Source organism: Streptococcus sp. 27098_8_99 (assembly GCF_041431935.1).
In the GTDB taxonomy this organism is placed as follows: domain Bacteria; phylum Bacillota; class Bacilli; order Lactobacillales; family Streptococcaceae; genus Streptococcus; species Streptococcus parasanguinis_D.
On the sequence record NZ_JAPVYQ010000009.1, the window covers coordinates 1 to 89,368 of the forward strand.

General features: G+C 41.1%; 84 protein-coding genes, 1 tRNA gene, 1 rRNA gene, 1 other RNA gene and 2 pseudogenes. 73 read left to right on the forward strand and 16 right to left on the reverse strand.

The features are described from left to right. Window positions 1–55 precede the first annotated feature (55 nt). Together rrf and O3605_RS06325 are read left to right on the forward strand one after the other, a co-directional pair. A 5S ribosomal RNA gene (gene rrf / locus O3605_RS06320) occupies window positions 56–171 on the forward strand. A 5-nt stretch (window positions 172–176) separates the two neighbouring features. Continuing rightward, window positions 177–250: transfer RNA gene (locus tag O3605_RS06325), tRNA-Asn, on the forward strand. A gap of 247 nt (window positions 251–497) precedes the next feature. Here O3605_RS06325 and O3605_RS06330 read toward each other — a convergent pair. After that, window positions 498–1,853 carry an aspartate kinase gene (locus O3605_RS06330; RefSeq protein ID WP_371585601.1) on the reverse strand — a complete coding sequence of 452 codons (1,356 nt, stop codon included), beginning with the start codon at window positions 1,851–1,853 and terminating at the stop codon, window positions 498–500. A gap of 240 nt (window positions 1,854–2,093) precedes the next feature. On the opposite strand from O3605_RS06330, the gene fabM reads away from it, so the two are divergent. From fabM to O3605_RS06395, 13 genes are all read left to right on the forward strand, one after another. Beyond that, window positions 2,094–2,885 carry a trans-2-decenoyl-ACP isomerase gene (fabM, locus tag O3605_RS06335; protein ID WP_037608326.1) on the forward strand — a complete coding sequence of 264 codons (792 nt, stop codon included), beginning with the start codon at window positions 2,094–2,096 and terminating at the stop codon, window positions 2,883–2,885. Between the two features lie 96 nt (window positions 2,886–2,981). Then, window positions 2,982–3,416: a fatty acid biosynthesis transcriptional regulator FabT gene (gene fabT, locus O3605_RS06340; protein WP_003003993.1), complete on the forward strand. Its 435-nt coding sequence runs from the start codon at window positions 2,982–2,984 to the stop codon at window positions 3,414–3,416. Continuing rightward, a complete protein-coding gene (locus O3605_RS06345) occupies window positions 3,416–4,390 on the forward strand; it encodes a beta-ketoacyl-ACP synthase III (RefSeq protein ID WP_129824742.1) in 975 nt (324 codons plus the stop codon). Before fabT ends, O3605_RS06345 begins: the two co-directional genes overlap by 1 nt. A gap of 58 nt (window positions 4,391–4,448) precedes the next feature. Then, complete coding sequence (locus O3605_RS06350; protein WP_003003892.1) at window positions 4,449–4,673, forward strand: acyl carrier protein; 225 nt, start codon at window positions 4,449–4,451, stop codon at window positions 4,671–4,673. A 114-nt stretch (window positions 4,674–4,787) separates the two neighbouring features. Next, window positions 4,788–5,753 carry an enoyl-[acyl-carrier-protein] reductase FabK gene (fabK, locus tag O3605_RS06355; protein ID WP_049498146.1) on the forward strand — a complete coding sequence of 322 codons (966 nt, stop codon included), beginning with the start codon at window positions 4,788–4,790 and terminating at the stop codon, window positions 5,751–5,753. A gap of 22 nt (window positions 5,754–5,775) precedes the next feature. Beyond that, a complete protein-coding gene (gene fabD / locus O3605_RS06360; RefSeq protein WP_049498147.1) occupies window positions 5,776–6,696 on the forward strand; it encodes an ACP S-malonyltransferase in 921 nt (306 codons plus the stop codon). A gap of 12 nt (window positions 6,697–6,708) precedes the next feature. Then, window positions 6,709–7,443: a 3-oxoacyl-[acyl-carrier-protein] reductase gene (gene fabG / locus O3605_RS06365; protein ID WP_003010456.1), complete on the forward strand. Its 735-nt coding sequence runs from the start codon at window positions 6,709–6,711 to the stop codon at window positions 7,441–7,443. 61 nt (window positions 7,444–7,504) lie between these two features. Continuing rightward, window positions 7,505–8,737: a beta-ketoacyl-ACP synthase II gene (fabF, locus tag O3605_RS06370; protein ID WP_003010454.1), complete on the forward strand. Its 1,233-nt coding sequence runs from the start codon at window positions 7,505–7,507 to the stop codon at window positions 8,735–8,737. A gap of 3 nt (window positions 8,738–8,740) precedes the next feature. Then, window positions 8,741–9,229, forward strand: a complete 489-nt coding sequence (accB, locus tag O3605_RS06375; RefSeq protein WP_049498148.1) for an acetyl-CoA carboxylase biotin carboxyl carrier protein — start codon at window positions 8,741–8,743, stop codon at window positions 9,227–9,229. Next, entirely contained in the window at window positions 9,226–9,651 is a 426-nt protein-coding gene (fabZ, locus tag O3605_RS06380; RefSeq protein ID WP_003004019.1) for a 3-hydroxyacyl-ACP dehydratase FabZ, read from the forward strand. The genes accB and fabZ overlap by 4 nt, the downstream gene beginning before the upstream one ends. Before the next feature lie 13 nt (window positions 9,652–9,664). Then, on the forward strand, window positions 9,665–11,029 hold the full coding sequence (locus O3605_RS06385; RefSeq protein ID WP_045760281.1) for an acetyl-CoA carboxylase biotin carboxylase subunit: 1,365 nt from the start codon (window positions 9,665–9,667) through the stop codon (window positions 11,027–11,029). Between the two features lie 103 nt (window positions 11,030–11,132). Further along, the gene (gene accD / locus O3605_RS06390) at window positions 11,133–11,999 is read left to right on the forward strand and encodes an acetyl-CoA carboxylase, carboxyltransferase subunit beta (protein ID WP_371585607.1); all 867 of its coding nucleotides are present in this window, start codon (window positions 11,133–11,135) and stop codon (window positions 11,997–11,999) included. Then, on the forward strand, window positions 11,992–12,762 hold the full coding sequence (locus tag O3605_RS06395) for an acetyl-CoA carboxylase carboxyl transferase subunit alpha (protein ID WP_371585608.1): 771 nt from the start codon (window positions 11,992–11,994) through the stop codon (window positions 12,760–12,762). Before accD ends, O3605_RS06395 begins: the two co-directional genes overlap by 8 nt. Before the next feature lie 42 nt (window positions 12,763–12,804). Here the strand turns inward: O3605_RS06395 and serS are convergent, their stop codons facing one another. The 7 genes from serS to O3605_RS06430 form a co-directional block, all read right to left on the reverse strand. Continuing rightward, window positions 12,805–14,082 (reverse strand): serine--tRNA ligase, encoded by a 1,278-nt coding sequence (gene serS, locus O3605_RS06400; RefSeq protein WP_371585610.1) that lies wholly within the window; start codon window positions 14,080–14,082, stop codon window positions 12,805–12,807. Window positions 14,083–14,299: 217 nt separating this feature from the next. Continuing rightward, entirely contained in the window at window positions 14,300–14,668 is a 369-nt protein-coding gene (locus O3605_RS06405; RefSeq protein ID WP_201037390.1) for a DUF956 family protein, read from the reverse strand. Window positions 14,669–14,748: 80 nt separating this feature from the next. Then, complete coding sequence (locus O3605_RS06410; RefSeq protein ID WP_031575187.1) at window positions 14,749–15,660, reverse strand: PTS system mannose/fructose/sorbose family transporter subunit IID; 912 nt, start codon at window positions 15,658–15,660, stop codon at window positions 14,749–14,751. 18 nt (window positions 15,661–15,678) lie between these two features. Next, complete coding sequence (locus O3605_RS06415; RefSeq protein WP_048789380.1) at window positions 15,679–16,482, reverse strand: PTS mannose/fructose/sorbose transporter subunit IIC; 804 nt, start codon at window positions 16,480–16,482, stop codon at window positions 15,679–15,681. A 27-nt stretch (window positions 16,483–16,509) separates the two neighbouring features. After that, entirely contained in the window at window positions 16,510–17,499 is a 990-nt protein-coding gene (locus O3605_RS06420) for a PTS sugar transporter subunit IIB (protein ID WP_003010431.1), read from the reverse strand. A gap of 374 nt (window positions 17,500–17,873) precedes the next feature. Beyond that, window positions 17,874–18,896 (reverse strand): alcohol dehydrogenase AdhP, encoded by a 1,023-nt coding sequence (gene adhP / locus O3605_RS06425; RefSeq protein WP_003003874.1) that lies wholly within the window; start codon window positions 18,894–18,896, stop codon window positions 17,874–17,876. A gap of 190 nt (window positions 18,897–19,086) precedes the next feature. Then, window positions 19,087–19,899 (reverse strand): Cof-type HAD-IIB family hydrolase, encoded by an 813-nt coding sequence (locus O3605_RS06430; RefSeq protein ID WP_371585613.1) that lies wholly within the window; start codon window positions 19,897–19,899, stop codon window positions 19,087–19,089. Window positions 19,900–20,074: 175 nt separating this feature from the next. Here O3605_RS06430 and O3605_RS06435 point away from each other — a divergent pair, with 175 nt between their 5' ends. From O3605_RS06435 to lytR, 4 genes are all read left to right on the forward strand, one after another. Beyond that, window positions 20,075–21,496 (forward strand): NCS2 family permease, encoded by a 1,422-nt coding sequence (locus tag O3605_RS06435; RefSeq protein ID WP_003003910.1) that lies wholly within the window; start codon window positions 20,075–20,077, stop codon window positions 21,494–21,496. Window positions 21,497–21,876: 380 nt separating this feature from the next. Then, entirely contained in the window at window positions 21,877–22,332 is a 456-nt protein-coding gene (gene tsaE / locus O3605_RS06440; protein ID WP_371585614.1) for a tRNA (adenosine(37)-N6)-threonylcarbamoyltransferase complex ATPase subunit type 1 TsaE, read from the forward strand. After that, on the forward strand, window positions 22,325–22,855 hold the full coding sequence (locus tag O3605_RS06445) for a GNAT family N-acetyltransferase (protein ID WP_371585616.1): 531 nt from the start codon (window positions 22,325–22,327) through the stop codon (window positions 22,853–22,855). The genes tsaE and O3605_RS06445 overlap by 8 nt, the downstream gene beginning before the upstream one ends. A 13-nt stretch (window positions 22,856–22,868) precedes the next feature. After that, window positions 22,869–24,062, forward strand: a complete 1,194-nt coding sequence (lytR, locus tag O3605_RS06450; protein WP_371585618.1) for a glycopolymer--peptidoglycan transferase LytR — start codon at window positions 22,869–22,871, stop codon at window positions 24,060–24,062. Window positions 24,063–24,083: 21 nt separating this feature from the next. Here the strand turns inward: lytR and O3605_RS06455 are convergent, their stop codons facing one another. Continuing rightward, window positions 24,084–24,374: a hypothetical protein gene (locus O3605_RS06455; protein WP_371585620.1), complete on the reverse strand. Its 291-nt coding sequence runs from the start codon at window positions 24,372–24,374 to the stop codon at window positions 24,084–24,086. 12 nt (window positions 24,375–24,386) lie between these two features. Next, window positions 24,387–24,800: an HIT family protein gene (locus tag O3605_RS06460; protein ID WP_371585621.1), complete on the reverse strand. Its 414-nt coding sequence runs from the start codon at window positions 24,798–24,800 to the stop codon at window positions 24,387–24,389. Between the two features lie 67 nt (window positions 24,801–24,867). Between O3605_RS06460 and O3605_RS06465 the strand changes: the two genes are divergently transcribed. The 20 genes and pseudogenes from O3605_RS06465 to O3605_RS06560 all read left to right on the forward strand — a co-directional run bounded on the left by O3605_RS06465 (window position 24,868) and on the right by O3605_RS06560 (window position 48,224). Beyond that, window positions 24,868–25,599 (forward strand): ABC transporter ATP-binding protein, encoded by a 732-nt coding sequence (locus tag O3605_RS06465; protein ID WP_021154515.1) that lies wholly within the window; start codon window positions 24,868–24,870, stop codon window positions 25,597–25,599. After that, entirely contained in the window at window positions 25,596–26,651 is a 1,056-nt protein-coding gene (locus tag O3605_RS06470) for an ABC transporter permease (protein WP_371585623.1), read from the forward strand. Before O3605_RS06465 ends, O3605_RS06470 begins: the two co-directional genes overlap by 4 nt. Before the next feature lie 40 nt (window positions 26,652–26,691). Beyond that, entirely contained in the window at window positions 26,692–27,486 is a 795-nt protein-coding gene (gene ccrZ / locus O3605_RS06475; protein WP_003003852.1) for a cell cycle regulator CcrZ, read from the forward strand. Then, on the forward strand, window positions 27,483–28,118 hold the full coding sequence (gene trmB / locus O3605_RS06480; protein ID WP_024056398.1) for a tRNA (guanosine(46)-N7)-methyltransferase TrmB: 636 nt from the start codon (window positions 27,483–27,485) through the stop codon (window positions 28,116–28,118). Before ccrZ ends, trmB begins: the two co-directional genes overlap by 4 nt. A 97-nt stretch (window positions 28,119–28,215) precedes the next feature. Beyond that, window positions 28,216–28,695, forward strand: a complete 480-nt coding sequence (rimP, locus tag O3605_RS06485; RefSeq protein WP_021154518.1) for a ribosome maturation factor RimP — start codon at window positions 28,216–28,218, stop codon at window positions 28,693–28,695. 44 nt (window positions 28,696–28,739) lie between these two features. Continuing rightward, on the forward strand, window positions 28,740–29,882 hold the full coding sequence (gene nusA, locus O3605_RS06490; RefSeq protein WP_031575236.1) for a transcription termination factor NusA: 1,143 nt from the start codon (window positions 28,740–28,742) through the stop codon (window positions 29,880–29,882). A gap of 14 nt (window positions 29,883–29,896) precedes the next feature. Then, the gene (rnpM, locus tag O3605_RS06495; protein ID WP_003010401.1) at window positions 29,897–30,193 is read left to right on the forward strand and encodes an RNase P modulator RnpM; all 297 of its coding nucleotides are present in this window, start codon (window positions 29,897–29,899) and stop codon (window positions 30,191–30,193) included. Next, on the forward strand, window positions 30,186–30,485 hold the full coding sequence (locus O3605_RS06500; protein ID WP_023920256.1) for a YlxQ-related RNA-binding protein: 300 nt from the start codon (window positions 30,186–30,188) through the stop codon (window positions 30,483–30,485). The genes rnpM and O3605_RS06500 overlap by 8 nt, the downstream gene beginning before the upstream one ends. A 16-nt stretch (window positions 30,486–30,501) precedes the next feature. Beyond that, a pseudogene (locus tag O3605_RS06505) lies at window positions 30,502–30,625 on the forward strand (translation initiation factor IF-2 N-terminal domain-containing protein); the annotation flags it as partial. A gap of 95 nt (window positions 30,626–30,720) precedes the next feature. Beyond that, window positions 30,721–33,216 (forward strand): annotated as a pseudogene (gene infB / locus O3605_RS06510) (translation initiation factor IF-2); the annotation flags it as partial. A gap of 73 nt (window positions 33,217–33,289) precedes the next feature. Next, window positions 33,290–33,640 (forward strand): 30S ribosome-binding factor RbfA, encoded by a 351-nt coding sequence (rbfA, locus tag O3605_RS06515; protein ID WP_003003976.1) that lies wholly within the window; start codon window positions 33,290–33,292, stop codon window positions 33,638–33,640. 184 nt (window positions 33,641–33,824) lie between these two features. After that, on the forward strand, window positions 33,825–35,456 hold the full coding sequence (locus tag O3605_RS06520) for a Na/Pi cotransporter family protein (protein ID WP_371585626.1): 1,632 nt from the start codon (window positions 33,825–33,827) through the stop codon (window positions 35,454–35,456). Between the two features lie 154 nt (window positions 35,457–35,610). After that, window positions 35,611–36,768 carry an N-acetylglucosamine-6-phosphate deacetylase gene (gene nagA / locus O3605_RS06525; RefSeq protein WP_371585627.1) on the forward strand — a complete coding sequence of 386 codons (1,158 nt, stop codon included), beginning with the start codon at window positions 35,611–35,613 and terminating at the stop codon, window positions 36,766–36,768. 131 nt (window positions 36,769–36,899) lie between these two features. Then, window positions 36,900–37,118 carry a hypothetical protein gene (locus tag O3605_RS06530; protein ID WP_003018530.1) on the forward strand — a complete coding sequence of 73 codons (219 nt, stop codon included), beginning with the start codon at window positions 36,900–36,902 and terminating at the stop codon, window positions 37,116–37,118. Beyond that, the gene (locus tag O3605_RS06535) at window positions 37,115–37,957 is read left to right on the forward strand and encodes an aldo/keto reductase (protein WP_371585628.1); all 843 of its coding nucleotides are present in this window, start codon (window positions 37,115–37,117) and stop codon (window positions 37,955–37,957) included. The genes O3605_RS06530 and O3605_RS06535 overlap by 4 nt, the downstream gene beginning before the upstream one ends. A 269-nt stretch (window positions 37,958–38,226) precedes the next feature. After that, window positions 38,227–42,642: a S8 family serine peptidase gene (locus O3605_RS06540; protein WP_371585630.1), complete on the forward strand. Its 4,416-nt coding sequence runs from the start codon at window positions 38,227–38,229 to the stop codon at window positions 42,640–42,642. A 508-nt stretch (window positions 42,643–43,150) separates the two neighbouring features. Next, a complete protein-coding gene (gene glyQ / locus O3605_RS06545; RefSeq protein WP_002886077.1) occupies window positions 43,151–44,068 on the forward strand; it encodes a glycine--tRNA ligase subunit alpha in 918 nt (305 codons plus the stop codon). Between the two features lie 282 nt (window positions 44,069–44,350). Next, window positions 44,351–46,387: a glycine--tRNA ligase subunit beta gene (gene glyS, locus O3605_RS06550; RefSeq protein WP_371585631.1), complete on the forward strand. Its 2,037-nt coding sequence runs from the start codon at window positions 44,351–44,353 to the stop codon at window positions 46,385–46,387. Between the two features lie 33 nt (window positions 46,388–46,420). Further along, window positions 46,421–46,678, forward strand: coding sequence for a DUF896 family protein (locus O3605_RS06555; protein ID WP_003012632.1), 258 nt, complete (start codon window positions 46,421–46,423; stop codon window positions 46,676–46,678). Between the two features lie 163 nt (window positions 46,679–46,841). Beyond that, window positions 46,842–48,224, forward strand: a complete 1,383-nt coding sequence (locus tag O3605_RS06560; RefSeq protein WP_371585633.1) for an amino acid permease — start codon at window positions 46,842–46,844, stop codon at window positions 48,222–48,224. Window positions 48,225–48,325: 101 nt separating this feature from the next. On the opposite strand, the gene O3605_RS06565 is transcribed toward O3605_RS06560, so the two are convergent. Further along, window positions 48,326–48,505, reverse strand: coding sequence for a hypothetical protein (locus O3605_RS06565; protein ID WP_070659659.1), 180 nt, complete (start codon window positions 48,503–48,505; stop codon window positions 48,326–48,328). Window positions 48,506–48,655: 150 nt separating this feature from the next. Here O3605_RS06565 and rsmH point away from each other — a divergent pair, with 150 nt between their 5' ends. From rsmH to pepC, 13 genes are all read left to right on the forward strand, one after another. After that, window positions 48,656–49,606, forward strand: coding sequence for a 16S rRNA (cytosine(1402)-N(4))-methyltransferase RsmH (gene rsmH / locus O3605_RS06570; RefSeq protein ID WP_371585634.1), 951 nt, complete (start codon window positions 48,656–48,658; stop codon window positions 49,604–49,606). 11 nt (window positions 49,607–49,617) lie between these two features. Continuing rightward, entirely contained in the window at window positions 49,618–49,953 is a 336-nt protein-coding gene (gene ftsL, locus O3605_RS06575) for a cell division protein FtsL (RefSeq protein WP_021154536.1), read from the forward strand. Further along, the gene (gene pbp2x, locus O3605_RS06580) at window positions 49,946–52,228 is read left to right on the forward strand and encodes a penicillin-binding protein PBP2X (RefSeq protein ID WP_371585636.1); all 2,283 of its coding nucleotides are present in this window, start codon (window positions 49,946–49,948) and stop codon (window positions 52,226–52,228) included. Before ftsL ends, pbp2x begins: the two co-directional genes overlap by 8 nt. Before the next feature lies 1 nt (window position 52,229). Then, on the forward strand, window positions 52,230–53,222 hold the full coding sequence (gene mraY / locus O3605_RS06585) for a phospho-N-acetylmuramoyl-pentapeptide-transferase (RefSeq protein WP_156671983.1): 993 nt from the start codon (window positions 52,230–52,232) through the stop codon (window positions 53,220–53,222). 134 nt (window positions 53,223–53,356) lie between these two features. Beyond that, window positions 53,357–54,700 carry a DEAD/DEAH box helicase gene (locus tag O3605_RS06590; protein WP_371585639.1) on the forward strand — a complete coding sequence of 448 codons (1,344 nt, stop codon included), beginning with the start codon at window positions 53,357–53,359 and terminating at the stop codon, window positions 54,698–54,700. A gap of 196 nt (window positions 54,701–54,896) precedes the next feature. Next, window positions 54,897–55,697 carry an amino acid ABC transporter permease gene (locus tag O3605_RS06595; protein WP_371585640.1) on the forward strand — a complete coding sequence of 267 codons (801 nt, stop codon included), beginning with the start codon at window positions 54,897–54,899 and terminating at the stop codon, window positions 55,695–55,697. After that, the gene (locus tag O3605_RS06600; RefSeq protein WP_371585641.1) at window positions 55,697–56,440 is read left to right on the forward strand and encodes an amino acid ABC transporter ATP-binding protein; all 744 of its coding nucleotides are present in this window, start codon (window positions 55,697–55,699) and stop codon (window positions 56,438–56,440) included. The genes O3605_RS06595 and O3605_RS06600 overlap by 1 nt, the downstream gene beginning before the upstream one ends. A gap of 81 nt (window positions 56,441–56,521) precedes the next feature. Continuing rightward, complete coding sequence (locus O3605_RS06605) at window positions 56,522–56,749, forward strand: DUF4059 family protein (protein ID WP_003003995.1); 228 nt, start codon at window positions 56,522–56,524, stop codon at window positions 56,747–56,749. A 59-nt stretch (window positions 56,750–56,808) separates the two neighbouring features. Next, entirely contained in the window at window positions 56,809–57,720 is a 912-nt protein-coding gene (trxB, locus tag O3605_RS06610) for a thioredoxin-disulfide reductase (RefSeq protein WP_371585642.1), read from the forward strand. A 139-nt stretch (window positions 57,721–57,859) separates the two neighbouring features. Next, window positions 57,860–59,320, forward strand: a complete 1,461-nt coding sequence (locus tag O3605_RS06615) for a nicotinate phosphoribosyltransferase (RefSeq protein WP_371585643.1) — start codon at window positions 57,860–57,862, stop codon at window positions 59,318–59,320. Beyond that, the gene (gene nadE, locus O3605_RS06620) at window positions 59,317–60,141 is read left to right on the forward strand and encodes an NAD(+) synthase (RefSeq protein WP_302692593.1); all 825 of its coding nucleotides are present in this window, start codon (window positions 59,317–59,319) and stop codon (window positions 60,139–60,141) included. Before O3605_RS06615 ends, nadE begins: the two co-directional genes overlap by 4 nt. A 382-nt stretch (window positions 60,142–60,523) precedes the next feature. Further along, window positions 60,524–61,075: a GNAT family N-acetyltransferase gene (locus tag O3605_RS06625; protein WP_371475943.1), complete on the forward strand. Its 552-nt coding sequence runs from the start codon at window positions 60,524–60,526 to the stop codon at window positions 61,073–61,075. A 67-nt stretch (window positions 61,076–61,142) separates the two neighbouring features. Continuing rightward, window positions 61,143–62,477 carry an aminopeptidase C gene (pepC, locus tag O3605_RS06630; RefSeq protein WP_009732326.1) on the forward strand — a complete coding sequence of 445 codons (1,335 nt, stop codon included), beginning with the start codon at window positions 61,143–61,145 and terminating at the stop codon, window positions 62,475–62,477. A 433-nt stretch (window positions 62,478–62,910) separates the two neighbouring features. Here the strand turns inward: pepC and pbp1a are convergent, their stop codons facing one another. Both pbp1a and recU read right to left on the reverse strand, forming a co-directional pair. Further along, the gene (gene pbp1a, locus O3605_RS06635) at window positions 62,911–65,025 is read right to left on the reverse strand and encodes a penicillin-binding protein PBP1A (RefSeq protein ID WP_024054910.1); all 2,115 of its coding nucleotides are present in this window, start codon (window positions 65,023–65,025) and stop codon (window positions 62,911–62,913) included. Then, the gene (gene recU / locus O3605_RS06640; protein WP_003010355.1) at window positions 65,026–65,619 is read right to left on the reverse strand and encodes a Holliday junction resolvase RecU; all 594 of its coding nucleotides are present in this window, start codon (window positions 65,617–65,619) and stop codon (window positions 65,026–65,028) included. It abuts the gene before it with no gap. Window positions 65,620–65,683: 64 nt separating this feature from the next. On the opposite strand from recU, the gene O3605_RS06645 reads away from it, so the two are divergent. The 5 genes from O3605_RS06645 (at window position 65,684) to O3605_RS06665 (ending at window position 69,664) form a co-directional block, all read left to right on the forward strand. Then, window positions 65,684–66,211, forward strand: coding sequence for an SLOG family protein (locus O3605_RS06645; protein ID WP_023920293.1), 528 nt, complete (start codon window positions 65,684–65,686; stop codon window positions 66,209–66,211). 69 nt (window positions 66,212–66,280) lie between these two features. Beyond that, window positions 66,281–66,622, forward strand: coding sequence for a cell division regulator GpsB (gene gpsB, locus O3605_RS06650; RefSeq protein ID WP_049496141.1), 342 nt, complete (start codon window positions 66,281–66,283; stop codon window positions 66,620–66,622). 16 nt (window positions 66,623–66,638) lie between these two features. Beyond that, window positions 66,639–67,004, forward strand: an RNA gene (gene rnpB / locus O3605_RS06655) — RNase P RNA component class B. Between the two features lie 66 nt (window positions 67,005–67,070). Next, on the forward strand, window positions 67,071–68,228 hold the full coding sequence (locus O3605_RS06660; protein ID WP_031575297.1) for a THUMP domain-containing class I SAM-dependent RNA methyltransferase: 1,158 nt from the start codon (window positions 67,071–67,073) through the stop codon (window positions 68,226–68,228). An 11-nt stretch (window positions 68,229–68,239) separates the two neighbouring features. After that, window positions 68,240–69,664, forward strand: a complete 1,425-nt coding sequence (locus O3605_RS06665) for a cell division site-positioning protein MapZ family protein (protein ID WP_371585646.1) — start codon at window positions 68,240–68,242, stop codon at window positions 69,662–69,664. A 77-nt stretch (window positions 69,665–69,741) separates the two neighbouring features. Here O3605_RS06665 and O3605_RS06670 read toward each other — a convergent pair whose 3' ends face one another. Then, the gene (locus O3605_RS06670; protein ID WP_021154551.1) at window positions 69,742–70,224 is read right to left on the reverse strand and encodes an S-ribosylhomocysteine lyase; all 483 of its coding nucleotides are present in this window, start codon (window positions 70,222–70,224) and stop codon (window positions 69,742–69,744) included. Between the two features lie 233 nt (window positions 70,225–70,457). On the opposite strand from O3605_RS06670, the gene O3605_RS06675 reads away from it, so the two are divergent. The 13 genes from O3605_RS06675 (at window position 70,458) to O3605_RS06735 (ending at window position 84,763) form a co-directional block, all read left to right on the forward strand. After that, on the forward strand, window positions 70,458–72,065 hold the full coding sequence (locus O3605_RS06675) for a ribonuclease Y (protein WP_049473355.1): 1,608 nt from the start codon (window positions 70,458–70,460) through the stop codon (window positions 72,063–72,065). A gap of 107 nt (window positions 72,066–72,172) precedes the next feature. Continuing rightward, window positions 72,173–72,805 carry a guanylate kinase gene (gene gmk, locus O3605_RS06680; protein WP_003003905.1) on the forward strand — a complete coding sequence of 211 codons (633 nt, stop codon included), beginning with the start codon at window positions 72,173–72,175 and terminating at the stop codon, window positions 72,803–72,805. A gap of 25 nt (window positions 72,806–72,830) precedes the next feature. Further along, on the forward strand, window positions 72,831–73,145 hold the full coding sequence (rpoZ, locus tag O3605_RS06685; RefSeq protein WP_003010339.1) for a DNA-directed RNA polymerase subunit omega: 315 nt from the start codon (window positions 72,831–72,833) through the stop codon (window positions 73,143–73,145). A 63-nt stretch (window positions 73,146–73,208) separates the two neighbouring features. Next, window positions 73,209–75,617 carry a primosomal protein N' gene (locus O3605_RS06690; RefSeq protein WP_049522937.1) on the forward strand — a complete coding sequence of 803 codons (2,409 nt, stop codon included), beginning with the start codon at window positions 73,209–73,211 and terminating at the stop codon, window positions 75,615–75,617. A gap of 11 nt (window positions 75,618–75,628) precedes the next feature. Then, window positions 75,629–76,564, forward strand: a complete 936-nt coding sequence (gene fmt / locus O3605_RS06695) for a methionyl-tRNA formyltransferase (protein WP_371585649.1) — start codon at window positions 75,629–75,631, stop codon at window positions 76,562–76,564. Continuing rightward, window positions 76,554–77,867: a 16S rRNA (cytosine(967)-C(5))-methyltransferase RsmB gene (gene rsmB, locus O3605_RS06700; protein WP_371585651.1), complete on the forward strand. Its 1,314-nt coding sequence runs from the start codon at window positions 76,554–76,556 to the stop codon at window positions 77,865–77,867. Before fmt ends, rsmB begins: the two co-directional genes overlap by 11 nt. Window positions 77,868–77,888: 21 nt before the next feature. Further along, on the forward strand, window positions 77,889–78,629 hold the full coding sequence (locus tag O3605_RS06705; RefSeq protein WP_049496164.1) for a Stp1/IreP family PP2C-type Ser/Thr phosphatase: 741 nt from the start codon (window positions 77,889–77,891) through the stop codon (window positions 78,627–78,629). Then, window positions 78,626–80,494 carry a Stk1 family PASTA domain-containing Ser/Thr kinase gene (pknB, locus tag O3605_RS06710; protein ID WP_049496166.1) on the forward strand — a complete coding sequence of 623 codons (1,869 nt, stop codon included), beginning with the start codon at window positions 78,626–78,628 and terminating at the stop codon, window positions 80,492–80,494. Before O3605_RS06705 ends, pknB begins: the two co-directional genes overlap by 4 nt. Before the next feature lie 119 nt (window positions 80,495–80,613). Further along, a complete protein-coding gene (gene liaF / locus O3605_RS06715; protein ID WP_070506187.1) occupies window positions 80,614–81,309 on the forward strand; it encodes a cell wall-active antibiotics response protein LiaF in 696 nt (231 codons plus the stop codon). After that, the gene (locus O3605_RS06720; protein ID WP_049496171.1) at window positions 81,306–82,322 is read left to right on the forward strand and encodes an envelope stress sensor histidine kinase LiaS; all 1,017 of its coding nucleotides are present in this window, start codon (window positions 81,306–81,308) and stop codon (window positions 82,320–82,322) included. Before liaF ends, O3605_RS06720 begins: the two co-directional genes overlap by 4 nt. Beyond that, complete coding sequence (locus O3605_RS06725) at window positions 82,319–82,951, forward strand: response regulator transcription factor (RefSeq protein WP_049496174.1); 633 nt, start codon at window positions 82,319–82,321, stop codon at window positions 82,949–82,951. The genes O3605_RS06720 and O3605_RS06725 overlap by 4 nt, the downstream gene beginning before the upstream one ends. Before the next feature lie 44 nt (window positions 82,952–82,995). Further along, window positions 82,996–84,396: a bifunctional Cof-type HAD-IIB family hydrolase/peptidylprolyl isomerase gene (locus O3605_RS06730; protein ID WP_049496177.1), complete on the forward strand. Its 1,401-nt coding sequence runs from the start codon at window positions 82,996–82,998 to the stop codon at window positions 84,394–84,396. A gap of 1 nt (window position 84,397) precedes the next feature. Continuing rightward, window positions 84,398–84,763, forward strand: a complete 366-nt coding sequence (locus tag O3605_RS06735) for a S1 RNA-binding domain-containing protein (protein ID WP_049496180.1) — start codon at window positions 84,398–84,400, stop codon at window positions 84,761–84,763. 49 nt (window positions 84,764–84,812) lie between these two features. On the opposite strand, the gene cysK is transcribed toward O3605_RS06735, so the two are convergent. After that, window positions 84,813–85,736 (reverse strand): cysteine synthase A, encoded by a 924-nt coding sequence (gene cysK / locus O3605_RS06740; protein WP_049496183.1) that lies wholly within the window; start codon window positions 85,734–85,736, stop codon window positions 84,813–84,815. A 123-nt stretch (window positions 85,737–85,859) separates the two neighbouring features. Continuing rightward, window positions 85,860–86,501 carry a YigZ family protein gene (locus O3605_RS06745; RefSeq protein ID WP_049496186.1) on the reverse strand — a complete coding sequence of 214 codons (642 nt, stop codon included), beginning with the start codon at window positions 86,499–86,501 and terminating at the stop codon, window positions 85,860–85,862. A gap of 55 nt (window positions 86,502–86,556) precedes the next feature. Here O3605_RS06745 and O3605_RS06750 point away from each other — a divergent pair, with 55 nt between their 5' ends. The 3 genes from O3605_RS06750 to hpf all read left to right on the forward strand — a co-directional run bounded on the left by O3605_RS06750 (window position 86,557) and on the right by hpf (window position 89,141). Next, window positions 86,557–87,855, forward strand: coding sequence for an ATP-dependent helicase ComFA (locus O3605_RS06750; RefSeq protein ID WP_049496189.1), 1,299 nt, complete (start codon window positions 86,557–86,559; stop codon window positions 87,853–87,855). Beyond that, the gene (locus O3605_RS06755) at window positions 87,852–88,517 is read left to right on the forward strand and encodes a ComF family protein (protein ID WP_049496191.1); all 666 of its coding nucleotides are present in this window, start codon (window positions 87,852–87,854) and stop codon (window positions 88,515–88,517) included. The genes O3605_RS06750 and O3605_RS06755 overlap by 4 nt, the downstream gene beginning before the upstream one ends. 81 nt (window positions 88,518–88,598) lie before the next feature. After that, complete coding sequence (gene hpf, locus O3605_RS06760; protein ID WP_049496195.1) at window positions 88,599–89,141, forward strand: ribosome hibernation-promoting factor, HPF/YfiA family; 543 nt, start codon at window positions 88,599–88,601, stop codon at window positions 89,139–89,141. Window positions 89,142–89,368: the final 227 nt, after the last annotated feature.

An 89,368-nucleotide genomic window follows, 5' to 3' on the forward strand; every position in this document is an offset into this window, starting at 1 on the left:
GAGTTTAGCTTGTTAGAATATAGATATTCAATTTTGAATGTTTAAGCATTCAGAGTTAAGTGACGATAGCCTAGGAGATACACCTGTACCCATGCCGAACACAGCAGTTAAGCCCTAGAACGCCGGAAGTAGTTGGGGGTTGCCCCCTGTGAGATAAGGTAGTCGCTTAGCTTTTTTCCGCCATAGCTCAGTTGGTAGTAGCGCATGACTGTTAATCATGATGTCGTAGGTTCGAGTCCTACTGGCGGAGTATAGGAATTAGACCAGTGACCTGGTCTTTTTTATTTTTATTTTTTTCAAAACCTAGTCTGAAACTTTTAAGTTTTCTTGATAGCAAGCTCGTTTGTGGTAAGATGAGTATGGGTCATTTATGTAAGTTACTTTCAGACAAATGTTGTGTTTATCTGTTCCTAATATCAATGGCTTTTTCTGTCTAGCTTAATTTTACAAATTGGGAAGTATAAAAGCTCCGTTATAAGAACGGAGCTTTTATACTTTTAGTTATTTGGGAAAAATGCATTATATAGGGCTTTAATGGCTTTTTCTTCTTGATCTTTATTAACAACAAACATAATAGAAACCTCACTAGAACCTTGCGAGATCATTTGAATATTAATTTCATTTTCTGATAGTGCCTTAGCTGCAGTTGCAGTAACCCCTACTTGGCTCTTCATTTTTTCACCAACAATCATAATGATTGAAAGATCATGTTCAATTTCGGCTGTGTCAACTTCGAGCTTTTGTGTTAATTGTTTCAGAATTTCTTGTTCTTTGATCGGAGTCAGTTCACGTGAACGCAAAATGATAGACAAGTCATCGATTCCAGTTGGCATATGTTCCCAACTAATATTGAGATCTTCTAAAATTTGAAGGACTTTTCGACCAAAACCGACTTCACGGTTCATAAGGTATTTTGTAGTGTTAATACTAACGAATCCTGAATCACCTGCAATTCCTACAACAGTCACATGATCATTTGAATGTTCCAAAACAATGCGGGTTCCAGGGTGGTCTGGATTATTTGTATTTTTAATAACTAATGGAATTTTACCTCTGTATGCTGGAACGAGTGCTTCATCATGCAAGACTGAAAAACCAGCATAGGCTAATTCACGCATTTCTTTGTAGGTTAATTCGGGAATAGAATGTGGGTGTTTAATAATACCTGGATGTGCTGCAAAGATACCATTTACGTCTGTAAAGTTTTCGTATAAGTCTGCTTTTACACCCGCTGCAATGATCGATCCTGTAATGTCAGATCCACCACGAGAAAATGTACAAATGTCGCCATCTTGAGTAACACCAAAGAAACCTGGAATGACAATCACTTCACTTGAATCTTTTAGTTCTTCAATTTTATCGTAACTAGATGGTAAAATACGAGCGTTGGAAGGTTCTGCAGTGACCGTAATTCCTGCTTCTTTTGGATGGATATATCTTGCTTCTAATCCATTTTGATTGAAATAGGCAGCAATGAGTTTAGCATTGTTATTTTCACCAGCTGCTAGGAATGCATCGTATGTAAATGGATTCCCTTTTTTAGGTAAATTTGTTAAATCATAGATATCTTCAGCAATTTCCTGAATAATAGAATCTTTGAGACCCAATTCCTCTGTAATGGCACGATAACGTTCAATAATCCACTGTTGTGTTTGTGTGACATCCTTATCTGAAGTAAATTCTTTATAATACCGGATCAGAGCGTCTGTTACTTTTGTATCTTCAGCGTTGCGTTTGCCTGGAGCTGATACAACTACAAATCTTCTTTCTGGATCATCTTTAATGATATCAAGTACTTTTTTTAATTGAGAAGCTGATGCTAGAGAACTTCCACCGAATTTAGTTACTTTCATATTTTCTCCTTAATAGTTTCATTAATACATTATACCAAAGTTCAGTTATTGATACAATGTATTTACAGATAGGGCATAAAATAATTGATTCTGTAGAGGAGAGAAATTGTAATTATTCAAATTTTACAATTTTGTTACATCTTATAGATATATTTTGCTATTTTACTTTTTTGTGGTATGATATGTTATAATTCAAAAGTTTTAATATCAAAATATTTTATATTTAAACAAAAGGAGTCTGTGATGTTTGAAACAATTTTGTATTCTGTCGAAAACGACCTCGCGACAATCTCTTTAAATCGTCCTGAAGTATCCAATGGTTTTAACATTCCAATGTGTCAGGAAATTTTAGCTGCCCTGGAAGATGCAGAAAAAAATGAGGAAGTAAAATTCATTATTCTATCAGCAGAAGGGAAAATCTTTTCAGTTGGTGGAGATTTGAGCGAAATGAAACGCGCAGTCGATGCGGATGACATCGAGTCTCTTGTTTTAATTGCCGAATTAGTTAATACGATTTCAAAGAAAATCAAGCAATTGCCAAAACCGGTTATTATGGTGGCAGATGGAGCGGTTGCTGGAGCAGCTGCTAACATTGCAGTAGCTGTTGATTTTTGTATTATTAGTGATCGTACTAAATTTATCCAAGCCTTTGTTGGGGTTGGTTTAGCACCGGATGCGGGTGGGTTATTCTTGTTAGGAAAAGCCATTGGCATGTCTCGGGCTACTCATTTAGTAATGACGGGTGAAGCCTTGACTGCTGAAAAGGCATTTGATTATGGCCTAGCTTATCGTGTTTGTGAATCTGAAAGACTCGATAAAACAGTTGAGCAATTGCTTAAAAAATTAAGAAGAGGATCTTCAAATTCTTATGCTGCCATGAAAGAAATGGTTTGGGAAGCATTCTTGAAAGAATGGGACCAATATGCGGGTCTTGAATTGGATTTGCAAAAGAAACTAGCATTTACAGAAGATTTCAAGGAAGGGGTTATTGCCTACTCTGAGAAACGTCGGCCACAATTTAAAGGAAAATAAATTTGTAATTTTTCTATGTTTTGTGAAAAAATGCTTGCAAATTATTTTCATTTTTGATAAAATTTGACTATCAAAGTAAAATTAGGAGGTGGAGTTTTGAATTACCAATTAGTTAACGACTATTTAACATCCATCTTTAATAATGTTTTGGTTATTGAGGAGTCGAGTCTAAGAGCAAGTCGATTCAAAGATGTTTCTATTAAAGAAATGCATACGATCGATGTGATTGGTTCGACACCGAATGCAACCCCGAGTGATATTTCACGGGAGTTGATGGTGACTTTGGGGACTGTCACGACAAGTTTGAATAATCTTGAGCGCAAAGGGTATATCGAAAGAAGAAGATCGGAAGTTGATCGCCGGGTTGTACACTTGAGTTTAACGAAGAACGGTCGTCTACTTTATCGTCTTCATCAGCAATTCCATAAACGGATGGTCAACCAGATTATTGGAGATATGAGTCCCGAAGAGAAGAAAGTGATGCAAAAAGGATTGCAAAATCTGTATCGTTTCTTGGAGGAAATTAAATAATGGTCTTTGCTAAAATTAGTCAAGTTGCTCATTATGCACCTGACCAAGTCGTATCAAATGATGATTTGGCTGAGATCATGGATACAAGTGATGAATGGATCAGTAGTCGGACAGGTATCCTTCGGCGTCACATTTCAAAAGATGAGACGACAAGTGATCTAGCAACAATTGTTGCACAAAGATTATTAGCAAAAGCAAACTTAGATGCTGAGGAAATTGATTTCATCGTTGTTGCTACGATTACTCCAGACAGCTTAATGCCATCAACTGCAGCCCGGGTACAAGCTAATATTGGAGCTTCTCGAGCTTTTGCCTTTGATCTGACTGCAGCATGTAGCGGATTTGTATTTGCATTAGCCACTGCTGAAAAATACATTTCTTCAGGTATGTACCGGCGAGGAATTGTGATCGGTAGTGAGACGCTTTCAAAAGTATTAGACTGGTCAGACCGTTCCACTTCAGTCCTTTTTGGAGATGGAGCTGGTGGTGTCTTGCTTGAAGCAAGCGATCAAAAATCGTTTTTGGCTGAGAATCTTTTTACAGATGGTAGCCGAGGTGCTAGTCTTGAGTCTTGCTATTTGGGGCTGTCTTCCCCTTATTCAGATGAAGTTTCCGATCGAAGATATCTGACAATGGATGGACGGGCAGTTTTTGATTTTGCCATTCGTGATGTCACGAAAAGTATTCAAAAAATGATAGCAGACGCCTCTATGGAAGCAGAAGAGATTGACTATTTTCTGTTACACCAGGCGAATGACCGAATGTTAGATAAGATGTCAAAAAAACTGGGTGTCTCTAGAGAGAAAATCCCAGCAAATATGATGGAATATGGGAACACTAGTGCTGCTAGTATCCCCATTCTATTATCGGAGTGTGTCGAGAATCATCGAATCAAGATGGATGGAAGTCAAAAAATTCTTCTGACAGGATTCGGTGGAGGTTTGACATGGGGCACACTTCTTGTTACAATCTAGTTAAACATGTGGAAACACATTTTAAAAATTTATATATTATTTTTTAAGGAGGCCTATCATGGCAGTATTTGAAAAAGTACAAGAAATTATCGTTGAAGAACTTGGTAAAGAACCATCAGAAGTAACTCTTGAATCTACATTCGAAGATTTAGAAGCAGATTCATTGGATTTGTTCCAAGTAATCTCTGAAATTGAAGATGCTTTTGACATCCAAATCGAAACTGAAGAAGGATTGTCTACAGTTGGTGACCTTGTTGCTTACGTAGAAGAAAAAACAAAATAATGATAGATGAGAGTATCGAAAGATATTCTCTCTTGTTTAGGTAATAGTTTGAGGCTCAAAGAAACAATCTTTTAAACTCAAACTATTACTTAAGCGAAAAAAGAGGTAGGTATAATGCAAACACGAATTACTGAACTATTGAATATTAAATATCCAATCTTCCAAGGTGGGATGGCATGGGTCGCTGATGGTGACTTGGCTGGAGCAGTATCAAATGCCGGTGGTCTTGGAATCATTGGTGGCGGGAACGCTCCAAAAGAAGTTGTAAAGGCTAACATTGATAAAGTGAAGTCTATTACAGATAAACCTTTTGGTGTAAATATCATGCTTTTGTCCCCATTCGCGGATGACATTGTTGACCTGGTGATTGAAGAAGGTGTAAAAGTTGTTACAACTGGTGCTGGAAATCCTGGGAAATACATGGATCGTTTCCATGAAGCAGGGATCACTGTCATTCCTGTTGTTCCATCTGTTGCCCTTGCAAAACGGATGGAAAAATTAGGTGCCGATGCAGTGATTGCAGAAGGGATGGAAGCTGGAGGCCACATTGGTAAATTGACGACTATGACCTTGGTTCGTCAAGTGGTTGAAGTTGTTTCTATTCCAGTAATTGGTGCTGGAGGTGTCGCTGATGGTGCCGGTGCTGCAGCTGTCTTTATGTTAGGTGCCGAAGCTGTTCAGGTGGGAACTCGTTTCGTGGTTGCTAAAGAATCTAATGCTCACCAAAACTTTAAGAATAAAATCTTGAAAGCGAAAGATATTGATACGGTAGTTTCAGCATCAGTTGTTGGACACCCTGTTCGTGCGATCAAGAATAAATTGGCTTCTGCCTATAACCAAGCTGAAAAAGATTTCTTGGCAGGTAAGAAGACTCAAGAAGAAATTGAAGAATTAGGAGCAGGTGCGCTTCGCAATGCCGTTGTTGATGGAGATGTTGACAATGGATCTGTAATGGCAGGCCAAATTGCTGGTCTTGTGAGCAAGGAAGAAACTTGTGCTGAAATTCTAGAAGATATCTATTATGGTGCAGCCAAGGTGATTCAAAGAGAGGCTGCTCGTTGGGCAGATGTAAACGTCTAAAAACGTCGAAAGGATTAGGATAGTGACAAAACGTGCGTTCTTATTTGCTGGTCAAGGGGCTCAGAAATTGGGCATGGCGAGCGATTTGTATGCGGCTTATCCCGTTGTTAAAGAGACATTTGATACGGCTAGTCGTATTCTAGGCTATGATTTGCGTGAATTGATTGATTCTAACGAAGAAAAACTGAATCAGACACGCTATACTCAACCAGCTATTTTGACAACGTCAGTAGCCATTTATCGTCTCTTAGTAGAAAATGGTATCACTCCTGATATTGTTGCCGGCCTCTCTTTGGGGGAATATTCTGCCTTAGTTGCGGCTGGAGCTCTTTCGTTTGAAGATGCAGTAGCTTTGGTTGCGAAACGTGGTGAATTCATGGAAACAGCAGCTCCTGCTGGAAGTGGGAAAATGGTTGCTGTTATGAATACAGATCCAAGTTTGATCGAAGAGATTTGTCAACAAGCATCTGAAAAGGGTGTAGTAACACCAGCTAACTACAATACGCCAGCACAAATTGTGATTGGTGGTGAGGTTGCGGCTGTGGACTATGCTGTGGAACTATTGCAGGAAGCAGGTGCCAAACGCTTGATCCCTTTGAATGTGTCAGGTCCATTCCACACAGCCTTACTGGAATCTGCTAGTCAAAAATTGGCGACTGAACTAGAAAAAGTATCATTTAATGATTTTGATCTTCCTTTAGTTGGGAATACAGAAGCTACGATCATGAAGTCGGAAGATGTGAAAGCACTGTTGGCCCGTCAAGTAAAAGAACCGGTTCGTTTCTATGATTCAATTGCTACGATTCAAGACTTTGGTGTAGATGAAGTCATCGAGATCGGACCTGGAAAAGTCTTGTCAGGATTCTTGAAGAAAATTGATAAAACTCTTCCAACTCATAACGTCGAAGATCAGGCTAGTCTAGATGCACTTCTGAATGCTTAAAACGAGGTAAAGATGGAACTTAAAAATAAAAATGTTTTTGTAACAGGTTCAACACGAGGAATTGGATTGGCTGTGGCTCATAAATTTGCGAGTCTCGGTGCCAATGTTGTCCTAAATGGACGTTCTGAAATTTCTGAGGACTTGCTTGCGCAGTTTGCTGACTATGGTGTGACTGTTGTTGGTATTTCTGGGGATATTTCTAATGGCGAAGATGCTCAACGTATGGTAGCTGAAGCAATTGAAAAGCTTGGAAGTGTTGATGTTTTGGTCAATAACGCTGGCATTACAAACGACAAGTTGATGTTGAAAATGACTGAAGAAGATTTTGAACGGGTCTTGAAAATCAACTTGACCGGTGCCTTTAATATGACACAAGCTGTCTTGAAACCTATGTCTAAGGCTCGTCAAGGTGCCATTATCAACATGTCCTCTGTTGTTGGTCTAATGGGGAATATTGGTCAAGCGAACTACGCGGCTTCAAAAGCTGGTTTGATTGGTTTTACCAAATCAGTAGCGCGTGAAGTTGCAGCCCGTGGCGTTCGTGTGAATGCCATTGCACCTGGTTTCATTGAATCAGATATGACTGATGCTATTCCAGAGAAAATGAAAGATGCCATGCTAGCTCAAGTGCCAATGAAACGAATTGGTCAAGCTGAAGAAGTGGCAGAAGTTGCGGCTTTCTTGGCAGGTCAAGAATATTTAACTGGTCAAACAATTGCCATTGATGGTGGAATGACCATGCAATAATGAATGCTCACTGATCGAAAATCACTTACTTAAATATCCATCCGACAAAAGGAGAATATATATGTCTACAAATCGTGTTGTTGTTACAGGTTACGGTGTAACCTCACCAATCGGAAATACACCAGAGGAGTTCTGGAATAGCCTTCATGAAGGAAAAATTGGAATCAAGCCTATTACGAAATTTGATGCTTCTGAAATTCCAGTCTTTAATGCTGGTGAAATTCAAGATTTCCCATTCGATAAATATTTCGTGAAAAAAGATCAAAATCGTATGGATACTTACTCATTGTATGCAATCTATGCTGCAATGGAAGCTATTGAAAATTCAGGCTTGAATATGGAAGAAGAAGATCGCGATCGTGTTGGTGTGATTGTATCATCTGGTATCGGTGGTTTGCAAGAATTGGAAGATCAAATTATCCGGATGCATGAACGTGGGATGAAGAGAATCCAACCAATGTTTATTCCAAAAGCTCTTTCAAACATGGGTGCTGGAAACATCGCACTTAAGATTGGGGCTCAAGGGGTATGTAAATCCGTGACAACAGCTTGTGCTTCTGCCAATGATGCCATTGGGGAAGCTTTCCGTGAAATTAAATTTGGTATGCATGATGTTGTTTTGGCAGGTGGTGCTGAAGCTTCAATTACCAAGATTGGTATCGGTGGTTTCAATGCTCTTACGGCCCTTTCAACAACGGAAGATCCAGAACGTTCCTCTATTCCATTTGACAAAGACCGTAATGGTTTTGTGATGGGGGAAGGTGCAGGGGTTCTCGTTATTGAAAGCTTGGAACATGCTCAAAAACGTGGTGCTAACATCTTGGCTGAGATTGTTGGTTACGGTTCAAACTGTGATGCCTACCATATGACAACACCTACACCAGATGGTTCAGGTGCTGCTAAAGCGATTAAATTAGCGATCAATGAAGCTGGTATCAAACCTGAAGATGTTGATTATGTTAATGCTCACGGGACATCAACACCTGCCAATGAAAAAGGTGAAAGTGGTGCCATTGTTTCTGTCCTTGGTAAAGAAGTTCCTGTATCATCTACTAAATCATTTACAGGGCACTTGTTAGGTGCTGCAGGTGCGGTTGAAGCGATTGCTACTATCGAAGCGATTCGTCACAGCTTTGTACCAAAAACTGCTGGTACCAAAGAATTATCTGACTATATCGAAGCAAACGTTGTTTATGGTGAAGGTCAAGAAGCGGATATTCAGTATGCTATCTCAAATACCTTTGGTTTTGGAGGACACAATGCTGTTCTGGCCTTTAAACGTTGGGAGGGTTAATTCATGAATATTTCTGAAATCAAAGATTTGTTGGCTCAATTTGATGAGTCAACTTTGCGTGAATTCTCATATAAAAATAATGGCGAAGAATTGAATTTGAGTAAAAACCAAACGAGTTCAGTTGCGGCTACACCGGTTGCTCCTGCAGTTGAAGTGGTAGCAGCTCCTCAAACTCCTGTAGTAGCCCCTGTTGTTGAAGCACCAGCAACACCAGCTGTAGCAGCTGAACCAGTTGCTGCTCCAGCTCAGGCTGCAGAAGGTGATGTGGTTGAAAGTCCATTGGTTGGGGTGGCTTACTTGTCGCCAGCTCCGGATAAACCAGCCTTTGTATCTGTAGGAGATAAGGTCACTAAGGGTCAAACACTCTTGATTATCGAAGCCATGAAAGTGATGAATGAAGTCCCAGCACCAAAAGATGGGGTAGTCACTGAAATTTTAGTAACGAATGAAGAAATGGTTGAATTTGGAAAAGGATTGGTTCGAATCAAATGACAATTGATATTAATGCTATTCGTGAGGCTTTGCCGCATCGTTACCCAATGCTTTTGGTGGATCGCGTATTGGAAACAAGCGAAGATACGATTGTTGCCATTAAAAACGTCACAATTAATGAACCATTTTTTAATGGACATTTTCCACAATATCCTGTTATGCCAGGTGTTCTCATCATGGAGGCTTTGGCACAAACAGCAGGTGTACTAGAGTTGTCAAAACCTGAAAATAAAGGTAAATTAGTCTTTTATGCAGGGATGGACAAGGTGAAGTTTAAAAAACAAGTCGTTCCAGGAGATCAACTGGTGATGACAGCTACTTTTGTCAAACGTCGTGGAACCATTGCTGTTGTTGAAGCGAAAGCAGAGGTAGACGGTAAGCTTGCAGCTTCAGGAACGCTTACGTTTGCAATTGGAAATTAAGAAAGGCCTATCTATGTTTCGTAAGATCTTAATCGCCAATCGTGGTGAGATTGCAGTGCGCATTATTCGTGCGGCTCGTGAACTTGGCATCGAGACGGTTGCGGTGTATTCTACTGCTGATAAAGAAGCCTTGCATACCTTACTAGCGGATGAAGCAGTCTGTATTGGACCTGCTAAATCAACAGAATCTTATTTGAATATGAGTGCTGTCTTGTCTGCGGCTGTTTTAACAGGTGCAGAAGCTATCCATCCTGGTTTTGGATTTTTAAGTGAAAACTCAAAATTTGCAACCATGTGTGAGGAAGTGGGCATTAAATTTATTGGTCCTTCTGCTAAAGTCATGGATTTGATGGGGGATAAGATTAATGCTCGTAAACAGATGATCAAAGCAGGAGTGCCTGTTATTCCTGGATCAGATGGTGAAGTGTATACTGCTGAAGAAGCGCTCGAGATTGCAGAGCGTATTGGTTACCCTGTGATGTTGAAAGCATCTGCAGGAGGCGGTGGCAAGGGAATTCGGAAGGTTGAAAAACCAGAAGATTTGGTTGCTGCTTTTGAATCTGCTTCCTCAGAAGCTCAAGCTGCTTTTGGGAATGGTGCCATGTATATGGAGCGGGTGATTTATCCGGCACGCCACATTGAAGTACAGATTTTAGCGGATCAGCATGGACATGTCATTCACTTAGGTGAACGCGATTGCTCTCTTCAACGAAATAACCAAAAAGTTCTAGAAGAATCCCCTTCGATTGCTATTGGGAAAACGCTTCGTGATCGAATTGGTTCTGCAGCTGTTCGTGCAGCTGAATCAGTTGGGTACGAGAATGCTGGAACGATTGAATTCTTGTATGATGAAGGCAAGGGTGAGTTCTACTTTATGGAAATGAATACCCGTGTGCAAGTGGAGCATCCTGTCACAGAATTTGTAACAGGAGTTGATATCGTTAAGGAACAGATTAAAATCGCAGCTGGCCAAGAATTATCCGTTACTCAAGAGGATATTGTCATTAAAGGCCATGCGATTGAATGCCGGATCAATGCGGAAAATCCTTCCTTCAACTTTGCACCAAGCCCAGGTAAGATCACTAATCTCTATCTTCCAAGTGGTGGGGTTGGCTTGCGTGTGGATTCTGCTGTGTATCCTGGTTATACGATTCCGCCATACTATGATAGTATGATTGCCAAGATCATTGTCCATGGTGAAAATCGCTTTGATGCACTGATGAAAATGCAGCGTGCTCTTTATGAGTTGGAAATCGATGGTGTCACAACCAATAGCAGTTTCCAGTTGGATTTGATTTCAGATTCACATGTGATCGCTGGTGATTATGACACTGCATTTTTGATGGAACAATTCCTTCCAAATTATAATAAGGAATGATGAAAAAGCCTGGACTTGTGAGGGAAGTATGAACATCATCTTCACAGTTTCAGGCTTTTATAGTAATGCTTCAGATACTGTAGCATATTATAAGGAGTAAGTAATGGCATTATTTTCTAAAAAAGATAAATATATTCGGATCAATCCGAATAGGTCAGCCTGGAAGGAGCCTCAGCCAAAACCTGAAGTTCCTGATGAACTATTTTCACAATGCCCAGGTTGTAAACATACCATTTACCAAAAGGATTTAGGTAGTGAGCGTGTCTGCCCGAATTGTGGCTATACCTTCCGTATTTCTGCTAAAGAACGCTTGGCGCTGACAGTGGATCCAGCTAGCTTTGAAGAAATGTTTACAGGAATCGAAACGACAGATCCTTTGAATTTCCCAAATTATAAGAAGAAACTAGCAGCAGTGCGGGAAATGACAGGATTGGATGAAGCTGTCCTGACTGGAACTGCCTTGATTAAAGGGCAAAAAATTGCTCTTGGGATCATGGATTCTAACTTTATCATGGCTTCAATGGGTTCTGTAGTAGGTGAAAAAATTACTCGTTTATTTGAATTTGCGACAAAAGAAAAATTGCCAGTTGTTCTCTTTACCGCTTCCGGTGGCGCTCGGATGCAAGAAGGAATCGTGAGTTTGATGCAAATGGCAAAGATTTCTGCGGCTGTTCAACGCCATTCCAAAGAAAAATTATTCTATTTGACGGTATTGACAGATCCGACAACTGGTGGGGTGACAGCCTCATTTGCTATGGAAGGTGATATTATCATGGCAGAGAGTCAGGCCTTGGTTGGTTTTGCCGGTCGGCGCGTGATCGAATCAACTGTGCGTGAGAAATTGCCAGATGATTTCCAAAAAGCAGAATTTCTACAAGAACATGGATTTGTAGACTTGATCGTGGAGAGAAGCCAAATCCGAGCAACAGTTGGACAATTATTGGCCCTTCATGGAGGTAAACATGAGTAAAATAACACAGATTATTAAAGAGGCACGTGACCAAGGAAGATTGACTGCGCTTGATTTTGCTCAAGGAATTTTTGATGATTTTATCGAATTACATGGAGATCGAAACTTCCATGATGATGGTGCGGTGATTGGTGGGATTGGACGCTTAGGCGATCAAACGGTTACAGTCGTTGGAATCCAAAAAGGAAAAAATCTTCAAGATAATCTAAAACGTAATTTTGGGCAACCCCATCCAGAAGGCTATCGAAAAGCTTTGCGCCTCATGAAGCAAGCAGAGAAATTTGGCCGTCCAGTTGTGACCTTTATCAATACAGCGGGTGCTTATCCTGGTGTTGGTGCTGAAGAACGAGGACAAGGGGAAGCCATTGCCCGCAACCTCATGGAAATGAGTGATTTAAAAGTTCCAATTATCGCGATTATCATCGGAGAAGGTGGTTCTGGTGGTGCCTTAGCTCTTGCTGTAGCAGATAAGGTTTGGATGCTTGAGAACTCCATCTATGCAGTCTTGAGTCCAGAAGGTTTCGCCTCTATTCTTTGGAAAGATGGAAGTCGTGCCATGGAAGCAGCAGAGTTGATGAAGATTACTTCTCACGAATTGTTAAATATGGAAATTGTCGATAAGGTGATTCCCGAGCATGGATTTTCGAATGGAGAACTACTGGCTCAAGTGAAGAAGGAAATCCAAGCAGAATTGAAGGAGCTACAAGCCTTGCCTCTCGAAGATCTTCTAGAGCAACGTTACCAACGTTTTCGTAAATATTAAAAAACTGAGCTTGCAATTTGCAAGTCTCAGTTTTTTTAAACTTTATTTTGGTGCGATGACTTCAGCGCCACCCATATATGGACGAAGAACTTCAGGAATGGTTACAGAACCATCTTCGTTTTGATAGTTTTCAAGAATAGCAGCGACAGTACGTCCAACAGCCAATCCAGAACCATTCAAAGTGTGAAGAAGTTTGACTTTACCATCTGCTTCGTCACGGTAGCGGATTTGCGCACGACGAGCTTGGAAATCTTCTGTATTGGAACAGCTTGAGATTTCACGGTAGGTATTTTGTGCTGGGATCCATACTTCTAAGTCGTAAGTCTTAGCAGCTGAGAAGCCCATGTCTCCTGTTGAGAGAGCTACTACACGGTATGGAAGGTTCAGTTTTTGAAGGATATTTTCAGCATTGACAACCATTTTTTCCAATTCATCATATGATTCTTCTGGTTTAGCAAACTTCACCATTTCAACCTTATGGAATTGGTGCAAACGGATCAAGCCACGAGTATCACGACCAGCTGAACCAGCTTCTGAACGGAAAGATGGACTCATAGCGGTGAAGTAGATTGGAAGGTCTTTCCCATCAAGAATTTCATCGCGGTAGTAGTTCGTCAAAGGAACTTCAGCTGTTGGAATGAGGACATAATTGGTATCGCTAAGTTCAAAAGTATCTTCCTTGAATTTTGGATATTGACCAGTACCAAACATAGAATCATGGTTGACCATGTAAGGAGGGATGACTTCAGTGTAGCCTTCCTTGCCATGTTCATCCAACATGAAGTTGTAGATAGCGCGTTCTAAGCGAGCTCCAAGTCCTTTGTAGAAGAGGAAACGAGCACCAGTGACTTTAGCTCCGCGTTCCCAGTCAAGGATACCAAGGTCTTCACCTAAATCCCAGTGAGCTTTTGGTTCGAAGCCAAATTCGCGCGGTGTTCCCCAACGGCGAACCTCAACGTTGTCATCCTCATCTGCTCCAACAGGGACACTGTCAGCAGGGATGTTTGGAAGAGTTGTGGTAAATTCTGTCAATTTCGCATCGATTTCTGCTAACTCAGCATCAAGAGCTTTTACCTCTGCAGAGAGGGTTTGCATGGCAGCAATCTTATCATCTGCATTTTCCTTGTTGCGCTTTGCTTGTGCGATTTCAGCAGATACGGTGTTGCGCTCTGCTTTGAGATTTTCTACTTTGACTAAGATGTCTCGACGTTTGGCATCGATTTCTTTCATTTCATTCAAAATAGCCGCATCTACTCCACGTGTTGCCAATTTTTTTGCAACTGCATCAAAGTCTGTACGAATCCGTTTAATATCTAACATAGCTTCTCCTTTAACAAAAAACACACCTGTTACAGTGTTGGAGTGGCAGAGCCACGGTTCCATCCAACTTCACAGGTGTGCACTTGATTCGATATTGTATTTTAAAGAAACGGTAGAATTTCAATTAAGATTTCTATCTGCTCGCAGCAACCGCAGACTTTCTGAAAGAACCTCTTAACTTACTTATCCGTTTGCGTCTATTATACAAGAAAAGATCCTATTTTGCAAATAGATTTTTAATTTTAGCCGTGATGATTTGGATCAACGTAGGAAGTTTGACAATTTTCTCATTTCCTAGATGTTCCCGAGCAATCTTTAAAATTTTTCCAGAGTCTTTTGAAGCAAAGAGAAATTTTGATTCTCTGGTATAGATTTCAAAATGGCGGCTAATTTTACGTCCGGATACATTGGCTCCGATTCGCTCGATTTCTTGCCAGGGAATTTGGATGTAGTCTTCAACATTTGCATCCGCATAAAATTCAAAAGCGGCATTCCCGACTAGGATTTTTCCAACCTTTCCCCCCACTCCAAGGTAAGAAACCCCTGTAGTATGGAATTCAACGGTTTTATTCAATGATTGAGCCATGAGATCCTCCTGTATTGCTGTTCACTCCATTATATCATAATAAAAAGAAGGCCGAAACCTTCTTTTTAGTTGATCTTTGCTTACATCAAGCCAGCAACGTGTGCTAATACACCGATTACAAAGAGAGCGATGATGATAGTGATTGGAGATACTTTTTTCTTCAACAACCACATACAAGCAAAAGTAAGAAGCAATCCCATCAAACCAGGAATCAATGAATCCAAGTTTTGTTGGAAAGTTGTAACTTTTTCAGGTGTTTGAGATAGGCCTGAACCAACTTGAGCGAAGGCTTCTTGAATTCCTTTGAAACCTTCAGGAAGTTTATCCCAATGGATATAAGCTTTGTCGTCTAATTTGACAGAAGAAACATTGAAGACGAATTTAATAGATACCCAACGTTCTACCAAGACAGCGAGGATGAACATCCCAAGGATAGAAGCCCCTTTAGTGATGTCTTGCAAGATCCCACCAGACATATCTTTGGTAATTTCAGAACCTGCTTTGTATCCAAGTTCTTGCGTGTACCACAAGAAGGCCATACGAATCGCATTCCATGCGATAAAGAAGATGAGTGGGCCAAGGATGTTACCAGACGCAGCAAGTGATGCACCAAGGGCACCAAGGATAGGACGTACTGTAAACCAGAAGACTGGATCTCCGATACCCGCCAAAGGACCCATCATACCAATTTTAACCCCTTGGATGGCAGCATCGTCAATCGCAGCACCGTTTGCTCTTTCTTCTTCAAGAGCAAGTGTTACCCCGATGATAGGAGCGGCAACGTATGGGTGAGTGTTGAAGAATTCCATGTGACGTTCAAGAGCAGCCGCTTGGTCTTCTTTCTTCGTGTAGAGTTTTTTGATAGCTGGGATCAATGAGTAAGCCCAACCCAAGTTTTGCATCCGTTCATAGTTCCAAGAACCTTGCAAGAAGGTTGAACGCCACCAAACTTTTTGACGATCTGATTTAGATAATTGTAATTTTTCAGTCATGATAGTGTCACACCTTTCTTAATAGTCTTCGAGAATGTCGCCGATTGGATCGTTAGAAGTAGCGGCTCCGCCACCTCCATTGCCACCTTTCTTAGAAAGAGTAAGGTAGATCAAGGCAAGGGCAACACCAATTGCTCCAAGAGCGATCAAAGTTAATTGGCTAACGGCTGCAAGAGCAAAACCGATGGCAAAGAATGGCCATACTTCACGGCTCGCCATCATGTTGATAACCATGGCATAACCAACGGCTACAACCATACCACCACCGATTTGCATTCCATCAGAGAGCCATTTTGGCATTTGTTCAAGAGCAGTTTTGACAGTTTCAGCAGGAATCATCAACAAGAGGGCTGCAGGAATGGCGATACGAAGACCTTGAAGAAGAAGGGCCACAAAGTGAGCGCGTTCTACACCTTTGATATCCCCTTTTCTAGCAGCAGCGTCGGCAGTGTGAACCAAACCAACGGAAAGGGTACGGACGATCATGGTCAAGAAAAGACCAGCAACTGCAAGTGGAATAGCGACACCTTGAGCGACAGCGATTCCTTTTGTACTGAAGTCTCCCCCAAGTACCATGATGATGGCAGCAGCGACAGATGCAAGGGCAGCATCGGGTGCAACTGCGGCACCAATGTTTGCCCAGCCAAGTGCAATAAATTGAAGTGAACCACCAAGCATAATGCCAGCAGTCAAGTTACCTGTTACCAAACCGATTAAGGTACAAGCAACAAGGGGTTGGTGGAATTGGAATTGGTCAAGGATACCTTCAAGACCTGCTAAGAAGGCAACAACGACCACTAATACCATAGAAATAATAGACATGTTTAAAATCCTTTCGTAAGTAATCGATTATTGAACGTTAGCTTTGTTAATTAAGTCAAACAAATCTTTCTTAGAGTCATTTGGCACTTTACGGACGTCAAATTCTACTCCAAGATCACGCATTTTTTCAAATGTAGCCACATCATCTTTATCCATTGATAACACATTGTTCACCATGGTTTTACCAGTTGAGTGGGCCATTGAACCAACGTTCAAGGTTTTAATCGGAACACCACCTTCGATGGCGCGAAGAGCATCTTGGGGTGTTTCAAATAAGATCAAAGCATGGGTATTTCCAAAACGTGGATCTTTTGCAACGTCGATCAATTTTTGAATTGGGACAACGTTTGCTTTCACACCATTTGGTGCCGCTTGTTTGATCAATTCCTTACGGAGTTCATCTTTGGCAACAGAATCTGAAGCAACAATGATCCGATCGGCTTTTGAATCAGGTGTCCAAGCAGTTGCGACTTGTCCATGAAGAAGACGTGTATCTAAGCGGGCAAGGTTAATCTTGAGTTTTCCATCTCCGATAACCGTTCCTTCTGGAATAGCAGCTTGGGCTACAGGAGCAGCAGCGGCTGTACTAGCTTCTTCAACAGGATTCAATTCTTCTGGAAGAGCTTTGACACCGTCTTTTGCTTCCTTGATGATGTTTGCAGCGACTTGATCAACGCCGGCATTTGCATCCATCAAACGCTCTGTATAAGCTTGAATCAACATCGGAAGGTTCAATCCTGTGATGATCGCAAATTTACGATCTGGATTTTCTCCCATGACGCGACTTGCTTGGTTAAATGGAGAACCACTCCAAAGGTCAGCCAAAACCAAGACTTCATCTTCTGCATCAAATGCGGCAACAGCTGCATTGAATTTAGCATAGAGATCATCCGGGCCTTCACTTGGCATGAACGTAACCACTTGAACTTTCTCTTGATCCCCAAAGATCATCGAGCCGGATTGGTGGATTCCAGCTGCAAATTCACCGTGGCTAGCAATAATGATACCAATACTCATTATTGACATTCCTCCTTATAAAATTTGTTTGACTTTCAGTTTAAGAAAACTTTAAGCTACTTTATTATAAATCGTTTCCACACTTAAGTCAATTTTTCTATCAAAATCTCGATGTAAAAACATTGATTTATTATATTAAATTATCGTTAGATAGAAAAAGAATGCTCTTGAATGAATTTTGTTTATTACTTGTTGATGCTTAAAAAATCAATAATAGATATGTTTTATAGGATTTTGTTCTCAATGAATAGATTCCGATAATCAAACGATAATCTCGAAAACAAAAATAAATATATAACAAATTGTATATAAGAGGGATTGGGAGCACACAAAAAAGACTAGCCCAGTTGGGCTAGTCCTGTAGGTTTAGTTGTTTAGTTTGTAAAGTCAAGTACCATACGTCCTTGAATGGTTCCAGCTTCCATTTCGTCAAAGACTTTGACAGCATCTTCTACTGGACGTTTTTGAACGACAGGGACTACCAAGCCTTCTGCCCCAAATTGGAAAGCTTCTTCCAAGTCTTTACGAGTTCCTACAAGAGAACCAATGACTTGGATACCATCTAATACAGTTTTCACAATGCTGAGGTCCATCATTTCAGAAGGAAGACCAACTGCGACCACGCGGCCACCTGCACGAACAGAATCTACTGCTTGGTTGAAAGCTACTTTAGAAACAGCTGTTACGACAGCAGAGTGAGCTCCACCATTTGTTTTTTCTTTGATCAATCCTGGGACATCTTCAACTTCGCGACCGTTGATGACAAAGTCTGCACCAACTTCTTTCGCCAATTCTAGTTTATCATTGTTGATATCGACAGCGATGACATGTGCGTTGAAGACTTTCTTAGCATATTGAACAGCCAAGTTTCCTAGTCCACCAGCTCCATAGATAACGATCCATTGTCCTGGTTCAGCTTTGGCTTCTTTGATGGCTTTGTAAGTGGTAACACCTGCACAGGTAATAGAAGAAGCTTGGGCTGGATCTAATCCTTCAGGTACTTTCACTGCGTAATCTGCAGTAACGATACATTGTTCAGCCATCCCTCCATCAACAGAGTAACCAGCATTTTTTACAGTACGGCAAAGAGTTTCACGACCAGTTGTACAGTATTCACAAGTTCCACATCCTTCGAAGAACCATGCGACACTGACACGATCCCCAACTTTTAGGCTCTTGACATCTGGAGCAACTTCTTTAACAATACCGATTCCTTCGTGTCCAAGAACACGGCCTGGAACTTTACCGAAGTCTCCGTGAGCAACGTGCAAGTCAGTGTGGCAGACACCACAGTATTCGATTTGAACAAGAGCTTCCCCTGTTTCAAGTGGACGCATGTCTTTGTTTGCAACGATTTCAACACCAGTACCTTCTGGATTAACAACAACAGCTTTCATTTTGTTCCTCCTTAAGTGAACGAGAAGCGATTTAGCATTTTTTGAAAGCGCTTCTTTAATAACTACGTTAATAATATCACAAACTTATCTATTGAACAATAAAAAAATGGAAAAAAAGAAGGGTATTGATTAACCGATTAAGGATTTGGCGAAGAAAAAGACATGAGGGGATAACTCATGTCTGTTCCTATTATAAGAATAATTGAATGAGTTGGCGCGCGACACCGTCTTCGTTATTGGTGAAATCTGTGACGGAGTCTGCATAAGGGAGAAGGACGGAGCTAGCATTTTTCATGGCGTATCCATGACCGGCTAGAGCAAGCATGTCGGTATCGTTGTGCTCGTCTCCAAAGGCAATCAAATCCTTCTGATCCATATTGAGTTTATCTAGAAGGTAGGTCAGAGCAGAAGCTTTGGTCACATTTTTTGGATTGCATTCCAGAATATTTAAGGGACCACCCCAAGTATTGATAGACAGATTGTAGTCATAATGCCGATTCATTTCACCTGCCAGAGCATATTTGTCTTCCGCTTTCGTTTGAAAGAGAATACAGTTTGGGTCGCTCGTTACCCGTTCGGGGTTGAATTGATTTTCTGGTTGGAAAGCCTCAATACCGAATAATTTAGGGTCTGCAACGTGCTCATTTGGATCGGTAATAAAGAATTTATTGCGGTATTCGCCAGCGATAAAGTCCGCTTGGATGGTATCCCTGTTAGCGACCATATCTAACAGGTATTTTTTATCTAAAGTCAAACATTGTTCATCTGCCCATTTTTTCTCAGGTAGATGCGTAAGGGAGCCGTTAAAATTGATCATCGGAGTATCTAGCTCTAGTTGTTTGTAATAGGTATGTGCCATACGGTAGGGGCGGCCTGTTGTAATAATGACTTTATGGCCAAGAGCACTAATTTTTTTTATCGTATCAATGGTAAAGTCGCTCAATTTGCTTTCGGAATTTAAGAGAGTGCCGTCTAGATCTAGAGCGATCATCTTTTTATGCATATTTCAGTTCCTTTCGAGAAGAATGAGACCATTATATCAGAAAAATCGGAAAAGCGCTCAAAAATCGAGAAGAGAAGTAGGATTTCTTGAAAGGCGAAAGATCTTTTGGTAAAATAGAAATAACGTTCGCAAATTGATTGGGAGCGAGAATGATGAAAAAGGAGTTTATTCTGAAATGGATAAGTTTTTTAAACTTTCAGAACATGGAACCACTGTTCGAACAGAGGTTCTTGCTGGTTTGACAACCTTTTTTGCGATGAGTTATATCCTCTTCGTAAACCCTCAAATGTTGTCACAAACAGGTATGCCAGCTCAAGGAGTCTTCCTTGCAACGATTATTGGATCCGTTGTCGGGACCTTGATGATGGCTTTTTATGCCAATTTACCTTATGCACAAGCACCTGGGATGGGCTTGAATGCCTTCTTTACCTTTACAGTTGTATTTGGTATGGGATACTCATGGCAGGAAGCTTTGGGAATGGTCTTCATTTGTGGTGTGATTTCATTGATTATCACATTGACAAAAGTTCGGAAGATGATCATCGAATCGATTCCGACTGCTCTTCGCTCTGCTATTTCAGCGGGGATCGGGATTTTCTTGGCCTATGTTGGGATTAAGAATGCAGGATTTTTAAAATTCACGATTGACCCTCATACTTATACAGTGGTCGGGGAAGGAGCAGATAAGGCGAATGCAACGATCTCAGCCAATGCATCTGCTGTTCCTGGATTGGTTGATTTTAACAATCCGGCGGTACTCTTGGCTCTTGTTGGTCTTGCAATTACTATTTTCTTTGTTGTCAAAGGGATTAAGGGAGGGATTATCCTTTCTATCTTAGTAACGACTGTGCTTGGAATTCTCATCCATGTGGTTGATATCACTAAAATTGACTTTGCAAGTAACCATCTAGGAGCGGCCTTTAATGATTTAGGCACGATCTTTGGTCAAGCTTTGGGATCGAAAGGATTGGGATCTTTGATTTCCAATACGTCTCGTTTGCCTGAGACCTTAATGGCCATCTTAGCCTTCTCCTTGACTGATATTTTTGATACAATCGGAACTTTGATCGGTACGGGTGAAAAAGTTGGGATTGTTGCGACAAATGGGGAAAACCATCAATCAGCGAAATTAGATAAGGCCCTCTATTCAGACCTTGTAGCGACTTCAGTCGGAGCTATTGCAGGAACTTCAAACGTAACGACGTATGTTGAATCTGCAGCTGGTATTGGAGCTGGTGGACGCACTGGTTTGACAGCCTTGGTTGTGGCAATCTGTTTTGCTATTTCAAGTCTCTTTAGTCCTTTGTTGGCGATCGTACCGACCGCTGCTACAGCTCCAATTTTGATTGTTGTTGGGATCATGATGTTGAGTGGCTTGAAAAATATCCATTGGGAAGATATGTCAGAAGCAGTTCCTGCCTTCTTTACCTCTATCTTTATGGGATTCAGCTACTCGATTACACAAGGGATCGCTGCTGGATTTATCACCTATAGCTTGGTGAAAGTGGTTAAAGGACAAGCCAAAGAAGTGCACAGCATGATTTGGATTTTAGATGTTCTCTTTATTTTAAACTACGTTAGCATGGCCTTGAATTAAGTATCAGGAAAGTGCCAAAAAGGAATGGGAGTTGTCTCCCTTTCCTTTCAGATTGAAGACAAAGTTATACCAAAAACATTCCTTAGGTGAGTACGGACGTCAGCGAACTTCTTTGAAGTTCCATGACTAATTATTGAGCCTAAGGTCTCAATAATTCCGAGTGCCTGAAACGTTATTGTTTCAGGCACTTTTCTCACAGCGGAAAGTTTCAGTATTTTCTTAAATCGATTTAAAAATTGGAACTCAAATTTATTTTTTTGCAGAATCACTTAACTTATATTACTTTAAAATAGTTTGTCTATCTATCTAAAAAACAAACCGGAGTGCAACAATTTCTAAAAGAAAGAGCAGATTTTTAAAAAGTTTGGTATAATAGAGAAATGATTAGTCACAATGAAACGGAGCTGATCGCTCTAGGAAAACAGCTAGGAAAACTCTTAGAAAAGCAAGACGTGATCATCTTATCAGGTGATCTAGGAGCAGGAAAAACAACCTTTACCAAAGGAATTGCAAAGGGGTTAGGGATTGATCAGATGATTAAAAGCCCGACCTATACCATTGTTCGTGAATACGAAGGTCGCTTGCCTTTATACCATTTGGATGTTTACCGGATTGGGAATGATCCAGATTCTATTGATTTAGATGATTTTCTATTTGGAGATGGTGCTACCATTGTTGAATGGGGAGAGCTGATTGAGCCGAGTCTCTCGGATGCTTATCTAAAAATTTTTATCCGAAAATTAGAAGAGGGGCGAGAGTTAGCTTTTGAAGCTCATGGAGCGCGTGCAGAAGCTTTGCTAGCATCCTTTGAGCAGGTGGAAAAAACCGATGACTAAGGAAAAGGAAGTGACAGTAGAAATTCGGCAAGCTGGCAGTGCAGACGCGGCTCTTGTCGTTGATTTCTTAAATCAAGTTGGGAAAGAGTCAGATTACATGACGCTAGATGAAGCTGGAATTGGCATGTCTCCAGCAGACATGGAGCAATTTCTGATGGTGCAAGAGATGGCGGAAAACCGGATTTGCCTCTTGCTATTTCTAGATCAGGAACTGGCAGCTTTGTTAAATATCACTGCAGCTTCTCAACGGTCCATTCAGCATATTGGTGATGTCTTTATTGTGGTTCAAAAAGCTTATTGGAATCAAGGGCTTGGACAGATCTTGTTGGAAGAAGGAATCGAGTGGGCGCACTCGACCGGTGTTCTTAGGAAACTAGTCTTGAATGTCCAAGTACGCAATGAACGGGCGGTTCACCTGTATAAAAAGTTAGGTTTTGAGATCGAAGGTTGTCAAGCTCGTGGAGCTTGTTCAGCTGAAGGAGAATTCTTAGATGTTTACCTTATGGGGAAACTGATAGATTAGAGAGAGATTCTATATGGTTAAAAAAATTATTTTGATGTTTTTGAGCTTATTGACGGTAACAGTGATTGGGATCGGGGCCTACGGCCTTACCATCCTCAATCAAACGACTGGGACTCTCAGTAAGACTTATAAGGGCTTTGGGAATGAGACCAATGTCATTGCAGAAAACAAGCCGATGACTATCCTTTTGATGGGGGTTGATACAGGTAGCGGTTCTCGGGAAGATCCTTGGGCCGGGAATAGTGATACCATGATTTTGGTGACTGTCAATCCTCAAACAAAAGAAACAACCATGACGAGCTTGGAAAGAGATATCCTAACCAATATTACTTCAGATGGCGAAACGGTCCAAGCAAAATTGAATTCGGCTTATGCTCAAGGTGGTGCCAAGTTAGCCATTAAGACCATTCAAGATCTTTTGAATATCCATATTGACCGCTATGTCATGATCAATATGAAGGGGCTGGTTCAATTAGTGGATAAGGTTGGTGGCATCACGGTCAACAATCCATTTGACTTCGATATCTCGATCGAGGAAAATGAGCCAGAATATACGGCTAAGATCGCACCAGGACGTCAGGAGATTAATGGGGACCAAGCTCTCGTTTATTCACGCATGCGCTACCAAGACCCAGAAGGAGACTACGGACGTCAAAAACGCCAACGTGAAGTGATCAAAAAGATTGTTGAGAAAGTTTTAAGCCTCAATAGTTTGAGTCACTACAAAGGAATCATTGAGTCTGTTAGTGACAATATGCAAACCAACATTTCACTTGATAGCAACAGTCTTCTTCAATTGTTAGGATATAAAGATGCCCTTTCAACGATTCATCAGTACCAGCTGAAAGGAGAAGATGCCACCTTAGCAGATGGCGGAAGTTATCAGATTGTCACTTCAAAACATCTCTTGAAAATTCAAAATATCATCCGCAAAGCTTTGGGGATGAAAGAAATTAAAACATTGAAAACCAATGCTTACCTATTAGATGGAGATGAAGAGTTGAAGAGTGCTTCTTCTCAAAATGATACGCCAGCGGCCTCATCTGAGGAAGCACCTGTTTACCAAGAGTTTAACCAACTACCAGTTGTACCATCGACCCAGGATACGGGAGTGGTGACACCTCAAAGTTCTGTTGCACCAGTGACACCAGTTGCTCCTGCAGCTACAGAGTCGAGCAGTGTGACACCTACGGTGCCTTCAGAATAAGAAAAAAACGATTGAGTTTTCTCAATCGTTTTTACTTGGTTGCCAGATGTCTTGAATTTCTTTTAGAGAAGCTGTTGCTTGTTGACGAAATAGTTTGGTCTTGTATTGGAAATCCGTTACCAATTCTTGAAGATTGGTCTTTTGGTCTTGGATAATATCCAGATTGCGTTGGATTTTTGCTAGGTTATCTTGAATTCCCTTGACCAATTGGCTGGATTCAGTCACCTCTGTTTTAATTTCTTTGCGGTTTTTTACTAGGTGGTAGCTCATGCTAGCTCCTGTTGCAAACCAAAAGAGATTTTTGAGTTTCATATGGCCTCCTTTTTAACTGTTTTTGATGGTTTCTGCGAGAACTGCTAGTTGTTCAAAATTAGGCTCGTGTTCAGTAAATGAAATGGCAAGCTCATCTTGATCGGAATAGCGAGGGATAATGTGGACATGTGTGTGAAATACGGTTTGTCCAGAAACTTCTTCCATGTTGCTGATGATATTCATTCCCTTAGCTTGGGTAGCAGCTTCTACTTTTTTAGCAACTTTAGAAACACGTACAAATAGTTGAGCTGTGGCGGTTTCGTCCATCTCTAAGAGGTTGCGAGCGTGTTTTTTTGGAACCACTAACGTATGACCTGGTGTAACCTGAGAGATGTCCAAAAATGCGAGGACTTCCTCGTCCTCATATACTTTGGAGGAAGGAATGTCGCCAGCTATAATCTTACAAAAAATACAATCGTCAACCATAAATACACCTCATTTAGACTAAATTTTGTTATAATATAAGAACATTATACCAGAAATCGGAGAAAATATGTTAGAAATCAACAAGTTGACAGGGGGCTATGTCAACATCCCTGTCCTGAAAGAGGTGAGTTTTTCAGTTCCGGACGGCCAACTGATTGGTTTGATTGGACTAAATGGAGCTGGGAAGTCAACCACGATTAATGAAATTATTGGTCTCCTGCATCCTTATGCTGGGGAAGTACGGATTGACGGCTTGAGTCTTCCAGAAGCTCCAACTGACTATCGTAAAAAAATCGGCTATATTCCAGAAACCCCTAGCCTATATGAAGAATTAACCCTGAGAGAGCATATCGAGACCGTAGCTATGGCCTATGATTTAGACATGGATCAGGTCATGGTGCGCGTCCAGCCTTTGTTGGAACGATTCCGTTTGGCTGAAAAATTAGATTGGTTCCCGACCCAGTTTTCAAAAGGGATGAAGCAAAAGGTCATGATTATTTGTGCCTATGCAGTGGATCCAAGTCTTTATATTGTCGATGAACCCTTTTTGGGATTGGATCCTGTTGCGATTGCAGATTTGATTCAGTTATTGGCCGATGAGAAAGCAAAAGGAAAATCGATTTTGATGAGTACCCACGTTCTGGATTCGGCTGAAAAGATGTGTGATGGTTTTGTGATCCTCCATAAGGGTCAGATCCGAGCAAAAGGGACCTTGGACGAGCTGCGCTCAACTTTTGGGGATGAGAAAGCAAGTCTAAATGATATCTACATGACCTTGACAGAAGAGGAAACAGCATGAAAGAGTTGATGAAAAAACGGCAAGAAACGTTTCGAACTCAATGTGTAAAATATAGCCGCTATGTTCTCAATGATCATTTCGTCCTCTTTATGCTGATTTTCATAGGATTTTTGGCGGTTCAATACAGCCAATTCTTGCAAGATCTCCCCAAAGATACAAGCCTGATCCGCTGGAGTCTCATGATTGGCTTGCTCCTCTTGGTTCCGATAGGCTCCATTGCGACCTACTTAGAGAAGCCCGATGCTTTATTCCTTTTAGTAAAGGAAGAGGAAGTGAAACGTTATATCAAAGGGCAGGCCAAGAAGTCTTTTGTGTTTTGGTTTTTGATTCAAAGTTTTGTCCTTCTATTATTTGTGCCTCTTCTTCTGGCAACGGGGCTGGGTAACCTTGCTATTGTAGCCTATATCCTTGTCTTAGGGGTGGCTAAAGGGGCTGTTTTTAGCTGGAAGGAAGCGCGTTTCTACCAGGATGGAAATTTGAATTGGACCTTGGCCATTGCTCGTGAGAATGCAAGGAAACAATTGATTCTTCGTTTCTTTGCCTTGTTTACAACGGTGAAAGGCATTACCAACAGTGTTAAAAGAAGAGCTTACTTGGATGGTTTCTTAGGGCTTCTTCCCAAAACACATGGCAATACGTGGCTGCACTTATATATGCGCTCCTTCCTACGGAATGGAGATCTTTTCTCTATGACTCTCCGACTCTTGGCTCTTTCCATTCTCGCTATCATCTTTATTCCCCAACCCCTCGTAGTGATTGCCCTTGTAGCCTTGCTCAATTACTTGGTTATTTTTCAATTACTGGGGCTTTACAGTGCTTTTGATTACCAACCGTTGACCCTCCTTTTCCCAATGAAAAAGGGCAGTAAAAAGACAGGGTTGAACAAAACGATTCAGCTGGTCATGGGGATGATAACGGTGATAGAAGGGGGAATTGGCCTGGTCTTTATTTCAGATAAAGTCCTGTTGTTAGGCTTATTGGCTTATACAGTTGCTTTAATCCTACTCTATCTTCCATTTAAGATGGCGCGCTTGGTTGACGAAAGTCGTTAAAATTAGTAAAATAGATTGGAAACTTTTTACGGAGGAAAAGATGGACTCGAATGAAAAAGAGCTAAGCCTCACCCCAATTCCTGGGAAGAGTGGGAAGGCCTACATGGGGACCTACCCAGATGGTGGGCGCGTTTTTGTAAAAATGAATACGACCCCAATCCTTGCGGGTCTAGCAAAAGAACAGATTGCTCCTCAATTGTTATGGAGTCGACGTTTGCCAGATGGAAATGTGATGAGTGCCCAAGAATGGTTGAATGGGGAAATTCTCACGCCTAATGGGATGTCGAAAAAACAAGTCGTCAATATTTTAACGAGATTGCACCGTTCTAGACCTTTGATGACCCAATTGAAAAAACTTGGCTATCCTGTGGAATCTCCATTAGAACTGCTCAATTCTTGGAGCAATCGGTTGCCAATTGCCCTACGTCAGAACCACTATATCCAATCAGTCGTAAAGAATTTACGTAAGACAGTGCCTGCCTTTCGGGAGGATTATGCGACGATCGTTCATGGGGATGTCCGTCATAGTAACTGGATTGAGACAGAGAGCGGCTTGATTTATCTAGTCGATTGGGACTCTGTTCGTTTGACAGACCGGATGTTGGATGTGGCGCATATCTTGAGTCACTATATCCCAGATTCTAATTGGCGCGATTGGTTAGGCTATTATGGCTACAAGTACAATCAAAAAGTATTTGATAAACTCTATTGGTTTGGTCAATACTCTTTCTTGTGCCAAATTGCTAAATACTATGAAAATAATGATTTAGAAAATGTCAATCGCGAGATCTATGCTCTGCGCAATTTCCGGTTGAAATATGGAAAGGAAATATGAGAGTTAGAAATCGCAAGGGAGCGACTGAATTATTAGAAGCGAACCCGCAATATGTGGTCCTAAATCCAGAAGATGCCAAGGGAAAGTGGCATGAGATTTTCGGGAATGACCATCCTATTCATATCGAAGTAGGTAGCGGAAAAGGGGCCTTTATTACTGGGATGGCCAAGGCCAATCCAGAGATCAACTACATCGGAATTGATATTCAAAAATCGGTCTTGAGTTATGCTTTAGATAAGGTCTTAGAAGCTGATGTTCCTAACATTAAATTGCTTTGGGTAGACGGAGATAGCTTGACCAACTATTTTGAAGATGGAGAAATCGATCAACTCTATCTGAATTTTTCAGATCCTTGGCCTAAGAAACGTCATGAGAAGCGTCGTTTAACATACAAGACCTTCTTGGATACCTTCAAGCAAATTCTTCCAGAACATGGGGAGATTCACTTTAAAACAGATAATCGAGGTCTGTTTGAATACAGTTTGGTGAGCTTTTCACAGTATGGTATGACTTTGAAGGGAGTCTGGTTGGACCTTCATGCTAGTGATTTTGAGGGGAATGTCATGACGGAATATGAGAAAAAGTTCTCAAGTAAAGGCCAGGTCATTTACCGTGTAGAAGCACAGTTTTAGCATATTCCTTGCAATCATTGGGGAATCGTGTTATAATACATTAAATGAATAGAAAAGGAGAGGCGGGGAAATATCTTCGCCTCTTATCTATGAGGAGGTGGCAACCATCGCAACGATTGTTGACTTAGTAACAGAAGTGATTCAGCCAGCTATAAAGGAACCATTTGAATTGGTCGATGTTGAATATGGCAAAATGGGTGGTGACTACGTCTTAAGCATTTTCGTAGACAAACCAGAAGGGATCACACTGAATGATACAGCGGATTTGACAGAAATCATTAGCCCGCTATTGGATCAAATCAAACCAGACCCATTTCCAGAACAGTACTTTTTAGAAGTTACCAGTCCTGGCTTGGAGAGACCATTGAAAACCAAGGAAGCACTCGAGGGAGCTGTTGGCAAGTATGTCAATATCAGCTTGTATAAGGCTGTGGAAAAGCAAAAGGTCTTTGAGGGGAACTTGGTAGGTTTTGAAGAGGATGTTTTGACCATTGAGTATATGGATAAAACACGAAAGAAAACTGTAGAAATTCCTTATAACCTTGTGTCCAAAGCAAGGTTGGCTGTAAAATTGTAACAGAATGAAAGAAAGGATGCCTTTATAGTAGAGGCAAGAAAAACATGAGTAAAGAAATGCTAGAAGCCTTCCGCATTTTGGAAGAAGACAAAGGGATCAAAAAAGAAGATATCATCGAAGCCGTCACAGAATCATTGCGTTCAGCTTATCGCCGTCGTTATGGACAATCAGAAAGTGCAGCGATTGAATTCAATGAAAAAACTGGAGATTTCCGTGTTTATACGGTTCGTGAAGTGGTGGATGAAGTCTTTGATAGCCGTTTAGAAATCAGCTTGAAGGATGCCTTGGCCATTAGTTCTGCTTATGAGTTGGGGGATAAGATCAAGTTTGAAGAAGCACCAGCTGAATTTGGTCGTGTAGCAGCTCAATCTGCTAAACAAACCATCATGGAAAAAATGCGCAAGCAAACACGCACCATCACCTATAACACTTATAAAGAACATGAAAATGAAATCATGAGTGGAACGGTGGAGCGCTTTGACAATCGATTTATCTATGTCAATCTTGGTTCGATCGAAGCTCAATTGTCTAAGCAAGACCAAATTCCAGGAGAAGTCTTCCAATCTCATGACCGGATTGAAGTCTTTGTCTACAAGGTAGAAGATAATCCACGTGGTGTCAATGTCTTTGTTAGTCGAAGCCATCCTGAAATGATCAAACGTTTGATGGAACAAGAAATTCCTGAAGTCTATGATGGAACTGTTGAGATTATGAGTGTGGCGCGTGAAGCTGGAGATCGTACAAAAGTTGCGGTTCGCAGCCATAATCCAAACGTAGATGCGATTGGGACTATCGTTGGTCGTGGTGGATCGAATATTAAAAAGATTACCAGCAAGTTCCACCCAGCTCGATACGATCAAAAATTAGACCGTATGGTTCCGACAGAAGAAAATATCGATGTCATCGAATGGGTTCCAGATCCAGCTGAATTTATCTACAATGCGATCGCTCCTGCAGAAGTGGACCAAGTTATTTTTGATGATGAAGATAGCAAACATGCTCTCGTTGTGGTTCCAGACAACAAATTATCTCTTGCCATTGGTCGTCGTGGTCAAAACGTTCGTTTGGCAGCTCATTTGACTGGTTATCGCATCGATATCAAATCTGCTAGTGAGTTCGAAGAAATGGAAGCAGCTCAAGAAACTTTTGAAGACCAAGTAGAAAGTGACGAAGAGCAAGTCGATTAAGTGAGGGAGGGGAAATGGTAAAAACAAGAAAAATCCCTTTAAGAAAATCTGTCGTTTCAAATGAAATTATTGATAAGCGCGATTTGCTCCGCATTGTCAAAAATAAAGAAGGACAAGTCTTTATCGATCCAACTGGTAAAGCCAATGGTCGAGGCGCTTACATCAAGCTAGACAATGAAGAAGCGGCACTTGCTAAGAAAAAGAAAGTTTTTAATCGTAGCTTTAATATGGAAGTGGAAGAAGCTTTCTATGATGAATTGATCGCTTATGTAGATCATAAGGTGAAGAGAAGAGAGTTAGGTCTTGAATAAGCAAAAGATAAGTAATTTGTTGGGCTTGGCGCAAAGAGCAGGAAAACTCATTTCTGGAGAAGAACTCGTGATCAAAGCAATCCAGGAAGAAAAAGCACAATTAGTTTTTCTGGCAAATGATGCAGCTAGTAACCTGACAAAAAAGGTGACAGATAAGGGTCACTATTATGAGGTTCAAGTATCTACCGTGTTTTCAACACTAGAATTAAGCACTGCAATTGGACGTGCCCGTAAGGTCGTCGCTGTTGTAGATGCTGGATTTTCAAAGAAAATGAGGTCTCTTATGGAATAGAAGAGGAGGACAGCAATTGTCTAAGAAAAGATTATACGAAATTGCCAAAGAATTGGGCAAGGAAAGTAAGGAAGTCGTCACTCGTGCGAAAGAATTAGGTTTTGACGTCAAGAGTCATGCATCTAGTGTCGATACTGATGTTGCTGAAAAGTTGATCAAGAGCTTTGCAGCGAAAAAAGAAACAGTCGAAAAGAAAGTAGCAGAAGTGGCTGCCAAGACAACGGCTGTCGCAGAGAAAAAAGAAGCAGCGCCTGTCAAAAAAGAAGGGGCAACTGAGACAAAATCAGTAATGCCAGCTGCTAAACCAAAGAGTCGTAACTTTAAAGCGGAACGAGAAGCGCGTGCAAAAGAGCAGGCTGAACGTAGGAAACAACAAGACAATCGTCCAAAACGTGATCGCAAGGACAATCAGCGTCATGGTGACAACCGAAATCAACGACCACAAGAGAGAAATGAACAACGAAAACAAGGTTCTGATCGTCGCAATAACCGACCAGATCAAAGACGTGGTGAACAAGCTCAAGTGGCACCAAAAGTTGATTTCAAAGCGCGTGCAGCAGCACTGAAAGCTGAACAAAATGCTGAGTACGCACGTGGAAGTGAAGATCGCTACAAACAACAAGCTGCAAAAGCAGAACAAGAACGTCAACAGCGCCGGAAACGGGTAGAAGCACCAGAAGTGAAAGCACCTGTACAGGAGCCAGCTCTTGAGAACCATACAAAACCAGCTGTTGCTGCTGCTCCAGCTCAAGTCGATACACGTCGGAAGAAACAAGCGCGACCAGATAAGAAACGCGATGATTTTGATCGTGAAGAAGATGGTCCAAGAAAACAACAAAGGAATCGAAATAGTCAAAATCAAGTGAGAAATCAGAGAAATAGTAACTGGAATAACAATAAGAAAAATAAAAAAGGAAAGAACAACCGTAATGATGCTCCAAAACCAGTAACAGAGCGTAAATTCCATGAATTACCAAGTGAATTTGAGTATACGGATGGAATGACGGTTGCCGAAATCGCAAAACGCATCAAGCGTGAACCGGCTGAAATCGTCAAGAAACTCTTTATGATGGGAGTCATGGCGACTCAAAATCAATCGCTGGATGGAGATACGATTGAACTCTTGATGGTGGATTATGGAATTGAAGCCAAGAAAAAGGTTGAAGTGGACAATGCCGATATCGAACGCTTCTTCGTTGAAGATGGTTATTTGAATCCAGATGAGTTGGTAGAGCGTCCACCAGTTGTCACCATCATGGGACACGTTGACCACGGTAAAACTACCCTTTTGGATACCCTTCGTAATTCACGTGTAGCAACAGGTGAAGCGGGAGGAATCACTCAGCACATCGGGGCTTATCAAATCGTGGAAAATGGCAAGAAGATTACCTTCTTGGATACACCTGGACACGCGGCCTTTACTTCTATGCGGGCGCGTGGTGCATCTGTTACGGATATTACCATCTTGGTTGTAGCAGCAGATGACGGGGTGATGCCACAGACCATCGAAGCCATCAACCACTCAAAAGCTGCCAATGTTCCAATCATTGTGGCCATCAACAAGATCGATAAACCAGGAGCTAATCCAGAGCGTGTCATCGGTGAATTGGCAGAGCATGGAGTTATGTCAACAGCTTGGGGTGGTGATTCTGAGTTTGTAGAAATCTCAGCTAAGTTCAACCAAAATATCGATGAACTCTTGGAAACGGTCCTTCTTGTGGCGGAAATCCAAGAACTCAAGGCAGATCCAACTGTTCGTGCCATCGGTACGGTTATCGAAGCGCGCTTGGATAAAGGAAAAGGTGCGGTGGCAACCCTCCTTGTTCAACAAGGTACCTTGAATGTCCAAGACCCAATCGTTGTCGGAAATACCTTTGGACGTGTCCGTGCCATGACCAATGACCTTGGACGTCGTGTGAAGGTTGCAGGACCATCTACTCCGGTTTCTATCACTGGTTTGAATGAAGCGCCAATGGCGGGTGACCACTTCGCGGTTTACGAAGATGAAAAATCAGCGCGTGCAGCGGGTGAAGAACGTGCCAAACGTGCTCTGATGAAACAACGTCAAGCAACCAACCGTGTCAGCCTTGAAAATCTCTTTGATACCTTGAAGGCTGGAGAAGTTAAATCCGTTAATGTCATCATCAAGGCCGATGTACAAGGTTCGGTTGAAGCTCTTGCTGCTTCCCTTCAAAAGATTGAAGTGGAAGGTGTGAAAGTGACCATCGTTCACTCAGCAGTTGGTGCGATCAACGAATCAGACGTGACCCTTGCAGAAGCTTCAAATGCCTTCATCATCGGATTTAACGTCCGTCCTACTCCACAAGCACGTCAACAAGCTGAAGCTGACGAGGTGGAAATCCGTCTTCACTCAATCATCTACAAAGTGATTGAAGAAATGGAAGATGCCATGAAGGGTATGTTGGATCCTGAGTTCGAAGAGAAAGTGATCGGGGAAGCAGTTATTCGTGAAACCTTTAAAGTCTCAAAAGTGGGTACCATTGGTGGATTTATGGTCCTTAGTGGTAAGGTTACACGTGATTCCAAAGTCCGTGTCATTCGTGACGGTGTCGTGATCTATGACGGAGCTCTTGCAAGCTTGAAACACTTCAAAGATGATGTCAAAGAGATCACAAATGGTCGTGAAGGTGGATTGATGATTGAAGGTTACAATGATATCAAGACAGATGATACCATCGAAGCCTACATCATGGAAGAAATTAAAAAATAAGCAAGCTGACTAGGAAAAAAAGGGGGATCCTCTGATTTCCTAGTTTTTAAACACAGAGCAGAAAGGAGTTCCTATGGCAAGTCATTTTCGGACAGACCGAGTAGGGATGGAAATCAAGCGGGAAGTCAATGAGATTTTACAAAAGAAAGTTCGTGACCCGCGTGTTCAAGGCGTCACCATTACGGATGTTCAAATGCTAGGTGATTTGTCTATGGCCAAAGTGTATTATTCAATTATGAGTGATTTGGCTTCAGACAATCAAAAGGCTCAGACAGGCCTTGAAAAAGCAACAGGAACCATCAAGCGTGAATTAGGTCGGAATCTGAAATTGTACAAGATTCCAGATCTTACTTTTGTGAAAGACGAATCCATCGAATACGGAAATAAGATCGATGAGATGTTGCGCAATTTGAACAAAGACTAGAGAGGTTGGGACCAATAGTGTCCAACCTCTTTTTTGACTCTTAAAATGAGGAAAATAAAACAGAAAGAAAAAAAACGGTTTCAAAAAATAATAGAAATTTACAGAAATCTCTTGTGTGATTGGAAATTATCCTTTACAATAGGAGAGGAGTTTTATTTCTGATCTCATATTTGGAGGAATGATCATGTCCATTAACTGGCAGGAAATTTTGTTTAACTTTTTGGGAGGGTTGGGTCTCTTTCTCTATAGTATTAAAACCATGGGAGAAGGACTGCAACAAGTTGCAGGGGACCGTCTTCGCTACTATATTGATAAATATACCAGCAATCCCTTTCTTGGAGTCTTAGTAGGGATTGTTGTGACAGCTCTTATTCAGTCTAGTACTGGGGTAACGGTGATTACCGTTGGTTTGGTCAGTGCGGGTCTCTTGACCCTACGTCAAGCCATTGGGATCATCATGGGGGCTAATATCGGGACTACGGTCACCTCGTTCATTATTGGGTTTAAACTGGGAACTTATGCCCTTCCAATTATGTTTCTTGGAACGGTCTTACTTTTCTTTACCAAGAATCGAATGGCCAATAATATTGGTCGGATTCTCTTTGGGGTTGGAGGAATTTTCTACGCTTTAAACCTGATTAGTGCGGGAATGAGTCCTTTGAAAGAATTGCCAGAATTTAGCCAGTACATGATCACCCTTGGAAAAAATCCAATTCTGGGTGTTCTAGCGGGAGCCATCATCACCGTTTTGATTCAAGCTTCGTCAGCTACCATTGGGATTCTACAAGGTTTGTATTCAGGTGGTTTCCTAGATCTTCGCGGTTCTTTACCTATTCTTTTTGGGGACAACATCGGAACAACCTTGACAGTTATTATTGCTGCGATGGGGGCCAATATTTCTGCTAAGCGTGTTGCAGCAACCCACGTACTCTTTAACTTGATCGGAACAATCCTTTGTTTGATCTTGTTAACACCTTTTACAGCCATGATTGAATACTTCCAAGGGCTCTTGCACTTGTCACCAGAAATGACCATTGCTTTTTCTCACGGAGCTTTCAACGTGACCAACACTATCATTCAATTCCCATTCATTGGAGCTTTGGCATACTTTGTAACCAAACTGATTCCTGGTGAGGATGAGGTTGTCAAATATGAGCCACTCTACTTGGATGAAAACTTGATCACTCAAGCGCCTTCGATTGCTCTTGGAAATGCGAAAAAAGAGTTGCTTCATTTAGGTGGATATGCAGACAAAGCTTTTAATCTTTCTTATGATTATATTGTTCATCAAAATGAGAAAACAGCTGAAAAGGGTCATAAGACAGAAGAAGCCATCAATACCATTGATGATGATTTGACTCGCTACCTGATTCGTTTGTCAAGTGAAGCCTTGAGTCCGAGAGAAAGTGAAGTTCTCACCAACATCCTAGATTCCTCACGAGATTTGGAGCGGATTGGAGATCACGCGGAAGCCTTGATCAATCTGACCGATTATTTAATTCGTAAGAAAGTGGTCTTTTCAGAAGCGGCCTTGGCTGAATTGGAAGATATTTACAACCAAACCCATCAATTTGTAGAGGATGCTTTGAAAGCTGTTGAGAACAATGATGTGAGTCTTGCAAACCAACTGGTAGTACGTCACGAGGCAATTGAAAAGTTGGAGAAAAGACTTCGGAAAACCCATATTCGTCGTTTGAACCATGGTGAATGTACACCTCAAGCTGGAGTGAACTTTATTGATATCATTTCTCACTATACACGTGTTGCAGACCATGCCATGAATCTCGCTGAAAAAGTACAAATCGAGCAAATTTAAGGAACGTCAAACAGAGTAAGTAGGAAGCTTACTCTGTTTTTTTGTTGGATTCTATTCAAAAATAGGTCTAGACCATTTACAAATGAAAGTGAAAGCGTTATAATATGTATGAATATAAATGGAACACAGTTCCTACAATGGAAAGGACGATTTTATGTCTACATATATTAAAGCAGATCAATTTTATTATCCACATGGGGTTCGCCGAGGAGGCTATTTGGAGCTTGTTGATGGCAAGTTTGGAAAACATGTGGAAAGCTTACCAGAAGGTGCGGATGTGTTGGATTATTCAGGTTACAGTATTGCGCCTGGCCTCGTAGATACCCATATTCACGGTTTTGGTGGGGTAGATGTGATGGATAATAATATCGAAGGCACTCTCCATACCATGAGTGAAGGTCTCTTGAGTACAGGGGTTACGAGCTTTTTGCCTACGACCTTGACTTCCTCTTACGAACAACTTTTGGCAGTAACGGAAAATATCGGTGCACGATACAAAGAAGCAACAGGAGCCAAGATTCGCGGGATTTATTTTGAAGGACCTTATTTCACAGAAAAATACAAGGGAGCTCAAAACCCAGCTTATATGAAGGATCCAAGTATGGAAGAATTCAGGGCTTGGCAAAAAGCTGCCAATGGTCTGTTGAATAAGATTGCCCTTGCCCCCGAGCGTGAAGGGGTAGAAGAATTTGTTCGGACCATTACAGGAGAAGGGGTGACAGTCGCCCTTGGCCACTCCAATGCTACTTTTGAAGAAGCTAAAAAAGCGGTTGATGCAGGTGCGAGTGTCTGGGTGCATGCCTACAATGGTATGCGTGGTTTGACACACCGTGAACTCGGTATGGTTGGTGCTATGTATGAGTTGCCTCATACTACAGCAGAGTTGATCTGTGATGGCCATCACGTGGATCCTTTAGCGTGTGATATCCTGATGAAACAAAAAGGAAAAGAAAATGTTGCCTTGATTACTGACTGTATGACAGCTGGGGGATTAGAAGACGGGGATTATATGCTTGGGGAATTCCCAGTCGTGGTTGCTGAAGGGACTGCTCGCTTGAAATCAACTGGTAATCTAGCTGGCTCAATCTTGAAATTGAAAGATGGATTAAAAAATGTTGTAGAGTGGGGGATTGCTAACCCTTACGAAGCAGTGATGATGGCCAGCCTCAATCCGGCAAAATCAGTCCATATTGATGATGTTTGTGGTCAAATTCGAGAAGGATATGACGCGGACTTCATCGTGCTTGATCAAAATTTGGATCTGGTTGCGACCTATCTCGATGGGGTCAAACGTTACCAAGCTACCAATTAGATTCAAGAATCGAAGATAGAATACTTCCTCTCTAAGTCATACCTAGAGAGGTTTTTGTTTACCGATGGTAGTGCAATTTTGTGAATGCTGTCTTTTCATGCTATAATGGGAATTGAAATGTGAGGTAGCTTATGAAGGCAATTGATATACGTTTTTTATTGATGGGAATTTTTTTCTTGCTCTATGGGATTGTAAGAAAAAATATCTTTATTGTGATTGTTGGTGGGGCATTTTTACTCTATAGTTTTTATAGCAAGAAGATGGAGCCAACCAAGAAGAATATTTTTAAGCCAGAGCTCAAGCTTCGAGGGCCTAAGAAACCGAAATCGAAGAAAGGAAAGAAAAAATGAACAATTATCGTTTAAATAATGGGGTGGAGATTCCTGTATTAGGATTTGGAACCTGGAAAGCAGCAGATGGAGAAGAAGCCTATCAAGCTGTCTTAGCTGCTTTAAAAGCAGGTTACCGCCATATCGATACAGCTGCGATTTATCAGAATGAAGAGAGTGTGGGTCGGGCCATTAAAGACAGTGGTCTTGCGCGCGAAGACCTGTTTATTACCACCAAACTTTGGAATACTCATCACACCTATGAAGACGCTCAAGCTGCTTTGGAAGAGTCTCTTGAGAAACTAGGCTTGGACTATGTAGATCTTTATTTGATTCATTGGCCAAATCCAAAACCTCTTCGAGAAAATGATGCTTGGAAACAACGAAATGCTGAGGTTTGGCGGGCAATGGAAGATATGCTAGCTGCTGGCAAGGTTCGAGCTATTGGTATTAGCAATTTTCTGCCTCATCATTTGGAAGCCCTCCTTGAAACAGCTCGGGTCATCCCAGCTGTGAACCAAATTCGTCTAGCACCTGGGGTTTACCAAAGCGAAGCCATTGCTGCAAGTCGCAAGCATGGCATTTTACTAGAGGCTTGGGGACCTTTTGGCCAGGGAGAATTGTTCCAAAATGAACAAGTAAAAGAAATGGCTACTAAATATGGAAAGACTGTCGCTCAACTAGCTCTGGCTTGGAGTTTACAAGAAGGTTTCCTTCCATTGCCAAAATCGGTTACGCCTGAGCGGATTGCGAGTAATCTAAATTGCTTTGATTTTGAATTGACAGCAGATGATGTGGAACTCCTTCGCCATCTTCCGGTTGCAGCAGGTGCACCTGATCCAGACAACAAAGATTTTTAAGAGAGAATTTCTATTCATTAATGACAACCGAGGACAGTTTCGTTCTCGGTTTTTAAAATCCTTTCAATGATTAAATAATTTTAAAAATCCAATAAAAACAGATGTTCTATAATACTTTCCCATGCAACTTCAAAATTTTCCGAACGAAAATTAGTTAATAGTTAGTAATATTCGTAAATGTTACATTTGTGTTACAATTTGTTTTTTGAATGAATTTTCAGATAATTTTGCGTTATAATAGTTACTATTAAAATAAAAGGGGAGTTTCTATGAATAGACAAGAACGTTTTTCATTAAGAAAATACAAATTTGGTGTAGCCTCAGTTTTATTAGGGGCTGTTTTGGTATTTGGATCTGCACAAGCGAGTGCTGAAGAACAAGCGGCTCAAACGAGTGCTGGAACACAGCTTGTAGCCACTACTCAACAGGCACCTGCTGAAGAAGAGCATTCACAAGCAACAGAAGCAAGTACAGCAGTTGCTAGTGAGAAAGTAGAAGTTGCAAAAGAAGCAACAGTTGCTGAAAAGACAACGAATACAACAGAAGCAGCTCATGTTGAAAAAACAGAAGCTCCGAAAGAGGCAGCTGTTGTTCCAGAAACAAAACAGGAAGTAGCGGAAAAACCTGTAGAAAAAGCAACAGAAGTGGCTACTGCGACAAGTTCGGAAACAACGAATCGCCATGAGGCAGCTGAAAAACCTCAAAGCATCGAAAGTGACGAAATTATTACAGTTCCCCAAACCTGGAAGCAAGGCTATAAAGGGGAAGGGATGGTTGTCGCCGTCATCGACTCTGGCTTGGATGTGAACCACGAGGTTCTTCGGATTACCGATCCTTCAAAAGCTAAGTTTAAAAACCAAGAAGAAATCGAAGCTGCTAAGAAAGCGGCAGGAATCGATTATGGTAAATGGTACAACGACAAGGTTGTCTACGCTTATGACTACTTTGATGGGACCGACAATATCAAAGAGGCCGAAAGAGATTCTCATGGGATGCACGTTACAGGGATTGCAACAGGGAATCCTGATAAAGAAGCAGGAAACGGAGAAAAGATCTATGGTGTAGCACCAGAAGCGCAAGTTATGTTTATGCGTGTCTTTTCAGATCGTCAAAAAACAACGGGTTCTGCTCTTTATGTAAAAGCAATTGATGATGCTGTAGCTCTTGGTGCAGATACCATCAATATGAGTCTTGGATCTTCTACTGGTTCTACGGTCAATGCAGGTTCAGATATCATTGACGCCATCAAACGGGCGCGTGCTAAAGGTGTATCTGTCCTAATCTCTGCAGGAAATAGCAATACTTTTGGGAATGGCTATTCAAGACCAGCTGCAGAAAATCCAGATTACGGCTTGGTCGGAAACCCATCAACAGTAGAGGACTCTATTTCTGTTGCTTCAATCAATAATAAAATCATTACCACAGAGGTTTTCGAAGTCAAAGGTTTGGAAGGTAATGCAGAAGTAGATAACGGGAAGTTTGACTACAGTAAATCTGCAACAGATACAGACTTTGAAAAAGGTAAAGAATATGAGTATGTATCAGTTGGTCTTGGGAAAGAAGATGATTTCAAAGATCTAGATCTTACCGGTAAATTGGCGCTTATCCAACGCGGGGAAATTCCATTCTCAGAAAAGATTGCCAATGCCCTCCATCATGGTGCAGTAGGGGCCATGGTTTACAATAATGTAGAAGGATCTAATCTTGGAATGGCAATTGATGGAGATGCTAAGAAAATTCCATCTGTCTTCATTTCAAAACGCTATGGGGAAGCTCTTAAAGCTGGATCTTACAAAGTTGTCTTTAACAATACCATGGCTAACCGTCCATCTCCAGAAGCAGACCAATTGTCTGATTTCTCAAGCTGGGGTGTGACAACAGATGGTCAGTTGAAACCAGATGTCACAGCACCTGGTGGGAATATCTTCTCTTCTTTGAATGACAATACCTACGGGGATATGAGTGGTACTAGTATGGCCTCACCTCACGTAGCAGGTGTTGCAGCCTTGGTTAAAGAATACCTTGTGAAGAACCATCCAGAATTGACTCCTGAACAAGTTTCTGCAACTGTCAAAGCCTTGATTATGTCTACGGCTAAACCACATGTTAACAAAGAAACCGGTGTCTATACGTCTCCACGCCAACAAGGAGCAGGGGTTGTCGACACAGCAGCGGCTGTTTCAACAGACTTGTATGTGACTGGTGAAAACAACTATCCAAGTGTCACTCTTGGAAATGTTGGAGATAGCTTTACCTTTGATGTCACTGTCCACAATATTTCAGATACCGATCGTACCTTGAAAATGTTGGTGAATACTGACACAGATGAAGTGAAAGATGGTAAATTTACCCTTCGTCCACGTAAATTAACAGAAACTGCTTGGCCTGAAGTAACCGTGAAAGCACATAGTTCTGAAACAGTTACAGTGAAAGTCGACACAAGTAAATTCACAGAAGAATTAAGCAAAGAAATGCCAAATGGCTATTTCCTTGAAGGATTTGTTCGTTTTGTCGATCCAGCAGATGATGGGGATGTAGTTAGCTTACCATTTATGGGATTCAAGGGAGAATTCCAAAACCTTCCAGCGGTTGAAAAACCAATCTATGATTTAGTTCGTGAAGGAAAAGATGGCTTCTACTATCATGTTCCAAAAGATTTGAATATCTCATCGAGTGCGAATGTTTCTGCGCTCGTCACCCTTCAAAATGACCTTCTCCTTACACAAGGGAAACGTGATGGTCGTCGGATTACCGTTCTTGGTATTGAAGAAAATGCGGAAGGAACTCACTCTCTTCAACTAGATGAGAATGGAAATGTTCGCATTGCCATTTCACCAAATGAAGATGGAAATAAAGACCTCGTTGAATACAAGACGGTTGCTCTTCGAAACATTGAAAACCTTCATGCAACTGTCTACGCAGCAAGCGATACGGAACATAAAAATCCGCTGTGGGAAGGAACTCCATCTGATCATCGTAAGAACTTCTTTGATGGTAATGAAAAGAACCCACGCAGTTACACACTAGATAATACTGCTTGGAATGGTACCGATGCAAATGGGAAAGCAGTAGCAGATGGTGTATATGATTATGTCATTCGTTACACACCAATGGTTCCTGGAGCTGAGGAGCAGTCAACGACCTTCAAGGTTCAAGTCGATACTCAAAAACCAGTGATCACATCTGGATATATCCGTTTCAAAGATGGGGCTCAACAGTTTGTAGCACGTAAAGCCAAAGATGTTGGCGATGGTGGTATCTTAACTGAAAAACTCGTCTACGTGACTCCATTCGATGATCAGGGGACAATGGTCCAAACCAGTGAAGATAAGAATGGTACACGTGCGCTTGAAAATTACCATGTGATCAAGGCCAATGAAGATGGTAGCTTCGATCTTCCTGAAAACATCGATAAGAAGAATATCTACTACTATGTAGAAGACTTTGCGGGGAACGTAGACTATGTTTCACTAGCTGATTTAGTTCGGGATCAAAATAGTGGTCGGGTTCAAATTGCAGTTCGTGACGCTAAAACGAACAAAGATTTGGATACTATGTATGTTTACCGAATCAAAGATAGCAACGGCCAATACGTGTCAGTTGATAAGACAAAAGATATTAACTTCTTGAACTTTGGTCATTATACTGCAGAAATCTTTACGTATGATCGTACAGAAGTGAAATTTGTCAGCAGCTTGACGCAAGAATTTGATTTGACAGAGGATAATAGTTTCCAAACGATTGCTTTTCTTGCCAATACTTTAGAATATGCACCAGTTAGCATCAGATTTGATCAACCGGTTTCAAAAGCAGCTACGATCGTATTAAAAGGGGCAGATGGTGAAAACTTTGTCTTGCCTGCTGAAAAATATGGTAAAAATGGCTTTGGTAAATCTGTAGCAACTGGTCAATATACCTTGGTTGCAACTCTTCCTACAGGCTATGAACTAGCTGAGGAAGCACCAGTGATCTCAGTTGTCGCAGGGCGCAACAACAATTATCGTATTGGAGTGATCTCAAAAGTGGCTCTCTTAGCTGCTTTGAACAACCAAGCAGATGTTACAAAGACAGCGCAATATTTCAATGCCAGTGCGGATAAGAAGGAGGCCTATGATCAAGCCTTGCAAGCTGCCCAAGCAGCCTTGACCAACAAGGTTAGTCAAGAGCAAGTCAACCAAGCTCTAGCTAGTCTTGAAGCTTCCAGCCAAGCTTTGGATGGGAAAGATTCAAACGTTGCGGCCTTGAAAGAAGCCATGCAGGCTTACGATGCTACGACTAAAACTGGTCGTTATGCCAATGCCAAAGAAAAAGTACGTCGCGACTACGATCGTGCTTTCCAAACAGTTGCCTTGCTTGCAGTTGATCCAACTGTGAAACAAGAACAAATCAATCAAGCACTTGCTGAGCTTAGCCGTGCGGAAGGAAAATTAAACGGGAAAGCAACTGATTTTTCAAGCCTTGAAAAATACATCAAGGAAGAATTGAAGTTCCAAGAAAAGAATGCTAAATTCATCTATGCTGGAAATGAAGAAAAAGAAGCTTACCTAGCAGCCTTCAAGGATGCGCAAACTATCCTTTCAAATCCAGGAGCAAGCCAACAAGATGTGAAAGATGCTTTGACAGCCTTGAAGAATGCCAAGAAAAAACTTCATGGTAAAAAACCAAAAGCTGCAAGACGTCCATAAGAAAAACAATATTGTTTGTTAGCCTAAAATCCGTATGAAACGATTGTTTCATGCGGATTTTAATTTACAAGTTACTAAAAATCTGCTATAATACTAGTCAAGAAAGAAGGGCTTACGGCGTTTTTCTAGCGAGCTTGGGATAGTGAGAGCCAAGTAGAGCAAAGTAAGCAAGTGGCGCTTTCTCTCAGTAAAAGCTGAGTAAAGTAAAATAAAATGAAGTAATAAATTAGGGTGGAACCGCGTTTCTGACGCCCCTAGGTCAAACGACTTAGGAGCAGAGACACGGTTCTTTTTGCATCCTGAGTCACAAGAAACTTTATGAATAAGGAGTAAAACATGTCTAAAAAATTGACTTTCCACTGCGTTAGTGGCAGAGACCTCCTTACAGTCGGACTGCCCCACGCTCAGGCACCCTGGTGCCTGAGCGTGGGGCAGTACTAACTCGTCTTGCTTCGTAAAATCGACGAGGCGGACTCATGTCGCAAGAATTTATAAAAAGGAGAAGAAGATGTCAAAAAAACTAACCTTCCAAGAAATTATTTTGACTTTGCAACAATACTGGAATGACCAGGGTTGTATGCTCATGCAGGCTTACGATAATGAAAAAGGTGCGGGAACCATGAGTCCTTACACCTTCCTTCGTGCCATTGGTCCTGAACCATGGAATGCGGCTTATGTAGAGCCATCACGTCGTCCAGCAGATGGACGTTACGGGGAAAACCCAAACCGTCTTTACCAACACCACCAATTCCAAGTGGTGATGAAACCATCACCATCAAATATTCAAGAACTCTACCTTGAGTCATTGGAAAAATTGGGGATCAATCCTTTGGAACACGATATCCGTTTCGTTGAAGATAACTGGGAAAACCCATCAACTGGTTCAGCTGGTCTTGGTTGGGAAGTTTGGTTGGACGGTATGGAAATCACTCAGTTTACCTACTTCCAACAAGTTGGTGGATTGGCAACTGGTCCGGTAACTTCTGAGGTCACTTACGGATTGGAACGTTTGGCTTCTTACATCCAAGAAGTCGATTCTGTTTACGATATTGAGTGGGCTCCAGGCGTTAAATACGGAGAAATCTTCCTTCAACCAGAATATGAACACTCAAAATACAGCTTTGAAGTTTCTGACCAAGATATGCTTCTTGAAAATTTCGAAAAATTTGAAAAAGAAGCAGGACGTGCTTTGGAATTGGGCCTTGTTCACCCAGCCTATGACTACGTTTTGAAATGTTCACATACCTTCAATTTGCTTGATGCTCGTGGAGCAGTATCCGTTACAGAACGTGCCGGCTACATTGCCCGCATCCGTAACTTGGCCCGTGTCGTAGCCAAAACCTTCGTCGCAGAACGTAAGAAACTTGGTTACCCACTTCTTGACGAAGCCACACGCGCCAAACTCCTAGCAGAAGAGGAAGAATAAAAAGAGCTACAAGAATGGAAAATGGGCAAACAAAGTGAGCCCGTACGGCTACCCAGAGGCAAGTCGGAGACTTGCTAAAGGGATAGGCACCGCCGTACTGCTTGATGGGGATTTTTGAAACGTTAGGTTCAAAAATCAGTTGGCTAAATCCACTTTGATGAGACTGTTGGAAATCGATGTCAAGGAGACAGAAGATTTCCCTACAGCCTCACAAAGTTAGTTAGCGACGTCCTCGGTACCTAAGGTGCCTATCAAAAAGAAGAATTTTGTAAAGGAAAAAACATGACAAAAAACTTATTAGTAGAACTTGGACTTGAAGAGTTGCCAGCCTACGTTGTCACACCAAGTGAAAAACAACTCGGTGAGAAAATGGCAGCCTTCTTGGATGACAACCGTCTTTCATACGAAAGCATTCAAACCTTCTCAACACCACGCCGTTTGGCCGTCCGTGTGATTGGTTTAGCGGATCAACAATCTGATTTGACTGAAGATTTTAAAGGACCTTCTAAGAAAATCGCCTTGGATGCAGATGGAAACTTCTCAAAAGCGGCTCAAGGATTCGTCCGTGGAAAAGGCTTGACGGTTGATGATATCGAATTCCGTGAAGTCAAAGGCGAAGAGTACGTTTATGTTACGAAGCACGAAGCTGGAAAACCAGCTAAAGAAGTCTTGGCTGGCGTTCCAGAGGTGCTTGCTTCATTGACCTTCCCTGTTAGCATGCACTGGGCTAACAACACATTTGAATACATTCGCCCAGTTCACACCTTGATCGTTCTTTTGGGCGACGAAGCACTCGACCTTGATTTCTTGGATATCCATTCAGGTCGTGTGAGTCGTGGCCACCGTTTCCTTGGACATGAAGTAGAAATTACCAATGCGGATTCTTATGAAGAAGACCTTCGTACCGTTTACGTGATTGCGGATAGCAAAGAACGTGAAAACATGATTCGTGAGCAAATCAAGGCCATCGAAGCAGAACAAGGTGTTCAAGTTCAAATCGAAGAAGGACTTTTGAACGAAGTCTTGAACTTGGTCGAATACCCAACTGCCTTTATGGGAAGTTTTGACACTAAATATTTGGATGTTCCAGAAGAAGTTTTGGTGACCTCAATGGAAACGCACCAACGGTACTTTGTTGTACGTGACCTTGATGGTCAGCTGAAACCAAACTTCATCTCCGTCCGTAATGGGAACGCTGAGCACTTGGAAAATGTTATCCGAGGAAATGAAAAAGTCTTGGTGGCACGTCTTGAAGATGGTGAATTCTTCTGGCGTGAAGACCAAAAACTTAAGATTGAAGACCTCGTTGCTAAATTGGCCAACGTGACCTTCCATGAAAAAATTGGTTCTCTTTCAGAACACATGGCGCGTGCTGGTGTTATTGCAGCGTCGCTAGCTGAGCAAGCTGGTTTGACTGCTGAAGAAACGGCAGCCGTTGCTCGTGCAGCTGAAATCTACAAATTTGACCTCTTGACGGGTATGGTCGGAGAGTTCGATGAATTGCAAGGAATCATGGGTGAAAAATACGCCCTCCTCGCTGGTGAAGATGCTGCGGTAGCGACAGCTATCCGTGAGCACTACCTTCCTGATTCAGCAGACGGAGCTCTTCCAGAGACTAAGGTTGGTGCTATCCTTGCGCTTGCAGATAAATTGGATACCCTCCTTTCATTCTTCTCAGTTGGCTTGATTCCATCAGGTTCCAATGACCCATATGCGCTTCGTCGTGCAACACAAGGGATTGTTCGGATCTTGGATGCTTTTGGTTGGCATATCCCTATGGATGAGTTGATTGACAGCCTTTACGGACTTTCATTTGATAGCCTTTCATATGACAATCAAGTAGAAGTCATCAACTTCATCAAAGCGCGTGTGGACAAGATGATGGGACGCACACCAAAAGACATCAAAGATGCTGTTCTTGCTGGTTCAAACTTTGTCGTGGCTGATATGCTGGAAGCAGCTGAAGCTCTTTCAGAAGCTGCGAAGACCGATGGTTATAAGGTGGCTGTTGAGTCCCTCTCTCGTGCCTTTAACTTGGCAGAAAAAGCAGATGCTTCAGTAGCAGTCGACGCTAGTCTCTTTGAAAACGATCAAGAAAAAGCCCTTTCTAAAGCGATTGAAGAGCTTGAATTGACAGGTTCAGCAAGTGACAAATTGTCTCAGCTTTTCGCCCTTAGCCCAGTCATCGATGCTTTCTTTGACAATACCATGGTTATGGCAGAAGATGAGGCTGTTAAAAACAACCGTTTGGCCCTTCTTGCAGGTCTTGTAGCGAAAGCCAACGCTGTTGCAGCCTTTAATCAATTGAACACAAAATAATGACCTGATGACAGGTAGAAAGTAGGTCTTATTATGACACCTGAAAAAATCGCTCGAATCAATGAGCTTGCTAAAAAGAAAAAAACAGAAGGTTTGACTCCTGAAGAAGCAGTGGAACAAGCAAAACTTCGTGAAGAATACATTGAAGGTTATCGTCGTTCAGTTCGTCACCACATCGAAGGGATCAAAATTGTGGATGAAGAAGGAAATGATGTAACCCCTGAGAAACTACGCCAAGTGCAACGGGAAAAAGGTTTGCATGGCCGTAGTCTCGATGACCCTAATTCATAAGCAAAAGAGTGCTGGAATAGACTCCAGCACTCTTTTGTATCTTTAAAATTCAGAATATTCTGGACTAGATTGACCAATTTTTAAAAACATGGTATAGTAGATTGTGTGAAAATTTAAAGTATACTTTTCTGAAAATGTACAGAAAAAGAATTGGAGTAATCATATGTCAAAAAAACATCATCCTGGTGAAGAAACCGAAAATGGGATGGTTCGTGGTCTGCAAAATCGGCATGTTCAGCTGATCGCTATTGCAGGAACCATCGGGACAGGGCTCTTTCTTGGAGCTGGTCGTTCCCTTTCTTTGACAGGTCCCTCTATTATTTTAGTCTATATGCTGACTGGCGCCTTCATGTACTTGATGATGCGGGCGATCGGAGAAATGCTCTATATGGACCCTGATCAACACACCTTTATCAACTTTATCACCAAGTATCTAGGAAAAGGTTGGGGTTATTTTTCAGGATGGTCCTATTGGGTCTCCTTGGTATTTTTGGGAATGGCAGAGATCACCGCTGTTTCCAACTATGTCCAGCTTTGGTTTCCAAATTGGCCAGCCTGGCAGATTCAAATTATCTTTTTAGCGCTTTTGAGTTGTGTAAACTTGATCGCTGTGAAGGTTTTTGGAGAGGTTGAATTCTGGTTTGGAATGATCAAGATTGTCACCATTTTAGCTTTGATCGCAACAGGGATCTTTATGGTGACGACGAATTTTGAAACACCAGCTGGACACGCTAGTTTAACCAATATTACTAGTGGTTTTCAAATGTTTCCAAATGGTTGGGTCAAGTTCGTCATGGCCTTCCAAATGGTCTTCTTTGCTTACCAAGCGATCGAGTTTGTTGGAATTACTACTTCTGAAACAGCTAATCCCCGCCAAGTATTGCCAAAAGCCATTAAAGAAATTCCAATCCGAATTGTAATCTTTTATGTAGGAGCTTTGTTGGCGATTATGGCTATTTTCCCTTGGCAACAGCTTCCTGTCAATAAGTCACCGTTTGTAACGGTCTTTCAGATGGTAGGCATCAAGTGGGCAGCAGGATTGATTAATTTTGTTGTACTGACAGCTGCGGCATCTTCCTTGAATTCCACCCTCTATTCAACAGGGCGTCACTTGTACCAGATTGCAAAAGAAACACCAAACAGTAAAGTGATGAATCGTTTGAAACTGAATAGCTTATCTCGTATGGGGATTCCAAGTCGCGCGATTATTTTTTCTGCGATTGTGGTTGCTGTTTCTGCCTTTATCAATGTCTTGCCAGGTGTCTCAGATGCCTTTGCCTTGATTACGGCATCTTCTTCTGGTGTCTACATTGCTATTTACATTTTGACCATGCTTGCCCATCTTAAGTACCGTAAATCGAAAGAATTTATGCCAGATGGTTTTGTCATGCCAGCCTATAAAGTGTTGAATCCATTGACCATTGTTTTCTTCCTCTTCGTATTCGTTTGTCTCTTCTTGCAAGAATCAACATACATTGGAGCGATTGGAGCAACCATCTGGATCATCCTCTTTGGAATTTACAGCAATTGGAAACATAGTAAATAAACTGCAAAACTCACCCTTAGGTGAGTTTTTATTATTTCAGAGCTATTTGCTTTTTTAGGGGTTTCTTGGAGTGGTTAAAAGAAAAACAGAGGTGGGAGAAATTAGTTTTCTTCCATCTCTGTTTTTTGTCCTTGAATTGCTTTTTTGAGCCACCAAAGTGAGCCGACTAGGATCAGGGCAGCAAGCCAAAAAATCCAAGCCTCAATAGTGGTTAGAAAAAAGTAGAGAGCGATAGCATCGACCAATAAAAGTGGGATGAGAATCTGTTTTCTTATTTTCATAAGAGTATTGTATCATAAATCTTAGAGGAAACAAATAAAATCAAGCCTTTCTAGGTATTTTGTAGGATCTGAAAAGGTCCGATAGGATTAGTTAGTGAATTTTCTTTCAGGAGTGCATCTTGGTCCTATTTGTGGTAAAATAGTAAAGATATGAGTAAAGAATTTCATCATGTAACGGTTTTGCTTCATGAAACGATCGATATGCTGGATGTTAAGCCAGATGGGATCTATGTAGACGCCACATTGGGTGGGGCAGGCCACAGCGAATATTTGTTAACAAAATTAAATGAATCGGGCCATCTTTATGCCTTTGACCAAGATCAGCATGCAATTGAGAATGCTAAGATTCGTTTAGCTCCATTCATCGAGAAAGGCATGGTGACCTTCATTAAGGATAACTTTCGTCATTTGAAGGAATGTCTAAACGAATTGGGTGTGACTGAAATTGATGGAATCTGTTATGACCTAGGTGTCTCTAGTCCTCAGTTAGATGAACGGGAACGCGGATTTTCTTACAAGAAAGATGCGCCACTGGACATGCGGATGAATCAAGAAGCTTCCTTGACAGCCTATGAGGTCGTAAATAGCTACGATTACCATGATCTAGTCCGTATTTTTTTCAAATATGGAGAGGACAAATTTTCCAAGCAAATTGCGCGGAAAATTGAGCAAGCACGAGCAATTAAACCGATTGAAACGACGACTGAATTAGCAGAGATTATTAAATCTGCTAAACCAGCTAAGGAGCTTAAGAAAAAGGGCCATCCTGCTAAACAGATTTTCCAAGCCATTCGTATCGAAGTCAATGATGAACTGGGAGCTGCAGATGAATCAATTCAGCAAGCCATGGATTTGTTGGCCCTCGATGGTCGTATTTCTGTGATTACCTTTCATTCGTTAGAGGATCGATTGACCAAACAATTGTTTAAAGAAGCTTCGACGGTTGAGGTTCCAAAGGGACTTCCCTTTATTCCAGATGATTTGAAACCAAAGATGGAGTTGGTCAACCGGAAACCTATTTTGCCAAGTGAAGAAGAGCTTGAGGGAAATAATCGATCCCATTCAGCAAAACTACGGGTTGCTCGAAAAATACACAAGTAAGAGGAATTGATATGGCAGCAAGAAATGAGAGAACAAGAACACAGGTACTGCAAGACCGCTTTCGCCGTTTCTCTAGAGTAGAAAAGGCTTTTTATGGGTCGATTGTCCTAACAGCTGTTATTTTAGCCATTAGTATCGTCTTTATGCAGACACGGATTTTACAAGTTCAAAGTGAATTGACTGATTTGAATACGGAACTAGAAGCCAAAAAGACGGAATTGGCAGATGTTCGTCAAGAGGTCAATGAATTAACACGGTATGACCGCTTATCACAGTTGGCTAGCTCCCAAGGAATGAAGCTACAAAAAGAAAATCGAAAAACAGTGAGTGCAAGTAGTGATGAATAAATTCAAAAAATTTTTGATCGGGTATTCGATAAAGAAACGTCGCTTGCCGGATCAGAATCGAAAACAAGTTGGGAAAAATCTCAGTGTACTGGCGATTTTCCTCTTTTTTCTCTTTCTGATTAATTTTGCAATGATCATTGGGACTGACAAAAAATTTGGTGTGACCTTATCGGATCAAGCCAAAAAAGTCCATGAGCAGACGGTCATTGTTCCTGCAAAACGTGGAACGATCTACGACCGAAATGGAGCAGTAATTGCTGAAGATGCGACGACCTATAACGTTTATGCCATTATTGATAAAAAGTACAAATCAGCAACTGGGAAAGTCCTCTATGTAGAAGAGAGCCAATTTAAAAAAGTAGCAGAAATCTTTAAGAAGTACTTAGGGATGGATGAGGATTACGTCATTCAACAGTTGTCGCAAAAGAAATTGAAACAGGTTTCTTTTGGGTCGAACGGAAACGGCATAACTTATAGCAATATGACGGCTATCCGTGAGGCCATGGAAGCGGCGAAGATTGAAGGGGTTGCCTTTACAACTAGTCCAAATCGGAGCTATAAAAATGGAGTTTTTGCTTCTCAATTTATAGGTCAGGCCTCTCTTCAAGAAGATAAAGAGGGGAATAAAACCCTGAAGGGGCAATCAGGGATGGAGAAATCCCTCGATCGTATTCTCGCTGGTCAAAATGGGGTTATCACCTATGACAAAGACCGAAACGGCAATATCGTTCCTGGTTCAGATAAGGTTTCTGTCAAAACAGAAGATGGAAAAGATGTCTATACGACCATTTCAGCAGAATTACAAACCTACCTTGAGACGCGAATGGATGTTTTCCAAGAAAAAGTAAAAGGAAAGTATGTTAGTGCGACTCTTGTGAGTGCAAAAACTGGAGAAATCCTGGCGACAACGCAACGTCCAACCTATAATGCGGATACCAAACAAGGGTTGGATCTGAAAAACTTGAAAACCTGGAATACCATCCTTTATCAAGATCAATATGAACCGGGTTCAACGATGAAGGTCATGTTATTAGCTTCGGCGATTGATCATGGAACCTTCCCAGCCTATAATGAGGGATACTACAATAACGAACTACAAGTAAAAGATGCGACGATCCGTGACTGGGATGTCAATATGGGCTTGTCAGAAGGTCGCTATATGAATATTGCCCAAGCTTTTGCCTATTCAAGTAATATTGGGATGACCAAGCTAGAACAGAAGATGGGCAATAGTGTCTGGATGAATTACCTCACACTCTTTAAGTTCGGACTTCCTACACGTTTTGGAATGGGAGACGAAAGTTTTGGAGGCCTACCAGGTGATAACTATGTCACTCAAGCCATGTCTTCTTTCGGTCAAGGGATTTCCGTCAGTCAAACCCAAATGTTACGGGCCTTTAGCGCCATCGCTAATGATGGACAAATGTTGGAGCCGAAGTTTATTAGTGCTATTTACGATAAAAAATCAGACACAGCCCGCAAATCAAAAAAAGAAGTTGTTGGAAAACCAGTTTCAGGATCAGCTGCACAACAGACACGGAACTATATGATCACCGTCGGAACAGATCCAGAGTATGGAACCTTGTACAGTGATGGACCCATCATTCAGGTACCCGGTCAAAACGTTGCGGTGAAATCAGGGACTGCCCAAATGGCGACAGATCAAGGATACTTGCAAGGAGAAAATGATTATATCAACTCGGTTGTAGCCATGACACCTGCAGAAGATCCTGAATTCATTATGTATGTGACGGTCCAACAACCAGAAGTGAAATTCTCAGCCACCAGCTGGGAAGAGCTGGTCAATCCTATTTTGGAAGATGCAGTTGCTTTAAAAGACGAATTGCATTTGACATCAGAGGCACCAACGTTGGATGATGTGACCAAAGAAACGACCTACAAAATCCCTTCAGTAGAAACTCTCTCTAAGGAGTTGAATCTGAAACAAAATCTGAGCCCAGGCGCTTATTCAGAGGAATTGCGTCGCAATTTGGTGCAGCCAATTGTCCTAGGAACCGGGAAAAATATCCGCAAGATGTCTGTGGATGTAGGCTCTAAAGTCAAAGCCAATCAACAAGTATTGTTATTGACAGAAGACTTTGATGCGGTTCCAGATATGTATGGTTGGACAAAGAAAAATGCGGACATCTTTGGAGAATGGACTGGAATTGAGATTACCTATAAAGGTAGTGGAAAGAAAGTAACCAAACAAAGTGTCAAAATGAACACCTCACTCAATAAAACTAAAAAGATTACGTTAACATTAGGAGACTAAGATGTATATTGCTACGATCCTTGTATCGTTTCTATTAACAGTGGCTGCTATTCCAGCCTTTATTCGATTTTACCATCGTGCTCATATTTCCGGGCAACAAATGCACGAAGATGTGAAACAACACAAAGCGAAAGCTGGCACTCCGACAATGGGTGGAGTTGTATTTCTCATTACAGCCGTTCTAGTTAGTTTTGTCGTTACCGTATTGACTGGAAATTTCACGCGCCCTGTTCAACTGATTCTATTTATCTTGATTCTATATGGAATTGTTGGATTTTTGGATGACTTTTTAAAAGTCTTTCGTAAGATTAATGAAGGTCTCAATCCAAAACAAAAATTGGCCCTTCAACTTGTTGGTGGAATCATCTTCTATATTTTTTCTGAACGCCACGGTGCAGGAAGCCTTTTGAATGTCTTTGGTTACGATCTTTACTTGGGCCATTTCTACATTCTCTTTGCTTTATTTTGGTTGGTTGGTTTTTCAAATGCCGTCAATTTGACAGATGGGATTGATGGATTAGCCAGCATTTCCGTTGCCATTAGCTTGAGTGCCTATTCCTTTATTGCCTATATGCAAGGAAAATGGGATATTCTCTTTGTCACCTTAAGTATGATTGGGGCCTTGCTTGGATTCTTTGTCTTCAACCACAAGCCAGCTAAAATCTTTATGGGAGATGTCGGTAGCCTTGCTCTTGGAGGGATGCTTGCAGCCTTGTCAATGGCTCTGCATGTAGAGTGGACCCTGCTCCTGATTGGTCTTGTCTATGTCATTGAAACAGGTTCAGTGATGCTACAAGTGACCTATTTCAAATGGACCAAGAAACGCTACGGGGAAGGGCGACGGATTTTCAGAATGACCCCTTTCCACCATCATTTAGAACTGGGTGGACTTTCTGGAAATGGCCAAAACTGGTCAGAATGGAAAGTGGATGCCTTTATGTGGTCCATTGCCTTGGTAACAAGTGTCATCACTCTTGTTCTTCTCTACTTATAAAAAAGACGGTGGGCTTGCCCATCGTTTTTTGCTGACTCAGAGAGACTTTGTTGGTTAGGAAAAATGACTCATAAGATAGGCACGAAGTCAGCTTTTCTGATATAATAATAGAGATCATGAAAGGAACTGAGAAAATGAAATTTACAGAGTTTAATTTTAAGCCTTATATTCAAGAGGCACTGAAAGAAATCAATTTTAGAGAAGCAACTGAAGTACAGGAAAAACTAATTCCGATTGTCTTAGCTGGGAATGATTTGGTTGGGGAATCTAAGACAGGATCTGGAAAAACCCATACATTCCTCTTACCGATTTTTCAAACCTTAAATGAAGACAGCCAACAAGTTGAAGCGGTGATTACGGCTCCTAGTCGGGAGTTAGCAACGCAAATTTACCAAGCTGCTCGTCAAATCGCTAGTCATTCTGAAAAAGAGATTCGGATTGCCAATTATGTTGGAGGAACGGATAAAAGTCGTCAGATTGAAAAATTGCAGGTCAAACAGCCGCATATCGTGATTGGAACTCCAGGGCGGATCTATGATCTGGTTGCATCTGGAGATCTGGCTATCCATAAGGCCCATACCTTTGTGGTAGATGAGGCGGATATGACACTGGATATGGGATTTTTGTCTACCGTAGATAAGATTGCTTCAAGACTTCCGCAACAACTGCAGTTTTTGGTGTTTTCAGCTACCATTCCACAAAAATTGCAGCCTTTCTTGAAAAAATATCTCTCAAATCCTGTCATGGAGCAAATTAAGACCAAAACGGTGATTTCAGATACCATCGATAATTGGCTGGTTTCTACCAAGGGGCGGGATAAAAATGAGCAAGTTTTCCAATTGACCAAGACCCTGCAACCTTATTTGGCCATGATTTTCGTCAATACAAAAACAAGAGCAGATGATCTTCATGCCTATTTAGTGGCTCAGGGACTCAAAGTGGCGAAGATTCACGGAGATATCCCACCACGTGAACGAAAACGGATCATGAATCAGGTGAAAAATCTTGATTTTGAGTATATTGTGGCCACAGATTTGGCGGCGCGTGGAATTGATATCGAAGGGGTGAGCCATGTCATTAACGATGCCATTCCTCAAGATCTTTCCTTCTTTGTTCACCGTGTTGGTCGGACAGGTCGCAATGGCCTACCAGGTGTAGCCATTACTCTTTATCAACCAAGTGATGATTCAGATATCCGTGAACTAGAAAAAATGGGCATTCGTTTCGTACCGAAAGTGTTGAAAAATGGGGTTATTGAAGATACCTATGATCGGGATAGACGGGCGAATCGTGAGAAAAAGCAAGAGAAACTTGATATCGAAATGATTGGTCTGGTGAAGAAGAAAAAGAAAAAAATCAAACCAGGCTACAAGAAAAAAATCAAATGGGCAGTTGATGAGAAGCGAAGAAAAACTAAGCGAGCGGAAAACCGTGCGCGTGGTCGGGCGGAAAGAAAGGCCAAACGCCAAACTTTCTGATCCCTTGTTTCAAATGTTTAAAAGAAAACATAGATTTTCTTTATGAACTCCATAAAGAAAATCTATTGGGAACTTGTCTAAAATTATGATAGACTAAACTTGTCTAGTCTATCATTTTTCTATTTCTGTAGCAATTTTTGGAATTCCAATAGTGAATATGATAGAATGTTTATGTTCGAGAAAGGAAGTAACAAAAATGTTTACAACTAATCTTTTAACAGCCAACTGGTATGCTGACTTTTTAAAACATGTTCCAGATAGCAAGCTGTTTAGTTTGAGAGCTGTATTGGATGCATTTCCGGCTGTCATAGGGAAACTGCCTGTGACGATTTTACTAGCCCTGGGAGGCGCATTTTTGGGGATTATTTTTGCCATGATTTTTGCTCTGGTCAAAATTAATCGTGTACGAATCCTCTACCCGCTTCAAGCTGTTTTTGTCAGCTTTTTACGTGGGACTCCTTTGTTGGTTCAATTGATGTTGACATATTATGGGATTCCTCTTATTTTAAAAGCGATCAATCAGTCTTACGGAACAGCTTTTAATATTAATGCCATTCCAGCTGAGTTATTTGCAATTGTGGCCCTTGCTTTTAATGAGGCGGCGTATGCGAGTGAGACCATCCGAGCAGCGATTTTATCAGTGGATCCTGGTGAAGTTGAGGCGGCGCGGAGTCTTGGAATGACCAATCGACAAGTTTATCGTCGGATTATTATTCCCAATGCAGCAGTTGTTGCAACTCCAACCTTAATCAATTCTCTTATTGGATTGACCAAGGGGACATCGCTAGCCTTTAGTGCCAGTGTGGTTGAAATTTTTGCCCAAGCACGGATTATTGGGGGGAGCGATTTGAAGTATTTTGAACGCTTTATCACGGTATCGATTGTTTACTGGATTGTGAATATCCTCATAGAAATGCTAGGCCGTCACATTGAACGTCGACTGGATATTGAGACTCCCGTAGCAATTGATTTACCAGATCAGGAGGTCCGGATCTAATGATTTATATTTCAGAATTATCAAAGACATTTTCAGGTCAAAAGGTTTTAAATAATCTAAGTTTGGAAATTCAAAAAGGGGAAGTAGTAGCCTTGATTGGGTCTTCTGGAGCGGGTAAATCGACCTTTTTACGCAGTTTAAACTATTTGGAAGCTCCAGACAGTGGTAGAATTAAGATTGATGATTTCGAGGTTGATTTTGAACACATTACCCAAGATCAAATTTTAACCTTGCGGAGAAAGTTGGCCATGGTGTTCCAACAGTTCAATTTGTTTGGACGAAAAACAGCTCTTGAAAATGTGAAAGAAGGACTCGTTGTTGTAAAGGGCTTATCCGATCAAGAAGCAACGAAAATTGCGCGTGAAGAACTGGCAAAAGTTGGCTTATCGGATCGTGAAAATCACTATCCTCGTCACCTCTCAGGCGGACAAAAGCAACGCGTGGCTTTGGCTCGTGCCTTGGCCATGAAACCAGAAGTTCTTTTGCTGGATGAACCGACTTCAGCCTTGGATCCAGAATTGGTTGGAGAAGTTGAAAAATCCATTGCCAATGCCGCAAAAACGGGACAAACCATGGTACTGGTCAGCCATGATATGTCTTTTGTAGCACAAGTGGCAGATAAGGTCTTGTTTTTGGATAAAGGACGGATTATTGAATCTGGAACACCAGAGGAAATCATGCAGCATCCAAAAGAAGAACGGACAAAAGAATTCTTTGCTAGTTACAAACGGACCTATGTTTGATATAATAGAAAAGAGGTAAGACTCAGCTGGCGGTGCTAGCTGGGTTTGTTTTCTGAAAATGTAAAAATATTTGGAGTCGTGATGTTAAATAAATTATTGTCCTTATATTTACAAAGTTTAGTGACGACAACGATTTTAGTTGGGATCGCTTCTTGTATTTGGATTGGCTACCGTGCCCTTAAGAAGAAAGATAAAACAGCCAAGCAACGACAAGCGCATTTGTATGATATCCTCTTAATTGATATCATGACGATTCCTATTTTAACCTTTGCGGTCATAGGGATCTTGTTTATCTTTCAAGCACGATAATTGCAAAAAGACCGTGTTAGAATTATAATGATTACAACGAAACGGAAAAGAGGTTGAGTATGTTTGATACAGTGATTATTGGAGCAGGTCCTGCAGGGATGACTGCGGCCCTTTATGCAGCACGAAGTAATTTAAAAGTCGCATTGATTGAGAGAGGGATTCCAGGCGGCCAAATGAACAATACGTCTGACATCGAAAACTATCCTGGCTATGCCAATATTAGTGGCCCGGAGTTGGCTGAAAAAATGTTTGAGCCCTTAGAAAATCTTGGTGTGGAACATTTGTTTGGTCAGGTAGAGCGCATCGAAGACCACGGAGCAACCAAAAAGATTGTCACAGATGACGGGGAATTTGAAGCTAAGACCGTGGTGATTGCAACAGGTTCCAACCACCGTTTATTAAATGTCCCTGGTGAAGAGGAGCTGAACAGTAGAGGAGTTTCCTACTGCGCTGTTTGTGATGGAGCTTTCTTTAGAGATGAAGATCTCTTGGTCGTTGGTGGTGGCGATTCTGCGGTAGAAGAAGCTGTCTTTTTGACGCAGTTTGCAAAAACAGTGACCATTGCCCATCGTCGTGATCAGTTGCGTGCCCAAAAAGTTCTTCAAGACCGTGCCTTTGCCAATGATAAAATTCACTTTGCTTGGAATACGGTTGTGGAAGAAATTAAGGGGGAACAAAAAGTAACGTCTGTCCTTTTAAAAGATGTGAAGACAGGAGAGGTTAGAGAGCAGGCCTTCGGTGGTGTCTTTATCTATGTCGGTTTAGATCCTGTCAGTGATTTTGCGACGGAACTTGGTATTTTAGATGAAAATGGCTGGGTGGTGACGGATGATCATATGAGAACCTCAGTCCCAGGTATTTTTGCGGTTGGTGATGTTCGTCAAAAAGATTTGCGTCAAGTGACGACAGCAGTCGGAGACGGTGCGATTGCTGGCCAAGAAGTTTATAAATATATCACAGAAAACTTTTAATCCAAAAAAATCTGAGCTTCCTGTCTCAGATTTTTTTCATGCTTTCCTTTCAGTATTCAATAGGGCTGAAATATGCTATAATGGTACTAATTTTATGGTAGGAATTCATAGAACAAATCTATAAAAAAGAGGTATACATATGTATCCAGATGACAGTTTAACCTTGCATACTGATTTATACCAAATCAACATGATGCAAGTCTATTTTGATCAAGGTATCCACAATAAACATGCCGTTTTTGAAGTGTTTTTCCGTAATCAACCTTTTAAAAATGGCTATGCTGTATTTGCTGGCTTAGAGCGAATTGTGAAATATTTGGAAAACTTGCGTTTTTCTGAGAGCGATATTGCCTATTTAGAGTCACTTGGTTATCATGGAGCCTTCTTGGAATATCTCCGTGATCTTAAGTTGGAACTGACAGTACGCTCGGCTCAAGAAGGTGACTTAGTTTTTGCCAATGAACCAATTGTCCAGGTCGAAGGCCCACTGGCTCAGTGTCAATTGGTGGAAACAGCCCTTTTGAATATTGTCAACTTTCAAACCTTGATAGCCACAAAAGCTGCTCGTATTCGTTCAGTCATTGAAGATGAGCCTTTGATGGAATTTGGAACCCGTCGTGCGCAAGAAATGGATGCTGCCATTTGGGGAACTCGTGCAGCAGTCATCGGAGGTGCCAATGGAACTAGTAATGTTCGTGCAGGAAAACTCTTTGGAATCCCAGTTTTAGGAACTCATGCCCATTCTCTTGTACAGGTTTATGGAAATGACTACCAGGCCTTTAGGGCTTATGCGGAAACCCATAAAGATTGTGTCTTCCTCGTCGATACCTATGATACCCTGCGTATTGGGGTTCCTGCAGCTATTCAGGTAGCACGTGAAATGGGAGAGAAGATCAATTTCCTAGGCGTCCGGATTGACTCAGGAGATATTGCCTATATTTCTAAAAAGGTTCGCCAGCAATTAGATGAGGCTGGGTTTACGGAGGCTAAAATCTACGCTTCTAATGACTTGGATGAAAATACCATCCTCAACTTGAAAATGCAAAAAGCAAAAATTGATGTTTGGGGTGTGGGAACCAAGCTAATCACAGCCTATGATCAACCAGCGCTTGGAGCGGTATACAAAATTGTCTCTGTTGAAAACGAAGCAGGAGAGATGATCAATACCATCAAGCTTTCCAATAATGCAGAGAAAGTTTCTACTCCAGGTAAAAAGCAAGTCTGGCGGATTACGAGCCGTGAAAAAGGTAAGTCAGAAGGGGACTACATCACTTATGATGGAGTAGATGTTTCACAACTGACAGAACTTAAAATGTTCCATCCAACTTATACCTACATTAATAAAACGGTCCGAAACTTTGAGGCTATTCCTCTTTTAGTGGATATTTTTAAAGAGGGTCAATTGGTTTATCAACTACCACCATTATCAGAAATTCAAGAATATGCTCGTAAAAATTACGATCAATTGTGGGATGAATACAAGCGTGTCCTTAATCCACAGCATTACCCAGTTGACTTGGCAAAAGATATTTGGCAGGACAAGATGGACCTGATCGAGGAAATGCGTAACAAGGCTAATGGAGAAGGAGAAGCAAAATGAGTTTGCAAGAAGAGATTATCCAACAATTGGGTGTCAAGCCTAGCATTGATCCTCAGGAAGAGATTCGCCGCTCGGTTGATTTCTTAAAAAGATATCTAAAAAAACATCCCTTCTTGAAAACATTTGTATTAGGGATCTCAGGAGGACAAGATTCAACTCTTGCTGGACGATTAGCTCAATTAGCCATGGAAGAAATGCGTGCAGAAACAGGAGATGCCTCCTATCAATTTATTGCCGTTCGTCTTCCTTATGGGGTACAAGCAGATGAAGCAGATGCACAAAAAGCATTGGCCTTTATCCAGCCGGATGTTAGCTTGGTTGTGAATATCAAGGAGTCTGCTGACGAAATGGTACGAGCAGTAGAAGCGACTGGAACAGAGATTTCTGATTTTAACAAAGGCAATATTAAGGCTCGCAGTCGCATGATTGCTCAGTATGCTCTAGCTGGAGCACGTAGCGGAGCGGTGATTGGGACGGATCATGCTGCAGAAAATATTACTGGTTTCTTCACAAAATTTGGAGATGGTGGTGCAGATATTTTGCCCCTTTTCCGTTTGAATAAACGCCAAGGAAAACAATTGCTTAAGGCCTTAGGAGCTGATCCTGCTCTTTATGAGAAAATCCCAACAGCAGATTTGGAAGAAGAAAAACCAGGAATAGCAGATGAAGTAGCGCTGGGTGTCACCTATAATGAAATCGATGATTACCTAGAAGGCAAACAAGTGAGCCCAGAAGCTCAAGCCACTATTGAAAAATGGTGGTACAAAGGCCAACACAAACGCCACTTGCCAATCACAGTATTTGATCATTTTTGGGAGTAAAAAGGTCCAGTGGACCTTTTTAGCCCGAGTCTTAAAATAGGAGAACGAGGAAGAAATCGGTAACTCGTAGAGTTCGATTTCGTAGTCTCACCCCCGCAAGGCTGTCTAGATTTGAAAGGTGCTCAAAGAGCTCCGTTCAAATCAGCCAGCTACTGCGTCAATGTATCATTGAAAAGCTCATGGATGAGGTGGAGACAAATAGAATTTTTCTATTAATACTAGACAGAAATCGGTAATTCGTAGAGTTCGATTTCGTAGTCTCACCAGACAATATTGTGAAAAGCATCAAAAAGAAGGGCGGTTTCATCCGTCCTTTTCTTCTAGATTAAAATAACCAACTTGCAAAGTTCAAGTTGCATAAAAAAATGAAGGGAGACAATCTATGAATCATCTTGGAAGTCTTGCCATAGAGACAGAGCATTTATACTTGAGGCCTTTCGTTTTGGAGGATGCACCAGCGATGTTTGAAAATTGGGCTTCTGATCCTGAAACCCTGAAATATGTCACCTGGGATGCCCATGCATCTTCTGAGAGAACCAGAGAATCGATCAAAAGATGGATCGAACAGTATCTTAAACCAGATACTTATAAATGGGCGATCTGTTTGAAAACATTACCGGATCAGGTAATTGGAGATATTAGTGTGGTTTCTCAAGACCAGGAAAGTCAATCATGCGAGCTAGGTTATATCCTTGGCAAGAAATTCTGGGGGCGGGGATTCATGACAGAAGCCGTCATAGCTGTTTTGGATTTCTTATTGAACAAAGTCGGATTTAAAGAAATCAAAGCCACTTATGTCAGTTTAAATCCTGCTTCAGGGAAAGTCATGGAAAAGGCAGGAATGCAGTATGTAGAAACCATCCCTCATGCCATTCAACGCAAAGGATATTGCGGGGATAAAATCATCTATTCTAAACAGAATCCCTCTCTATAGGGTGATTTTTACTTGAAGATTCTGCTCAAAGGATTATAATAGTAAATAATGAAAAAAGGAGATTGCTATGTCAGAATTAACGAAAGAATTTACAGACCAGCTCTATGCTAATTATGAAGCAAATGTGAAATATGCGGCTCTTGAAAATGCTGTTACCCACAATGGGATCCATGCATCGCTTGAAACGCGCAAGAGTGCAGTAGAAAATACACCAGTTTTTTCACTTGATTTGACCAAGGATAAGGTGACAAACCAAAAAGCATCTGGACGTTGTTGGATGTTTGCGGCTTTAAATACCTTCCGTCACAAGATGATTTCAAGCTTCCAATTGGAGGATTTTGAATTGTCTCAAGCACATACTTTCTTTTGGGATAAGTATGAAAAATCAAACTGGTTTTTGGAGCAAGTGATTGCTACAGCAGATCAAGAATTGACCAGCCGTAAGGTGGCTTTTCTCCTACAAACCCCACAACAAGATGGTGGTCAATGGGATATGGTGGTATCCCTCTTTGAGAAATACGGAGTGGTTCCAAAATCAGTTTATCCGGAATCGATTTCTTCAAGTAATAGCCGGGAATTGAACACCTACCTCAATAAACTCTTGCGTCAAGATGCGCAAATCTTGCGTGACTTGATTCACTCAGGCGCAGATAGTGAGGCAGTTGCGAGCAAGAAACAAGCGTTGTTGCAAGAAATCTTTAACTTCTTGGCTATGTCTTTAGGATTGCCTCCGCGTGAATTTGACTTTTCATACCGTGATAAGGACAACCAATTCCATACCGAAAGTGGCTTAACTCCACAAAGCTTCTACAAAAAATATGTAGACCTTCAATTAGACGATTACGTCTCCATTATCAATGCCCCAACTACAGATAAGCCATATGGAAAATCTTACACCGTAGATATGCTGGGCAATGTGGTTGGTAGCCGTCCAGTCCGCTACCTAAATGTTCCAATGGATCGATTGAAAGAATTAGCTATTGCTCAAATGAAAGCAGGAGAAACTGTCTGGTTTGGTTCAGATGTAGGCCAAGTCAGCAACCGTAAAGCCGGAATCCTGGCAACAGATGTCTACGATTTTGAAGCAGGCATGGACATTCATTTGACACAAGACAAGGCGGGTCGCTTGGACTATGCAGAAAGTCTCATGACACACGCTATGGTCTTGACAGGGGTTGATTTAGACGAAGCAGGTCAGCCTCGTAAATGGAAGGTTGAAAATTCATGGGGAGACAAGGTCGGTACAGATGGTTACTTTGTGGCTTCTGATGCTTGGATGGATGAATATACCTATCAAATCGTGGTTCGTAAAGAATTCCTAACAGCAGACGAATTAGCAGCCTATGAAGCAGAACCAATTGTCCTAGCACCGTGGGATCCAATGGGAGCTTTAGCAAAATAATGATATAGAAAAGAGCCGAAAGGCTCTTTTCAGATTGAAGACAAAATATCTTAAAAACTTTCCTTAGGTGAGTACGGACGTCAGCGAACTTCTTTAAAGTTCCATGACTAATTATTGAGTCTAAGGTCTCAATAATTCCGAGTGCCTGAAACAATAACGTTTCAAGCACTTTTCTCACAGCGGAAAGTTTCAGTATTTTCTTAAATCGATTTAAATATTGGAACTCAATTTTGTTTTTTGCAGAATCACTTAACTTATTTTGCTTTAAAATAGTTTGTCTACATTCTAATAAGAGCCGAAAGGCTCTTTTTTTTTATATACTCAAAAATAAAAAAGCTGGGAAGTCTAACTAAATAAATCAGATTTTATTCGTTCTGGTTTTTTAACCATTGTTTTAAAAAAAGCCGGGCAAAAGCCCGACTTCTCCATTCTATTATTCGTTATGATTGTTAGAGTCTTGCGAAGAAGGCTCAGATGGTTTAGATTGATTTTCTTCGTTCGAAGAGCTAGACGATGGTTCTTCATACGAATACTGATCAGTGGAATAACTTGGCTCATAGTAGTAGTTATTGTAGTTGTTCTTACCATTGTTTAAGTAGAGATAAGAACCACTTCGATACAGTCCACTTGGTTGCGTCCAATCCGTATGACCAGAGTTATTATTATTAGCAAGATAGAGCATCATTTGACGGTAGACATCCGTTGCGACCTGTATTCCATTATCCAATACTGGTGTAAAGCGATTGGAATAACCTGTCCATACTGCCATGGCATATTCAGGAGTGTAGCCTACAAACAATTCATCCGGTGTTACAATATTTGAATAAGCATTTTTTGTCAATTTACCGATTTCGTTATCAGCATAGTTTGATGTACCTGTCTTACCAGCTTGGTAGATTCCCGAAATGGCAGCATTTGTACCGGAACCAGACAAGAGAACTGTCTTCATCATATCTGTCATCATGTAGGCAGTTGTTGCTTTCATTGCACGAGTTCCTTCGGACTCAAATTCCTTGGTTGTGCCATCACTAAAGACAACCCGACTAACATAGGATGGTTTGTAATAGGTACCGCCATTGGCAAAAGCAGCATAGGCAGCTGCCATTTTCTCACTGCTGGCTCCGTATTTGTTGCTAGAATCGCTAGTGTTACTCGAGATAGCGTTGGCGTAAACCATTTCTGGGTAATCGATCCCTAATCCATTGAGGAATTTCTTAGCTTGTTTAAGACCAACTTTTTCCAGGGCCTTCACCGCAGGCACGTTACGAGATTGTTGAATTGCGTAGGTAATGGACATGCTACCATAGTATGAACGGTCCCAGTTGTAGACAGGCGTTGATGAATGAGGGAAGTTGTATGGCGCATCTGTTGTAGTAGCTGCTGTAGAGGTATATTCCTCATGTTCAAGAGCTGGTGCGTAATCTGTGATTGGTTTCATTGTTGAACCCCAGTCACGGTTCGTTTCAACCGCTTGGTTTGTACCAAAGGAAACATTGCTGGATTGGTGACGAGAACCCAGCTGAGCAATGACTTTACCAGTATTGACATCAATAACGGTAGAAGCTACTTGCATTTCATCATCCGGGTAATTGACATATTCATCTGTATTGTAGATATCCCATAGTTTCTTTTGAGCTTCTGTATCCACGTTTGTATAGACATCCATTCCGGTTGTCAACAAATTGTAGCCCGTTTCTTCTTCGACTTGCTCGATCACTTCTTTTAGGTAATTATCCATATAGGCTGGGTAACTGCTTGAAGAACTGAGACTTTGCAGACCATCTGTAACAGGTGTATTGACCGCTGCTTCGTATTGTTTGTTAGAAATGGTCTTCATATCGAGCATTTCTTTTAATACTAAGTTTCGGCGCTGTTGCGCTGCTTCAGGATGGGAGTATGGATCGTATTGGTTTGGTGCTTGGGGCATCCCCGCAAGGAGTGCTAATTGAGGGAGCGAAAGATCTTTTAGATCTTTTCCGTAATAACTTTTCGCAGCTGTCTGCATTCCGTAGTTCCCATTCGCCATAAATACTTTATTGACGTAATAGGTCAAGATTTCTTGTTTGGTTGCTTTCTTTTCTAGTTGGGTTGCTAACCAAGCTTCTTGGATCTTACGAGAGAGGGTACGGTCAGAGGCTGAAGTGGAGAAATAGGTTAACTTGATCAATTGTTGCGTCAAGGTTGACCCACCTTGACTTCCTCCTCGTAAGTTGTGAAGGAAGGAACCGCCGATCCGAATGATGTCGACCCCACGGTGATTGAAGAAACGGTGGTCTTCAATCGCAACGATAGCATTGACCAAATCAGTAGGGATTTCATTGGCTGTGACATTGATTCGTTTCTCAGCTCCCAAATCCGCGATCAAGTTATTTTGGTTGTCATAGATCTTACTAGATGTTGTTGCAACCAAATCTTTTTCAGACAAGGTTGGTGCTTTCATAGCATAGTAACTAAATATCAGTCCACCGAGGACAAATAAAAGTAAGAAAAATGAAATGGCTGCGATGGCAACATATTTCAACCATTGAATGACTGTTTGTTTATTCATTTAAATACCGCCTAGAAGTTTCTGTTCGATAATATCAAGATAAGGAACGCTTGGAAGACGATTCTTATCTACTAGAAAGCCGTGCTCCTGAATATAGGAGAGGGGCATGGATTTACTACCATGATCGATGTTGTAATAGTGAATTAATGCAGGAGCAGGAAGTAAGTAGGTTTCACTCAACTTTGCAAAATGCAAGAGAACGAAACAGATACCGCCTTGCTGAACAACTGCCTCCATATGATCGATTTGATGTTGATGAAAATTTTTCATCGGCATGGATTGCTTTTGCTGTGTTTCCTTCGCTTCAAAATCGATATAGCGTCCCTTGTATACTCCAGAATAGTCCGTCGTTGAGGCTTGCCTGAAATAGGCTTCAACAATCTTTGCCCGACTGCGACGTGGATAATCCACTTTCACGATTTGAATCGGTGTTGGTTTTTTATGGATGACTGCTAGACCTCGAGAAAGATAGTATTGATTGCTTTCATTGATCATTTTTTCAAATGTCATCCCACGATTCGCAAAGTCGACTGGATGTTTCCTTTGTGTAGAGACCAAGGTTTTTTTGGCTACTTTATGTGGATAGTTGACCATAGTTCTCCTTATTGGTACAATTACATCACTCTATTATATCATAAATTAGAATAATGAGGAAAAAATGAATACCATACTTGTTGCAGGTTATAAGAGTTTTGATGTGGGAGTCTTTTCCAATAAAGACCCTCGACTGACCATTATCAAAAAAGCCATTGAAAGAGATCTTCGTCGTCTATTTGAAGAAGGAGTGAAATGGCTGGTCTTTTCTGGTAATTTGGGATTTGAGGCTTGGGTACTAGAGGTCGCCTTTGCATTAAAAAAAGATTACGATTTTCAAATGGCGACGATCTTCCTATTTGAGAATGTTGGCGAAAATTGGAATGAAAGCAATCAGGAATTATTAGCACGCTTCAAACAGGTGGATTTCGTGAAATATGCCTATCCACACTATAGCAATCCGGGTCAACTAAAAGAATACAATCAGTTTTTGATAGATAACGCGGATGGAGCTTATGTTTTTTATGATCCAGAAAATGAAACCAATTTAAAATATCTTTACAAAATGATGGTAGAAAAAGAACCATTTTATGTCAAACAATTAAGTTTTGATGACTTAAATGAACTTGCTGAAAATTTTTACGAAAACTAAGTGTTATACCTTGATTTTTCTTACCATTTTTTTATATAATTGAGATGATGAACTAGATTGGAGAGAGTAATGGCGAGTATTATTTTTACTGCGAAAGATATTTTTGATCAAGATTTCAAACGAGAAGTTCGTGGTTATAATAAAGATGAAGTAAATGAATTTTTGGATGATGTCATAAAAGACTATGAAACCTATGCTGCTTTGGTGAAGGAATTGCGTGAAGAAAACGCACGCCTTCGTGAAGAACTTGCCCAAAAAGCACAGGAAACACCACAAACATCTCCGATTGCTAGCACTGCTACGCAAGAATACCCGCAAGTGACAACAGCGACGAACTTTGATATTCTCAAACGTCTCAATCGTTTGGAAAAAGAAGTTTTTGGGAAACAGATCGTAGATCGCGATTATTAATCCCATAGATTGTGCAATTTTTGGATAATCGCGTGAGAGAATATTCTCATGAGGAAAGTCCATGCTAGCACAGGCTGTGATGCCTGTAGTGTTTGTGCTAGGTGAATCCATAAGCCTAGGGACTTGGTATTCAAGTTACGGCGAGTGAAGGAGCTAAGTCTAAGGATAAGCTCTAGTAACTCTGAAAGTGCCACAGTGACGTAGTTTTTAGGGAAACCTAAAAAGTGGAACGCGGTAAACCCCTCAAGCTAGCAACCCAAACTTTGGTCGGGGCATGGAATGCGTGGAAACGAACATAGCATTCTGACTGGAAACAGTAGACAGATGATTATCAAAGGAAATGGTACCTAGTCATTTCTGGAACAAAACATGGCTTATAGAAAATTGCATATAGGTTGATGAGGTGGAGAGAGATCTCAACCTCCTTTTTTAAAGTGATAGGAATAAGATGAAAAAACAATTTGAATTGATTGCAACGGCCGCTGCTGGTATAGAGGCTGTTGTTGGTCGAGAACTACGCGATCTTGGCTACGATTGCCAGGTTGAAAATGGACGGGTTCGATTTCAAGGAGACCGTCGAGCAATCATAGAAACCAACCTCTGGTTGCGAGCGGCTGATCGAGTGAAAATTGTGGTTGGGACTTTTCCAGCCAAAACCTTCGAAGAACTCTTTCAAGGTGTCTTTGCTTTGGATTGGGAAAATTATTTGCCTTTAGGAGCACGTTTTCCCATTTCTAAGGCTAAATGTGTCAAATCAAAACTTCATAATGAACCTAGCGTTCAGGCTATTTCGAAAAAAGCAGTGGTTAAAAAGTTACAAAAACATTATGCCCGGCCAGAAGGTGTTCCTCTCATGGAAAATGGGGCAGAGTTCAAGATCGAAGTATCGATCCTTAAAGATCAAGCCACTGTCTTGATTGACACCACTGGTAGTAGCCTCTTCAAACGTGGTTATCGGACTGAAAAAGGGGGAGCCCCTATTAAGGAAAATATGGCAGCGGCAATTCTTATGCTGTCAAACTGGTATCCAGATAAGCCCTTGATTGACCCGACATGTGGTTCTGGAACGTTTTGTATTGAGGCGGCGATGATTGCGAGAAATATGGCACCTGGTTTACGTCGGACCTTTTCTTTTGAAGAATGGAACTGGATGGATGATCGCTTGATTCATGAAGTCCGTCAAGAAGCAAGTAGAAAAATCAATCGCGAGATCGAATTGGATATTATGGGAACTGATATCGATGCACGGATGGTTGAGATTGCCAAAGAAAATGCCCAGAAAGCGGGCGTTAGCAGGGACATTACTTTTAAACAAATGCGAGTTCAAGATCTTCACTCAGATAAGATCAACGGGGTGATTATCTCCAACCCTCCATATGGAGAACGATTATCTGATGATGAAGGTGTGACGAAATTGTATACTGAAATGGGGCACGTATTTGCACCTCTCAAAACCTGGAGTAAATTTATCTTAACCAGTGATGAAGGTTTTGAATCTAAATTCGGTAGTAAAGCAGATAAAAAACGAAAACTTTATAACGGAACCCTAAAAGTTGATCTCTACCAATATTTTGGGGAACGAGTAAAACGGCAGATTAAGGCATAGAAAGGATTTTTATGACAGAGAAGGATAAAAAGCCATTAGAGCAAGAAACAGAATCAATTTTAGAGTTTGAAGATGCTAAAGAGATGACGATTGGGCAGGCCAATCGAAAGGCAGAAGAAATCGAAGCAGGTGTAACGGAAGGTGATAATGTCTTAGACAAATACATCAAACAACACCGAGCAGAAATTGAAGCGGAAAAATACGATACAAAGATCTTAGCTAAGGAAGAGTTGGCTAAAGCTGAAGAGTTGGCAGCTTCAGAAACAGTTGCCGAAGTAGCTGAAGCAGTGGAGGCACCGGAAGTAACGGAAACAGTCTTGGAACAAAGGCCTGAAATGGATGCTATCTCAACAGAATTACCTGCTAAGATTAAATTTGGACCTACACCAACTGAACCAATTGTAGAAGCAGAGGAGCTTCCTGAGGAAACACCAAGCAATGCGGGTAAACGAATCAAAGCAGTTCTATACTCTGCATTAGGTCTAGCGATTGTCGGGTCGGCCATTTTTGTGACCTATAACTGGATGCACAGTCGTGGAAAATCTGGTGGTACAACTGTTGTATCGTCTTCATCTAGCAAGTCATCTTCTACTTCTAAATCAGGTAGCAGTGAAACACAGGCTCAAAAATTGGAAGAGTTTACCAAAGCTTACGATGCCTTTTTTGTAGACGAATCGAAAAGTGGGCTAAAAAATGATAAATTCGGAGACTTGGAAAATCTGAAGAAACTGCTGGACAAATTAGAAGGAAGCAGTGATTATAATGCGGCTAAAACAAAATATGAAGATCTTGTGAAGCAAGTTTCTGCCATTCAAAAAGTGAATTCTCAATTCAGTTCTCCTGTGATCAAAGATGGAGTTCTTGATGCAACTGCCAAAGCAAAAAGTGATGCGACCTTTGCAGAAACAAAGACAGGCAATGAAAAATTAGATAGCTTATTGAATGAGGCAGTTGCGCAAGGACGTTCACAACAGGTTGCGACACCAGCTCCAGTGACAGGAACAGGTGGTGCAGATACTTCCAATGCAACTCCGGCCCCAGCTCAAGCAGCAACGCCTACAGCACCGGCTGTAAATGCTGCTACAAGTGGTGCAGGAACTGCAAGTCCAGGCTATTCAGGGTACGGTCTTCCAAGCGATGGTGTCCCACTTCAGCGGAACCTGAGCCGTGTGCCGTATAACCAAGCAGCTATCAATGATGTCAATAACCCGGCTTGGGTGTTTGGAGATGGTATCCTTGAAAAAGTATTGAACATTGCTCGTAAACGTGGACATATCACTGGCAATCAATACATTTTAGAGCGTGTTAATATCATTAACGGTAATGGCTATTACAACCTTTTTAAACCAGATGGAACCTATCTCTTTAGTATCAATGCCAAGACTGGTTATTTCGTAGGGAACGGAAAAGGTCATTCAGATGCTCTGGATTATTAATGCCTGAGCAAGTATACTATTTCTGGGAAAAATGACAAGAAAAAAGGATGAACCACAGGTTCATCCTTTTTTGAGTCTTAAACAACATGACGTTCAAATGGATCGTCCGAAATTCCTTGATCTAGAATCAGGCGACACCATTCTTTGGCTGAGAAGAGACTGTGATCCTTGTAATTTCCACAAGACTCAATGGTTGTGCCTGGGACATCCTCCCAAGTGCTGACAGATGCAATTTCTTCTAAAGATTCTTTAATCACTTTAGCAATTTCCGTACTTGAATGCTGTCCCCACATGATCATATGAAAACCGGTGCGACATCCAAATGGGGAACAGTCAATCATACCATCGATGCGTTTACGAATGAGCATCGCAAGAAGATGCTCGATTGTGTGGAGCCCTGCCGTTGGAATCGCATTTTCATTCGGCTGCACTAGGCGAATATCAAAGTTAGAGATGATATCTCCTTTTGGTCCAGTTTCCTCGCCAATCAAGCGTACATAAGGAGCCTTCACTGCTGTGTGGTCCAATTCAAAACTTTCAACAATTACTTCTTTTGTCATACTCAAATCCTTCTTTGTTTTTCTTGATTATAGCATAAAAAGCAGATTCAACAAAGTGGAAATAGATGAATTTCTCACAGGTGTTCCATGAAAGAAACGTGGATAAAAGAATAAGGGTTAAGCAAAAATATAAAAGGTTTTTCCTGTTTTTTTAGATTGTTAATTTTAGTAATTTGTGGTAAAATGTAAAAGAATTTTTAATTCAACTAATTAAATAGATTTGGGGTAAAAGCATGAATTTTGTAATTACAGGTGTTTTTGCCGCGGTCATTGGTTTAGTCATTGGATATGTGGGAACTGCTCTTAAAATGAAAGCTTCAAAAGAAGCTGCGGAACTCACCCTTTTAAATGCTGAACAAGAAGCAACGAATTTACGTGGACAGGCAGAACGTGAAGCCGATTTGATTTTAAAAGAGGCGAAGCATGAGTCAAGTTCACTTAAAAAAGAAGCACTTTTGGAGGCAAAGGAAGAAGCCAGAAAATATCGTGAAGAGGTCGATGCTGAGTTTAAGTCAGAACGACAAGAATTGAAGCAATTAGAAAGCCGTTTGGCAGAACGTGCTAGCAATCTTGATCGCAAAGACGACATTTTAACAAGCAAAGAACAGTCTCTTGAACACAAAGAGCAAAGTCTTACAGATAGAACTAAACACATTGATACGCGTGAACAACAGCTGGAAGAGCTTGAACACAAGAAAGTAGAAGAACTGGAACGTGTCGCTGCTCTAAGTCAAGGAGAAGCGCGTGACATTATTTTGAATCAGACGGAAGATCAACTTTCAAAAGAAATTGCATCACGAATTCGTGAAGCAGAACTGGAAGTGAAAGAACGTTCTGATAAAATTGCAAAAGACATTCTCGTGCAAGCCATGCAGCGAATGGCTGGTGATTTTGTTGCAGAGCAAACAAACTCAACCGTTCATTTGCCTGATGATAGCATGAAGGGCCGGATTATTGGGCGTGAAGGACGCAATATTCGTACCTTTGAGAGCTTGACGGGGGTTGATGTGATTATCGATGATACGCCAGAGGTGGTGACCTTGTCAGGGTTTGATCCGATTCGTCGTGAAATTGCCCGTATGACAATGGAGAGCCTTCTCAAAGATGGTCGCATCCATCCAGCCCGCATCGAAGAGCTGGTTGAGAAGAACCGTCAGGAAATTGACAATCGTATTCGTGAATACGGTGAGGCCGCTGCTTATGAAATCGGGGCGCCAAACCTCCATCCAGATTTGATGAAAATCATGGGACGGTTGCAATTCCGTACATCTTATGGTCAAAACGTTTTGCGTCACTCCATTGAAGTTGCCAAACTTTCTGGTATTATTGCCAGTGAGTTGGGTGAAAATGCTACTTTGGCACGACGTGCAGGGTTCTTGCATGATATCGGTAAAGCGATTGACCGTGAAGTGGAAGGAAGTCACGTTGAGATTGGGACAGAATTGGCACGTAAGTATAAAGAACACCCAGTGGTTGTCAATACTATTGCCAGTCACCATGGAGATGTGGAACCTGAAAGTGTTATCGCAGTCATTGTCGCTGCAGCTGATGCCTTGAGTGCGGCTCGACCTGGAGCACGAAGTGAGTCACTTGAAAGTTACATCAAACGTTTGCAAGATCTTGAAGAAATTGCAAACAGCTTTGAAGGAGTTAAGACAAGTTTCGCCCTTCAAGCAGGACGTGAAATCCGTATTATGGTGAGCCCTGAGGCAATCAAGGATGATAAAGTGACGATCTTAGCTCATGATATTCGTGAGAAGATAGAGTCAAATCTTGAATATCCTGGAAACATTAAGGTTACCGTTATTCGAGAATTGCGTGCAGTAGATTACGCAAAATAAACGAAAAGCTTGAGATCTAGCATCTCAAGCTTTTTGAATGAAAAAAATCAGTTGAAAATTAGGCCGATTTTTGTTACACTAGATAGAAAGACATTGAAGGAGAAATCATGGCGGATCGTGGCTTATTAATTGTATTTTCTGGCCCTTCAGGGGTTGGAAAAGGAACGGTCAGACGAGAAATTTTTGAAAACTCGGACAATCAGTTTCAGTATTCTGTATCGATGACGACGCGTGCACAACGTCCAGGTGAAGTGGATGGTGTCGACTATTTTTTCCGTACACGTGAAGAATTTGAAGATTTGATCCGTCAAGGGCAAATGTTGGAGTACGCTGAGTACGTTGGAAATTACTATGGGACTCCTTTAACCTATGTGAACGAAACCTTGGACAAGGGAATCGATGTATTTCTTGAAATTGAAGTTCAGGGTGCCCTTCAAGTAAAGAAGAAAGTTCCAGATGCAGTTTTTATTTTCTTAACTCCGCCTGATTTGGATGAATTGCAAGATCGATTAGTGGGTCGCGGGACAGATAGTGCAGAAGTTATTGCGCAACGGATTGAAAAAGCAAAAGAAGAAATCGCCATGATGCGTGAATATGACTACGCCATTGTGAACGACGAGGTTCCTCTTGCTGCTGAGCGTGTCAAACGTGTGATCGAAGCAGAGCATTTCCGTGTAGACCGTGTCATTGGCCATTATCTGGATATGTTACCAAAAACACAAACTATTGTGAAGAGATAAATAATTAGAAATTAGGTATAGGAATATGATGTTAAAACCTTCTATTGATACATTGCTTGACAAAGTACCATCAAAATATTCATTGGTCATTCTTGAGGCAAAACGGGCCCACGAATTGGAAAGTGGTGCAGTACCCACTCAAGAATTCCAATCAGTTAAATCAACATTACAAGCGCTTGAAGAAATTGAGTCCGGAAACGTAGTTGTTCACCCGGATCCAGAAGCAAAACGTGAAGCGCTTCGTCGTCGGATTGAAGCAGAGCGGATTCGCAAAGAAGAAGAAGAGCGCAAAATTAAGGAACAAATTGCCAAAGAAAAAGAAGATGGTGAAAAAATTTAAGGTTGGGGCTTCTCAATCTTATTTTTTGCTATTTAAAGGGTTCCGTGATAAAGTAAAGCTCATATGATAGAGGCTGGAGGTGAAAAAGTGATAGCAAAAGTCATCGTAGATGTCCCATTGATGCAGACAGATAAACCCTATTCGTATCAGATTCCATCAGAATTTGAGGATATGGTGGAGGCAGGTATGCGAGTTCATGTCCCCTTTGGTAAAGGGAATCGCCTCATTCAAGGGATTGTGGTAGACGTTGTAGAAGAGGCAGACACGAGCGAGGAATTAAAAGCGATTGTGGAGGTTTTGGATTACACTCCGGTCTTAAATCAAGAGCAGTTCTGGTTGGCAGATCAATTACGAAAAAGTGTTTTTTCTTATAAGATCACGATTTTAAAAACCATGCTTCCTTCTCTCCTCAATTCGAGTTATGATAAGATTTTGTATCCTCAACCTTCTTTAGAGCCCACTCTCAAAGTGAAACTTTTTGGTGAAAAAAATGAAGTTTCTTTTTCTTCTCTAGATGCGGCTGATCAAGCCCAAGTGATGCGGTTGGTCAGAAAAGGAGATTTGGTACTTGAATACAAGGCCAAGGATAAGAAACAAATTAAAACAGAAAAATGGTATCGCGTTAACCAGGAAGGATTAAAAGAACTTCAACCATCAGCGAGAGCTAAAAAAAGGCTAGCATTAAAAGAGCGCCTGTTGCTAGAGCAAGGGGAGCAACCCTTAGCAGGATTGTATCAGGATTTTTCACGAGAAGTAGTGGCTTATTTTATTGATCAGGGTGTTTTAGAAATTACAGAACGAGAAGTGAATCGGGCAGCTGCATACTATGAAGGAAAAGAACAGACCCGGGCCCTGCATTTAAATTCAGAGCAAGCAAAAGCTGTCGAAACAGTAGTTTCTCAAATTGGGAAAACATCAAAGCCTTTTTTATTAGAAGGTGTGACTGGAAGTGGGAAAACAGAAGTTTATCTGCAGATTATTCAGGAAGTTCTAAATAAGGGGAAAACGGCTATTATGTTGGTTCCTGAGATTTCCTTGACGCCACAGATGACGGATCGCTTTATCTCTCGTTTTGGCCAGGAAGTAGCGATTTTACACTCGGGCTTATCAAACGGTGAGAAGTATGATCAATGGCGAAAAGTTGAACGTGGGGAGGCCAAGGTAGTCGTTGGAGCGCGCTCAGCCATCTTTGCTCCTTTAAAAAACATCGGAGCCATTATCATTGATGAGGAGCATGAGGCTTCCTACAAACAAGATAGTAACCCACGCTACCACGCAAGGGAAGTCGCGGTCTTAAGAGCTCAGTACAATCAAGCAGTTTTGCTTCTTGGATCTGCTACACCAAGTTTAGAATCGCGGGCTCGTGCAACAAAAGGGGTTTATGAATTAATTCGTCTGACCCAACGGGCCAATCCGGCAGCCAAAATTCCAGAAGTTAAAGTCGTTGATTTTCGTGATTATATTGGCCAAAATGAAGCTGGTAACTTCACTCCGGTTCTAGTGGAAGCTATTGCTGATCGTTTGCAGAAAAAAGAGCAGGTTGTCTTGATGTTGAACCGCCGTGGTTATTCCAGCTTTGTCATGTGTCGCGAGTGTGGGACAGTGGATACGTGTCCCAATTGTGATATCTCACTGACCCTCCACATGGATACTAAAACCATGAACTGTCATTATTGTGGCTATAGCAAAGCGATTCCTCGACACTGTCCAAATTGCCAAAGTCCTTCCATTCGTTATTACGGGACAGGAACACAAAAAGCTTATGATGAATTACAAGAGATCTTTCCTGAAGCTAAAATTTTGCGCATGGATGTGGATACCACTCGAAAAAAAGGGAGCCACGCAGCAATATTAGATGCTTTCGGGAATGGAGAAGCGGATATTTTGTTAGGGACGCAAATGATTGCGAAGGGCTTGGATTTTCCAAATGTGACGTTAGTGGGTGTCTTGAATGCGGATACTTCTTTAAATTTACCGGATTATCGATCTTCAGAGAGAACCTTTCAACTCTTGACTCAGGTGGCAGGAAGGGCCGGACGAGCAGAGAAAGAAGGAGAGGTTATCATTCAGAGCTACAACCCCAATCATTATGCGATTCGATTTGCCAAAGACCAAGATTATGAAGGTTTTTTTGCCTATGAAATGCAGATTCGCCGGCAGTTAGGCTATACGCCTTATTACTTCACAGTTGGGTTAACCCTATCCCATAAGAGTGAGGAAATTGTGATGGAGAAGTCACATCAGGTCATGGAAATTCTCCGATCTGGCTTATCTGATCAGGTCCAAATCTTAGGACCAACACCTAAACCAATTGCACGCACACATAATTTGTATCATTATCAAATCATTGTGAAATATCGTTTTGAAGAAGGCATGACACAGGTCTTGAATCAAATCTTAGAATTTACTCAAGAAAGAGGCAACCAAGATCTCCGTGTCAGTATTGATAATGAACCTCAAAGTTTTATGTAAGGAAGAAAGAAATGACAAAATTAATTTTTATGGGAACGCCTGATTTTTCAGCGACGGTTTTAAAGGGATTGTTAGTAGATTCGCGCTATGAAATTTTGGCAGTTGTGACTCAACCAGACCGCAAAGTAGGTCGCAAAAAAGAGATTCGAATGACCCCGGTGAAGCAGGTAGCTTTAGAACATCAACTACCAGTTCTTCAGCCGGAGAAATTATCGGGTAGTCCAGAAATGGAAACTCTCTTATCATTAGATGCAGATGGAATTGTGACCGCTGCTTTTGGACAATTTTTACCGACAAAATTGTTGGAGAACTTCCAATTTGCGGTGAATGTCCACGCGTCTTTATTGCCTAAATATAGAGGTGGGGCTCCCATTCACTATGCTCTGATCAATGGTGATGAAGAAGCTGGGGTTACAATTATGGAAATGGTCAAGGAAATGGATGCCGGAGACATGATTGCAGCTCGTTCTCTCCCAATTTTAGATGAGGACAATGTGGGAACTTTGTTTGAAAAATTGGCTGTCCTTGGACGTGACTTACTCCTAGATACTTTGCCAGCTTACCTGGCAGGGGAGATCAAGCCAAGTCCACAAGATCCAAGTTTGGTCACATTTTCACCGAATATTTTACCGGAAGAAGAGGTTTTGGACTGGACCAAAACCAATCGCCAAGTCTTTAACCAGATCCGGGGGATGAATCCTTGGCCAGTCGCTCATACGTTATTAAATGGTCAGCGCTTTAAAGTTTATGAAGCAGAGCTATGCGAAGGAAATGGAAATCCAGGAGAAGTGATTGCTTTGACTAAAAAAGAGTTGGTGGTCGCTGCAGGAGAAGGAGCGCTGTCCCTCAAAGTTGTGCAGCCGGCAGGAAAACCCAAAATGTCCATCACAGACTTTTTGAATGGCGCTGGCCGTCAATTGAAAGTAGGAGATCACTTTGGAAGGTAAACAAATGAATGCGCGTGAACAGATCGTTCGAGTATTAGAAGAGGTTTTTGAACAGGGGGCTTATTCTAATATTGCCCTAAATCAAGCGCTAGAACACTCTCAACTTTCAGATAAAGATAGAAGCTTTGTCACGGAAGTTGTATACGGTACTGTAGCACGGAAGATAACGCTCGAGTGGTATCTCGCCCACGTGATTGAAGACCGGACGAAATTGGATCCTTGGCTCTATTATCTTTTGATGATGAGCTTGTATCAACTTGTCTATTTAGACCGCATTCCTGATCATGCCATCGTCAATGAAGCTGTCCGGATAGCAAAACGTCGAAAAGAAGGCAGTGAGAAGTTTGTCAATGCTATTCTTAGAAAGCTCCTCCGCGAGGGACTACCAGCTATTGATACGATCAAGCGAAAGAATAAACGTTATTCGGTAGAGTATTCCCTACCTGTATGGTTGGTCAAAGCATTGATCGAAGAATACGGTGAGGAACGTGCTTGCGCTATTTTTAAGAGTCTCTATCAGCGTAATAAATCCAGTATTCGTGTGATTGATCTAGACGAAAAAGAAGAGTTGGCTCAGCTACTCGAAGCAACCTCCTCTCTACTTGCTCCGTCCGCTCTCGTGAAAGAACAGGGACATTTTGCAGCGCATTCCTTGTTCAAAGAAGGGCGCATTACTATTCAAGACGAGTCCAGTCAATTGGTGGCACCGGCTTTGGATTTGCAAGGAGATGAGTGGGTTTTAGATGCCTGTGCGGCGCCAGGTGGAAAGACGACTCACCTGGCTTCTTATCTCACAACTGGGAAAGTCACAGCCTTGGATCTCTATGACCATAAGCTCAAATTGATTCAAGAAAATGCTAATCGGCTCCATGTTGCGGACAAAATTTTGACAAAGAAGTTAGATGCGACAAAAGTCTTTGAAACATTTGGACCTGATGCTTTCGATAAAATTTTGGTGGATGCGCCTTGTTCAGGGATTGGTTTGATACGGAGAAAGCCTGATATCAAGTACAATAAAGAGAGTGCAGATTTTGTATCTTTACAAGCTATTCAATTGGACATTCTGGATAGTGTTTGTCAAAGTGTGCGTAAAGGTGGTATAATAGTGTACAGCACGTGTACAATTATGGGGAAAGAAAATTTTGAAGTGGTGGACCAATTTTTGAAACACCATCCAAATTTCAAACAAGTTCCATTGGAGCACGAAAGAAAAGATATTCTCAAGAATGATTGTATCCTTATTACACCCGAATTATATGGAAGCGACGGCTTCTTTATCAGTCGTTTTAAGAGAATGTCATAATATCAGGAGGAAACTGACAGTATGGATATGACGATCTTAACCGATGTAGGTCAAAGACGGACAAATAACCAAGACTATGCAAATCAATATAAAAACAAGGCAGGAAAATCTATGGTATTTCTTGCTGATGGTATGGGGGGGCACCGTGCCGGAAATATTGCTAGTGAAATGGCAGTCACAGACCTAGGTGCAGCCTGGGTTTCTTCTGAGATCGAGACGGTTAATCAAGTACGTGAATGGTTTGCAGAACATTTAGAAGCTGTGAACCGACGGATTCATTTAGCTGGGCAAGATGATGAGCACAAAGGAATGGGAACGACACTGGAAGCTTTGGCTTTTGTAGAAGGACAAGTGATTTATGCCCATGTTGGGGATTCGCGGATTGGTCTCATTCGCCACGGTGAATACCAGCAGTTGACCAGTGATCATTCTCTTGTAAATGCTCTTTTACGAGCAGGACAAATTACAGAAGAAGAAGCAGCCCATCATCCTCAGCGGAACATCATCACTCAGTCCATTGGTCAAAAAGATGAGTTGGCGCCTGATTATGGTTTGGTGACTGTTGAAGCAGATGATTACATTTTGATCAATAGTGATGGTTTAACGAATATGATTGGCCCAGATGAAATCAGAGACATTGTCTTGAGTGATGTTACGCTTGAAGAGAAGGCTCAAGCATTGATTCGCTTTGCCAATAATGCTGGAGGCTTGGATAATATCACTGTTGTACTACTCCACTTTACTGAGGAGGACGCAGCATGATTCAAATCGGCAAAATTTTTGCCGGGCGATATAAAATCATCCAACAAATTGGGCGCGGCGGGATGGCAGATGTTTATCTTGCGCGTGATTTGATTTTAGATGGGGAAGAAGTTGCAGTCAAGGTGCTGCGTACGAATTACCAGACAGATCCTATTGCAGTTGCTCGTTTTCAGCGTGAAGCAAAAGCGATGGCAGAACTGGACCATCCAAATATCGTTCGGATTACAGACATTGGCGAAGAAGAAGGGCAACAATACCTTGCAATGGAATATGTTGCAGGTTTAGACTTAAAACGCTATATCAAAGAAAATGCACCTTTATCAAATGAAGAAGCTGTTCGTTTAATGGGGCAAATTCTTCTCGCTATGCGTCTTGCCCATACGCGTGGCATTATCCACAGAGATTTAAAACCACAGAATGTCCTCTTGACACCAGATGGAACAGCGAAAGTTTCAGACTTTGGGATTGCAGTGGCCTTTGCAGAGACTAGCTTGACCCAGACCAACTCGATGTTGGGGTCGGTTCATTATTTGTCCCCTGAGCAGGCGCGTGGATCGAAAGCAACGGTTCAAAGTGATATCTACGCTATGGGGATCATTTTCTATGAGATGTTAACCGGGCACATTCCTTATGATGGGGACAGTGCAGTCACAATTGCTTTGCAGCATTTTCAAAAGCCTCTCCCATCTATTCGTGAGGAAAATAAGAATGTTCCACAAGCTCTAGAAAATGTGGTGATCAAAGCGACAGCTAAAAAACTGACGGATCGCTATAAGTCAGTGGCAGAGATGTATGTGGATCTTTCAAGTTGTTTGTCCTATGAGAGAAGAAATGAGAAAAAACTGATTTTTGAAGACCAAGCGAAAGCTGATACAAAAACTCTTCCAAAAGTGAGTCCAACTCCAAAGACGGCTCCTGTTCCAATCTCTGAGGTACGCAATGAAATCAGTTCGGTAGATCCTAATCGACCATTATCTAACCAACAGACAATGGCCCCAAGCAAAAATCCAAGAAGACGCTTGCGGGCGCGCTACAAGGTCTTGTTTGTTGCCATTGCCCTAGTTCTTGCAGCCTTTACCTTCTTGTTGTATATGAGCCCGGCCAATAAAACCGTTCCAGATGTTTCCGGCAAAACCATTGCCGAAGCTAGAGCCGTTATTGAGGGACAAGACCTTCAAGTTGGTGAAGAGAAAGAAGAGTACAGTGATTCGGTTGCAGAAGGTTATGTCATTCGAACCAATCCCAATGCAGGGGCCCAAAAGAAAGAACAAAGTCGAATTGATTTGATCGTTTCAAAAGGACCAAACAGCTTTGAAATGCCAAATTACGTGGGCGAAACACGGGCAGCAGCTGAAGAGGATCTGAAAAACACTTATAAAGTATCGAGCAAAATGATCACGATTGAAGAAGTTGAGACCTTTGATGATCCTGCAGGGACAGTTCTTGAACAAACCCCAGCTCCAGGAGAGCAATATTCTTTGAGTTCAAAGACCAAGATTGTTTTAAAAGTAGCAAAAGAAACAACTTCAATTGAAATGCCAAACTATGTTGGATCAACCTATGATTTTGCTAGAAGTAATTTAATTGAAATCTATGGTATTAAAGAAGCCAATATCGAATTAAGAAAAACGGAACATCTCCCTGATGGGGTAGTTGTTTCTGCAGGTCAAATTGTCAGTCAAACTCCAGAAGTTTCGAGTACGGTGGACATTAACCGAACACGAATTGTCTTGACGGTATATGAGCCTAAAGTGACAGCTTCTTCAAGTACGAAAGCCTCATCCAGTTCAGAAACATCAAGTTCTTCTTCTACGGAACGATCGGATACAGAAAGTTCCAGCAGTAGTGCAACTGGTGGAGATTAATAATTCAGTTTAAGACTCAGATGGGTTTCTGGGTCTTTTTGATTGCATGCGATTATCCAACCACAGACGGAAGTCAAATGAGGAAAAATTTGATAAAATAGGAAAAGATGAGGTAGACTATGTGGAAAATACAAATTTTTATTTTCGTTGAAGCCGTTTTGTTAACATTAGCAGCGATCACCATTTTATCAATCGATTTTTCCAGATTTGTTGTCTTGATGGTTCTCTTTTTGCTCCTTCTGTATTACTATTTTGGCAAACAAAAAGCGAATTTTCTATTAATCGCACTGAGTGTGCTTCTATTTTTTATCGTGATGCTGAATCCTTTTGTGATTGCAGCCATTTTATTTGCGGTGGTTTATGGTTTATTGATCGCCTACCCTTATATGTATAAGGAAAATGAAGCAGTTATGTTTGATGTTGAAGAGAATACCGAAATTCGTCAGGAAAAAACTCGATGGATTGGTGATTTACAACATTTTTCAAAGCAAAGTCGAGGATATCGAGATCTGAATGTGATCCGAGTTTTTGGGAATGACACCCTTCATTTAGAGGAGGTTGCCATATGCAATTGGGATAATGTGGTGATTATTCGGAAAGGTTTTGGAAATACAAAAATTATCTTACCGATTGATTTGGAGCTTCATTTACAAATTAACACGCTTTATGGAAATCTGAAGTTTTTGGATCTTCCTATCCGAAAGATGAGGAATGAAACCTTAGATATTGAAACGGCACATTATCGGAGGTCGCACCGTTCTATTAAAATTGTATTAGTTGGAATCGTTGGGGATGTAGAGGTGATTCGCGCATGAAAAAATTAGACTATCTCCTTTTGTACTTCTATTCCCTAATGGTGGTTGCGGTCATTTGTCATACCATTTTTCATTTTGTTGGTTTTCAGTGGAGCAAACTTCTTTCAGATCTTTCCTTGCTTCAATCATTCCTATTTTTGATTTTTAGTCTGACGCTTGCATTGACGGCTTTAGTTCTCTTGATTATGAAGATCACGCAATTTGTGACAGTTCATGCGGTACAACAAAAGGTGGAAGCTATTATGAATGGTTCCCAGCAAAAAGAAATTGCCCCCAAAGAATTGAATCAACAGTTAGATTTATTGGATAAGAGGTTACATCGACTTGAAGAAAATTTACAAAAGAGTGAAAATCGTGTGATGCGAAATGAGGAAGAAATTATTGAAATCGAGCGTAAGAGAATTGCGCGCGATCTACATGACACGGTTAGTCAAGAATTGTTTGCAGCTAATATGATTTTGTCCGGAGTGGCTTCACAGGCTCTTGAGTTAGAGAAAAACCAGATTCAGCAGCAATTAAATGGGGTATCGGATATTTTGGGTACAGCCCAAAATGATCTACGTGTCTTGCTCTTACATCTTCGTCCTACAGAATTGGAAGGAAAAAGTTTAGTAGAAGGTATGGAGATGATTTTTAGAGAATTGAAGGAAAAGAGTAACCTAACCGTTGTCTTCCATCATAATGAAGTGAGTATTCCAAAAGATATGGAAGAACATCTGTTTCGGATCGTCCAAGAAATTGTCAGCAATACCTTGAAACATGCTAGAGCTCAACAAATGGATGTCTTTTTGCATCAGGAGGGGAAACAACTTCATTTACGGATGGTAGATGATGGAATCGGATTTGAGCAGGAAAAATTGGAACGATTGAGTTATGGGTTGAAAAATATTCAAGAACGTGTAGAAGACATGGCGGGAACCATTAAAATAAGAACGAGTCCTCAAAAGGGAGTAGCTGTAGATATTCGTGTTCCCCTCCTTGTAAAAGATAAAAATGAAAAGGAAACTGTATGAAAGTATTATTAGTAGACGACCATGAAATGGTCCGGTTGGGATTAAAAAGCTTTTTGTCCATGCAAACCGATATTGAGCAAGTCTCAGAGGCACAAAATGGGCAAGAAGGCGTGGAGTTGGCGCTGAAAGAAAGACCAGACGTCATCATCATGGATATTGTGATGCCAGAGCTAAATGGAATCGATGCAACTCTAGCCATCCTAAAAGAGTGGCCGGAAGCTAAAATTGTCATTTTGACGTCTTATTTGGATAACGAAAAGATCTACCCGGTTTTAGATGCAGGTGCAAAAGGTTATATCTTAAAGACTTCGTCGGCAACTGAGATCCTACAGGCTGTAAGGAAGGTTGCAAAGGGAGAATTTGCGATCGAGACAGAAGTTAGTCAAAAAGTTGAGTCACGCAAGAACCATGCTGAATTGCATGATGATTTGACGGCTAGAGAACGAGATATTCTGTCTTTATTGACCAAAGGATATGAAAATCAACGCATAGCAGATGAACTCTTTATTTCTTTAAAAACGGTGAAAACCCACGTCTCCAATATTTTATCGAAACTAGAAGTTAGTGATCGGACACAAGCAGTCGTCTATGCCTTCCGACACCATCTGGTGAATCAGGAAGATTTTTAAGTTGAAACATGCTATAATAGAGCAAGGAAAATAGGGGGAGACAAGTGGACGCAAAATTACGTTATAAAGCAAAAAAAGTAAAAATCGTCTTTTTTGATATTGACGATACATTACGTGCAAAAGAAACTGGATTGATCCCAGAATCTGTAAAAGACGTCTTTCGTCAGTTGAAAGAAAAGGGAATTCGAACAGGGATTGCAACCGGTAGAGGGGTTTTTGGAGTTGTTCCTGAAATTATGGACTTAAAGCCGGATTTTCTAGTCACCTTAAACGGTGCCTATATTGAAGATACCAAAGGAACTGTGATCTACCAATCACCAATCAATGAAGCAATCGTTTCTTCTTTTGTGGATTGGGCCAAAGAATCCCAGATTGATTATGGGTTAGTGGCTAGTCATCAAGCTGCCCTGTCCAATCGTACACCTTTGATCAGTGATGCTATTGACATCATTTATCCCAACTTACCAGTAGATCCAGATCTGCATTTGAAAGAACCAATTTTCCAAATGTGGACCTTTGATGAAGATGATGGTGATTTAGAATTATCACCTTCCTTACAAGAGGAGTTACGTCTAGTTCCATGGCACCCACATTCATCTGATGTTGTTCGTTTTGATCGATCAAAGGCTTCTGGAGTCTCTCAACTTGTAAATCATTTGGGCTTGAAGCCAGAAAATGTTTTGGTATTTGGGGATGGCTTAAATGATCTTGAACTATTTGATTATGCTGGGATTAGTATCGCAATGGGAATATCTGCCCCAGAGTTACAAGAAAAAGCTGATTATATCACTAAGAATTTGGAAGAAGATGGCATATTCTATGCCTTAGAGGAGTTAAATATGGTTGAAAAAGAATTGACGTTACCGCAGTTGGAACTTGGTGTGGTTGAAGGTCCTATAGCTGTGATCAAAACCAATCACGGTGAGATGAAAATTCAATTGTTCCCAGATCAAGCGCCAAAAACAGTTGCAAATTTTGTGGCTCTTGCTAAGTCTGGCTATTATGATGGTGTCATTTTCCATCGGATTATTAAAGATTTCATGATCCAAGGGGGAGATCCTACTGGTACAGGTATGGGTGGTGAATCCATCTATGGTGAGAGCTTTGAAGACGAATTTTCAAAAGAATTGTACAATATTCGCGGAGCCCTTTCAATGGCAAATGCTGGACCAAACACAAATGGCAGCCAATTCTTTATTGTACAAAATCAACATCTCCCATATTCGAAAAAGGAATTGGTCCGCGGTGGCTGGCCTGAAAAAATTGCCGAAATCTATACGACAGAAGGAGGAACTCCTCATCTAGATCAACGCCATACCGTATTTGGACAATTGATGGATGAAGCTTCATTTGTGGTATTGGATGAGATTGCGGCTGTTGAGACAGGTATGATGGATAAGCCAGTAGAAGATGTCGTGATTCAAACCATCGAAATTGAGGACTAAAATGAAAATTGGAGATAAGTTAGAAGGAACCATCACAGGCATTCAACCTTATGGAGCCTTTGTTGAACTAGAGTCGGGTGTCACAGGCTTGATTCATATCTCAGAGATTCGAAGTGGCTATGTAAGTAATATTCATGATATTCTTTCGATTGGAGAGAAAGTCTTTGTCCAAGTCATTGATGTTGATGAATATTCTAAGAAAGCCAGTCTCTCTTTGAGAACCTTAGAAGAAACACCGCAACGAAGTATTCGACACCATCGTTTTTCAAATGACCGCAACAAAAGTGGTTTTGCTCCCTTAGCTCAACAGATGCCAACCTGGGTCAAAGAAGGAAAAGCATTCTTTAGCAAACAAGAAAAAAAATAAAAACTTCGATAGGTTGATGAAACCTATCGAAGTTTTTTGGTATAGTGAGTTATTCAAATTCGTAAAGGGTAGTGGAAAGGTAACGTTCCCCATTATCTGGTGCAAGGGCAAGAACTTTTTTACCGCTACCTAATTCTTTTGCGACTTCAATAGCAGCATAGATAGCAGCTGCGCTTGAGATACCGACTAAGAATCCTTCAGTTCCACCGATAGCGCGTGCAAGTTCGAAAGCTTCTTCTGAAGATACACGACGAACACCATCATATGCGTTAGTGTCTAAAGTGTTTGGAATAAAACCTGCTGAAATACCTTGGATTTTATGTGGTCCAGGTTTTTCGCCAGAAAGGACCGCAGATTCATTGGCTTCAACGGCATAGACTTTGACAGCAGGATTGTTCTTTTTCAAAGTATGAGAAATACCAGAAACAGTACCACCAGTACCAACACCTGCGACAAAAGCATCTAAACCATCTTTTCCAAAGGCATTAACGATTTCTTGTCCTGTTGTTCTCTCGTGTACCTCTGGGTTAGCAGGGTTTTCAAATTGAAGAGGAAGGAAGCCATTTCTTTCTGCAGCGATTGCTTCAGCTTTAGCGATGGCACCTTTCATTCCTTCACTTCCAGGAGTCAAAACGAGTTCAGCTCCATAGGCTTGGATGATTTTACGACGTTCCACACTCATGGTTTCAGGCATGACAATCACAACTTTATAGCCTTTAGCTGCACCAACCCATGATAAACCAATCCCAGTGTTTCCACTAGTTGCTTCGACAATGGTATCACCTGGTTTGATCAAGCCATCTGCTTCAGCTTTTTCAATCATGCTTAAAGCAATCCGGTCTTTAACCGATGATCCAGGGTTGAAGGCTTCGAGTTTTACATAGACATCTGCAGCTCCTTCAGGAACAAGACGGTTCAATTTGACAATCGGAGTGTTCCCAATCAATTCTGTAATATTTTCATAAATAGCCATAATATACCTCAGTTCTAGGTTTTCTTGATACTAACAAGTATAGTCTCTTGTGGGAAGAATGTAAAATATAGAAATTTTATGGGTGTGATAAAAAAAAACTATCGTTGCCGGTAGTTTCTTTGATTATTTTTCTACAGAAAGTAGGGGTACTTCAATCTCGCGAATTCCTTGATCTTCTATAAGGATTTTCCCATTATAAAATTCGACTAAAGCAGCTGTGATAGAACTGGTGTCTTCTTTGTCTACAAAAATAGTTGTCGCCACCCGATCTGTAAACATCGGATCTTGTTCTACCAATTTGTTGTCTTTTAAGAAATTAGCAAATTCTTGGTATTGGGAATAAGAAAGTGTGATCCCAAGAACAACTTGCTCCTTGATTTCTACAAGTCCAATCTCTCGAACTGCTTGAGCCACACTTCCAGCGTATGCACGAATCAGACCGCCAGCACCCAATTTAATGCCTCCAAAATAGCGGGTAACCACAACACAACTATTAGTGATGTGATGATTCTCTAAAACTCCCAACATCGGTACACCCGCTGTTCCACTAGGTTCGCCATCGTCACTGGTCCGTTTAATATCGCTATGTTCTCCAATGATGAAAGCAGAACAGTTATGTGTGGCCTTGTAGTGTTCCTTCTTGATCGCGTTGATAAAATCTCTAGCTTCCTCTTCAGAAGAGACGCGTTTAACATGACAAATGAATTTCGATTTTTTGATTTCTTCTTGAACAGTGCCGTTCTCTTTAAATGTAATATATTCCATATTCTTATTTTACAAAAAAAGAATGATTTTCTCCAATTTTTACGAATTGATAAGTATGAAGATAGAAGATGCTTATGGAAGGCTCTTAACAGAGAGCCAGATGACAGACGATTTAAAAGAAATGGCCCAAGAACTCCCAACCATAGAAAAACAAAATGGAAGGTACCAATGTTTTCGATGTGGCAGTATGATTGATCAAAAACTTTGGAAGTTGAGTGAAGAGGTCCTGTATTGTAGAGCTTGTATCCAATTGGGAAGGATCCAGAGTGATCAAAAACTTTATGCTATTGCACAGCAGGACTTTGAGGGACAAGAGGTGTTAAACTGGAAAGGAACCTTGACTTCCTATCAACAAGAGGTATCAGATGGTCTTATCAAAGCAGTTAAAGAAGGAAAAAATGCCTTGGTACATGCTGTGACAGGAGCTGGGAAAACGGAAATGATGTACCAGGTTGTAGCAACAGCGATCAAGAGTGGACAAGCAGTTTGTATTGCTACCCCAAGAATCGATGTCTGTATCGAACTGTACGGAAGGATGAAGGAAGATTTTTCCTGTTCTATATCGTTGCTTCATGGGGAATCGGACCCCTATTTTAGAACACCTTTGGTAATCGCAACCACTCACCAATTGTTAAAGTTTTATCAGGCCTTTGATCTCCTTATTATAGATGAGGTCGACGCTTTTCCCTTTGTAGATAATCCTATGTTATATAAAGCAGCTCAGAATGCGATAAAAAAAGAAGGGAACACCCTTTATTTAACAGCAACCTCTACAGATGAGTTAGATAAAAAGGTTAAGAAAAAAGAAATCATCCGTTATAGTCTTCCAAGACGTTTCCATGGGAACCCACTAGTGGTTCCAGAAATAAAATGGGTATCGAAAATGAGAGAAAAAATAGAAAAAGGAAGAATCCCCTACGAACTATTGAAACTAATCAAGAAGCAAAGACAGACTCACTACCCATTGTTATTCTTCGTATCGGAAATAGAGTTAGGGCAACAATTTAAAGAGAATATAAAAAACTACTTTCCGAAAGAAAAAGTAGGTTTTGTATCCTCTCAGACACAGGATCGCTTGAGAATTGTAGAAGAATTTAGAAATAAAGAAAAAACAATACTAGTCTCGACTACCATACTTGAAAGAGGAGTTACCTTTCCGCTTGTAGATGTTTTTGTTTTAGAAAGCAACCATCGCTTGTTTACGAAAAGTGCCCTTGTACAAATCTCAGGAAGAGTTGGACGTAGCAAAGAAAGACCAACAGGCCAATTGCTCTTTCTATCAGATGGAATAACAAAAGAAATGAAAAAAGCAATCAAGGAAATAAAACAAATGAATCAGGAGGCTGGATTTTGAAAGAATGTCTGCTTTGTAATAAAGAGTTAAAAACTAGTGAACATTTCACAGATCTTATTTTTATAAATCAACAAGAAAAATGGATTTGTAAAGAATGCAAAGAAAACTTCGAACAAATTGGCGAAATTCATTGTCCTAGGTGCTTTAAAGATAAGGAGGAGAAAGTATGTAAAGATTGTGAGTACTGGGAAGACAAAGGAAATACTGTTCAACATGAAGCTTTATATAGATATAATGGAGCAATGAAAGACTATTTCAAACGATATAAATTTGAAGGAGATCGTTTGTTAGGAATGGTATTTGCAAGTGACATCAAAAAAGCGTTGAAAAAGTATAAAAACTATACAATAATACCAACTCCAATTAGCCATGAAAAAAAGCAGGAGAGAGGATTCAATCAAGTCTCGACTATACTAGATTTTGCAGAAATAAAGTACAGCACTCTATTTCATAAAGAAGACAGCTTGGCCCAATCAAAAAAAACAAGAGAAGAAAGATTAAAAACCTCTCAACATTTTCAATTAAATGAAGAAGTTCCAGAAAAGAAAAAGTATCTTATATTCGATGATATATACACAACTGGCAAAACAATCGAATTAATGAAGCGCCTGTTAATTGAAAAAGGTGTGAAAGAAATAAAGACATTTTCAATCGCAAGATAAAAAAAGATTTGCAAAAAAAATATGAAAGCGTTATAATATACATATAAATAAAAACATAATGTTTAGAAAGTAGGTACTAATATGATTAAATATAGTATCCGTGGTGAAAACCTAGAAGTAACAGAAGCCATTCGCGACTATGTCGTTTCTAAACTCGAAAAGATTGAAAAATATTTTCAGGCAGATCAAGAGCTAGACGCTCGTGTAAACTTAAAAGTTTACCGTGAAAAGACCGCAAAAGTAGAAGTAACCATTCCACTTGGATCTATTACACTTCGTGCAGAAGATGTGTCTCAGGATATGTACGGTTCAATTGATCTGGTTGTAGATAAAATTGAACGTCAAATTCGTAAGAATAAAACAAAAATCGAAAAGAAAAATCGTATTAAGTCTGGTGCAGGTAAGTTATTTACCGATGCAGTTGTAGAAGAAGCAACAACCACAGAAAAAGTTGTTCGCTCAAAAACAATTGATCTAGAACCAATGGATTTAGATGAAGCTATTCTTCAAATGGATCTATTAGCACACGACTTCTTCATTTATCGTGATGTGGAAGACAACACAACTAATGTTATCTACCGTAGAGAAGATGGAGATATTGGTCTATTGGAAGTAAAAGAATAGAGATTAAAAACATCAATTAAATTATAGAAGGATCAGGAGCAATTTTGCTCCTGATTTTTTAGATAACCCAAAGAAGTAAGAATATTTTTTAAGAAAATAAAATTTTTTGAAAAAAAGTGTTGACAGTTAAGTGAGGTCATGATATACTAATATAGTTGTCGCGCGAGAGCGACAAAGACCTTTGAAAACTGAACAAGACGAACCAATGTGCAGGGCGCTATAACTAA

Bases quoted from the DNA above. Each gene is read 5' to 3' on its own strand.
- O3605_RS06330 (WP_371585601.1), bottom strand. From the start codon at position 1,853: ATGAAAGTAACTAAATTCGGTGGAAGTTCTCTAGCATCAGCTTCTCAA.
- O3605_RS06345 (WP_129824742.1), top strand. From the start codon at position 3,416: ATGGTCTTTGCTAAAATTAGTCAAGTTGCTCATTATGCACCTGACCAA.
- O3605_RS06350 (WP_003003892.1), top strand. From the start codon at position 4,449: ATGGCAGTATTTGAAAAAGTACAAGAAATTATCGTTGAAGAACTTGGT.
- fabK (WP_049498146.1), top strand. From the start codon at position 4,788: ATGCAAACACGAATTACTGAACTATTGAATATTAAATATCCAATCTTC.
- fabG (WP_003010456.1), top strand. From the start codon at position 6,709: ATGGAACTTAAAAATAAAAATGTTTTTGTAACAGGTTCAACACGAGGA.
- fabF (WP_003010454.1), top strand. From the start codon at position 7,505: ATGTCTACAAATCGTGTTGTTGTTACAGGTTACGGTGTAACCTCACCA.
- accB (WP_049498148.1), top strand. From the start codon at position 8,741: ATGAATATTTCTGAAATCAAAGATTTGTTGGCTCAATTTGATGAGTCA.
- fabZ (WP_003004019.1), top strand. From the start codon at position 9,226: ATGACAATTGATATTAATGCTATTCGTGAGGCTTTGCCGCATCGTTAC.
- O3605_RS06385 (WP_045760281.1), top strand. From the start codon at position 9,665: ATGTTTCGTAAGATCTTAATCGCCAATCGTGGTGAGATTGCAGTGCGC.
- accD (WP_371585607.1), top strand. From the start codon at position 11,133: ATGGCATTATTTTCTAAAAAAGATAAATATATTCGGATCAATCCGAAT.
- O3605_RS06395 (WP_371585608.1), top strand. From the start codon at position 11,992: ATGAGTAAAATAACACAGATTATTAAAGAGGCACGTGACCAAGGAAGA.
- serS (WP_371585610.1), bottom strand. From the start codon at position 14,082: ATGTTAGATATTAAACGGATTCGTACAGACTTTGATGCAGTTGCAAAA.
- O3605_RS06405 (WP_201037390.1), bottom strand. From the start codon at position 14,668: ATGGCTCAATCATTGAATAAAACCGTTGAATTCCATACTACAGGGGTT.
- O3605_RS06410 (WP_031575187.1), bottom strand. From the start codon at position 15,660: ATGACTGAAAAATTACAATTATCTAAATCAGATCGTCAAAAAGTTTGG.
- O3605_RS06415 (WP_048789380.1), bottom strand. From the start codon at position 16,482: ATGTCTATTATTTCTATGGTATTAGTGGTCGTTGTTGCCTTCTTAGCA.
- O3605_RS06420 (WP_003010431.1), bottom strand. From the start codon at position 17,499: ATGAGTATTGGTATCATTATTGCTAGCCACGGTGAATTTGCAGCTGGA.
- adhP (WP_003003874.1), bottom strand. From the start codon at position 18,896: ATGAAAGCTGTTGTTGTTAATCCAGAAGGTACTGGTGTTGAAATCGTT.
- O3605_RS06430 (WP_371585613.1), bottom strand. From the start codon at position 19,899: ATGCATAAAAAGATGATCGCTCTAGATCTAGACGGCACTCTCTTAAAT.
- O3605_RS06435 (WP_003003910.1), top strand. From the start codon at position 20,075: ATGGATAAGTTTTTTAAACTTTCAGAACATGGAACCACTGTTCGAACA.
- tsaE (WP_371585614.1), top strand. From the start codon at position 21,877: ATGATTAGTCACAATGAAACGGAGCTGATCGCTCTAGGAAAACAGCTA.
- O3605_RS06445 (WP_371585616.1), top strand. From the start codon at position 22,325: ATGACTAAGGAAAAGGAAGTGACAGTAGAAATTCGGCAAGCTGGCAGT.
- lytR (WP_371585618.1), top strand. From the start codon at position 22,869: ATGGTTAAAAAAATTATTTTGATGTTTTTGAGCTTATTGACGGTAACA.
- O3605_RS06455 (WP_371585620.1), bottom strand. From the start codon at position 24,374: ATGAAACTCAAAAATCTCTTTTGGTTTGCAACAGGAGCTAGCATGAGC.
- O3605_RS06460 (WP_371585621.1), bottom strand. From the start codon at position 24,800: ATGGTTGACGATTGTATTTTTTGTAAGATTATAGCTGGCGACATTCCT.
- O3605_RS06465 (WP_021154515.1), top strand. From the start codon at position 24,868: ATGTTAGAAATCAACAAGTTGACAGGGGGCTATGTCAACATCCCTGTC.
- O3605_RS06470 (WP_371585623.1), top strand. From the start codon at position 25,596: ATGAAAGAGTTGATGAAAAAACGGCAAGAAACGTTTCGAACTCAATGT.
- ccrZ (WP_003003852.1), top strand. From the start codon at position 26,692: ATGGACTCGAATGAAAAAGAGCTAAGCCTCACCCCAATTCCTGGGAAG.
- trmB (WP_024056398.1), top strand. From the start codon at position 27,483: ATGAGAGTTAGAAATCGCAAGGGAGCGACTGAATTATTAGAAGCGAAC.
- nusA (WP_031575236.1), top strand. From the start codon at position 28,740: ATGAGTAAAGAAATGCTAGAAGCCTTCCGCATTTTGGAAGAAGACAAA.
- rnpM (WP_003010401.1), top strand. From the start codon at position 29,897: ATGGTAAAAACAAGAAAAATCCCTTTAAGAAAATCTGTCGTTTCAAAT.
- rbfA (WP_003003976.1), top strand. From the start codon at position 33,290: ATGGCAAGTCATTTTCGGACAGACCGAGTAGGGATGGAAATCAAGCGG.
- O3605_RS06520 (WP_371585626.1), top strand. From the start codon at position 33,825: ATGTCCATTAACTGGCAGGAAATTTTGTTTAACTTTTTGGGAGGGTTG.
- nagA (WP_371585627.1), top strand. From the start codon at position 35,611: ATGTCTACATATATTAAAGCAGATCAATTTTATTATCCACATGGGGTT.
- O3605_RS06530 (WP_003018530.1), top strand. From the start codon at position 36,900: ATGAAGGCAATTGATATACGTTTTTTATTGATGGGAATTTTTTTCTTG.
- O3605_RS06535 (WP_371585628.1), top strand. From the start codon at position 37,115: ATGAACAATTATCGTTTAAATAATGGGGTGGAGATTCCTGTATTAGGA.
- O3605_RS06540 (WP_371585630.1), top strand. From the start codon at position 38,227: ATGAATAGACAAGAACGTTTTTCATTAAGAAAATACAAATTTGGTGTA.
- glyQ (WP_002886077.1), top strand. From the start codon at position 43,151: ATGTCAAAAAAACTAACCTTCCAAGAAATTATTTTGACTTTGCAACAA.
- glyS (WP_371585631.1), top strand. From the start codon at position 44,351: ATGACAAAAAACTTATTAGTAGAACTTGGACTTGAAGAGTTGCCAGCC.
- O3605_RS06555 (WP_003012632.1), top strand. From the start codon at position 46,421: ATGACACCTGAAAAAATCGCTCGAATCAATGAGCTTGCTAAAAAGAAA.
- O3605_RS06560 (WP_371585633.1), top strand. From the start codon at position 46,842: ATGTCAAAAAAACATCATCCTGGTGAAGAAACCGAAAATGGGATGGTT.
- O3605_RS06565 (WP_070659659.1), bottom strand. From the start codon at position 48,505: ATGAAAATAAGAAAACAGATTCTCATCCCACTTTTATTGGTCGATGCT.
- rsmH (WP_371585634.1), top strand. From the start codon at position 48,656: ATGAGTAAAGAATTTCATCATGTAACGGTTTTGCTTCATGAAACGATC.
- ftsL (WP_021154536.1), top strand. From the start codon at position 49,618: ATGGCAGCAAGAAATGAGAGAACAAGAACACAGGTACTGCAAGACCGC.
- pbp2x (WP_371585636.1), top strand. From the start codon at position 49,946: ATGAATAAATTCAAAAAATTTTTGATCGGGTATTCGATAAAGAAACGT.
- mraY (WP_156671983.1), top strand. From the start codon at position 52,230: ATGTATATTGCTACGATCCTTGTATCGTTTCTATTAACAGTGGCTGCT.
- O3605_RS06590 (WP_371585639.1), top strand. From the start codon at position 53,357: ATGAAATTTACAGAGTTTAATTTTAAGCCTTATATTCAAGAGGCACTG.
- O3605_RS06595 (WP_371585640.1), top strand. From the start codon at position 54,897: ATGTTTACAACTAATCTTTTAACAGCCAACTGGTATGCTGACTTTTTA.
- O3605_RS06600 (WP_371585641.1), top strand. From the start codon at position 55,697: ATGATTTATATTTCAGAATTATCAAAGACATTTTCAGGTCAAAAGGTT.
- O3605_RS06605 (WP_003003995.1), top strand. From the start codon at position 56,522: ATGTTAAATAAATTATTGTCCTTATATTTACAAAGTTTAGTGACGACA.
- trxB (WP_371585642.1), top strand. From the start codon at position 56,809: ATGTTTGATACAGTGATTATTGGAGCAGGTCCTGCAGGGATGACTGCG.
- O3605_RS06615 (WP_371585643.1), top strand. From the start codon at position 57,860: ATGTATCCAGATGACAGTTTAACCTTGCATACTGATTTATACCAAATC.
- nadE (WP_302692593.1), top strand. From the start codon at position 59,317: ATGAGTTTGCAAGAAGAGATTATCCAACAATTGGGTGTCAAGCCTAGC.
- O3605_RS06625 (WP_371475943.1), top strand. From the start codon at position 60,524: ATGAATCATCTTGGAAGTCTTGCCATAGAGACAGAGCATTTATACTTG.
- pepC (WP_009732326.1), top strand. From the start codon at position 61,143: ATGTCAGAATTAACGAAAGAATTTACAGACCAGCTCTATGCTAATTAT.
- pbp1a (WP_024054910.1), bottom strand. From the start codon at position 65,025: ATGAATAAACAAACAGTCATTCAATGGTTGAAATATGTTGCCATCGCA.
- recU (WP_003010355.1), bottom strand. From the start codon at position 65,619: ATGGTCAACTATCCACATAAAGTAGCCAAAAAAACCTTGGTCTCTACA.
- O3605_RS06645 (WP_023920293.1), top strand. From the start codon at position 65,684: ATGAATACCATACTTGTTGCAGGTTATAAGAGTTTTGATGTGGGAGTC.
- gpsB (WP_049496141.1), top strand. From the start codon at position 66,281: ATGGCGAGTATTATTTTTACTGCGAAAGATATTTTTGATCAAGATTTC.
- O3605_RS06660 (WP_031575297.1), top strand. From the start codon at position 67,071: ATGAAAAAACAATTTGAATTGATTGCAACGGCCGCTGCTGGTATAGAG.
- O3605_RS06665 (WP_371585646.1), top strand. From the start codon at position 68,240: ATGACAGAGAAGGATAAAAAGCCATTAGAGCAAGAAACAGAATCAATT.
- O3605_RS06670 (WP_021154551.1), bottom strand. From the start codon at position 70,224: ATGACAAAAGAAGTAATTGTTGAAAGTTTTGAATTGGACCACACAGCA.
- O3605_RS06675 (WP_049473355.1), top strand. From the start codon at position 70,458: ATGAATTTTGTAATTACAGGTGTTTTTGCCGCGGTCATTGGTTTAGTC.
- gmk (WP_003003905.1), top strand. From the start codon at position 72,173: ATGGCGGATCGTGGCTTATTAATTGTATTTTCTGGCCCTTCAGGGGTT.
- rpoZ (WP_003010339.1), top strand. From the start codon at position 72,831: ATGATGTTAAAACCTTCTATTGATACATTGCTTGACAAAGTACCATCA.
- O3605_RS06690 (WP_049522937.1), top strand. From the start codon at position 73,209: ATGATAGAGGCTGGAGGTGAAAAAGTGATAGCAAAAGTCATCGTAGAT.
- fmt (WP_371585649.1), top strand. From the start codon at position 75,629: ATGACAAAATTAATTTTTATGGGAACGCCTGATTTTTCAGCGACGGTT.
- O3605_RS06705 (WP_049496164.1), top strand. From the start codon at position 77,889: ATGGATATGACGATCTTAACCGATGTAGGTCAAAGACGGACAAATAAC.
- pknB (WP_049496166.1), top strand. From the start codon at position 78,626: ATGATTCAAATCGGCAAAATTTTTGCCGGGCGATATAAAATCATCCAA.
- liaF (WP_070506187.1), top strand. From the start codon at position 80,614: ATGTGGAAAATACAAATTTTTATTTTCGTTGAAGCCGTTTTGTTAACA.
- O3605_RS06720 (WP_049496171.1), top strand. From the start codon at position 81,306: ATGAAAAAATTAGACTATCTCCTTTTGTACTTCTATTCCCTAATGGTG.
- O3605_RS06725 (WP_049496174.1), top strand. From the start codon at position 82,319: ATGAAAGTATTATTAGTAGACGACCATGAAATGGTCCGGTTGGGATTA.
- O3605_RS06735 (WP_049496180.1), top strand. From the start codon at position 84,398: ATGAAAATTGGAGATAAGTTAGAAGGAACCATCACAGGCATTCAACCT.
- cysK (WP_049496183.1), bottom strand. From the start codon at position 85,736: ATGGCTATTTATGAAAATATTACAGAATTGATTGGGAACACTCCGATT.
- O3605_RS06745 (WP_049496186.1), bottom strand. From the start codon at position 86,501: ATGGAATATATTACATTTAAAGAGAACGGCACTGTTCAAGAAGAAATC.
- O3605_RS06750 (WP_049496189.1), top strand. From the start codon at position 86,557: ATGAAGATAGAAGATGCTTATGGAAGGCTCTTAACAGAGAGCCAGATG.
- hpf (WP_049496195.1), top strand. From the start codon at position 88,599: ATGATTAAATATAGTATCCGTGGTGAAAACCTAGAAGTAACAGAAGCC.